Consider the following 115343-nt stretch of genomic DNA (forward strand, 5'->3'; position numbering starts at 1 on the left):
ATGATTTATTACAATTACTATAGATATCAGTGGAACTTAAAAAAGATGACCCCTGTTCAATACAGAGATCATCTTCTTAAAACTGCCTAGGCTTTTTTTAAATGTCCTTTACAAAGGGTACACTTTAAAATGACAACTGGTTTAATTTTTGTTCTTATTCCAATTACCATCGCAACAATAAACCCAATATCAATCAGAAAGTAAATGGCAATAACGATCCACAAGTTTACGTTTTGGAATAACCTTGACAGCACGAGAACTAGAAATGCAGCAATAACCAAGGAAACCGTTAAAGCTAAAGGATTTATTCTCGAAAAATTTTTTTCATTCAAAATCACATTCTCCTCTCTCCTCATATGTAATTTTATCAAAAAAATGTATTTTTTCCCATCTATACTTTAAAATTCACTATTTTTTATTAAGGAGGTATGTGCAGATTGTCGTTAATTAACGGAAATTCTTTAAAGATTGTATTAATCAATACCGTGATTATTTGTTTAAGTCAATTTTTAATAATGCACACCAAATTATCCATTTTGCCTTTTCAACTTGGCTTCACTGCATTGATTTTTTTACCCATAAATACCTTAATAAGATTGAGTAAAATGAAGCTCGACCTTTACCAACATTGGTTAAGTATTTACATAGGATTATTTTGTTCCACTGTTATTTTTTATGTTATAGAAGCTTTATTATTAGATGGACTAAGTGATTCTCCACCTGGCGAACCATCCTTTGATTTATTTTTAATTGTTTTGATTTATGGATTTTTGCAACTGTTGATTTTCGTTTTTATAAATGGTGTTTCCTATATTATTAATGTGTTCACAAATAAATTCTGATAACAGATGCAAGCACTACTCTCAGCAGCTGTTCTATTTAATACCAATTTTATATTTTTTACCGCACTAGATACAGCTCACTTGAAAGCTTCCTCTATTAAATGGACGTTTACCGGAATTATGAGCCGGGTATAAAATAATATAACAAGTTAAAAGGAGTGTATAAAAATGGCAGAAAACAAACAAAGTGTTGCGGATAAAGTAAAAAGTGGAGTATCTAAAGTAAAAGGTGAAGTGAAAGATCAGATTGGTAACGCAAAAGGCGATAAGAGTATGCAAGCTGATGGTAAAAAAGATAAAGCCAAAGGTAAAATACAGGAAACAACAGGTAAATTGAAAGAGGATTCCGACCATAAGTATTAAAAAAATGGCTGCCGTTTGGCAGCTGTTTTTTTATTCTTGTCTTTCCTCTTTAGTGTGTCCGCTTCTGTTCGAAAGTGATTCGCCAAACACCTCTTTAAATTCATTAATAATCTATTAATCCATAAAGTTAATTAAATACCAACTTTATCTTACATAAAAATCCAAATTTATTTTTAAAGCACTATTTTTCCCCAGTTAAATATTGTATAATCTCCTATAATAAATGCGATGAAAAGAAGAGTAAGTGTGCAAAAGCATAACAGAGAACTCCAGTTGCTGAGAAAGGAGGATGTAATGGCACACTGAACCAAGTCTTAGAGCAGCATATAGGATATTTCGTTTTACTATTGATTATATGCCGGTATTCTCCCGTTAAAGAGATAGAGTATAAACAACGCTTTGGCACTGTAGTACTCGAAAAGGTTTCTGTGGTAACACAGAAATAAACTGGGGTGGCACCACGGCCTTCTAATTATAAGAAGTCTCGTCCTCAAGGATTTTTCCTTGGAGGTGAGACTTTTTTTTGTAAAACTTATATGGAGGAGTTAGTACAATGAAATGGAAAAGCCCCCTTTTACTGTTAGTTGGAATTGGAATTTCTAATATAGGTGCATGGGTTTACTTAATTGCCTTAAACTTAATCATACTAGATATGACGAAATCACCATTGGCCGTATCTATCCTTTATATGCTATTGCCTATTGCCACTTTAGTTACGAATTTTTGGTCTGGAACTTTTATTGACCGATTTAATAAACGGACTCTAATGATCCTACTTAACTTAATTAGAGCAATATTCATCTTTACATTGCCTTTTTTTGAGTCCCTTTTTCTGATTTACCTAGTAGTCTTTATAATTAATATAGCGAACACTATATTTGAACCAACTTCAATGGTTTATATGACAAAGTTAATTTCCAAAACACATAGACAAAAATTTAATGCTTTCAGAAACTTCATTAACTCATGTGGATTCATTCTTGGACCTTCTATTGCGGGTGCTCTTTTTATAATTGGCACACCGAACCTTGCAATACGAATGAATGCTTTTGCGTTAATTTTATCCGCAATAGTCATTCTGCTTCTTCCAAATGTAGAGATAAAGGACAAGGATATCCCCTTACAAAGGATCAATATAACATTAATTTCAAATGATTGGAGCAGCATATTAACTTTCAGTAAAACGAATATATATGTAACACTAGTTTATATTTTATTTAGTATGATTACAGTGTTTATGACAGCCTTGGATTCTTTAGAGGCTGCCTTTGCTACAGAAGTATTATCATTATCTAATAGTACCTATGGATTTCTTGTCAGTATTGCAGGTGGTGGGATTATTGCTGGTTCCATAGTAAATGCTTTATTTGCCAACAAATTAAAACTAAATCTCCTAATTGGATTAGGTGCTTTTTTTACGCCTATCGGCTACATTATTTTTGCCTTTTCAGCTGACTTTATTTGGGCATCAATCGGATTCTTCACGTTAACTTTTTTCTTATCATTCGCCAATATCGGATTTTTAACTTTCTATCAAAACAATGTCCCTGTAGATATTATGGGAAGGTTCTCCAGTATCTTAGGAATGCTTGAAGCCGGGTTCATAATAGTCTTAACACTGACAATCGGTTTAGCTACAGAGCTGTTTGACATTCGTCCTGTCTATATTGTTGGATCAATTGCTTTCTTCGGATTGGGGTTAATAATCCTTTTTATTGTAGCTGTTAAGTCGAAGAGCCATTATTTTGGACAAGTGTGAGAATAAAGCCGAGGTTAACTAGATTATGTTCTTTGTAATTTCCCTCGATATTCTCTAAATATATTTTTTAGCAACAGAACTAGTAGATTGCAATAACATTCCGAACCAAATATAAATACTATGAAAGTAAAAAAGCTGAAAACATGCGAAGAAAAGTCTGCATGTTTTCAGCTTTTTATAACCTTCTCATCCTCTATAAACACTATCACATGTACCTGCTGCTGGTTCATAAAAGCAATGTTGTTTAAATTGGCCGGTAAAAGGTTGATTGTACCATGTTTGAGGACAATCACCACTTGGGTTAAAGTACCATAAAGCAAATTTCGCTGGGTGATTTCTCCAAAATTTCAAATTTTGCCGCGCTAATCTCCTTTCTGAATCTCTTGCCCTTTGATAAAATACATTGCCTTTTTGCACTGCTTCAAACGAGTAATTTCCCCCTTGTACTTGAAAAATGACTTGTTCAATCGTTCTTAAATCTTTAAAGTCAATACAATTTGCTACAAGTCGGTTCACAATTACATTTCCAACATAAAGCATTCCTTGGTTTCCTTCACCCTCAGCTTCCGCTCTCATCATTCTCGCCATTAAGTCAACGTCAGCATCTCTATATGCAACTCTTGCCATTTTTCCACCTCCATAATATTGTATGTGTATGAAAAAACAGCTAGTTTATATGACCTTGTTTATAAATTTTCATTGAATACATATTAGCTACCTCTTACAGCTATGGAGAATTCTCCGTTAGGCATGAATCATTTGTTTTTACTTTATTAATAAACTCCTTTTCCCTTGTCCTGATTAGCATTGCTTTGTTACATAATTGAGTGAATACTATAAATTATTTTGAAATCAGAATACTCCATTCTTGAACGAAAAAAATATTAATTCTATAATATTTAGGTAAGCGAACTTTTTTGTATTTAGGGGGATTTAATATGAGTCAAAATAAAGTAGCTATTATTACAGGTGGCGGAAGCGGATTAGGTCAAGCGGTAGCGTTAAAATTAGCAGATTCTGGTGTCTCCATAACAGTTGTGGACATTTCCGAAAAAGCCGGAAATGATACAGTAAGCCTAATTAAAGAAAAAGGGGCAAAAGCAATCTTTGTTCAGGCAGATGTTAGCAAGGCAGAGGATGTGAAAAATTACGTAGATAAAACAGTCGAAGAATTCGGTACGATTGATATGTTCTACAATAATGCCGGAATATCTGGTCCAGGCGTAAAATTCTTGGATAATACAATTGAACAAATTCAACAAGTAGTCGGAATTAATTTATTAGGTGCATTATACGGTATTAAATATGTAACAGAAGTAATGCTCGAAAACGGTGGTGGTTCCATTGTTAATACATCGTCTACTGCAGGAGTTGTAGGACAAGCTACTGTGGGTACTTATTCTGCAACAAAGCACGGCATTGTCGGCATAACGAAAACAATTGCTGCCGAATATGCAGAGCAAGGGATACGTTGTAACGCCATCGCACCTGGAACAATCGAAACGCCGATGGTGAAAGAATATCGCCAAAAGAATCCTGAAAATGTAAAAGCGGTTGTAGAAGCCATTCCGCAAAAACGCCTTGGCGAACCTGAAGAAGTGGCAGAACTCGTTACGTTCTTATTAGGTGATAAAGCGAATTATATTAACGGTACAGTAGTATCTATTGACGGCGGCTTTACTTCTATCTAAATCTGAATGGACAAAGAAGCAAGGAACTTGTTTTTGCTTCTTTGTCAGCTTCAAAGATCCTTTTATTGAAAAACGTTTATATTTTCTAATTGTATATCTAAATCCCAACGCTCTGGCTTTTCTTCTTCTCTAAACCATTCCGCGCCATTTTGTATCCACTCATTTCGATAGGCTTCATATGTATAGCCCAATTCAGTATCATCATAGCCAGGTTGAAATCCACAACAGCGAAATAAGGCTAACATTAGGGATGCCGTTTTTATACAATGGTCCTTGCAATCTGTCAAAACCACAAACAGAACAAACATAAAATGTTTTCCTTCTAAAGAACATCACTAAGCACCTACTAAAAACTTAATTTATTTTCTTTTATAACCGATTTATCTAAATCCACAAAACCACCTTGATTGTAACATATAAATAGTTCTCGTCATTATTACATATGCCCTGTTTGTATGAACTGGATTAAACATAAATATAAAGGCTCTCCTTACATGAAAGGAAAGCCCATTAATAACCGTACAATACGTCTCGAACAACGATATGCTGAGCCCGTTTTATCTTTTGAAGTAGTGTCCTTGTTCCAAATCTGATAGTAAATTAGGTTGCACCGGCTGCCAGTCCAATAATTCCTGTGTTTGTGTGCTTGATCTAGGAATGTCTAAAGCAGCAAGGCTACCAAGAAAGCCGAAGTGTTCGGCTGTCTCCTCTTGTGAAATGCTAATGATAGGCAGATTAAGTTGTTTACCGATTACTGTGGCGATATCACGAAACGGCACCCCTTCATCTGCTACTCCGTCTAATAAGGTGCCGGCTGGTGCTTTTTCCAATGCGAGACGGTAAAGATGTGCAGCATCAAGTCGATGAATAGCAGTCCAACGATTGGAACCGTCGCCGACATAGGCAGAAACACCCTTATTTCGAGCAATGTTAATCAGATTTGGCACGAAGCCCTTGTCCCCATTGCCGTGCACGGATGGAGCAAGCGAAACAACCGATGCCCGCACCCCATGCTTCGCCAACGCCATAACCGCGTTATCCGAAGCAGTTCCATTAGCGTGAGCTGTGGTCAAGAACGGCTTGCCAGAGCCTTTAAGCGCCTCCCCTATCGTCTCAATTACTGCTATATCAGTTGTAAGCGAAGCTGCGAAATCCGAAAAGTCATGATTAAACGCTAAATGGATTACACCATCTGCAGCAGCAACACCATTGCGAATACTGTCAAGGTCACGAAGATCACCTCGATGTACATCAGCGCCAGCTTCCGTTAGTAGCGCCGCCCCTTTGTTTGAACGGGTTAGTCCAGTGACTTTATGACCAGCATTTATAAGCTCGTGCACGACTGCAGAACCGATGTAGCCTGTTGCTCCTGTTACAAAAATACGCATGATGATATCCTCCTAAAGTTGTGATATTGCTTGAATAATTGTAGTATAAACTTTAGAGTACACTATAAGGCAAGCCGAATTTAGGAGCGATATACATGAAAATTCAAGAATTAGCTAAAACGACTGGTTTGACAGCCTATACCATTCGTTTTTATGAAAAGGAAGGGTTGTTCGACATTCGACATGTCCGTCGAGATGATAATAACTATCGCAACTATACAGACGAGGCTATTGAACGTCTTAAACTCATAAAGAAGTTTCAAGGCGTGGGTTGTTCTATTTCTGAACTAAAGGAAATCTTACTGGATGTAGATACAAATACTCGTACTAATGAACAAGTGATAGAATGGATATGCCAAAAGATACAAGAGATTGAATGTAAGAGAGTAGAGTATAAACAAATGCTTGATACACTTAATATCATGCTGGAATACAGGTTAGCATTGAAAAATGACCCAAAAAAGGCCCAAGCTTTGTTAAAGGGACACCATTTTGATTGAATAACACTAAGTAATATTGCATTGGAGTTTAAAAAGATGGCTCCCTAGTAGAGGAGCCACTGCTTCCGCTTATTTACCCTTCTATTTTTACTTTGCTGCCTGCATTTTTATAGTCCTCTCACCCAAACACGTAAAATTTTTCAAGGAAAAGTGTAATGTATTAACAAAGTCATAAAAAAGGTGATCCTCGACTTATGGATCACCTTGGTTAAATTAAATTATTTTTACTGGACAAGCTTTTTTAGGAGCATTTTCTCCCTGATAGCATAAGATTACAAATTACCAAACAGAATATGCATTAGCTTTTTTTCCTAACTAATTCATAACCAGTTAATTCAATTGCATAACGAACTCCTTGTTGTAATGTTGCGAACGTTTGAACATCCGATCCGCTGTATTCTGAGTTCAGAATTTGCATGGCTAGATTGGAGGAAATTCCAACTATAAAACATTCAGCTCCTAGTAAACGACATGCTTGGATTAATTTCTGTATACCATAAATTAAAAACTCATCAATATTGTGAATACCCGTTACATCAATTAAAAGGTATTTTGCCTTTTGTCGAGAAATCTCGATTAATGCATCTTCAAGTAAATCAGAAGCTCTTTGCTCAGAGTACTTGCCAATTAAAGGAACAACAAGAATTCCTTCTAGTATCGGAATAATAGGTGATGACAATTCTTTCACTAAGTTAGATAGTTCTTCCGTATGTTCGTTTACTTTTTCCTCCAACGCTTGGATACTTTGTGTTTCTTTTTGACGTGCAAAATCATGAATGTTTTTTTGAGGAGTGATACTCGAAGGGAAAATTTCAATTATTTCCTTATAATCCGCTTCCGTTGCTTCACTATTTTTGACTTCATACCACATATCACATCCTAAAAATCCTCCGAAAATCCCTGCCCAAAAACTAGGTATGAAAGTGGATACATGATTTCCATTGGAATCCTTGAAAATTCTTTTTTCCCAGCTGTTTGTTATTTGAATAATAAGTTTATTTTCCTCTTTAGAAAAATGTATTATCTTAAAATTTCCCCAACCTGCTGTTTTATAAATCTCAGAATAATCATTGATAATGTCCTCTAAATTGCTTCTGTCTTTATAATAAGATCATACCAAATGACCCATTCGATATCCAGTTGCTTCATAAACAGTTTTCGAAGCATCTTTTCCAGAAACTTCATCGATCGTTCTTAAGAACAATTCAATTGCAGAATCCCACATTAAGAGTGTAGACTCGCCTTGTAAATTTAATAATCCTTTTTTATAATCCCACGTTAAATCCTTACTTTTTACGATTGCTTTATATGTATTCTCTTCCATTTTATCATCCATAAGTCACCTCATTGATTCAAATTTTCCCCAAAGTAAATTTAAAATAATTCTAGGATTAAATACCCAATTAGAAAAAAAATAAACCTAATCCGAGCCTTCTTTAATTTTCATTTTTCCATTAATGAAAAATTCGGACATTTTCAAAAATGTAATAGGTTCACATACAGGAATAAGAACTTCACGCTTCGAATTAAAATTAATAGTAAAAAAGACTAAATGAATTATCTATAGTCTTCATCTCCTCGTTCATTGATCCTCAAACCCAACGCCCCACCCATCGATTTCTCCATCTAACGGAGTAACCAAATCTCTTAAGTTGTTTTGTATCTCAACAATACCTTCATAGGTAAGCATCATGTCAATGAAGCAGTATACTGTCCACAGTTCTTCTTCTTCATCATGATCCAATTCACATTTGTAGCCTTCCTTCTTTAACACTTCAAGAACCTGTTTGCCAGAACTCTCATTTGGAACATCAATAACAAATTCGACTGTCTGTTCCACACTAAAATCACAGCCATATTTATCTAGCTCATGTAGTACATCTCCATCTTCGTCTCTTGGAAACTTTCGTTTTTTAAAGAACATCATAAACTTCCCTCTTTTCTAGTAATTTTAATCGATTATGTTTATAGGTATCATATCATTATTTACTAATGAGGATTAGTCCTTCGTATTAAATATTCAAATCTTGATGTGCTGCCATCTGTATAAATGAACGTTCAATCAGATTTCCCTTTTTGAAATAAAGTATATGTGCTATTTTTAGAGTTAAAATTCATATGTTTTGAGAGATTAATTGCATTAAATGCATCGTTTCATATGAATTATTGTTTTCTAACTCGCTAATAGTTTAAATTGTATCTCACTGTACAAACATATTCTAAAAGTTTATATATTACAGGAATGGCCTCAGTTTAAGAAAAAACAGCTACCTAATAGTAGCTGTTTAGAAAATTCATATTGTTTATAATTTTACTTTTGCCAAAATAATAAATATAAATTTTTGATGCAATGATTCCTAATATATGAAAATTAATTCCATCATTAATAAAGAAAGAATGAGCTTAATAATTTAATTTACTTATGTACTCTATATTTTTTTCTATATCTACTTGTTTCTAAAGATGATATTCTTGCATTTATAATCCTTACGCATAATAATTTCGATTTTCAAAAAAGTGACTTTAAGGCTTTTCTGTGACTGATGTAATCAATTGAATATTTAATACTGATGTATAAAAGGAAAAGTCCAGATACCCCAAAATAAGCATATTCAAAGATTATCCATAAAAAAATAAAAATTATAAAACCAATAAGAGCCAAACCAGTATATAAAAGAAGTGAAGTCATTTTCCGTTTTTCTCTCTCTTTATACGATTCCTGGTCAGAAAAAATATCGACTTGTGCATTTGTAGAGGTTCTATAAAAAATATGCTTGGAGTACCACTTAGTTTTTGAAAGTATAGTCCAACCAGAATCTTGAAAAATCTCTTTATACTCATCAAATTCTTCCTTTTTATTAAAATTTTGAAAGTCAATTTTATAAATTATACTTTGAAGATTTTCACTTTGTGAGTGTTCGAAAGTATATTGACAGTCATCAACATCCTCAGAATCATAACTTTTAAGTATCCAACCTTCACTTAACATACTCTGTAACCATTCTTCTTCTTTTGAAAAATCCGAAAAACGTTTTGTTACCTTTTTAATAGCACTATTTTTCACCTTTTCCATCCCTTCCTTGAATGATTATCTTTGAGTAATTAATCATTCTAATATATCTCTCATACTCGGAATGAAGTACACCTTTTCCTTGAACCGTAATACAATATGTTTTCTTCTTACGTTTTTCCTTTTCGAAAGCTACTGTTTCTATTAACTCTTGTTTTTCTAAATTTTTTAATACTCCGTAAAGGGTCCCAGGTGCAATAATATACGTTCCTTCACTGGTATTTTCAATTTCTTTAATAATACCGTAACCATGAAGTGGCCCTTGGTAAAGGGCTAATAAAATTAAATATGTAGATTCTGATAATGGATTAACAGGAATCACCTTTTCTTCTATATATTGACCTTCGATATATCGACATCCATAATATACATTAATATATATCAACAGTCAACATATATCCATTATTGTAATTTTTATACAATAGTAAATATCTTTCTACTGGGGATACAAAATACACTTGAAAAAATGTAACTATGGAGCCTCCGAAGATATATTAACTACTGGTATTCAATATTTATAAAAATCCGTACACTTTCCTGCCCATTCATTACAGAAAAAAAGGAGTGGCATTCTACCACTCCTTATACTCAATACACAATCACTAATTAATCAGCTCTTTATATCAACTATTTAACTTACTTTTCGTACTTTCTTTAAATACTCCAGTAAGTTTCGTTTCACTGACAAATGTAGAGCCTAAAAGAAGCACACCTCCTATTAGTTGAATAATAGTCAGTTGTTCCTGAAGAATAATGGCTGAAATGATGATTGCCACAAATGGATCAACAAAGCTTAGCATGGCTATACTCTGCCCGCTTAACCTTTCCATACCAGCGAAAAACAACCAAAACCCAATCCCTGTATTTATAATTCCTAATATTAATATAAAAGGTATAGATGAACCTGTTACTTCTAAAATATTTTTAAATCCTTCCGTCAGGAAAACATATGGCATTAACATTAAAGTTGTTATGCCTAGCTGAATAATAGTCAGTTCTAACTTCCCCATATCTTTGATAAACTTATTAAAAAGCAATAAAGCAGCATAAAATACTGCAGCAATTACTCCGAAGTAAAGTCCAAGTAAATCATCTGTATCGAAAGCACTTACGCCTTCTCCAATAATCAAAAACATGCCTATAATTGCTACTGCAATACATATAATCTGCTTACCTGATAGCTTTTCATGAAGTATAAATGGTGAAAGTATCATAACAAACACTGGTGCAAAATAATAACCTAAAGTTGCATTTGCAATGGTCGTATGATCAAACGATTGATACAGAAAAATCCAATTACCTCCCAATGCAAATCCTGAAATAAATAAACATAAAGCATTCGCTTTAATTAAACTCCATGATAGCTTTTTCTTCGTTATTACGAGAATTATAAGTAAGAATAAGCATCCTAAAAAACTACTCAATAATGCCCTTTCACTTGATGATAGGTCAATGTATCGAACGACTAAACCAATTGTTCCAAATATCATCATTGATAATATATATAGTACTTTTGATTTCATAACTGACTCCTACTAATATGCTTAATACCATGAGTGTGCATATTCTTATTTTGTATTAGATAAGTGAAAATAAAGCATTAATCCTATTACTCACATAAAACATCCGTATTTACCTATCCCTTTCGCTCTTGATTTTTTTATAAAAAAATCATAGCATACGTATATATATTACAAAATTGAATGTTTCTCATGCTTAACATAACAAAATGGAATGCCATGGAGGAAAAATATTATGAACATCCAAAAATATTGGGCATTTGTCAAAGCAGCTGAAACTCAAAGCTTCACAAAAGCTGCTGATGCACTAAATTATACACAGTCTGGCATTAGCCGGATGATTAGTGATTTAGAGTCAGAATGGGGAGTCTCTCTATTTGAAAGAGGACGAACTGGTATTAGTTTAACGTCTGATGGCTTAAAGTTATTTCCTCATATTAAACGAATCTGTAAGGAACAAGAAAATATAATGATGCAGATAGAGGACTTACATAATATTCAAACTGGGATCATTCGGATTGGGACGTTTTCTAGTGTAGCAACTCATTGGCTTCCTGTTATGATTAAATCTTTTAAGAAAGATTATCCCAATATTGATTTTGAATTACTATTAGGGGACTATACAGAAATAGAAAGCTGGATTGTAGAAGGACGAGTAGACTTTGGATTTTTGAGGTTACCTACAAATGCGGAGATTGAAACTATTTATTTGGAGCAGGATCGCTTGCTGGTGGTCATTCCTGAAGATCATCCACTTGCTAATTGCAAAAAGTTTCCAATTAACGAATTAGCAAACAATCCATTTATGCTATTGGAAAAGGGAGCAAAAGCAGAGATTTCTGAACTATTCGAGATGCACCAAATTTCACCACAAGTGCAATTCACAACATGGGATGATTATGCCATTATGTCTATGGTAGAAAACGGGCTTGGCATCAGTATGTTACCTGAATTGATATTACAACGTATTCCTTATCGAATTATAGCAAAAGAGCTTGAAGTACCTGCTTTTCGTACTATTGGCATTGGAATGAGAGACCAAAAATCACTTTCACTTGCTTCAAAACGATTTTTGGAGTATTTATCTTGTAGGAAAAGAGTTTGAAACGTTAAACAAAGAGATTCCCTGACAGCAGTTTTTTTCGAATGTTGAATAGCTTTTTGTGGAAAAAAGAGAAGTAATCAAGGAACATAAATTAATTACTTCTCTTTTACAATTTTACCAATCTAATTGCTCGAGGAATGTTAGGATATCACTATGTATTACGTCTTTATCTGGTCCTAATGTCATTAAATGCTTCGAATCAGCATAGCCTTTTATATTTTTATGTGTAGAGGATACTTTGGAATATATATAATTAGCACTATCTTTATATAATGGGTCATCCAGCAATCCATATAATATAGATATTGGTTGATTCAGTTGAGCTAAATTCTCCATTATTAAATCAATACCCTCTTTGAATTCTACTAAGTTTTTAGTTGAGATTGCTTCTAACTTAGCTAACTCCTCCGAAATTTGTAGCTTCTCTTTCCCCAGCAGCTGTTTTACATACTTTGCATAATTTAATACTCGTTTTTTTAAAGAACTAATTTCAGTCTTATATGGAACAGACATTGTAACTATACCTGTAACAGGCTTTTCTTGGCCGATTTTTAAGGCCAAGAGCCCCCCTAAAGACACCCCAATAACAGCAATATCCTGATAGCCTTCATTTAGTAAAAAGTTATAGCCCTCTTCAGCACTTTCCCACCAATCTTTTGGGGCAGTTGTCATTAAATATTCTGCTGAATAACCATGACCTTTATACAAGGGAGCATAACAGGTATAATTTTCTCTATTTAAATAGCCCCCAAGCTTTTTCATATCAACCGTATTACTAGTGAAGGAATGTAATAATAATACTGCTTTTGGACCACCTTTATAGAAGAAAGCTTTTGGTTCACTAATCTTCACCATTATTGATTACCACCTTTAATATAATAATCCTTCATTATCTATAATATATACATACACAAAAAAGCCAATTGCTGCAAACACTAAGCATATTCCAATATTTTGATGAATAATTAAAATTCAAAAAAAGAATGCTAATAAAAAAAGTGAGGATAAACAAAATATGTCATATAAAAATCAAAGATTCTTTAATATTTGCATGGTTGTGCTGTCTTGGATATCAGTAGCTTTTATTGGCGCTAATAATATAAGACGATTTTTCCCAGCGACAATCATCATTGGTATGTTAGAAATTTTAAACGGACTATTAGGAAAAAAAAGAAAATGGTGGGTTTTTTACAAAAAACCCAACTCTTACTTATCTGGTGAACTTTCCTATAATATCGGCCCGTTCATCTTAATTTCCTTTTTAACACTAAAGTTTGGTTATGGAAATTTTAAAAAATTCATGTTCCTTAGTGCACTGATACATGCTTTTTTTGCGTTCCCATTTGCATACCTCGCTAAAAGGATAAAACTATTCTCTTTAGTCCGTATTAACCATTTGCAATTTTTCTTTTATTACTTACTGAAGGCACCAATATTATATTTCATTCAGTTTCTTTTTGATAAGAAAGAAAAAGCGCTGTAATAGTTTCTATCGATATGAGAATTATTAAAGGGTAAATATAAAATACCTCCTCTATACCCAGAGGAGGTATTTTGGTGAGATTAAGTAATGCACAGCATATTACATACTCTTCTTCAATTTAATGTTTAAAGCCTAGAACTCTTGTCACGAATTATCCTATTAGCCCATATTTTTCAAAGCTATTGTAAATACCGTTTTCATCTACCGTTTCTGTAACATCATCTGCCACACATTTTACTTTTTCATGTGCATTTCCCATTGCTATCCCGTGCTGAACAAATTGTAGCATCTCTATATCGTTAAAGCTGTCGCCATATGCAAAGGCGTTTTCTTTCGTGATATTTAAACGTGCTAATACCTTTTCGATAGCAGTTGCCTTGTTAATCCCAAGCAGAGATATTTCTCCACTATTGCTGCCAAATACAGAGACAGTACTTGGAATAACTGTATACCTAGCCTCAAATTCTTGCATAACTGCGTCAATTGGTGTTGCTGAATCAAGGAAGACAATTTTATTAATGTCCTCTCTTATTAATTCTTCCCCTTCCATTAAAGCTTCATAAAACGGCACTATTCCTTTTTCTATTTCCTTTAGAAACTCTGGATTATTAGTTTTCAGCTTTTCAATAAACCCAAAGACATTTTGTTTGCAACCTTCACTAGCAAACAAACCAATATTTGTTTCTAAATAAAAATCTATTCCCTTTTGATAGAAGAAATCAATAATTTGCTGGGCGTCTGATTTCTTAAATTTCTCATGAAATAATGCTTCCTGTTCCACTTCAATATAACAACCTGCGCCTCCAATTAATCCATCAAAGCCAACACTTAATATGTCATCAAATATTTCTCCTCTTGATCTTCCTGTACATAAATAGATAATATGTCCATTCTCTCTCGCTTTTCGCACAGCTAATTTAGCAGATTCTGGTATCATCCCTTTTTCATTAACTAACGTACCATCAATATCCAAAAAAATTATTTTTTGCATCCTTACACACTCCTATAATAGAAGAAACTTAGCATTGAAAAATTAATTTATTTCCAAGTTTTTCATCATATTTATATTATATAAAAAAGAGATGCTGAAAACTGGTCTGTTATAGACCAACCTGGCAGGATATAAATGATAAATGTGGTTTTCTGCTATTAAATCGTCAAATCAAAAAAGGCCCACCCTTTAACAGGTAAGCCATCGTAGTTAGAAATTATTGGATTACAGCTCTGCTTCCTTCAAAATGTTTTCCGCTAGTATATTCTTTAGCCAACTAACAAAGTTTCTGCTTGCTCCAAAATCAATATTGATAATACTCTCAGCACTTCCCGAAGTCATACATCTCACCTTATTTTCCCCATCAAAATTTTCGAGGATAACTGTTAATGTTGCCCTTCCAGAAGTCCGGAAATAATATCTTTCAAATATAAATGTACATATTTGTTTTCCTTCGTTTCCAACTACATGATTTTCCCAATATAGTAAATCTTCCTTTATATTTGGTGAACTAAGAATAATATCTGCTGCTTCAAATGGTGATACCGCTAGCTTAAATTCAATAGGTTTTTGCATGTTAACTCCTCTTTCGGATTCTCTTTCTATTATTTACGAGCGTCCCAATAAAAGGTTTCATTTTTTACATAAGTTAAAGCCTTTTACTTATTCGAGAAGGTTCCTTATTTAAATTCCCACAGTTGCTTTGCTGAGTGTTGTTTCTACTCAACTAAACTCGCTAAATCAGGTTGTAGTTTGTTCCGCAAAACAAACAGCATGATTGCACCAACAAGAAATGCGACTGCATCTGCAATCACAAGGGACCAGACTACCCCTTCAAAGCCATACATAGAATTTGCAATAAATAATACAGGTATTAGCGTAATCCCTTGAATAATCGACATAATAAATGCGGCTGTTCCTTGTGCTGTTGCTTGGAAAATCCCAGTAAACAAAGTGGTCATTCCTGTAATAAACAAGGATAAAAACGTTACATGTAAGATATAGCTACCCATTTCAATTAATTGTGGATTATTTGTAAATAAGCCAATCAAGTGGTCTGAAATAAAGTAGACAATGATGCCAAACACGACTGCTAGCGTTACGATTGCTTTTATTGTAAAGGATATAGTCGTTTTCATACGTAATTTATTTGCTGTAAAAGCAAAGGCAATTAGCGGTACGACTCCTTCACATAGGCCCATCACGATAAACTCAGGAAATTGTAGTAATCGCGATGAAATTCCGTAAGCTGCTACAGCATGTTCTCCGTAATCAACAAGAAAATGGTTGAAAATAAGCGACATGGCACCTAAAAAGATGCTCATAATAAAGATAGGAACTCCAATTTTTAATACATTGCTCAGAATGTCCTTAGAAGCCTTGAACCATTTTAGAGAGATTGTTAAGAATTGGCTTTTCGTTCCCATATGATAAGCATAATACAAACTTGCTGCTATGTTGGAAATAACGGTAGCGGCTGCAACGCCAATCACGTCCCAATGAAACACGAAGATGACTAAAGCATCAAGAATTATATTTAAAACAACACTGAGAATCATCCCAATCATGGAGGTTAGTGCTGAACCCTCTGAGCGGACAATATTCTCTAGTGTGAAAAACAATATAACGAAAGGTGAACCAATAAGCATTACCGTCACATATTCCTTTGTAAATCCAAAGGAGTCTGACATTGCTCCTAAGCCATGAACGATTGGATCAATCAACGGGAGACCAATAAGCATCACGATAACACCAAGAACTAAGCTGCTGTAAAAGGCGAATGAAGACACATGCTTTACATCATTATACTTTTTCTCTCCTAGTAAGCGGGAGATGAATGTACCGCTGCCCATGCCAACTAAATTGCCAAGCGCCATAATAATGGCGAATAACGGCAAGGTTAATGCAAGTGCAGTTAACATCGCCGTATTATGAAGTGTCCCAAGGAAATACGCATTCAGAATGGAATAAATAACATTCATTGATGAACCTATCATCATCGGTACAGCAAAATGAGCTACAGCTTTTGCGACAGGTGCCTTTTCAAAATAATAGAGATTTTCTGTCTCCATGTTTAATCACTACTTTCTATTTGTTTTATTAATAATTTATTTAACGACAACTATCACCCTATAAATAAACGCGCTTTATTATGGCTATTACCTAACAGTGTAAGGTTGCCTCTTACAGTGTTAGATGATATCATGATTTTATAAGCGTGTAAAGCATAAACTTACACTGTTAGATAAAAGGGTGATTAAAAAGTGAAAAAACAGCAGCCGCAGATTTCAGAGGATAAAATTTTAGCAACCTCGTGGGAGCTTCTTGGCGAGGATGGAATTGAAAAATTAAGTATGAGGAAATTAGCCAACAGGCTTGGAATACAGGCCCCCTCTTTGTATTGGTATTTCAAAAGCAAACAGAATCTCTACCAGCGTCTAGCAAACACTGTATCCAAAGTGATTTTGGAGGAGTTTCACTCTGATGGAGACTGGAAGGAGCAATTGACCGAGCTCGCGATCACAACAAGGAGCGTGCTCAGCCGCTATCCATGCTCCACCCAGCTCATGATGATGACACTTCCTCATGAACCAGACATTATCCGCTTCACTAACCGCATGCTGCTTTGTGTGGAATCGACTCCGCTTGAGCAAGAGCAGAAAATGCAAGTCGTAACAACGCTTGTAAACTATGTGTTCTACTTCGTACTTGACGATTATCAGCATGAGCGCAATGTCTCGGCAATGCTTAAGGAACAGGAAGCACTTCCAGGTGATGAGTTAATACGCCTGCTCGACACGATGAGTGAACAGGATGCCGGCTTGTTTAAAAGAATGTTCACAGGCGGGCTGTTCGAAATGATGGGAACAGACGCAGCCTTTGATTTTGGATTGAAGGTAATCATTTTGGGAATTGAGCAAGTGATATTGGAACAGAATAAGTAATAGAAAAAAACCGCTCATCAGGTTAATGATGAGCGGTTTTCACTTGCTAAATATAAAAGAAAAAGGAGCTATTAATAATACTTATGGTAACTAAGCTAAGTGAACATATACTTATTGGCTTTGAACCTCCCGCCCTTTTACTCATACGATTTAGTAAAAGGGAGAAAACTAGAATAATGACTTGTGTAACAATTGATATATAGTAATACGCTTTTAAAGTTTGTCCTCCGCCAATGTATATGCCTGTTCCTGCTAAAAGAATCCCCAAAAAAACATAACCTGCAGCAATATTATTTAAAATTTTACTATTACTTTTAACTGAGTCAAAGGAAATGAATGTAATTGCCAACACCGTAATGCTGATAATGACATGAAATAATAAAACTAATACGAACAATTTGTTATCCCCTATCAAGAGCTTGAAATACTGCTTCCGAATTCAACATGATTCTACCAATAAAAACCGCTTTTTTTGATACCCAGTCACCAATGATCAACTATAAAGCGAATCAGCATTCTTGGAATAAAGGTTATAATGTTCCAGATTCCTTCGAGTACTATTTCAAACAAACTCTCTTTTAAAAAATCTTTAAATTTGCCTTGTTTTCTTTTTCTATATTTCATGTTTGAACTTCCCTTGTTTTATTTGGTTTTAGTTATATACGATAAGCGTTAGTAAATGTATCCTTTATCGCTTAATTGTTACGGGGTTGTCTTTGTTTATCTAGTAAAGCATGAAATCTCTTTTGTGCCTGCTTTCTTTTTATTAATGCATTAACACGAATGGGATTTTGCAGATAACTTCTAACCCTTCTATTCACAAAGAATAAACGACGATATTCTTCATCCTCATATAAATTCTTAAACCAAGAAAACTGGGTTAATTTCCCGATGTTTCTATCGATTTTTTTGGTATTTAAAGTAGTATCCATAAAAGGTGAACTAAAACTTAAAAAGCCAATTATTATTGCGACGACATAAGTAATTATAACTCCAATAGACTTCCATGGTTGTTTCACTTCTTCCTTCTTCCCTTTCATGACCGATGTAGTTGAACAAAACCTTTATAGACACCCTAATATTATCTACCCTCTTAAGCACCTGTATTAAATATTATATTATATCCTGAACGAATTAAGGTATTCTTCTTTACATATGGCAATCATTTTGGGTTTTACCGCATCTTTTTAGCGTATTGTAACAACTAAAAAGACCCTAGCATACTAAGGTCTTAAATAAAATCATGTATTCTTCCGATAATCTTGGTAATTTTTATTCCCGCCAGAAAGATTATAAACATCTTGAAAACCAATTTGGCGCAAAACATTTTGGGCCGCATTGCCAGTGACCCCACTGTTACAATAGGTTACTGTAGGGAGGTTGGGATCAAGCTCTTTACATTTTTCACGCAAGTCTGCTAGTGGTATATTTAGAGCGGTTTCCACTTTTGAGACATTGTATTGTTTTGGTGCTCTTGTATCAATTACTTGTATTGCTTCACCTTTTTCGATTCTTTCTGTTAGGTCTTTCGGTGTTATCAGCTTATTTTTCTTATCAATCGCATTTTGTAAGGCCATTCCTGTATACATGACAGGATCTTTTGCTGTGCTGAATGGAGGGGCATAAGCGAGATCAAGGTGAAACAGATCCTCTGCTTTTGCTTTAAATGTTATTGCTGTAACAAAAACATCTATTCTTTTATCAACGCCCTCTTCTCCTACGATTTGCACACCGAGAATCCTGCCTGTTTTTCTATCTGCAATGGCTTTAATGACTATTTCCTTTCCGCCAAGATACTCTGCTTTTGCTGGTTTTATATTATGAAGAACTTCGATATCAAAGCCTTCTGCCAATGCTTCTGTTTCATTCATTCCCGTTTGACCAATAGCCAAATCAAACACTCTTAGGATGCCTGTCCCTAAAACGCCTCTGTGCTCTAAAGTTCCGCCTGTGATAACATCTCCAGCAATTCTTCCCATCTTGTTTGCTGTACTTCCTAACGGGCGATAAATAGGTTTTCCAGTTATAACAGAGTAGCTTTCTGCTACATCGCCAACAGCATATATATGCGGCAGATTCGTTTGCATTTTGCTATTAACGGCAATAGCTCCTGTATCGCCAATTGTTACGCCGATTTCTTTTGCTAATTGTGTATTTGGGCGTACACCAACAGCTAATATAACCATATCCGTTTCTATCACTTTTCCTGACTTTGTTTGTATATCTGTCATACTAATAGCTGTTACTTCATCATTTAAAATAAGGGTGACTCCCTTTTTCACTAAGTGATCTTCCACACGTGACGCAATATCCTGATCGAGATGTGCCATTATATGATTACTGCGTTGAACGATCGTTACATCTAACCCTCGCTGAGTGAGTTGCTCAGCCATTTCAAGACCTATATATCCACCACCGATAATGGTTACATTCTTTGGTTGATTTGCCTTCATATAGCGATCAATAGCTGCAGTATGCTGAATAGTACGAACCTGGAAAACATGCTTCTGATCAGCGCCTGCAATATCTGGTGTAATCGGTGATGCTCCTGTTGCGAATACTAATACGTCATATGTATCTTCCTTCACTTCAGCTGTATCTAAATTTTTCACTTTTAGTTTCTTTTGCTTGGCATCAATCTGTATTACTTCATGTCGCGTAAAAATATCCACATTATAGCGTTTTTTGAAGGATGCAGCACTTCTTGGTGTTAAGGTATCTAACTCGGCTACTTCTCCGCCAAGGAAATACGGAATGCCGCAGCTAGAATAGGAGATATCATAGTCAGCATTATAAAGAGTGATTTCAGCTGTTTCATCGTTTCGCCTTGCTTTTGCTGCTACAGATGTACCTGCTGCTACAGAACCAATAATAATTATTTTCATGATATTAACCTCCAATATAAAATCTATATTTGACTATGTAAGAATGGAAAGCCACAAATATAAGCCGATTAAAGTAATCAAAAGGGTTGGTATCGTTAGGATGATTCCTGTTTTGAAATACGTTCCCCATGAAATTTTCATTCCCTTTTGTGATAAAACATGGAGCCATAATAAAGTTGCCAGTGAACCAATCGGTGTAATTTTCGGTCCTAAATCAGAACCAATAACATTTGCATATATTAAACCTTCCTTGATTACCCCAGAAGTATTAGTATTTGCGATAGCTAATGCATCTATCAGTACTGTTGGCAAGTTGTTCATTATGGACGAAATAATGGCAGCGATGAAGCCCATACTAAGTGTAGCGACAAATAATCCTTGGTCTGCTGCTGCTTGAATAATAGTAGCTAGTAAATCAGTTAACCCAACATTTCGAAGTCCATAAATGACAACATACATGCCAATCGAAAAGAAAACAATGGCCCATGGTGCCCCTTTTATTACATGCTTAATAGACACCGCAGAGCTTTTTCTAGCAATCAGCAGAAAGACGAACGCAATAACACACGCAACAAATGAAACGGGAATAGAAAGAAACTCACTCGCAAAATAGCCTATCAGCAATACAGCTAACATAAACCAAGATATCCGAAACATTTTTTTGTCTTTCAAAGCACTCATCGGGCTTTTCAAATGGCTTATATTATACAACCTTGGAATTTTCTTGCGGAAGTATAAATAAAGGACAAAAATGCTTGCGATGATTGAAAAGATCGTTGGAATGATCATTCTTGACGCGTATTCTACAAATCCAATCTGAAAGAAATCGGCAGACACGATATTAACTAGGTTGCTTACAACTAAAGGTAATGAAGTTGTATCTGCGATAAATCCACTTGCGATGATAAATGGAAAGACCATTTTTTCTTCTAATTTCAATGCTCGCACCATTGCCAGCACAATTGGTGTCAGTATAAGTGCTGCGCCATCATTAGCAAAAAGTGCGGCAACGATTGCACCTAAAACAGAAACGTAAATAAACATCTTTATCCCATTTCCACCAGCAATCCTTGCCATATGTAATGCAGCCCATTTAAAGAAGCCTATTTCATCTAATATCAATGAAATGATGATGATTGCAATAAATGCCAAAGTAGCATTCCACACAATCCCTGTTACGTCGACAACATCATGGAAATCAACCACCCCTGCAAGCAGAGCGAGTATCGCTCCTCCACAGGCAGACCAACCAATCGAAAGATTTTTGGGTTGCCAGATAACGAAAGTTAGTGTTAATAAAAAAATAATGATAGCTAAAAAAGTTTGTAGCAATGCTGTTACCCTCCGTTAATTACATATAATTCTCAACCCATTGTTTTCTAACCAAATAAATTTATCCCGCTCACTCGGAATATGCTTTAATACATCTTTTATCAACAGGAAATACACACTTTCCTTATTTAACGAGTAGACTACCCATTGCCCTTTTCTTTGTTCCTTCACAAGTCCAATATCGCGAAGCTTGCGAAGATGCTGACTGATTGCCGGCTGTGACATTTGAAAAATCTCCACAAATTCGCATACACAGCATTCCTGCTCTGCCAACATATTGACCATGGATAATCTAGTTTTATCTCCTAACAGCTTAAGCACATTCGCAGTCTCTTTTAATTCCAGCTTATCTTCTTGGTTCATAATGCTTCACCACCTTATTTAGGTTAGTCCCATATATAAGTATATGCTTATATTCAAATATTAAAAAGAGTTAATTTTACTTGAAGCTTTATTAACCCTTTTCCCGATTTTTCCGCCATTCAAATCCTAAACCTTTCTTTTAGAGTTTTTTTGCCTTTAAGAAGGATTTGGATTCGTTTTTAAAAATAGCAGTATTCCAGAAATATTGCTTATGTTATTATGAATAAGCAAATCTAATTTGAGGGTGATCGCTTGAGCGAAGAAAAATATAACGGTTATGATACAACAATAGTTTATGATTATAAGGAATACCCTGATGTTAAAAGCGGACGATGTGATAATTGCGACAATGCTCAATTCAAGAGCTCTGTTAAGGATTTCATTTTCATCCGTGAATGCCGTCAATGTGGTATGAAGAAAAGCATTTGACCCTTGTTGGGTCTTTTTTATTTACCTTAAAAAAACTTGCTGCATTTCAGCAAGACAACGTTCCATATTCAGGAGGTAGAAAGTGCAAAATAATTATTTCGTTCAAAACGCAGACGTAAGCACCATAAATAGTTTTTCATTTCCTAATGATGTGTTTAAATCAATTAATAATGGAATTAGAGATATAGATAATGAATTTCTTTCTACTTTGGTTCTGGAAACTGTGATTTTTGAAGAGATAACAAACGTGATTTGAAGAAGGAATATTCCAGCGCACCAATTTTCATCTGACGGTTTTATTATAAAAATAGATTCAATTGACCTATTAGAAGTACTTTGTGAATGTACCGTTGATTTAGTTTTAAATGGATTGAGTGCGTATATCTTCTTTGGAGAAGGACTTTCTGAAGAGGCTTTAGTTCCAACAACGAGCTGGAATAAACCAACCGAATTTAAAATGCTTAACTTTGAAAGTGTCGAAACATTTATCGATGTACAAGAGGTAGGACTCACTATATTTACAAGCAATGAAAAATACAACACACCTGAAAAGGTTACACACTATATATCAAAAGACTATCTGCTCGATAGAGAGAACAGTGATGTTTAAGGAACAAAGAAAAAAAGCAAATTTGATTCCATGGGAAAAAAACTACCTGTCCTCTACTAATTCGGACAGGTAGTTTTTTTCTAAGTCTTCGCAGGACAGTTCACACAGCAGTAGGCAATTTAAAGATTAATATTGTTCCAACGGCTTAAAATTACTGTCCTTCTCATATTTCAATACAGCAGATGGGTTTTTTCTCTCCAGCATATATATGGAACACACGCCAATTTCGCTATAGTTCCTTTGAGCTGCTCTTAACGATACACCTTTATTAGGCCCACCACTAAAATCTGGTTCATCTGCTTGAATTTCATCGTCATTCCATATACATACTTGACAAGTAAATCATTCACGACGATATTCTAATGTTTTATAACCACAACAAGGACATGTATAAAGTTTCTTTCCTCCCATATTTCACCCCATTATGTTACTTTAATTTTTTGTCTAAGAAGTGTAAGGACTCTATGTGAGGTTTGAATTTTCCCTTAAACTAATTACATCTTGGAGTTGAATGAAAATATGAAAAGATTAACCGAACGAGGTATCAATTTTACTAGGGAATATAATAGTATCATCTGTTAGCATTACACTGTGACATTTGATTAACATTTCCTTTAATCCATTAGGTGTACGGGTTTTATCATAGGCACATACGGAGATTATTCCCTTTTCATTTACAAACCGATCGACCTTTTTTTCATAAATTTCAATTTGGTTTAATATTTCCTTATCATCCCCCCACTCCACAAGTCCCCATGTCCATACAGGAATGTTGTTATCCAAGGAAGGCTGGATGCTTTGTTTATAATAAGCATATATTCGTTGAGGATCAAAACATTTATTTTCAAAATAAAAGTCAAAATTATTGATAAAAAGAACTTTGGCTATTTCACTTGAATTTAGTTTGTTATTTAAAGTTTCCTTTATTCTTGATATATTTCTGTCATTTTCAATGAGAATAATTTTAGAGCCTAATTTTACTCCAGAAGTTATAAAAGTTATTACATTCTGAAGGTACTTTTCTTGATTTTCAAAATGATAAAATATATGTCCTTCTTCCCCTTCAAAATAATGTAATAATTCTACCAATCGTGTATTCTCCACTTTTATATCTCCCTACGTTTATAACATTACTGGCTAAATTATACCCTTGCTATCCTAATTTGCAACTAATTTTCCCTGGTAATTTGAAATATAAACTAATAATCATGCAAGCTTGTAGTAAGTACATAATCGGCCCGCAGGTATTACCCCACACTATACTAACTGACGTTAGAAATTAGTAATCAACAAAAAAATGGAGTGACCGATTGGCCACTCCTCATTAATATTACAGACTACTCGTTTTCAAAATACAGGAAAAAGAAAGCAGCTTGCTACGAAAATCTACTTTAAGGAGTATTTGCGGCTATAACTTGCAATACCTCCATTACCCTCTGCTACATAACACGCTTAAACATCTTCTCCATCTCATAAGACGAATAATGCACAATAATCGGCCGGCCATGAGGGCATGTAAATGGATCTGATGTGTGGCGCAGCTCTTCAAGCAAGCTTTCGATCTCGACATTGCGCAGATGGCGGTTTGCCTTTATGGACCCTTTACAGCTCATCATGATGGCTGCTTCTTCACGCAGCAGCTTGATGTCGACTTTTTTCATGGAAAGGACTTGTTCAATCATTTCTTCGATTGTTTCTGTTTCTTCGTCCTTTGGGAACCATTGGGGATGAGAGCGGACGAGATAGCTTTGCTGGCCGAATGGTTCAAGGAAGACGCCGACCTTTTCGAGCTCTGCTTTATTCTCTTCAATTTTCATCCATTCGTCTAATGAATATTCTAGTGTTAGTGGAATCAACAGCTCCTGTAGCTCGTTATGAACCTCGCCGACCTTATCTCGATAGAACTCATATTTAATTCGTTCCTGGGCGGCATGCTGGTCAATAATGTACAGACCTCTTTCGTTTTGGGCGAAAATATATGTGCCATGCATTTGCCCAATTGGATATAATGGCGGGACGCGGTTTTCTGCGGCTACATCCTCAAGCACTTCCTCTTCCCATGTCTCCTCGTTATGTTCTGCTTCTGGCTTTTGAATTTGCGCGTAATTATCCGTACTATTAAACGCTGGAATAGACGGCTCCTTTCGGACAAACACTTCTGGCTCCTCTGTCACTGCAGGCACAGCTATGTCATCAAAAAGCGGCGGCTCATTTGTAAATGCCGGGAAGGCAAAGGGCTGTGCCGGTTGTGGTACTTCTGGTCGAGCCTCTTTCACTTGATCAAAGGAAAGAAACGTTTGTTCATCCTTAGGCGCTTTTGCTTTTTCACGGATGAAGCCAGCAGGAATCAATTCCTTTTTCTTGAATGCTGCCTTTATGCTTGCACTCACCAATTCATTTAACTCCTGCTCCTTGCTGAAGCGAACCTCCATTTTAGAAGGATGCACATTGACATCGACAAGCATCGGGTCCATTTCCACGTTTAAGAGCACAATCGGGAACCTGCCGATTGGCAGCAATGTATGGTAGCCCTCCTGAATACTTCGTACAAGCGAGTAGTTCTTAATGAACCTGCCATTAATCATTGTTGAGATATAATTGCGGGATGCTCTTGTGATTTCAGGCAATGCCATGAATCCTGATAAAGTAAAGTCCAATGATTTCCCTGTGATTGGAATCATCTTCTTGGCGATATTTAAGCCATATATACTAGCTAAAACCTGCCTCACATCGCCATTCCCATTCGTATGAAGGAGCTTTCTGTCATTATGGATGAGGCGGAAGCTGATCTCAGGATGTGATAATGCAAGCCTGTTGACAATGTCCGTTATATTGCCGAGCTCTGTATGAATGGATTTCATATACTTAAGCCTGGCAGGGGTGTTAAAGAATAAATTGGAAACCGTTATTTCTGTTCCTTTTCGGCTAGGCGCGCTCTCGTGCTTCTTTAGATGTCCGCCTTCAAGCTCTACACTTGTTCCCTTTTCCCCAGTTGATGTAGTTAAAAGCACATGGGAGACAGAGGCGATACTCGGCAGCGCCTCGCCTCTGAAGCCTAGTGTGCGGATACGAAACAAATCATTTTCGTCCTTGATCTTGCTTGTCGCATGGCGGGAAAAGGCTGTGAGTACATCCTCCTCGTCAATTCCTGCACCGTTATCGAGAATTCGAATACTTTGCAGTCCCGCTTCCTCAATAAAAATTTCGATGTTTGTGCTTTGCGCATCAATGCTGTTTTCTACTAATTCTTTAACAACAGAGGCTGGCCTTTCAACTACTTCTCCTGCTGCAATTTTATTGGAAAGTGCGTCATCCAGTTGAAATATCTTTGCCATTTTCCTCACCTCTTCTTTTATTTGCACTTAGTCATTTTTTATTTTTTTATGCAGTTCATAAAGCGTATTTAATGCTTGCATTGGTGTCATATCTAAAATATCTAATGATTTAATCTTTTGCAGGATTTGTTTTTCCTTACCTGCCAATGGCTTAGCCGCTGGTGCTTTACCTTCATCAAAAAAAGACAGCTGGGCATCTGCCTCCACCTCAACAACCGGTGCTTGCTCCTTCACTATTGTCTGCGGCTTGGCCACTTGCTTGTGTTCCTCTTTTTGCTCAAGGGATGTAAGCAGCTCTTGTGCTCTGTCAATCAGCTCTTTCGGAAGCTCTGCCAATTGAGCAACATGAATTCCGTAGCTTTTGTCTGCCGCGCCTTCTTTGATTTTATGAAGGAAAACAACCTTGCCGTTTTGCTCCATTGCGCTGACATGGACGTTTTTGAGGCGGCCAAGCTCCTCGTCTAATACAGTCAGCTCGTGATAATGGGTGGAGAATAATGTTTTTGCGCCAACAATGTCATGGATATGCTCGATGATTGCCTGAGCAAGGGCCATTCCATCATATGTGCTTGTCCCTCTTCCGATTTCATCAAACAATATCAGACTGTCCTTTGTCGCATGAAGAAGGGCATTTCGCGCCTCCAGCATCTCTACCATAAAGGTGCTTTGTCCAGAAATCAAATCATCTGCCGCCCCGATCCTTGTGAATACCTGGTCGAAGATTGGCAATGTTGCCTCCTCTGCCGGAACAAAGCAGCCGATTTGGGCAAGGACGCTAGTTAAAGCAATCTGTCTCATATACGTACTTTTACCTGACATATTCGGACCAGTAATAAGCAGCAGCTCTCTATCCCTGTCCATTAAACAGCCATTGGCAACATAGCTCTGTGAATTCATGACCTTTTCCACGACAGGATGGCGTCCATTTTGAATGGAAAGTACTCTTTCAGATGAAAAGGCCGGTTTCACATAACGGCGCTCCTCACTTACCGTTGCAAAGCACTGGAGCACATCGAGGGCACTGACTGTTTTTGCTAGCATCTGCAGTCTTGGAATATAGTCTTTAACTGTTTCGCGAATAATCGTGAAAATATCATATTCCAGCTCTACGATTTTTTCTTCTGCCTGTAGAATAAGGCTTTCCTTTTCCTTCAACTCAGGCGTAATATAGCGTTCGGCATTTGCTAATGTTTGCTTCCGTTCATACTGGCCTTCCTCAAGCAAATGAACATTTGCTCTTGTCACTTCAATATAGTAGCCAAAGACACGGTTATAGCCGATTTTCAGCGATTTTATGCCTGTTTTTTCCCGTTCTTGTCTCTCAAGCTGCGCAATCCATGTTTTCCCGTTACGGCTCGCATCACGGTACCTGTCTAATTCTTCATTATAGCCGTCTAAAATGATATTGCCTTCCTTTACAGACAGTGGAGGATTTTCGACAATTGCACTTTCTAGTAGGTCTGTCACCTCTTCACAAGGATCCAATTCCAGTGCGAGTCTGCTTGCTGCATCTGTTCCAAGCTGTGCTACCAGCTCTTGAATTGCCGGAATTTGCTGCAGTGATTTTTTCAATTGCACAAGATCACGGGCATTGACGTTGCCGAATGCAACCCGACCTGCAAGTCTTTCGAGATCGTACACTTCCTTCAGCTTTTCACGAAGATCCATTCTTTCAAAATAATGGCTTATCATCGTCTCAACCAAATTTTGCCTTTCAGCGATTTTCTCCTTATTTAAAAGGGGACGGTCGATCCATTGCTTTAAAAGCCTGCCTCCCATTGCTGTCTTCGTTTCATCTAACAGCCACAGTAAAGAGCCTTTTTTCCCTTTTGAGCGAATCGTTTCTGTCAGCTCTAAATTTCTTTTCGAGAAGTAATCGATTTTCATGAAATCATCAATCACATACACAGCAACAGGCTGCAAATGATCGAGATTTCTTTTTTGCGTTCTGTAAAGGTAAGCAAACAATCGTCCCACAGCAAGACGCATCTCTTCATCGAGCACATCAGCTAACAATGCTTCATATTGCTCAAGCCCTTGCGTATCCTCTTCATAGGAAACAGTCAATGCAGTCCGCTCCTGCAGGCGCTTTTTGCTCTCTTCCGGGAAATTAGGGCTAATGATAAGCTCCTTAGCTCCTGATAAAGACAGTTCATTCAAAGTTGCTTCAAATCCGATCGTTTTCGTTGCTTTGCATTCTCCTGTAGACAGATCACTGTAGGCAAATCCATAGGAATTGTTACCTAATACGGTGATTGTAGCGATATAATTATTTTCCTTATCGGAAAGGTTTCTTCCCTCCATCATCGTTCCAGGGGTAATCAACTGAACGACTTCTCTGCGGACAACTCCCTTTGCTTGCTTCGGGTCCTCTGTCTGCTCACAGATTGCCACCTTGTAGCCGCGCTCAACTAGCTGCTCAATATAATTTTTCGCCGAATGGTGGGGAACGCCGCACATCGGAATTCGTTCACTACCACCGCCTTCTCTGCTCGTTAGTGTGATTTCTAATTCTTGTGATGCTTTAATTGCATCATCAAAAAACATTTCGTAAAAATCGCCTAAACGAAAAAATAAAAAGGCATCCTGATAATCTGCCTTTACTTGTAAGTATTGTTGTATCATGGGCGTATACGTCGTCATAAAATCCTCCAAAAGCATAACTCATATTTCAATTTATTATTCTACCATTATAGCATAATCGACCAGCATGTTTCAGGTGGTTCCTTCTGCCAGAAAAAAATGGTTTGCAGGCATCCGCAAACCATCTCATATGTGTGAAAAAATAAGAACTAGGAAGTCACTCCTAGTTCTATTCTTCTTCAGATCCTACAAGGAAATCAGGATTCAAATCTTCAAACTCTTCATCCTCTACATCCAAGCCCCATACATCATCGCCATCATGTTCTTTGTGCTCTGGGAATACTTCTACAACTATCTTTGTTTCCCCGATTACTTCCACTAGGAATTCTCTTTCGACATGGACGATAATTTTGTTGCCATTTGGTGAAATGACTGCTTCAATGCAGTTTGGCTGTTGAAGAACACGTGCAATTACATCGTGATCATCAAGGCAATCTGGATCACGGTATTTCAATTTCACGGTATCTGTATATTCAACTCGTTCTGTCACGACTTCTGTTTGTGTGTTGTCGTTATAGGAATACCAAACGTTGATATCGTAGTAGCCGCAAATCTCTACTGTCTTTCCAATCTTTTCCGCTTCGTACGTATGGTTGATGATCCAGCACCCTAAAATGCTGGAAGGGCTGTTGTCTGGGCAGATCGTATGGTTGGATTTTGTAAATTTACGTCCTTTCGCAACGACTGCCTTTGTAATAATCTCTCTATATTCTCCCATTTTCGAGCGAAACCTCCTCATTCATTTTCATTTCATCCTATGCGGGATAGGAGACTAGTGTGCGATAATTTTTGAAGCATACAAATTAAAGCTTAAGCCTAATTCATTGTATGAAAATGACGGGCAAATGTGCCGAAGTTCGAGAGATTTTCTAGACGAACAACATGAATTCTTCCTGGATGACAATTACGAATGATTTTTTCTCTTAGCCTGCTTGATAAACCTGCATTCTGTACGCAACAGCTTCTGAAAACCTTTTTACAGGACTTGCGCTAATCGAATCATATCTTTACATTTAATACCGTTTTCGATTATTTCCTCTTCATAATCTGTAAAAAAATCAAATTCTACGCCAACAATACGGAAACCGCATTTTTGATAAAAAGCAAGCTGGTCAATGCTCGAATTGCCTGTGCCAACCTCGATTTTCTTAAATCCTTCCAGCCTTGCCCTGCTTACAGCATCCTTTACAAGCAGCTTCCCGATGCCCCTATTTTGCACCTTTTCTTCTATAGCAATATTTACTAATTCCACCGTGCCTGGTTTTGTCGGCAGCAACACGTATACAGCTTGTAATGTTGAATCCTCCTCGGCAATATAACAATTCCCTCTTCTTAAGTAGTCATTTATATGCTCAAGCGAAGGATCTGCTGACAGGAGCAGCTTTAACGGTGCAGCTTCATCCTCTAATTTGCGTATTTTCATAACACATCACTCCTTTATCATGTACCTAAATCGTTTGACATGAAAGAACCTGCATAATAAAAAGTCCAAACACTTATTGGACTCAAAAGATGCAGCAACTCATTATGAAGGCTTATTACATTAAATGTTCCGTACAATTATAAAGACTGCACTCCCATATGCTGTTAACTAACTTCAATGAAGTTAATGATGAATTTTTAAGGGATTGGTCGTACATTGCTTTTGGTATCAGTTCAGACATGGTGGCATTCAACAAGGCTCCATGGCTGACTATCAAGGTGTTTTGAACGGGTGTCACTGCCAGCTCCTTTACAAAGGATTGGGTGCGTGCTTTAACGCTTGCGCTGCTTTCAATACCTAAATCCTGCTCACGCCAGTTCATTCCCCACCTGGCTATTCTTTCTGCTTCTGTCGTTCCTTCTATCAAGCCGCCATTTGTTTCGCGTAATCTTTCATCTAACACTAATTTAATTTGCAGCTTATTGGCGATTATTTCTGCTGTTTGCCTTGCTCGTGTTAAATCACTTGAATAAATAATTTTCCAATCGCCCTCTTGAAGGCGTTCTGCAAGCAGCTTTGCGCCTTTAAGCCCTTCTTCGTCTAAAGGAATGTCTGAGCTTCCCTGTGCTCTCCCCTCTTTATTCCAAGCAGTACTGCCATGCCTAATTAAGCCTAATTCCATCTGCTTTTCCCTCGTTTCTTTATAATTCATAAAAAAAATTCCATTGCCACTAGGCTAGAAAATTTTCAAGAGCCCTGTTCATCGCACTATCCTTCACTCAAAAGATTGTCTTCTTTAATTCGTCACACCGATACTTAACTCCTGTTAATACCACCTATAAAATATCACATAAAAGGATAAAAATTGAAATAATTGTTCATTCTATACTTAGTAGAAAAAGGAGGAATATATGTGGAACAAACACTTTATGACAAAGTAGGCGGAGAAGCTGCCATTTCAAAGGTAGTTGATTATTTTTACAATGAGTTAGTATTAAAGGATGAATCAGTTAGTCATTTTTTCGAACACACAAATATGGAAAAACAGCGCAGCCACCAAACAAAATTCATCAGCTTTGCATTAGGTGGTCCAAAGCAATATGGAGGCAAAGCAATGGCAAAAGCCCACGAGGGAATGAATATTCAGCCAGAACATTTCCAGGCGATCGTCAAACACCTGCATGCAGCACTTGCACATTACGGAGTTGGGGAAGAGGATATCCAAACAGCCTTAGAGAAGGTTGGCACATTAAAGGATGATATTCTATACAAATAAAAAAGCGAAAGAAGGAGCATCCTTCTTTCGCTTTTCATCATTTTATTTTGGTTTAGACAAATCATCACGACTTACCGCATGTGGCGGTTCTTCCATCCAGCCATTTTCCATCATAATTTTAGCACCGTTCGAAACGAACAGCATAATGTTCATAAGCGACTTTGAGTACATCAGACCGATATCATGTCGGCCATTAACAGCAAGCGAATTTCCAAACGCTCTTATTTTCATGGAAAACATGTCCACTTTATGAAAAAGCATTAATTTATCTGAAAAAGGCGCAAATGTTGATGTTGTCACAAGATCATCTAAAAATGCTGGTGATGGCAGGTTTTCCTTATGAAGATGGCCCATATAACTTTCCAGATTTTTATGTGTCATCTCTTTCCCTCTTACAAAGAGGCTTTTCACCTTTTCGTGCCTTGCCACTTGGCTAAAGCCTAAAATAAGCGCCTTACTCGTGACATTGTTTTCAATATTGTCATAAAGATGGGCAATCTCCATTGCATGCAATGGTCTGACCTTCCCTAAATAGCCGTTAAGAAAATCCTCATTTGCAAATTCCGGTCTTTCTGGGACAGGGATATACGGCGGCTTCATAATAAGCCCCTTTTTCATTTGGATTGATTTGATTTGTTCAATAAGAGCAATCGTTGCATCCATACAATAAATGAAAAATTCACTAACATCCTTCCGGTAGACGATTGGTATCGCAATTTGGTAAATGCTCAAGCCAGCCTTCGCTGCATACTTTAAGTAATGAACATAGAATTCATCCTCAAATAATCTTGGTGCATTTATATTGACATCCTTTTCTGTAAAGCCGATTGGATAAGGAATATTCTCTTTGTCGAAAATTCCCTTTGTCGTGTCCAAAAATACCGTTGACAATTTTATGGCATCTTGCAAGAGTGATTTAATTTCTTGATCCTCACAATGCTGCAAATAATACCTTAAAATACACAAGGACATGCTGTTACCCATATAAGTTGCCCACAGCTTTGCCATTTCGGTTGATGTTAGCCTTTCGCCAGAACTGGATTTATGTGCGCCTATTTTAATCGGTTTGATTGTATTCAAGGCATTTTCCTCCACGAATCATTTTGCTTATTTTTAACGTGAAGGATATACTTTATGCAATGGAATAATCTAGCAGAACAAACCTTATAGCAATCCTACCATTTGCAAACCGTGAACAATGCCGTCCTCATCAACTGATTTTGTCACATATTTGGCAGCAGCCTTAATATGGTCCTCTGCATTGCCCATTGCCACACTATTATATATTGCTGTCAGCATTTCCATATCATTTTCTCCATCACCAAATGCATATTGATTGCTTTTTGCAATGCCAAGCTTTTCTGTCATTTTTGCTATGCCCCTTGCCTTTGATCCTCCTTTTGGAAGGACATCGACAGACAATGGATGCCATCTGACAAAATCAAAATCCTCAAAGATTTCCTCGTATTGCTTCTCTTCACCCTCTTGACAAAACAGAAGGGACTGGAAGAGATCTCTGCCTTTATAGTAAAGAGGATCATGTGTCGGGAAGCGGCCGATTTTAAGTGTTTGGATGCTTTCTTGGATAAAGGCATGCTCTACAACATTTGCCTTCATATCCTCGTGATCCATATATACAATAGGATGGTCATTAAGAAGCGCCGTTTCTGCTAGTCTCTCTAACGCAAGGATATTTAATGGATTCTTATAAATGACTTCGCCCTTAAAAACAACATATTGGCCGTTGTAGCTAACATAAGAATCAATCTCTAATTCCTTGCGCAGATCCTCATACATGAACGGCGCTCTGCCTGTTGCTATCGCTACTTCATGACCTTTTTTCTTTAATTGAAAGACAGCTTCCTTTGCAGACTGTGGAAGTTGCTTTTCATGTGTTAGTAAAGTCCCATCTATATCAAAAAAAATAATACTTTTCTCTTTCATTTCATTCCCTGCTTTCCATAAGTTGATTTTCCTGCTGCCAAACAAATTGTTATTTCTATATTAAAAATAAGCCCTTTATTTTAACAGCTCTCATTTGCACTAAGTTTATGTTATGAAACGCATTTCAGGTCAATAACGAAATGCTTCATCATATGTAAACGAATTACTCCCCAATTATTTTTTTATTTTTTTCTAATGTTTTATACAAGAAATAGCAGCTTACTGAACATAATAGCGCAAGCAGCCCGATGAATCCGTACCCAAACTTCAAGCCAATCACAGCACTGTTTGCAGCACCAAAATTACCTGCGATAATCCTTGCTCCGTCAATTATCAGCCCTATCAAAAAATTGCCGATAACGCTTGCAATTCCCATTAATGTAACAGTGAAGGTTATTGCTGTACCCGTCTTTTTCGGATAACGCTTTGCAAGAAGTGCCATTATTGTTGGATAAACGATGGCAATGCCTATGCCTGATATCGCATATAAAATTGCACCCTTTTCACCAATTAGAATAGCTGCTAGCGTACAAATGCCTGAGAAGCCTGAAAATATCATGATCGATAACGCAATGCCTATTTTATCTGTTATCGGTCCAAGAAAAAGCCTCGCAAGCATAAAGAATAGAAAAAACAATGACAGCATATTGGACGCCTGCTTCAAATCCCAATTATACGCCTGCACTAAAAAGTTTATGAGCCAGCCACCGATCGCCATTTCTGATACAACGCCTAAAGAAAGGACGGCGACAATCAGCCAAGCAACCCGATCCTTCATCAGTGCCTTAAAGGAAGCGGTTTCTCCGTCTTCATGCTCTTCTGCCGGAAATTTACTAAAAAGCGACGGGATAATTGGCAGTAAGGACAATGCTAGGAAGAGAACATACATACCGCGCCAGCCAAGCGCCCCTGCTCCCACCTGCCAATCCATTACAGATGCAGCAAACATTGGAGCAACAGTGGAGCTTAATCCATAAAAGAAATGGGAAATGTTGAGCATTGTGCCTGTGTTTCTTGTGAAAATGCGGGCTGCCATAATGCCAAGAGCGATTTCTAGCATGCCATTGCCTAAATACAAAATGAAAAAGGAAAAAGATACTGTCTTAAATCCTGCAGATAAGTAAATGAATACACCTGATAATGCCATAATGAGAAAGGCGGATGTCCCTGTCCATTTAACACCTATTTTATCAGACATCCAAGAGGTGTAGGAGCATGCAAGGAGATAACCAAATGAGTTTAATGCCAAAAGCAACCCAATCTGTGTCTGGCTTGCATGGAAGTCTGCCTGGATAAGCGGGATAGCAGGTCCTTTAATATTTTCCGAAAATCCAAATATTAAAAAACCTCCAAATACAATGCTTATAAGCAAATATTGATTCCATTTCGTGTTACTCTTTGTGCTTTGCATTATTGCACCTGCAGCGCTTTGTTTGTTTAAGTTCCCCATAATTATTCCCTTTCTATATTTATTAAGGAGTTGGTGTTAGTCAGAGATTTTCCCATGCACATCGCTTCACTATTGGATTGGTTGCCGTAGCTTTAATACGCTGACAGCCATGTTTTTCATAAAATCCTTCTTGTTTTTACAGGAATGGATGTAAGGCCTTTGGCTTGTGGCTTCCTCTCTAAAAAAGCAAGGATGTGATCCAATGCCTGCGTGACTATACTTCGCATACATTTTCTTCCGTTCTGCTTAGCCTACGAATAAGGACGTAATCCGCATCCACAAGCTGCTTTTGTTCTACCACATGCGGATTTTCTTTGTTACCAGTAAAGTTCATTTTTCCTCCTAACATTTTTGCGATGTATTTCCTTTTGTTATATTAAGGAAGATTCCAATTAATAACTAGCGCGACATATAACGACGAAATTTCCTCCGATATTAAATTCTTTATAAAGCTTCGATATTCCTGCATTCGTTTTATGCAAGAAAACAAACTAGTTAACCTTACGTTTTTTCTTAAAATACATAAAATTGTTGGATTTTTTCCTGTTAGCTGGCAATCATTATGGTAAACTATATTTTGCAATTCATATTCCTGATAATTGCTGCAAATAATAGAAAAAGGAGAAGGAGAATAGACATGCATGAGAAATTAAAAACCATCCCCTCCCTTTCCTCCAATTCGATTTATATGGGATTAATACTAGCTATTGTTGGGGGATTCCTTGATGCTTACACCTTTGTCAGCAGAGACGGTGTGTTTGCAAATGCCCAAACAGGCAATATGGTGCTGCTCGCTGTTAAAGCAGCAAATGGCGAATGGAAAGGGGCACTTTTGTACATCCCTCCGCTCGTTGCTTTTGTATTAGGGGTGCTTGTTTCTGAAATTGTGAAAATCCCGCATATACGGCATCTCGTCTACAGCTATCGCCGCTCCATCCTCATTTTAGAGTTCTTCGTACTCTTAGTTATCGGCTTCCTGCCAATGAGCGTGCCAAACATGATTGTTACTGTCAGCATTGCATTCGTATCTTCGCTGCAAATATCGACATTTAATAAAATTGATAAATGGGCTTATAATTCAACCATTGCAACTGGTAATCTCAGGACTGCCACACAAGCTGCATATGCTGCCTTTGTAAGCCATGACAAAGAGGCGAAACGGCAGTTTATTGATTTCGGGGTAATTATTGGCTCCTTTTTATTTGGTGCCTTGCTTGGGACCTTTTCCACAACCTATATTGGAAAAACATCTATTTGGATTGCTGCTGCTTTCCTTATTGTTGCTATTCTTTTATATCACCGTGATAAAGGCTACTATAGAAAAGCATCCCTTCAATAAAAAACGAGTAATAAAGCATGCTTTGTAAATAGCAAAAAACCCGCAGCTTTTATACCGCGGGCTTTTGCTATTTGTCATGTTCCTGCTCTTATAGAGTGAAGCCTAAATATAGTACAATAATAAGCGCGACGACAAACTGAATCCATAAAACGACTGTTTTCTTGCCTTTTTTTGTACGGATGAGAATCATCTCAAGTGACGCAATCACCCATAATCCTACTAATGTTTTCAAAGTGTGCATTACATCAAGACCTGTGTATGTTAGCATCGTTACACCAGTACCAATAATCGCTAAATACATCAGCCTTAATACCATATGGACGATTTTACTGCCCTTTTCTTTGCCACCTTTGTACAAAAGTAATGAAATGACAAACAGGATAAGAGCCAACGACCATGCTGTTATATGTATATGTCCCAAACTTTCCCCCTCCTTTCCCTCTCAAAATAGTAACATAGAATAAAAAAAAATATCCAATAAAACTATCATTTTCGACAAACCCAAGTTGCAATTAACTGAAAACGCACTCAAACCTTGTAAATCCGTAAATAAACCGCTTTTAAATTACCGTTTTTCTATCTTCCGAGTAACGAAACATCTCAGAAACTCTTGAAATTTTAATTTTAATCATTTAACATAGTGAACGTTGTTTATAAAAAAGCAAGAAGATTAAAACTGATACAATTTTTTCAGCCATTGTAAATGTCACCATGTTGTTACACTAATTTCTAGTAATTCTAAACTTTTTAATACTTTATGATATATTGCCTTGTCATTTTCCAACTACTACAGGCAATATTTTTATCGTTTTCGAAATTGCAAGGACTAAAAAACCCTAAAGACATTTCATTTAAAAGTTTAAATATGTGAATGAAAGGCATTCTAAAGACAGACAAACATGTGGTAACATCTGATAAATTTTCATTTGGCTATAATTTTTTGAAAATTGCTATTCTATTTACGATTTCGCCAACTAAGGCCGTGTAGAGGTATTTTCAAGCAATTAACTTTTATATTGATTTAAGTTTTGGAGGTTTTATTGTGTCAACTAAAGTACCATTTTCATTTATCGTTATTATTGGTCTCATGTTGTTTGCATTATTTTTTGGGGCTGGTAATCTTATCTTCCCGGCAATGCTCGGTCAATCAGCAGGCAGTGAAATTTGGTCCGCGAATGCAGGCTTCCTTGTAACTGGTGTAGGTTTGCCACTTCTTGGGGTTATGGCCTTTGGGTTTTCCGGCAAAGAGGATCTGCAATCATTGGCTAGCCGTGTGCATCCAATGTTCGGACTTGTTTTTACAACTGTATTATATTTGGCAATTGGCCCATTATTTGCAATCCCGCGTACTGGAAATGTTTCCTTTGAAATCGGCGTTAAGCCATTTGTTTCTGAAAGTTCCACCGGCATTGCACTATTAATTTTTACCGTTATCTTTTTTACTATTACTTGCTTCTTATCACTGAACCCAGCGAAAATCGTCGATATTGTCGGCCGTTTTTTAACACCAATTAAATTGACGTTTATCGGCATCCTAGTTGTTGTTTCTGTGATTTTCCCAATCGGCAAATTCCAGGCACCTTCAGAGAAGTATATGACTAACTCCTTCTTTAACGGTTTCCAAGAAGGATACTTAACAATGGATACACTGGCGTCCTTCGTATTCGGAATAATCATTATTAATGCTATTCGCGAAAAAGGAGCCAAAACAAAAGGACAAATTTTAAAGGTTTGCTTAATGGCAACATTAATTGCCGCTGTTATTCTTGCAGCTATTTATTCAGCCCTTTCCTATATGGGTGCATCAAGTGTAGAAAAGCTTGGACATTTGGATAATGGTGGAGAAGTATTAGCGCGTGTATCTGAATTTTACTTTGGAACTTACGGCGGAGTATTGTTAGGCTTAATGATTACTGTTGCTTGTTTAACTACAAGTGTTGGCTTAATAACAGCTTGCTCTTCTTATTTCCATAAGCTTTTCCCTGCTATCTCCTATAAAGTAATCGCAATAAGTCTTTCCGTATTCAGTGCTATTATTGCAAATGTTGGACTTACTGAGTTGATAGCCATTTCTGTACCTGTTTTAACTATCATTTATCCTTTGGCAATAGTGCTGATATTCTTAACATTCCTTCATCCCCTATTCAAGGGTAGATCTGGAGTATATCAAATCAGTATGTTGTTTACCTTTATTATCAGCCTTGTGGACAGCCTCCAGGAAACAGCATTGAAGGTTCCTGCACTGGATTCCTTCTTCGCAAGCTTTCTGCCAATGTACGGCATTGGCTTAGGATGGATTGTCCCAGCTATTATTGGTGGCTTGATTGGATACGTATTGAATTTTAAGCAGGACGATGCTTTACTTAATAATGAATAAATAAATAAGCTTGAATGTGGCTGACCTCGTTGTCAGCCACATTTTTTATGAAAAAACAAGCCTATAATATGTTGCTTATTCGATGTATAGTACAATTTATTAAGAGGAAGGGACTGTTCATCATTGTTTTATAAATTAACAAAAGAACAACAGGAAGTAATGATTTCTGATATCCAAACTTTTTTCTCCCAAGAAAGAGAGGAGGAAATTTCCGAATTTGCGGCAGAACGAGTGCTTGATTTTTTCAAGGAAACAATTGCGCCCCATTTTTATAATATGGCAATTTCTGATGCGAAAAAGCTAGTAGAAGAGCAATTTATGGCGATTGAGGATGAAATATTGACATTGGAAAAACCAATCAGGAAATGATAAACAAAGCAATATAGGGATAATTACGTGTTGGAAAGCTAACTTTAGCAAAAGAAGAAACTTGCTTTAAAGGAGAGGGTTCACTCGTCATGCGTAAAACATTGCTTGCAGTGCTGCTCGCTGCTTTTCTCGGTATGATGATGACTGGCTGTGACGAAATTAACCCGGGCACAAGGATGAAATTGGCGATAAGAGATTAATGATAAAGAATAAGGCATCGATTTCAATCGATGCCTTTTCAAAAATTGCAGATGTGCAAGCTTGCTTTAAAAGCAAGCCTTAACTGCCGTTATTAGCATATTTCAGTTCATATCTCTTTTTTCTAGCAAGCCTGAAAGCCCCTCGATAATTGTGCCTCACTGTATTATTCCATCTGTACCCACAAGTGGCAGCACTTTTATTCATCACTACGGCAACCTCTTCAAAGGCAGCAATTGCTGTACTACCCTCACGGATATGCCTTAATACTGTTTCAGCAAGTAAAGCATCTTGTTCTCTCGTAAATGTATCTGGCATTTTATCACCTTTGTTCGTCTTGATTAATCTTAATATCGACACGAAACAGTCTAGGTTTAGTGCCATTTTATATTTCTGCCTAAAACTTTTATCCAAGCAAATTTTATCTTTAGCTAGGAAAGCAGGATTATTGTTAAGCAAAAGCCTTCCGCTATTTTTTATAAACTGACTGAAATCGAATTTTGGTTTGCTGCATAAGCGTCTAAAATAGTCTTCCTTAAAACAATTGTAGTCTATTAGACATTATTATTGCTTAGCTCCATTCTCGAAGTATTCTTCAAGTGTCCAGTCCTTATCCTTCATTATTTTCGCGGCTTCTTTGCCAACATAACGATAGTGCCAAGGTTCATATTCATATTGAGTAATATCTACCTTATCTTTTGGATAGCGCAGGATAAATCCGTACTTATAGGCATTTGCCATTAACCATTTGCCTTCCTTATCCTCGCCAAATTCCTCTGTTAACAGGAAATTTTGCTTTTGAGACGTGATGTCCATCGCTAAGCCACTTTGATGCTCACTTGAGCCAGGGATAGCAACAGCCTGTTCTGCTTCCTCCTCTCCTACATTGGCAACCTCTTGCTTAAATACTGCAGATTGTCTGTCGTACGAGCGGTATCCTGATGCTGCATAAAGAATGTTTCCCTCTTCTTTTGCTGCATTAAACATATCAGCTAGTGCCTCTGCCGCTTCTTTTCTCATATGGCTTTTTTCTATATCCTCATCACCAAAAGAAAACGCAACATCTGGTCTGACGAGATCCTTTGGTTCATAATCACTCGGCAAATAATATTCCTTATTGACAAGTGCTAACATATTTTCTGGATTTTCAAGCACAAAGTGCCCATCTTCTTTTTTTACTTTATTTTGGTTTTGTGTGGGGATTGTCCACTCTGTTTTTGGCGTCTCTTCCTTTTTAACAGTATCCTGCTGTGAGGCAGATTGATTAGTGTTTTCCTTTTGCTGATTATCTTGTTGGATCGTGCTGCAGCCGCTTAACATTAAAGCAATGGCTGACGCTGTAAGTACTTTTTTCATGTTTTCACCTTTCTCTTGTTGCTTTACAACTTATTTCTATTACTCACTTTTTTATAAAGGGAATATTATCATTATAAATTTGTTTGTACATAAAACCATTACAAATGAATAACAAAACTAAAAAAACTAGATTACACACCCAACATGGATTTGTGATTATTGGATTACCAACATAAAAACAGTCCTTTCATGTAACAATAAAAAGACTAAACTTTTTGGAGGGAATGCCAGTATGCCTAAGGAGTCAGGCAATATCCATGTAGAGACAGAGGCACATAAAGATGGCTCAAGAGAAGGCATCATCGCAAACGCTAATGGTGATCAGATGGGAATGAAAACAGATGCAGGAAAAACAGATGCCAATCCTTTTCATGTTGATTCACTAAAAGCAGATGCTAATATGCAGCAATTTAGTCATACACTAAATGATGCATTTCCTAAAAAATAGGAAAACAGGATGCGCAGGCATCCTGTTTCTATCTTAGTCCAAATCTTTCCTTTGCAATCGCCTGAAATTCTTCTTTGTTGATCTCTTGCTTGTGTTTATTTCCGTCTGTCCATTCTGTAAAGGAGTCTTGTGATAGTACCATACTTCCTTTATCTGTCAACATACTTACAAGCGGACCTTTATTAAAGCGCGAATCAGGATGCTCAACAATTGTTTTTTGCATTTCAATCATATCCTTTACATCACGAAAAGCTACGGTTGATTGGAAGGCATATCCTAGCGTCCAATCCTCACTTTTATCCTTCAGCTTCATATAGAAACAATAGTCTCCATACTCAGTCTCTTCTTGCTTTACTTGAAATTGTCCGTTTGCAGAGTGAATAATTTCACCATCAAGGGGCACTGGTTTTAACGGCAGGTTTGCACCGTATCCAGAATCGACAATATAACGTTTCCCATTCTCCTCAAGCAGGATGGTAGCATGTGTAGCACCTGTTTTACTCCAAATATTATTTACAGCATCATAAGTGATTCCCTTTAACATGGTTACTTGGAAGCCGTTTTCAAGTAAAAACAGGTAGAGCAGTGGATTTAAATCAAAACAAAGACCGCCTTCATGCCGTCCGATAACCTTTTCCATTAAGTATTGTTCTGAGATAGCCTCTGTTCTTCCTTCGATAATGGCTGTATTTTCAAACGGTACCGTTTTAGCCATTCTTTCCAGAACAAATTCTAAAGTTTGAAATGTAATAACCTCATCAAGAGGAAAGCCGATTCTTTCGCGAAAGCTTTTATTGATTTGTTGCATATAATTACTCCCTTTCTTCTAGTGGAAGGCTTTCTCCTTGCAGCACAAGTACTGTCATGCCTTCCTCACTGCCAGATTCATGGCCTTCTCCTTTTTCCCAAAGAACGCCCTCACCTGCCTGTATCACTTGTTCTAGCTTATCAGCACCTTTTATCCAGCCTTTCCCTTCCATAACAATAAAGGCTTGAGCAACAGGGGCCTCATGATAGCCAACCATTCCGCCTGGCTCCATATGGATAATCCCAATATTGACTGGTTCATCTGTTCTCATTATTTTCGTGTAATAAGCAGACATAGACTGATAATTGCCAATCTCTTTTCCTGTGAGCTTATTAAATGACATTATTTTCTTCATGCACTTCCACCTCTTGTCCAATCTATTATCGCATAGTTAAATTCAATCACGGTAATGGACTGCTTATGAGATTATATTTAAGATTTTTGTTTATGCTTTTTATAGGCTAAGGGAGTCATCTGGATTTCCTTGCGAAATTTCTGAATAAAATAGCTCGTGCTATTAAAACCAACCCTATAGCCGACCTCGGTTATATTAGCATCCTCTTCTTGAAGTAACAGCAAGCTCTTCTGTATGCGATAATGCTCCAAATAACTAAAGGGTGACCTTTTCAAAATTCTTTTGAAATAGCGGCAGCATTCAGAGCGGCTCAATTGACCTGCAGAAGCAATATCCTCGAGGCTTACCTTTTCCTCATAGTGATGATGAATCCAATCGAGCATCCGTTTCATTTTTTCATTTTTACTCGCCTCTGTTTTGTTAAAAGCTGGCGGTATCCCATGCATCATAAAGCTTTTCCAAGCCTTAGCCAGCTGTGTACTTATATCAATTTCAAAAAAAGGCTGTTTTTCCTTTAGCAAACGGTTAATTTTTAGAATGGACTCCAGAATGATTTTCCCCCATTCCTTGTTGCCATCAATATTAACATATGGAAGGTTGCTCGCTTGTACATAAGGATACACAAAGGTGGAAAACAGCTCTTGTGACAAAACAAAAGAAGGTGCTACATTCATACATATATAGGAAGCGGCCTTTGTCTTTTCTTCTGCCATATGAAGCAGGCCGCTGTTAATAAACAGTCCGTTTCCTTCTAATAATTCCACTCCTTCCCCATTTATGTGAAATATGGCTTCCCCCTTATTCATGTATACAAATTGCAGCTCATCATGCCAATGAAGGGGTATGTGGCCTTGAATGTTTTGGTTAATAGTTGTTTCATAGCATGCAATTGGCAAAAGAACGGTAAGATGCTCTGTCAGCTCCATTAAATTCTGATCAATTGAAAAATGACCTAAAACCATACCGTCACCTCCATATTGTTATATTTTTTCATGTTATTTACGTATTTTCTAACGGATTATTGCTTTATTATAACAATATATTTATATAAAGGTGGAAGAACAATGATTAGCAATAATCGAAAAAAAGGCTTGTTTTTTGTGATTACAGGGGCAGCATTTTGGGGTGTTGGCGGTACTGTTGCCCAAAAGCTGTTCCAATCTTATGAGGTAAATGTTGATTGGCTTGTTGTTGTTAGGCTGCTTTTGTCTGGCTGCATCCTGTTGCTATTTAAGCTTTTCAGCAAAAACCGCAGGGAAATTATTAATATATGGAAGGAGCCAAGCACTGCCATCAGACTTGTTGTATTTTCTGTTTTTGGAATGCTGGCAGTTCAATATACGTATATGGCATCCATCCATCATGGCAATGCAGCAGTTGCTACCCTGCTACAGTATTTATCTCCAATCATGATTATGCTGTATTATCTTGTCACAAGAAAAATGCGTTTGACTAAGGTGGATGTGTATACGGCTATTCTAGCATTATCAGGCTGCTTCTTATTGCTCACAAACGGCACCTTATCAAAGCTCTCTGTCCCTATCCCTGCTGTCGTTTGGGGTGTTTTGTCCGGATTAGCTGCTGCCTTTTACACGTTAAGTGCAGGCTCGCTCTTAAAAAAGTTCGACTCTTTAGTTGTAGTCGGCTGGGCAATGATTATCGGCGGACTTTGCTTAAATATAGTCGAACCGATTTGGAGAACAGCACCAGCTTCCATAACTGCTGTACAGCTTATTTATTTAGTATTTGTCATCCTTTTTGGAACAATGATTGCCTTTTGGTTCTACATCAAAAGCCTTGAGACACTCATGCCAAAAGAGGCAAGCTTGTTAGGCAGCATTGAACCATTAGCAGCCTGTTTAACAACTGTTTTCTGGCTGAATATGCCTTTCGGATTATTCCAATGGCTTGGTGCAGCATGCATCATAAGTGTGGTACTGCTCCTTACGTCTAGCAAACGCCAAGCAGCTCCCTCTGCTTCTGATGACATTCCGATTTGATATAAGGAAGAAAAAAAGCTGCCGGTTGCTTCGGCAGCTTTCAAATTGCTTGTTTTTCGACAAGATACTTATAAAATTTCTTATCTACCTCCATAAGAGGAAATGCTTTCGGCAGCTCCGACATTTCAATACTAGTAAAGCTGTTTTTCTCATAAAACCGATGCGCAGCTAAAAATTGTGGAGTTGTTCCTAAAAACACTTCTTTTACAGTACGCTCCTTTGCCCAATCAAGCGCATTCTGCAACAAACGAGCTGCTGTGTTAAATCCTGAACCGCGATAATCTTTGGCAACAAACATTTTCCGTAAAGCTACTTGGCTATTGCCAATATCAAGTAAAGCAATCGTTCCTACTACCTTGTCCTCCACACGCGCAACCCAAAAGTTGCCTTTACCTCTTTGATAAAATGTTTCAATCATCATTAAGTCGGGCTGGTCTTCTTTTGTTATCGGAATATTGTATTCCGTTTGCTGGATATGTAATATCAAGTCTAATACTCCTGTTTGATATTGCTCGGAATATGCTTTTACGACTGGTTCCTTGCTCAACTTGCCACCGCCTATACAATAATATTTTGTCATTTTATCCTTTTGTTTATGGAAGGAAGCTCCCTTGTTAGATTTCTGACTTTTCAGTCTATAATAGCAAAAACATTTATTTTTTTCAAATAGAATAATTCTGTTCACATAAGGAAAATTATTTTTTGGGAGGTGATTTATATGGCAAGAATTGGTGTAGAACAAGCACTAACAAATATTTCAGAAGCTCTTCGTGAGAAAGGGCATGAAATCGTTGACCTCAAGCAGGAGTCAGATGCACAAGGCTGTGATTGCTGTGTTGTTTCAGGTATCGATTCTAATGTTATGGGAATGCAGGATACACAAATGCAAGGCTCTGTTATTGAGGCAAACGGCCTCTCTGCTGATGAAGTATGTCAGCAGGTAGAGCAACGAACAAGCAGATAAAAATGCAAGTCAGCCCGTTTTGTATGACGGGCCGGCTTTTCTCCTCTCACAAACCCCTCAAATACATTCCAGTTTTTGTATGAAGATCGTCATTTTGGACGATACCATTTACTAAAACAACATGATTGCCTATTGTTATTGGAACATGTTGTTTCCGTAAATATTGCCCTTAAGATAATGTAGTTTTTTCCATCCTGTCATATGATGAAAATATATAGTGTGAAGGGAGATGAATGAAATGATTATCTTTTTAATCGGATTAGGCATATTGATTGTAGATGTGTTTTTCTAATTCTCCCAAATCCTTAACAGGCTGATAAAAAACATAACCCTTTTAAGCAATGTTTTTCATCAGCCTGAAACATGTATCAATTTGCCTTAAAATTATATAATGGTTTAATTACTTGAACAATTTCAATTGTATCATCTGTATGCTTAACAATATCCTCCATCGGTTTATAAGCCATTGGACTTTCATCCAATGTACTTTCATTAACAGAAGTCGTCCAGACATCCTTCATTACATCCTTGAATTGCTCTAATGACACCAATTCTTTTGCTTTTGTTCTGGACATTAATCTGCCTGCACCATGTGGAGCCGATTCATTCCAATCCTTATTCCCCTTGCCAATTGCGATAATACTTCCATCTCTCATATTCATTGGAATAATCACTTTTTCATCTTTTCTGGCAGAGATTGCTCCTTTTCTGAGAATCATTTGCTCCATATCAATGTAATTATGAACGGTCGTAAAGCTTTCTGCTATGTTCCAGCGCATACGGGAAGTAATTTCCTCCACCATTGCCTTTCTGTTTAATAAAGCATAATGCTGGGCTATCTTCATATCATTCATATAATGCTCAAAGCTTTTCCCTTGAAGGTAGGCAAGATCCTTTTTAACATAAGGTCTTTTCAGAGCCTTTAATGTCTCTTCAATTTCACTTTCCCTTCCCTCTGCTTTCAATTCATCAATCAAGCCTTGCCTCTCCTGATGTAAACTCAACAGCTCATTATATGCCAAGTTTTGATAATGCTCGGCAATTTGCTTACCCAAGTTTCTAGACCCTGAATGGATGACAAGCACAATTTTGTCATCCATTTCGTTCAACTCCACAAAATGATTGCCCCCGCCTAACGTACCAACAGATGATTTGGCTCTTTTCAAGTTAAACGGTGCCACTACATTGCGAAAGTCTACTCTTTTTGAATAAGGGTGAAATTGACTACTTTCACGAGTGGAAAAACCGCTTGGAATATGCTTTCGGATTACTTCATCCAGCTGGTCAAAATTCACCTCTGTTTTATTTTTATCGATGACTGCTACTTCCATGCCACAGCCAATATCTACACCAACTAAATTCGGGACAATTTTATCTGTTATCGTCATTGTTGTCCCAATTGTGCAGCCCGCTCCAGCATGTGTATCTGGCATGACTCGTATTTTCGTACCTTTTGTAAATTCCTGATCACAAAGCTCCAGTATTTGAGCCATCGCTGTTTCTTCTACTTTATCTGTATAAACTTTCGCATAATTATATTTTCCTTGGATTTCTAACATAGTAATTCTCCTTTTTTGGATTGGAGGCAGCCATTAAAAACAGCAGTCCATTGCAGCCTTCCATATTTACACTTTACTGCCAATTCGCTCTTTCTAGTATTAAATCCTGCATTTTTTTCGAAATGTATGTAAAACCTATAAGCGGGAAAACTTTTTTGTAGAAATATGCCTTTAGGAGAAACTCATGAAAAACAATTCAAAAGCACCACTTACCTCTGCTGAAAAAGCGAATCTCTGGAATTTTTATATGGCGAACACAATGTCTCACTGTATGTTTCAGCATTTCTTAGCACATGTAGAAAACAAACAGATTAAGAAAATTATTCAAGATAGTGATTTACTTAGTCAAAGGATAATAGAGCGTGTTAAAAACTTTTTTCAAGAGGAAAACATTCCATTGCCAGCAGGTTTTTCAGAGCAGGATGTGAACCTGGCTGCACCCCGGCTGTTTTCCGATAGCTTCTACCTTTTATACATAGACTTGATGTATAAGCTAGGGTTAATCTTTTACAGCATCACATTACCAAATACAACGAGATTAGATATTCGGCTATTTATTACAGAAACAATGCATGATGCAGCTAACTATTCCAATCAAGTAACAGAGCTAATGTTAGAAACCGGCATTTATGTGCGCCCACCAAATATACCGACGCTGAACACACAAGAAATCGTGCAGCGCCAAAGCTTTTTTAATGGCTTTTTTGGTGATAAACGAACATTGACAGGTATTGAAATTTCGCAGTTATTTGCAAATATCCAGTTTAATACCATGAAAACAGTCCTCTTACTAGCATTCGGTCAGGTTGCAGAATCAAATGAAATTCGGAACTACTTTATACGAGGAAAACATATAAATATTAAACAAAATACTGTATTCTCGAATGTCTTAAAGGAAGAAGACCTCCCACTGACAATGCCAAGTCAATTTAATGTAACAACAACCAACATACCACCGTTTTCAGATAAGTTGATGCTTTTTCATATCAGCAATCTATCGTCAGCAAAACTCCGAAACTTTGGGGATTCCATTGCAGTCAGCCCTCGTCATGATTTGGGTTCCCTCTATTTCCGGCTAATGGTGGAGACTTCGAATTATGCGGAAGATGGAGGAAACCTTTTAATTGAAAATAGCTGGATGGAAAAGCCTCCACATAATGTCGATCGGAATCTGCTCGCAAAGAAAAAGAAGTAAAGATGCTGCCGGAGTTTGGCAGCTCTTTTTCTTTCAAGCTTCATACTCTTGGACATTTCCTATCTAATTTTATGAGAACGGACATAAACGCCTTTTGTCTTTTCAAAAAACAAAAATAGCTGCCTTTTACTTGGCAGCTATTACACATTCTACATTCACAGTCTAACAATACCTAATGTCTGATACTTTTTTAAGATCATCTCCACCATATTTGCCTTATCCTCCTCACAATTTATGATAAGTAGAACTTCAGCAGGAGAGCGTGCTGGTTTTTTCCGCTTGCTTTTTTTTATGGACAAATCCAAAAATATCCCGACAAGAGCTCCAGCTATCATACCGATTAATCCCCAAATTATAGGACCCAGATAAAGAACAAAACCATAAATTGTCCCTAACAGCATCATAATCATGGTTATACATGACACTAAAAATAAATTCATACCATTATTATTATAAGGGTCAATAAAACTGTATTCTGTCTGTTCGAGGAAGATAGGTTTTGCTAATATGCATTCACGCCCAATATGGTTGTTTTCGAGTTCACTTATGGCAAGCTCCAGCTTTAAAGAATGTTCAAACAAAGATATGACAGTCATTATTTTTTCTCCAATATTTTCAAAAAGTCTCTTCTATTTGCCTGATTCCAATAGTTGTTTTCTAAATAGCGCGCTTGCTCTATTTTAAATAGACTGTTAAGTGTGATTGTATGATAATAGCTGTCACATACAGCAAAACAATATAACGAAGGCAAATACAGCGCCCATTGTGGATTGAGTACAGCTATTGCTTTAACATAATCTCCGTTGCAAGTGTAGTAGAGGCTGCTTAACAGGTTTGATTGATATAATGTAATTAACAGCCAAAAACTTAAGTATAATCCTGTTGTAATATTGCGGATGATTAAATGTCCTAGACCGGGTGTGATTATGGACCAAAAAACCGGTATCCATACACTTAACTTTTGAAAATAATTGATCTCAAATAGGCTTAATTGAAAACCAGGTATGGGGGCTTTTAATCTTGCTGCAAGCTGAGAGAGTTGATTAATATCTGTTGCTAATCTATATGCATCCCATATATTGAAAATATAAACACCGATATAGATAAAAAACCATTTTATATCAAGGCATTGCTTCGCCATGTCAAAATGACCAGTACAAGAATAGACAATAGCTAAATTTAGTTTTGTTTCTGTATTAACAACAAACTCAAACAGGAATAAAAAAAATCCTTTCAGCCGTTTCCCTAACATGATATGACCTGCACCAGGCATCGCCATTCCCCACCATAATGGCATATACGGATTAATTACACGCAAATAATTACTACCGAAGGATGTTATTTTCACTTGAGGTCTTCTTAGCACATCATGCATACTACTCACCAGTTTCTCTAGATGTATATTATGTATAATTCTCCAAGAAGCTTTTTTTATTCGAGTAGCATCATTCTTTATATTTCTTCATTACAGTTTATTTCTGAATAATTTATCAGTAAAATAACTAATTAGAATACAGAAGTATATAATTATCCAGTACTAGCAAAAATAAAAATAAAAAGGCGGGAGACATTGGACGAGATGAAAAAAGAAGAAGTAATATCAGATGATTTTTTAGAAAAGCTTGTAGAGGAAATCAATGAGCTATATGGGTGGGATGAAACGGAAAGGCCTGCAGAGGAATAGCTAATGGAAAGTATAAAAGGGCCATGACAAAATGTTAGTCCTCATTCTATCATGGCAAAATACAATAGTATTAGAGCTACTACTCTAGGCATTTGGAAATAGCCCTACTATCCTAGTATAACGTTCTTTATTAAGAATGTCTCCTATTTTTTTAAATTTATTACAAATTATTTCTATCCCGTTCATTAAATGGAAGAGTAAACTGCCAGGAAACCCCATACTTATCAATAATCCATCCAAATTTTCTGCTGAAGGAATAATCTCCAAGAGCCATAAGCTCTTGGCCTCCACTAACGAATGCTTGATAATAATGGTCAATTTGCTCCTCTGTTTCACATTCAACATAAATGGAAAATGAGGGTGTAAATCCAAAGTCATGAGAAATGTTGCTGTCTATACACATGAACTCTTGGTTCTTCAATGTGAAGACAGCTTGCATGACGCTTCCTTCCTCTCCAGCTTCGTCCATCCCGTAACGGATCATATTCTTTATACTTGAGTCTTCTATTATGGTTGTATAAAAATGGATCGCTGCTTCCGCATTTCCTTGAAACATTAAAAATGGGGTTAACTTAGTCATTGGTTTGTGCCCTCCGATCATTAAAATCCTTTTTTATTAAAGAGTACATATATAGGTCGTCCATTTTTCCGCACGTAAATTCATAGCTTCTCAGCAAGCCTTCACACAAAAAACCATGCTTTTCGAGCAAGCTTTGTGACGACAAATTGGGCGGTTCAATCAGTGCTTGAATTCTTTCAAGTCGCATATGCTCAAAGCCGTATTGAACGACTGCCCTTAAAGCTTCACTTGCGAGGCCCTTGCCCCAATAATTCTTATGTAGCTCATAGCCGATTTCTGTCCGATAATGACGCTTATCCCAATTCAAAAATCCGCAGCTGCCAAGCACCTTTCCATTTTCTTTTAGCGTAATTCCCCATCTTATGCCCGTTTGCTTCATTCGAATTGACTTGTACCATGCGACTTCCTCCAGCACATCCTCCAGTGACTGAAAAGGCTCCATCCCATAATATTTCATGACATCCTCGTCAGAAAGATACTCGAGAATATCTAAGGCATCTTCATTTTGGATTTCCCTTAACAGTAACCGTTCTGTTTGCAGGACAGGAAAATCATCAGTTTGCTTGGAGTACAATTTGTCCCCCTCCATTCCTTATAGTAACACCCTATTTATGAGACTCCATAAAGATAGGCGCAACCTTACATGGCAAAACATCGATCCTTTGCCATACATTGCCTGTCACATACGGTTCTTCCTTCAGCCACTCATCAAGCGCTTCTTTTGATGGGTAGTCTACTACCATCATCGAACCAATCATTTTTTCTGTATCATCCAATAAGGCAGCACCATATAAATGATTGCCCTCTTTAAATCGTTTCTCAACAGACTTTAAATGCTCTGCCCTTGCGCGCAATCTTCTTTCCAATGCATTTTCATCTGTACCGTCATATGCTGTTACAACAAACTGCATGGTCATTTCTCCTTTTATTCAATAGTATGTATTCCTTCTATTTCTTCGACGCAAAAAACACTTTTCCTTCTGGAAAAGTGTTTTAGCTTTCAGATGTAAATGATGATTAGTTGGACAGCTCCTTCAGCTTTTTTGTTAGTTCATTAAATTTAGCATCAAGCTCAGGATACTCTTTATCTTGCGGCAGCATAAAGCTGAGTTTTCCTAAAATCTCTTGTCTTTCTGTTTCGAGCTTTAGCCTCAGCTCTTTTTTGTCATCTCTTGCAGGTGCATGACTTTGCCATTGTTTGCGAATACCTGTATCTGTTATAACAAGTTGGCTTGTTGTTGTTTTCTCAAGGAAATAGCGATCATGGGACACGATAAGCAACGTTCCTTTATATTGTGCCAACGTCTCCTCCAGCTGTTCACGAGAGGCAAGGTCAAGGTGATTGGTTGGTTCATCTAAAAGCAAGATGTCCTTATCCTCAAGGATATATGCCATTAGCTTGCATTTGACACGCTCACCCATACTCATTAACTCAATCGGTTCCCTCCATTGTGCTGCTGTGAACCCCAAATGCTTCATTAGCGTTTGAACCCTACCTCTCTCTTCAAAGGTTTCCTTATAAAAAAGCTGCTCTGGTGTGGAATCAAGGGGCAAATCAAATACCTCCTGTGATAAATAACCAATATTAGCAGCAGGTGACACCCAAATATCCCCTTTTCCAATTACACTTCCGACAATCATTTTCAACAATGTGGACTTACCGCTGCCATTTGCACCTTTCAGGGCAATTCTTTCTCCATGCTTAATCGTAAAATGTACATCCTGAAACAAGGTTCGTTCACCAAATGATTTCGACAACCCTTTCACTTCTAAAAAACGTTTGCCAACCTTATTGTTTGCTGTAATGGAGAACTGAACAGAATGCTCCTCTGTAACTGCCTCCACATTCCGCTTTGCGAGCTCCTTTTCTAAACGTTTTTGTTTTGATTTTACTTGAGCATCCATACGCTTTGCTTTAACACGATAATATTCCTTCACGCCTTCTTTTTTTGTTGACTGCGCATGGGCCTTTTGTGACCATGTATTCAACTCTTTTATTTGACCTTGAATTTGTTCAGTCATTTTTTGCTGTTTTTCATATTCTCGTTGCTGCACCAATCTCTTCTCATTACGGGCCTTCATATAGTCAGAATAATTCCCCTTATGCTCTATAAGCTTCTTATCCTCTATTGCCCAGATTTTTGTGGCAACAGCATCAAGAAAGTAGCGGTCATGGGACACTAAAATAATCGTTCCTTTATATTCCTTTATGTGTTTTTGCAGCAAATCAAGACTTTGGCTGTCAAGGTGATTCGTCGGTTCGTCTAACAACAAGAGATCCGCTTCCCTTGCAAAGCCTTGTGCAAGCCTGACCTTCAATTTTTCACCGCCGCTTAAATGTTCATAGGGCAAAACTGGCACAGACCATTTTTCAAGAAGTCTTGTTTCCTCCACTGATTTATTTGCTGAAAAATGTGTTTTTGCCTCCTGAACAACAAAGACAACATCCAAATCTCGAGTCAGCCACTGTATTTGCCCGTCAGCAGGCTTAATATCTTCTTTTAATAAATGTAATAGCGTTGATTTACCGGCACCATTATTGCCGATAATCCCTATGACATCTTCCTGCTGAACTGATGCATTTACCTTTTCAAACAGGAGCTGATCTCCCACCTCATACCTAATATTATGCAATTTCATTATTTCTTTCATATAATCAATCCCTCATTTCACAGGGAGGACAAAAAAATCCTCCCAAAATAAATTTTGGAAGGATTAGCCGGACATTTTAAGCATCATGAAATAAGCTGTTTTAAAACAGCTATATAGAAAATGGGCAGACTAATCCTATTTTAGTTTAATTTGCATTATGCATTTCAACTGAAAAAAATAAGATTAGTTATCCATCGGCCACCCATCATCCCTTCTGCTTTAGTAATATAAGTGTAGCATACCCTCTTTTTAGGATGCAATGGGCAATTCCGCAAAACAGGAAAGAGTTCTCAATTAATAACAGTATTATCAAGCTGTCGTTTATTCTTTTCCCATTCCTCCCGCAGCAACCCCATACGAATCGAATCATAGTAAACACCATTATAGAAACGGCATTTTCTTAACCGCGCTTCGAGCTGCATTCCAAGCTTTTCCCCGACCTTCATCATGCGCCTATTGCCTGACCAAGTCGTAAAGCCGACTCTTACAAGTGGAAGTGTTTGAAATAGATGGTTTATCCACAGCTTCAGGGCCTTTGTACCATACCCACCGCTCCAAAACTTAGGATCATATAGGACGATTCCCATTTCAAGCCAGTTTGATGGCTTGTGCTCCCAATAATAGCTGACAGTTCCGATAAGCTTTCCGTCTGTCTCTATCGCCCAAAAATCATCTTGATAAAGATATTTGTCTTTTTGCTTTTGAAAGTCTTCCCACGAAATTGCCTGATGCTCATAATAAGGAGCATCCCACTTTTTCCATTCCGGTCTTTCCTCTTTATATGCCATTTCCCAAAGAGGATAAAGATCGTTTTTTGTGACCTGTCTAATAAGCACGTTTGCTTCCTCATACGAAACAACATGGCTTGGAGTTTCCCCGAGCATAATTCTCTCTAAGTCTTGCACACTGTTGGCAAGAAATGTGGGACTGCACGCACTTAATTCTTCTCTTGCACCATATCCATATGTAACAGCTACTGAATCTATGCCCGTGTTATTAGCACCTATTAAATCATACTTCCTGTCACCAACCATAATAAAGTCTTGCAGCGAAAAGTCCTTGTAAAGCTCAAGTATGTATTCAATAATCTCTGTTTTTTCTGACCTTGTTCCATCCTGATTACTTCCGACAATAACATCAAAATAGGAGGAAATATTAAAATATTCTGCTATTTTTTCTGCAAATGCTGTCCATTTAGATGTAGCTATCGCAAGAATACAGCCTTGATCCTTTAATTTTTGGAGCAAGCCTGGCATTTCTGGATAAAGCAAATTTTCATACATGCCAATGTCTTTATATCTTTCTCTGTAAAAATGAATCCCCTTTTGAATTGTTTCCTCATCAAATCCATAAAAATCAGCAAAAGACACATGCAAAGGCGGGCCAATAAAGCATTCTAAATCATCCAAATCCGGCACTTGTCTATTAAGCATGCTCAATGCATATTGCACCGATTTCGTAATACCAAGCTTTGGATCTGACAGTGTCCCATCTAAATCAAACAATATGACCTTATATGAACTCATAACGGTATAATCTCCCTTTCTAGTAACCATTCATATATATATAAATCTGATTATAGTAAGAAATTCCAACAATATACCAATTTACTCTTTTCTTCTGTCAACCAGCTCTTTATAGATAAAGACTAGCATCACAAATATGGCTACTGTTAACTATTCATGAATTTCATATTTTAATACCTCTGCCACAGACGGAATTGCGGGAACGATGAAAGCTACTAATATGCTTATTAGGACTGCTGAGACAACCTTATTCCTGATAAATGACTCCTAACTTTGTTATAAGTAAATCTTTCATTCTATCATATTCTCTTTTAGTAATTTATGTAAATAAAAAGTTACAACTACTGAAATCCGAATAGTGCTTAGTTCATGAAAAGAAATACACAAAGCTGCTTCATTCGAGCAGCCTTTTGCAGAATTATCCAAATACTAAAGACGCTCTCAAATCACGAATACCATGCTCCAAATAGGCTTTTAGGCATGTGAGGGTATAGACCCAGCCTTCTTTTTGGTTGAGCAGCTTTTCCACTAACAAGGGATCGTCTTCTTTAAAACCTGATTCTTTCACCTCCAAAACTGTTTGCAAGTTATGCTCTTTAAGTGTAATGGAAACCATTGTTTCCTCGTGCTTTTCACCCCATGCGAACACGATTTTCTCCTTTTCTGCTACTTCCATTAGACGAATAGCAACTTCTGCCTGATACTCCTCGTATCTCAATAGTACTGTGTTTCCTTCTGTCCACTTTTCGGAACTGGAACTAAACCAGTAGTTACCAATCTTTTCTGGATTTATAAGCGCTACAAACACTTCCTCAGCAGGGTTGCTTATTTGCAGCTTAACCGTTACCTCTGTTAACACTTTATCGCCTCTTCCTTGTTTTTAGCTATCATATCACAGGCATAAAGCTAAACCAAACTATCCTTTTCCAGTAAATAAAAGAGAGTACATCATGTCGATGTACTCTCTTCGATTTATTAAAATAATCGTTTTCTCCGTAAGACAATCGCTGTCAGGCAGGATAAAACAACTGAAATTGCTAACGCTACAATAAAAGCATGCTTATAATCTTGAAATGGTATGTTAACATTCATTCCATAAAAGCTTGCGACTATTGTTGGAAGGGAAAGAACTATTGTAACAGATGTTAAGAATTTCATAACCATGCTGACATTATTCGAAATAATAGAAGCAAATGCGTCCATCATACCGCTTAAAATCGACGCATGTGTTTGAGCCATCTCTATCGCCTGCTGATTTTCTATAATAACATCCTCCAGCAAATCTTGATCATCCTCGTACATTTTCAAAAATCTGGTATTCATCATCTTATTCATGACAATATTATTCGATTTAAGTGATGTTGTAAAATAAACAAGACTTTTTTGTAGATGAAGAAGAGAAAACAGTTCTTTGTTTTTCATTGATTGCAGAAGCTGGTCTTCAATTGTGTCAATCTTTTTGCTGATTTGCTTAAGATATTTTAAATAAGAAGTAGACATGCTATACAGTATTTGGAAAGCAAATCTTGTTCTTTTATACGTAAAGAAATCCTTAACTTTTCCTTGTGAAAAAGCATGAAAAATCGGATTATCCTTGAGACAAATTGTCACAAAGCAATTTTTGGCAATGATAATTCCTAATGGAATTGTATCATACATTGGTTTTTTCTTATCATCAAGGGTTACAGATGGAATGTTGACGATTATTAATATATCATCGCCATCTTTTTCTATCCGTGAACGTTCCTCTTCATCCAAAGAATCCTTTAAAAATTCGATTGGAATATCAAGCTCTGCTGCAATGTACTGAATCTCCTGCTCGTTTGGAGCAACCAGATTAATCCAGCAGCCGCTCGTAATTTTATTCGTTTCCTTAAGTACTCCTTCTTCGTTAGAAAGAAAAATATTTAACATGGTAAAACCTCCTCTTATTGTGAGGAAGTCAAATGCGTTGCCATAAACAAGCTGAATTTTCACTCGTATTCAAAATTAAACGGAATGACTCCTTATTGACTTCCCCCTGTCTCGACTCGGGCTCGGGTTCACTGCAATAATGACTACTCATAAAAATTCAACTCCTTTAGTTTCTGTTTTAAACACTATTACATTGTACTTGAATTCTTTATTTTTGCAACTAAACTAGCAAACCTTTTTGAAAAATTAATAAAACTGATCTATTAGTCTAATTGTTTCTCAAATCAGCAAATCTATACTCCTCATTAACGGAACGAATTTCAGAAACCTTTTTCCTATTGTCCTATAATATTAAGATTTATTTTCTTTAATAAACGCTATATCCAAAAAGGCTATTCCTAAAGAGCAGCCTAACGGAGTCCAAATAAACTGCATGGTTTCTAAATAATCAGGTCGTATAAAGAGGTTTAACAAAAAGGAAACCAAAGTTAAGATCATAAACCATTTTATGAATATAATTGCTCTTGTCCTAATTTCTGCCTTGCCTGCTTTTTTCCAATAAAAGAAAAATAGGAGCAAAAGATAGAACACATACAGGAATAAAAATAACAGATACCCATACAAAAACATATTGGATGTATTTGCCACAAAAACTAGCGCTGTTGCTATCACAAACAATACAAATAATAGCCTATTTAACCAAACGATTTTCTTCACTAGCATTCACTCCTTAACCATTAATACGGAAAAACTTCGTATACTTTACTTACAATCTGCCAATGAAAGTTAATCTTCACCGCTCTCCTCCAGAATCCAGGGAATTTCAGTTTCAAAGTTCAGCTGAAATACAGGCTCTAAAAAGCTCTCTGGCACTTGATTATTTTCCTTTGATAAACAAAATGCAAATTTATCGAGCGTATATGTATGATCGTCCTGCCAGTTTGTCATTGTACAAGTTTCACCTGTTAGGATTCTGCCGACAACATGATAAAACCCAATATACTGGTGATTATTATCCGCTTCGGTTGGAAAATGAGAAAGCATAACCGGTTTTTCTGGCATAATGCCTAGGTTCTTAAAAAAGGAAATTTGTTCATCTTCCAAGCTTAAGACTGTTGATGCGAAATTTTGACAATAAGAGCAATCACATATCTCTATTTCCTTACGATAATATTCGGCTGTTTTCTCCACATCGACTTCCAAAAGCCAATTCTTTATTCCTATTTTTTTCAAAAGTACTACCTTCTTTCACTATTTACAAATACTAATTAACTATCGAAAACATACAACTTCCATATATAGCTGTCAACAATTTCCTTTAAAAAAAGAAATTATTGACTAAAAAACCGACCGGACGGTACAATAAACACATATACACGTTTTGGAGGAGTGGCATGATGGAATCAAAAGCAGATATGAAGCGCCATCTCATTTTAGTAACAGCAAAAAGGATTATTCATGAGCAGGGAATTACGAACCTCACCCTTGATGCTGTTGCTAAAAAGGCAAGCATTAGTAAGGGCGGTCTTCTTTATCACTATCCAAGTAAAGAAGCATTAATGAAGGGAATTGCCATTGCTATTTTTGAAGATTTGGAGAATTGTATGGCAAAATACGCAGAAAAAGATCCAATCGAAAAAGGCAAATGGACTAGAGCTATGATCGAAGTTACGAAGGATGACCTACAACATAATGCAGAACTGAACGTTGCTGTTATGGCTTCCTCCTTATTGGATGAAGCGGTGGCGGAAAGTATATCAAACAGCTACCAAACTGCGTTGACAAAGCTTGATAATGATGGCATTTCTCCTATCACAGCGTCTGTTATCCGCTTGGCCCTTGATGGTCTTTATTATTCACAAATGCTCGGTGTCGCTCCATTGAATAACACAAGGCAGCGTGCTGTTCTGGACCAGCTCATACAGATGACACGTCAGGGGGATATATAATGAATCCGTATTTATTACTGGCAATTTCCATAATTAGTGAAGTATTTGCGAGCTCCATGCTTAAGGCAACGGACGGCTTCAGGAGACTTTTGCCGACAGTTGGGGTTGCAGTCGGTTATAGTATTGCCTTTTATGCTCTTTCCTTAACATTAAAAACATTGCCGCTTGGAACTGCATATGCCATTTGGGCAGGTGTTGGTACGGCACTAACTGCATTGGCTGGAGCATTATTTTATAAAGAGAGCTTAAACAAAAAGAAAATACTTGGCCTTTTACTCGTTATTGGCGGGGTTGTCCTCTTAAATATAGGCGGGGCCCATTAAAGAAAGGAGTTATTCCTATGAAAGGATATGTTTATTTAACCATTTCCATCATTTCTGAGGTTTTTGCGACAACAATGCTTAAGATGGCAGAGGGCTTTACCGTGCTCCTCCCTTCCATCTGCGTCATTATTGGCTATGTACTCGCCTTTTATTTCATCTCAAAGGCACTGCAATCACTACCTTTAAGCCTATCTTATGCAATTTGGTCTGGGGTTGGGACAGCTGCAACAGCGTTGATTGGCGTCATTCTTTGGAAGGAACTAATTAACCCTGTCATGCTATGTGGTATTGTCCTCATTATCGGCGGTGTTTTTTTGTTAAATGGTGCGGAAAAAGGAGAAACAGCCAAAAAGCCGGCAAACTGAGTCTGGCTTCTCGGCTGTTTTACTTATTAATTAGCAGCTGGACTGTTTAAATGGAAAGCAATTTCCCGAATTCTTTTATCAATTTCGGCCTCTAGCTTCTCCCGCTCTGCTGTATAAGCATAAAAGGTATCACCTTGAAGCAGATGATCAGAGAGATTAAGCAAGCTGACTGCTTTTCGATTAAATTTATTGGCAACAGCAAGTGTTGCTGCCGTTTCCATATCAACCCCAATATTTCCATCAAGCGATCATTTAAGAACGAGCTTGGACGTTTCAAGAAAAGGCGTACTTGTAGATATGACACTCCCTGTTACATAGCTATAGTTCTTTTTCTCACAATACTCCATTGCTTTATTAACCAATTGCTCATCCGCTTTTACGACATTGTGTCCTGGTTTATAGTGCGAAGACACACCATCTTCCATTTTTGCTTCTGTCACAATAAAAATATCGCCATACTTAACAGCTTGTGACAAACCGCCAAAATATCCTGTCTGAATAAAACACTTCGTTCCAATAGAAGCAAATTGATGACAAATGGCAGCTGCCATTGGACTGCCATATACGTTAGCAAATCCTGTTAACACACCATTTTGTTTGCCTAATACTGTATTCCATTTAGGAAGCAGCATATCATCACTTAATTGCCCCTTCCATAATTTTAAATTTTCTGCGTGATTCCACTCGCCGTGAATAATAAAGGATTCTGGCACATCATTCCTCCCGATACCAATTGCATGCAGCCAGTCTTCCTTGGAAAACTCTCCGTACAGTTTCATATTCCTCCTCCGTTCTTTGTGACTTAGTTTTTTAACAAATGTCCTAATTTCACGAAAAAAGAACGCGCTTCTATTCCCATTTCACGTCTAATTTATCAGCATAAAAGCGTATTGCCTTCTGATAGTTTACTAGTTGTTCATCTGCAGTCGTATCCACCAAACAAGTTAACAGTAGCTTCATTGCTTGATTGTGCTCCTTAAGATTGTAGAGGGTCATCGCGTAAAATACTTGAAAGGCTTTATTTTCAGGGAAGCTCGCTATTCCCTGTAATAAGGTTTTTCGGGACTTCTCATACTCCCCTAATGTACGATATGTGCTGCCAAGTCCAAGTAACGCACCCTCCAATTCATCTATGTGCAATTTCAGCTCTATTGCTTTTTCATAATAGGTCACTGCTTTTCTTTCTTCCCCTAATAAATCAAAGCTCCATGCACATTGATAAAGGATAGAAGCATCCTTAGGGAATTGTTGCACCAAATCTAAAAGCAAGCTGTTCGATTTGGCATATTCTCCACATGCTCTTAAGTGCAAGGCTGCCGATAATTCTTTTTCCATCTAATCCCTCTTTCTAATAGGCTTTCATTACCATTCGACCATTTCAACCTATCCCCTTCTTTTACTTCCAAGAAATGAAAAACATTAGATTTTTTGATTATTTTTTATAAATTCCACCTAAACCACTTGGATTAGTTCATTTTTTTAAGTATAATGAATATACAATAATAAGAACACCAAATCAGAGTGCAAGTTTTCTTGATTTATAGACTATCCATTAGGAGGGATTACCGTGGTAAAACTTAATGAAGCAAAAAGAAGAATCATGATCCAAAAATTAGAGGTGTATGGCAACTATTCGTTTGATGCATTACACAGCTTTTCTCTTTCTGAATTGAACAAAAGATACCATGAGTGTATGGCAGCAATGCATCCTCATGATGGAACAGGCTCTATTAAATGGAAAAAACTGCGATAATTTTTATCATTAAACCAACTTTATAGGTATGAATAATTAGATTTAATATTGGATAACTAAATGAATATGCCGATCAGTCAGCCTGAAGGCCCTAATGTATAGAGTTTGCTATACTTAGGGCCTTTAATTTTTTTACTTGAAGGGTGGTGATAGATGCTTATCTGATTTATGTTCTTTACTTTCTATTAAAATCGCATTGGAGGATACATAATGTTTTCATTAAAAAAAGCATATTTTCTACTATCTGTCATTTTATTAACCTTAATCATTTCAGCATGCGGTGCTGCTTCGTCAACTAACGGGTCTGGAGACGGAGATGGCGAAATAACTGTAAATATCGGTGTACAGCAAAGCATTTGGCCAATCCTGCTTGCAAAGGAAAAGGGCTGGTTTGAGGAAGAGTTTGAGAAGGCTAGAGCTAAGGTCAAGTGGGTCGAATTCCAAAGCGGTCCATCCTACTTTGAATCCATTGCCTCTAATCGCCTTGACTTCGGTCGGGTTGGTAATATACCAGTACTGGCTGGTCAAGGCGGCGGCATAAAATTTGAAGAAATTGCCACAGCAAGCACTGGTGAGCTTGGCGATGCAATCATTGTCCCAAAGAATAGCTCTATTAAAACAGCACAGGATTTGAAAGGCAAAAAAATCGCGGTTGCAAAAGGAAGCAGCGCATATGGACTTTTATACAGATTGCTTGAAAAGGAAGGCATTAAACCAGCAGAACTAGAAATCATTCAGCTTCAGCCAGATGAAGCACAGCCTGCCTTTGAAACCGGCTCTGTTGATGCATGGGCCATTTGGGAACCCTATCAATCGGTTCAGGTCGTCAAAAACAAAGCGAAGGTAATCGCAACAGGCAAGGATATTGGCAGCTACAGCCCTGGCTTCCAAATTGTTCGCACCGAATTTGCGAAAGAGCATCCAGAGCTTGTAGAACTATATTTGAAAGTAACAGAAAAAGCGACAAGATGGCAAAATGAGCATAAAGACGAGGCAATAAAAATTTACGCAGACTTAAAAAACACAGATGAAGAAATTATCAGCAGGGTGCTTGAAAATTCCGTACCAGAAAATACACCTATCAGTGATGACATTATAAAGGAACAGCAAGCAACAGCTGACTTGCTGTTAGAGCAAGGCGGTTTAACAAAAAAATTGGAAGTAGCGGATGTTGTTAACAACACTTATATCGAGAAAGTGTTGAAGGAATACGATAACTAAAATAGAAATTGCCCCCCTATCATTTCATAGGGGGGATTGTTTTTTTTTATTTTTATCAAATAACACTTAAAACAGCAAGCAACGCCTTTAATAATCGAATTAGAGGTCCATATACAGCTAAAGAAAATAATATTCAGTAGGGAGCATGTGTTTACAGAAAAGCTCCTTTTTACGTGACTAAATGTTATAATATTTACAATTATTAGAAATAAACAACAAATAGAAAGGCTGATAAGAATGGCATATGTAATTCGAAAAATAAAACAAGAAGATATTATACAAGTTCAAGATGTAGCAAAAACGACTTGGAACGCTACTTATGAAGGAATAATCCCTGCAGAGGTACAAGAAAATTTCTTGAAATCAGCTTACAATGAGGACAGAATGAAGCAACGAATAGACAGCACTACTCTTTATGTAGCTGAGGTTGAAGATACAGTTGTCGGGTTTGCCAACTTTTCTCCAGTAAGAGAAAATGGTAAAGTGGAGTTAGGGGCTATTTATCTTTATCCAGAGCATCAAGGGAAAGGTATTGGTTCGGCATTGGTGAATGCGGGAATTAAGGATTTAGACGGTGTAAATGAAATTTATATAAATGTCGAAAAGGATAATAAGATCGGAAAGACCTTTTATGAAGCCAAGGGTTTTGAGGTTGTTAATGAGTTTGATGACGATTTTGATGGTCATATTCTAAAGACTGTAAGAATGGTATTAAAAGTTTAAAGCTCGCAAGATGCGAGCTTTTTTAGTGCAAATAGATAATATCCCTCCAAGTAAAATTGTTTTCTTGCAACCCTGAGGCTTATTCTTAAACAAAACCTGTTACTAAAAAAGAGACACGTTTTCCTTAGCCGCCTCTAATCCTAAATTGCTTCGCAGCGTGCCGCCAGCATATTCTGTTTTGAATAAACCTCTGTGCTGCAGCTCTGGAATTACGAATTCTACGAATTGGGACAAGCCCTCACTCATTTGCTGTGGCATAATGTTAAAGCCGTCTGCTGCTCCATTTTCAAACCATAACTGCAATTCATCCGCAATACTCTCAGGTGTACCAGCAATGGTGTAATGCCCTCTACCGCCAGCTAAACGTAATAAAAGCTGTCTGATTGTCAGGTTTTCCTTTTTCGCTAGATCACTGATCAATTTTGTCCTGCTTTGATGTCCCTTTATTGCCTCTATTTCAGGCAGCTCTGGGAATGGTCCATCTAACGGATAGGAAGTCAAGTCAAAGCCAACTCTGTTGGAAAGCTGTAATAGACTGTATGCAGGATTAGTGAAATTATGGAGCTCTGTCTCTTTTGCATTTGCCTCCTCCACCGTATTGGCAATAACAGGGCAAATGCCAGGCAGGATTAATACTTTTTCTGGGTCGCGGCCAAAGTCACGAACCCTGGATTTTAACTTTTTATAGAAGCTTTTCGCCTCTTCTAATGTTTGCTGTGCAGTAAACACGATTTCTGCATATTTTGCTGCGAAATCTATTCCATCCTTAGAGGACCCTGCTTGGACAATAACCGGTTTTCCTTGTGGAGATCGCGGACTGTTCAAGGGACCTTTTACAGAAAAGTAGCTGCCCTTATGGTTGATTTCATGGACCTTCTCACTTAACGCATACACCCCTGCCTCTTTATCCTTAACAAGTGAGTCTTCCTCCCAGCTGTCCCAAAGCTTATGTGTCACCTCTAAAAACTCAGTTGCTCTTTTATACCTTTCCTCATGTCCAGCAATCTCTTCAAGACTGAAGTTCCTTGCTTCCTCATCTGTTCCAGAAGTGATGACATTCCAGCCTGCCCTGCCATTGCTCAAATGGTCAAGAGAAGAGAAGCTTCTAGCGACATTAAAGGGCTCTGTAAAGGATGTTGAAACAGTTCCAATTAAACCGATGTTCTTTGTAACAGCTGCTAGTGCGGGCAAGAGGATGAGCGGCTCCATCCCTCCTCCTCCAAGCTCACCATACTGAACAGCTTTTTTCGAAACAGAATATCTGTTAGCCATAAAGATCGAATCAAATTTGGCTGCTTCTGCTTTTGCCGCAATTTCTTGGTAATAACTGAAATCTTGGACCCTTTCTACCTCGGAGGATGGATGCCTCCATGCCCCCTCATGATGGCCCATACTTGTTAAAAACAAATTCAAACGCATCTCTCTAGCAGAATGTTTAGCCATATAAATCTCCTCCTTTTTTCTTTTTATCCTTTAAAGCTGTCCTGCCATTTGAGCAGTCTTCTTTCAAAAAGCCTAACAAATGAATCAGACACTTTTCCAAATACAGCAAAGATTATAATTCCCACAAACACAACCGTCGTTTGGGAGAACTGTCTTGCATCGGTAATCAGGTACCCAATTCCTTCACTTGAACCCATAAGCTCTGCTGCTACTAATGCAAGCCATGCTGCACCTAGCGCAAGGCGAAGACCAAGCAGGATATTCGGCAATGCAGATGGGATAATTAAGTTTGTAATCTGTTTCCATTTGCTGTATTGCAAAACTTTAGCAACCTCAAACATCTTTCCGTCGACACTGCGAATGCCAAGAAAGGCATTTACATAAAGGGGGAAAAATGCGCCTTTTGCAATAAGGAGAATCTTTGAAACCTCTCCAAATCCGAACCACAATATAAACAGGGGAATTACTGCTAATGTCGGAATTGTACGCAGCATTTGCATCGTCGGATCAAGTGTATGTTCCATTTTGTTCGAAAATCCAACCGCCAGCCCTGCCAAAAGGCCAAGTGATCCGCCAATTAAAAATCCGCCAATCGCCCGCAGAAAGCTGACTTGAAAGTGATACAGCAGATTTCCATTCCTCAGTAAATCAATGAAGGCCATAAAGATTTCGCTTGGTCTTGGCAGCAGTGTTTCTGACACAAATCCATACATCCCGGCTGCCTCCCAAACAGCGATAAGAAGAGTTGGAAAAATGAAGCCTCTAAGGAAGATAATGAGCTTTGAATCAAGCTGCCTTTTTTTCTTCTTGCTTTTCTTCGTTTTTTTCACAAGTGTTTCTTCGTAAATTAGTTCGGTATTATTACTCAACGTGCACTCCCTCCAATCAGTTCATTATCCCTTTGCTCTGTTTTCTCAAATTCCTGCAATATTTGCTGACGGTATGCTTGAAAGGCCATGTCTGATTTCTTTCTTGGGTATGGCAAATTTACATCGACGATTCTTTGAATGGACCCTGGTCTGGCATTCATAATCACAACCCTATTACCTAAATAAATTGCTTCATCAAGGTCATGTGTAACAAAAAGCATTGTTGTTTTGTTTTCCTGCCATATATTTAATAGAGCATCCTGCATATGTGTTCTTGTGAAAGCATCTAAAGCACCGAATGGTTCATCCAGCAAAAGCACCTTTGGATTGCGCAGCAATGCCCTTGCGATTGCTGCTCTTTGGGCCATTCCACCAGAAAGCTCTCGCGGATACGATTTTGCAAAGCCGTCCAATTTCACTAGCTTAATTAACTCTCCCACCTGCTTTTTTACGTCCTTATTCTTTAAAGAGAAGTTTGCTGCAATATTCTTTTCAACCGTATGCCATGGAAACAGACGCGGTTCTTGAAAGATAAAGCCTTTATCAATGCTTGGACCCGCCACTTCCTCTCCATCAATAAGTACAGAGCCAGTTGTATCGATATCAAGGCCAGCGATTATCTTCAACAACGTGCTTTTTCCACATCCGCTTGGACCGATGATTGTGATGAACTCGCCTTTTTCAACCGTTAAATCAATATCCTTTAATGCATGTGTATCACCGTTTTTTGAGCTGAACCTTTTATTTAAATCATGGACTGCAAGTAATGACATTGACACTTCTCCCTTCTTTGTCCTCAATTGTTGAAATAAATATGTACAAAAAAAGACACGCGCTTCCATTAGCAATCGTGTCTTCTCCGGATGACCGGTCGAATGACTTTATGTTATTAGCCTTTTTTGGGATTGTCCGCTTGAATGCGGATTTTTTCTTCCCGTTCAATTTGAGCAATCTTTCCAGCATGGAGTGTGATTGTAACAGAACCGTACTCAATTTCCTTTAAAATCGAAATGATATATTTTTCATTTTCGAAAGTCACTTCTGCCATTTTAATAACCCCTTTACGAATTTTTTCCAATTCTTTTGCTAGATAAAAAAAGCCGCTTACTCCATTTATTTGGGTAGCGGCCTTCAGTTTTCTGATCAGCACTATTATTCTTTTATATTTTTCAAGCGCGCAAACTCAATTTCCAAATCTGTTAGAGTTAATTCATACAAATGCTGTTCGCCTTTTTTATAATGATTAGCTGCTATTAAAGAATCAATGATATAATGCTTTCGTCTATCAACCAACTCTCTTAATATACGAGACATTGTCATCTCCCCTTAGTAAACTAGTGTCGAATACTAATTAATCTAATCTTTTTACTTGGTTTTAGAACAAAATATAATTAATGATGAATTTTTTCCATATATCTCGCCTTGTAATCCACCGTATCTGGATATTTGATGCCAACACCTGTATTTAAGCAAACTACTCTTTCTTCCGTGCCAATCCAGCCTGATTCACGCAGTTTGTCTGCTGCGGCAACTGTTGCTGCGCCTTCTGGACATATGAACTGTCCCTCTGACTTTGCAATAAACTGCTGGGCATTTGTGATTTCTTCTTCTGACACTGCAATCGCACAGCCTTTCGTCTCATAGATTGCTTCTAAAACAAGAAAGTCGCCTAAAGCCTTGGGCACATTTATTCCAAATGCCTTCGTTTCGGAATTATCCCAAAAATCAGATTCCTTTTTCCCTTCTACATATGCTTTAACAATCGGTGCACAGCCTTCTGCCTGAACGGCGACTAAACGCGGGAATGGACCATTAATCCAGCCGAGCTCCTGCATTTCAAGAAAAGCCTTATATATACCGATTAATCCAACGCCGCCTCCAGTTGGATAAAGAATAACATCTGGAAGCTCCCAGCCAAATTGTTCAGCAATTTCATAGCCCATCGTCTTTTTACCTTCTATGCGATAAGGCTCCTTTAATGTAGATGCATCGAAATAACCGTTTTCTTTTATAAGCTGTGCGGTGATTTTTCCTGCATCACTAATTACTCCATCAACAAGGTATAATTTTCCCCCAGATATACTTACTTCCTTTCTCGTAATTTCAGGAGCATCTAATGGCATTACGACATGTGCACGAATACCAGCTTTAGCAGAATAAAGGGACCATGCTGCGCCTGCATTGCCATTTGTCGGCATTGCCAGCTCCTTTACACCAAGCTCCATTGCTTTCGAAACTCCGACTGCAGCGCCTCTTGCTTTAAAGGAGCCTGTTGGTACAAGTCCTTCATCCTTTAAATAAAGCTTGTAGAGCTGTAATTCCTCTCCTGCTCTTTCTAGTGCTAGCAGTGGCGTCATCCCTTCTCCTAGTGTTTTAACATTCTTTTCATTAAGCACTGGTAGGACCTCATGGTATCTCCATAGAGAATTTTCTCTGCTTTGTAAATCTTCCTTATGAATGTCATTTTTTAATGATTGTAAGTCATAACGCGCAAGCAATGGCGAGCCACAGCTACATAGTTGCTGTATTTCTTCGGCTGAATATTGTTTGCTGCATTTCGGGCATTCTAGATTGTTTATGTAGCTATATCTCATGCTAACCTCCAAAATCAATTTATTTAAGATGAAAAAAAAAGACCAACAAAATACAGGCCGGAATGGGCTCGTAATTCGCTGAATCTCTAGTGATCTAGTCGATTCTTTTCAATATTTTGCAATATCTGATAAACCTATGTTAACAGCATCTAAAAGTTGTTGTCAATCATTTTTTAGGGTATTCTGATTGATTTACTTGGAATAATAGTTTAGTCCCATTATTCCGCCTGTATTTTTTCCGTTAGCTTCCTGTTAGGATAGACTGACGTAACATAATGATAAAATAATCCAGTAACTGATTGGGTAAATAAAAAGATTGGAAAGGCAAAAGGTAAGCTATAATTATGCTGATATGTAATAATATGCAGGATGGTGAACAGCCATTGTGCAAAAACTCCGAAAACAGCCCAGCCTGCTACATAATATCCAAATGTCCTTTTGCGTATTTTCAGCACTTCATAAAAATACATAAAGGCATAACCAAAAGGACCGTATAACGCATAATATACCAGGTCGAACAGCTCATAATGGTTTGTGTCATTTTCGCGGTATAAATCCAGTAATCCTCCCCCTATCGTAAAGTCGTACACGATACCTGTTGAAATTCCCCATAATAAACTCATACATGTTATTTCCCTGCGAAGCTTTTTTGGCGAAAACACAACGAACAAGTACGCGGCAACAGTAAAAATCAATAAGGAAATTTCATTAATATCAAATTTTCCGATCCAAATCATCGTGTCAGCACCTCGTTTTCCTTTTCTACTATGTATGTTTGATACCATTTATGTATCAAATGCCCGAAAATATGCAGTGCAACATAGTAAAAAAAATCATACAGTATGGACCAATCTTTAACTGTTGTCACCTTTAAATAGTGACTAATACTAGTCACAGCTAAAATAACCAAAGATGAAACAATGATATGTGTAAGCTTTTTGAGTAGTGAAGCATCTGTACGCCCAAAATTTAAAGAAATTAAGACAATTAGCGGAATAACAATACTCCTTTTTATTAAATAAGCGACAAAATTCCAAGTATCATGGGAATAGGTAATGAAACCAAGCTCCTCATAAATAAGCCATGTCCAATTTAGGTTAACGATTAACACACATAAAAACAAAACGGTGTTTTCTACGACACTAAACTTCTTTTTTTGTACAAAAAAACAAATGATGGAAATCCAGCCAATAAAAAAGTAAACTGCAAACGCCATTTTAACCTCCAGTGACTTTTTTTTCTATTATTTCCTTTAAAAGTGCACATTATTATACGTTTTTTACCATTTGGCTCGTCTTTTTTTTTAGGACTACACGAATGCCTTACCGTTTTTTCAAATACTTCATTTAATAATATAAAGTACATTTATCATGAAGAAGCGAGGTGTAAAAATGAGGGAGCAGGAACTGCACATTTTTCTTCACATCCCAAAAACCGGTGGATCTACCTTAAACTCTATTTTCACAAGACAATTTTCAGCACAGGAATTGTACGACCATGAGCTTTTTCAAAATAAAATTATTCCGCTTGCCGACTTAACTTCCGAGGACAAGAACCAGATTCATGCGATTGCAGGGCATCTTCTGTATGGAGCTCATGAACAATTTACAAAACCGTATCATTATTTCACGATGCTGCGCCATCCAGTCGACAGAGTTCTTTCGTTATATTCTTATTTAAAAAACTACCCTGGCTATGAACGCTTGCAAAACATGAGCTTAGAGGAATATGTTCGGACAGAACCAGAGGCTCAAAATGGCCAAACTCTCCTTTTATGTGGAACCCCCATTCAATATGATGTCAGCCTTGCGAAACAACGGCTAGAGACATTTGATGTTGTTGGCATTACAGAACGATTCGATGAATCCTTGTATTTGCTCAAATCTGTCTTTGGTTGGACAGAAATTCATTATGAGAAGGTTAACATCACAAAAACAAAGTTAAAGCGTGCGGATGTACCCTTGGAAACAATTAAGCTGATTGAAGAGTATAACAAGCTCGATTTAGAGCTGTATCAATTCGCTAAAGAGCTTCTCCAAAAAAGGCTAACCAACTTGCCAAATCGAGAAAAAAAGGCCATGAAAAGCTTCGTGCAAAAACAAAAAAGCATGAACAAGCAAAGTAAAAATGCAAAGCTTAATTAATCTAGCTTTGCTTTTTTACGTTTCAGAAATTTGTCTAAATTTATATTGGAAGCATAATATGTTATTTACTGACCGAGCTCCCTTGGACTGAAGTCTTCACTAGAACAATAAAGTATAACAGGATTGGCAGCATAAACTGCAGGGGCATACTTAATAAATAATGTATTACTCGAAGTCCTTCATATACGTGGTCAGCAAAATATCTGCTAATAAATATAGAGTAGACAGAGATTATAAATATCATTGGCATAACAAAATATCGATACGGAAGCTTAAAGATATATTCAAGCCCTTTTAAGCCGCCATATATAAAAACCGAGCTTTTTACAAGGACGCCTAGCATGATCATAAACACAGAAATAACATCTATTCTCTCAATAAATTCGCCGATGGAGACAAGCCTTGTCGCAGATAGAAGCGGAAAGTTGGCACGCAGGGCAATATTACTTCCTAAAGACGTCGTAATCAATAAGCTTGTTAATGTTAAAAAAAGCCCGGAAGAAACTACAGAAACAAGATAGGTCAACCTGCTATCCTTGAAATTTCTTACTAATGGCAGAATACACATGAAAACGACCATTTCTCCATAAGGTCTTGCCACTTCGTACGGAAACATGCTTTTAATAAAGATTCCTACACCTCGCCCCATTACCGGCTGGATATTTTCCAGAGAAATACTTCTGCTTCCATACAAGAAGATGATCAATAACAATAAAAAGAAAATGGAATAAGGTGTCAACACCTCTGTGGTCCGCCCAAGCACTTCTATACCAAGATATAATATATAGCCGAGCAAAACGGTTAATGTTAAGGAAATAAATTCAATTGGAGTTACTGGTAATATTGCTGCTGAAGTTAACTCACTAAAATCTCTTACAATGCGGGCAGCAATATAAAAAAAATAAACAGCATATATGAAACTGATAATAATAGCAACAGGCCTGCCAAAGCAATACTCTAAAATTTGATACAAATTTTTGTCTGGCAGCATATCAATAATTTTAAAATAAAAAAACGCAACGATAACGCCTAGAAAAGTAGACAATAGGATAACAAGCCAGCTGTCTTCTCTTGCCTCTAAGCCAATCCCAAAAACTAAAGAGCTTCCTAAGTTAAAGGCTAATATTAATGCAAATAATTGTGTTAAAGAAATTCTTTCTGTTAACATAGCTGCTGCTTCCCTCTTTTCCCTACAATCCTCAATCAGCAGAAAGTAATCATGCCTATATTTCCCATTATTATGTGTGAATATGTATGGGGATGGAGAGCAATTTTAAAGGACTGGAAAAAGCCCCTTTCATGCTTTAGAAAGGGGCTTCATTTCAGTATGGAGCAAGAACAGTATGTAATTCACGCAGGTTATCTATTACCTTATCAGCTTGAACAAGCTCCTTTTCCTTCGCAAAGTCAAAATTACAGCCGATTGCAAGCAAGTCATTCGCTTTTGCTGCTTGTATATCTGACAAACGGTCACCAACCACAGCGCCCGAGGATATGTTATATTTATCTACTACTAATTTCACTAAGTCAGCTTTATCCAATGTATCGATTTGCGCTATACTAAATGTTTCTGTTACCCATTTATCTAACGTGTAATACTTCACAATTGCCTTTAAATAGGTGGGCAGACCATTGCTTGCAATGAAAATAGAGTAGCCGTTTTCCTTCAATAAAGGAAGTATTTCTGTTACATATGGATATAGTGCTCCTTTACCATTGCGGATATTTCCGACCAATCTTTCCAAAAAATAAGCATCTGTTTCCGCACGGACTTCCTTGCTATGTTGAGGTAATAAAGCTTCCCATACTTGTGGAAGCGGTATCCCCATAATATCCCTGTATTTCTCTATTGGTGTTTTTTCATTCCATAGATTTTTATCCCTTAAACGTTGAAAAGCATCCTCTAGTGATAATTCGAGAATAGTATTTGTTTGGAACAACGTCCCATCCATGTCAAAAATAATGGCATTTAGCATTTAAACGCTCCTTTTTTAAAAGGCTATTAATCAGAGAGACGGAGGGGATTTTAAAGTATTTTATCAGTGCTAGTATTACTTAAGTGGGCTGCCGGATATTATATGCCAATGGAGATGCTTCGAATCTTGATATTTCCCTAAGTTTGTAATGACACGGCATGCTCCGTATTCCTCTGTCACCATTTTTGCAGTTGATTGAATAACAGTCATCAATTCCAGCAATAAGGGATGATCACTTTCCTCTAATGATAGCAGGGAGGAAATATGTTTTTCGGAATTGCAACAATATGAACTGGATAAAAAGGATTTGTATGATAATATGCCAACACATTGTCTGTTTCTAACACTTTCTTCACAATCGTTTTGCCACTCAGTACTTCCTCACAATAAAAATCCTCTATCATCTTTTCAACCCCGCCTTCTTCAAATTTAACTAGTTTACGAGATGAATATTTTTGATTGGCCAATAAACAATATTTGTAGTGCCGACAACCTTATTTGCTGGAACAAAGCCAATAACCCGGCTGTCTGTGCTATTCCTTCTATTGTCACCAAGGACAAAAAAGGTGTTTTTTGGAACACGCTCATATCCTAACAAATTTGTTAATGTAAAGTTTTCCGTTAATAGCACACCACTCCTGTATAACTTCCGCAGTTCCTGTTTGTTATTTTCCAAATATGGTTCTTCATATGCTTTGCCATTTATATAAAGTGTATCGTTTTTATACGCTATTTTATCGCCAGGCAAGCCAATCACTCTTTTTATATAATCCTCCTTTTCATTTGCGTGGAATACAATGATATCAAACCGTTTAACCGTTCCCACCTTCGTTACAATCATCCTGTCTCCATTATCTAAAGAAGACTTCATTGATTCACCGTCCACAATTATCGGAACAAAGATGAATAACCGGATAACCAGTACTGCAGCAATAGCAAACATGACTGATTTAAGCCATTCGTAGTTTTCATTGTTCAGCAAATTTTTCAACCTATCACTACCTTTTATTCTTCTATTTACACCTAATATCGTACCATTTAATGGCATTAAATTGAACTAATAAAATACTACTGTAAAGGAAATAATACACTTGTTGGCTACAGGAGGTATGATAATGAAAAACTGGAAAATGTATGTATTATTATTTGGACCAATGTTAACATTTTTTCTGTTTGGAGCAAAATCCTTTAGACGCTTTTTACCAACTGGTATGTTCAGCTCTCTTCTTATCACGCTAATCAGCGAGTTCTCTAAAACCTATAAGTGGTGGAAGGTCAAAAACCCAATTGTTCCAGGTATCGCCACAGATATCACCTTTGTTTTTGGCCTTTTTTTTACATTGAATTTATGGATCTTTAAATTAACTTATGAAAAACTTTGGCTTTATATTATCACCAATATATTTGCAGACTATTTATTTGCGTACCCGCTTTCAGCACTTGCTCAAAAATTTAAGATATATAAACTGGTCAACTTGAAAAAAAGCCAGCTATTTGGACTGAGCTTAATTGTCGCTGCACTGAACTATGTATTTCACCGCTTTATTGTCGAGAAAGGAAAAAAGCAGATAAACTAGGCGCTCATCTGCAATCATTAAAGGGGAAGGTAGAAATTATTAATTTTCTCTCCCTGTTTTTCTTATTGATACTTAAAAAGGGATAACTTAATGGACTATCATTAGTCGGCAATTTTCAGACAGCTTATAGATAAAAAGGGTTTTGCCGACTTCAATTTATCCGTTTTAAGGATCCTACTTCCGAAGTTTTCTTAAAGCTTGGTTTTTAAACATAGTGAAATAGAGCTAAGAACGATTTAGACCCCCGAGTGCGACTGTGCGGAACACCAGAGTGCAATAAAACGAACTAATTTTACGCTGACTATAATCCCAATTTCCTCTGTTTTTAAGATTAGGACAAATTATTTATTATTCACGTTTGCTGTGTTTGCAATAAAAGCCTTGAATCAGAAAAGATCCGAAATAGCGACTAATCTCCGTAAAACCACACTCATAAAGGAGTTCTACCATTTGCTGATCTGAAATGACCTCTGTGCCCTTTCCCAAGCTTTGGGCAAATTCTAAAAATTCCTGCTCTGATACACCGTTTCCACACATATATTGCTTCCAAGCAGCCATTTGGATTTCAAAGGATGTACTCTTTAAATCTCCAAAAATAGCCGCAACCAAAAGGGGTGCATCTGGATTTAAGTGTTTGGCAATGTTTTTTAGAAACTTACGTTTATTATCGATTCCTTTAATAAAATGAAGAACAAGTAAACAGGTTGCACCATCAAACCGTTGACTGCTTGAAAACTGTTGCCATTCTTGCTGCCAAAAACAAATGGGCTTATTTAATTCCGCTGTTCTGCTTTTAGCAAGCTCAAGCATAGGCTTCGAGGAATCCACTGCCGTAAATGACCACTTAGAATCGCCTCCTAAAGCTAACAGCTCCTGGCCCCCTCCTGCACCAACAATTAAGATTGATTTTTCCTCCTCCTTATTTACTGACACTGACATTAGTTTGCTTGTTAGGTCATATAAAGAGGAGTATCCTGCTATTTTTTTCGATATTTTCTGTTCATATGTAATGACATTTGGGTCATGCCAGCTTTGTGCTAACCTATTTTCCATTAAATTTCCCTCCTAAACTCAACAAGAGTTTTTTTTATTTACCTTCTGTTCAATTATGATTACAATAAATGATATTAATAATCATTTTCAGTTTAAAATGTATTCCTATCGAATGTAATCCCAAATTAGTGGGATATGAACTATTTAACTAGAAAGGAGGGGTTTAATGACAACGATTTTTTCATCAGAGACAAACTCTATTCAAGAATTTTTGCAAAAGTGCCTTGCTGACTTAAAAAGGAGGGTTTACTTTGACGCAGCGTGTTTTACGACTGTTGATACGGAAACATTGCTTTCGACTGGCGCTTATACCGATGACCGAATAGAAAAAATTCATCCTTTTTTGTTTGAAAATGAATATTTAAAGCAGGATTATAATCATTTTGAAGATCTTTTAACAACAGCTACCCATATTGCTTCATTAAGCAACGCGACAAATGGTGTGCTTCAACAGAGTGATCGATTCCGCGAGATTCTTTCTCCTGCAGGTTTTGCTGATGAATTACGTGCAGTCATTATTCATAAAGGTAAATGCTATGGATTTTTGACATTGCTTCGCACGATAAATAAAACACCCTTTACCAACATGGATATAGAGATGCTTGCTTCCCTTCTGTCACCTATCGCTTTTAATCTTTATAAGCTTCTTGCCTACCCCCAAAAGCTTGACAGTGACGTTAATTGGGCGAAAAGCGTTATTCTTCTGGATGAGGATTTTCACATTACCTCAGCAAACAAAGAAGGATTTTTATTGGCCGACATGCTGCGGAAAGCTGAAAACATTAAAGCAAATGTATTACCACGTCCTCTTCGAGCTGTCTGCATGAAAGCAAAGGCATTGATAACAAACAATACAGAGGAAATGGAAGCAAAGATATGTTTGCATCCTTCTGCTGGTGAATTCCTGACAATTCATGCGACAGTATTGCAATCAGACAAACAGCAATATGCGGTTTCCTGTCAACAAACAACACCACAGGAAATTCTAATTAAAACATCAGGCTATTATGGGCTTTCAGATAGGGAAAAACAACTAATATTCCATCTACTTCATGGTGATTCCACTAAAGAAATAGCAGCTGCGCTTTTTATTTCACCACATACTGTGCAGGATCATTTGAAATCGATTTTCGTAAAAACGGGTACGGCGACTAGAGGCGAATTAATATGGGTTCTACTTAATAAGTATAATTTCTCCATATAAAAAAAGACTTCACAATTGTGAGGTCTTTTTTTAAGAGAGCTTTTAAACAGTCATTTTCCAGTTTGAAAAAGCCAACCAATTTTCTTTTTGTTTATAATCTGGCATTATTTTTCCTACAAGACGCCAAAACGAGCGATCATGGTTTAAATGGACCATGTGACACATTTCGTGAATTACTACATAATCAATCACATCGCGGGGTGCCATGGCCAGCTTCCAATTGAAGGTCAAGCGCAGGTTGGAGTCACAGGTCCCCCAGTTTGTTTTACTATCTGTAATTCGTACAGAACGGGGTTTCGTTTTAAAATTACTTTGATAAATAGAAATGCTCTTCTCCACTAAGGCCTTACACTGCTGATAATAAAACCGCCTCAATGCTTGTTTGCTCTTTTCCTCATTTAACTGTGTCACATATATATACAGTATTTCTTGTTCAAATACAACATAATCCTGACTAATAGTAGCATCTTGGACGATTTTTATAGGATATGATTTGCCTAAATAAAGAAAGCTTTCATTATTTTCATAGAGCTTTTCTTGTGGGCCATTCATTCTAGCCTTTATTTCTGCCAATTTTTCCTGGATAAGTTCCCATCTGTTCTCTAATGCTTGAAGTACTTTTTCATCAGGTGTCTTTTTCGGCGCTTGAACTTCAATTTCCCCATAGCTGTTCATTGTTATCCCGATAGAAGTTCGGTTTTTGTATTTCACCTCATACTTTATAGTCGAACCTGAGTAAGTATGTAACATTTCTCATCACCTGCATAAACTTTTATGCCCTTATCCTCTATATTGAATTGCCAGTCCTTTTAGGAAGTTTCTAGCGAATTTATCTCCACACTCTTTATAATTTTTATGGCCCTCTTTACGTAATAAGGCACCTAATTCTCCTTTTGTTACTGTTAGTCCTGCGTTTTCAAAAATATCTAGCATATCATCAGTCGTTAATGACATGGCTATTTTGACTCTTTTTAAAAGAAGATTATTTATATGCTCCCTTTTTTGAGAGGATTGGACTGGTGGATTAGGCATTCCTGGTTTAGGCTCTTGTACTCCCCTTTTGTAAATAATTAGTCCATTTAAAAAGGAATCAAACATACTTGTTGTACATTGTAATTTGTCGTCATTATCCCCTTCCTCATCATCAGACTTTGTGAGTATTTCGATCACTTCAGGCACCGTTACGTTAACACCGCCAAGCTTAAAAATCTCTACCATTTCTTTATTCTTTATTTCCAAAGCATATCTTAAGCGAATAACCATATCTTGAATTTCCATTATGTATAAACTCCTTGTATTTAATAATATCTTTAGTAACTAACAGGTACTTAATTTTAGTATAACTAATACTTCTTCGCAACAACCTGACTAGGTTTGTAAGCTGTAAAAATAATTTGCCTTAGCAGCAAATAATGAAAAAAATGGCAAGAATGAGCTCAGGATAACTGTTCTCATACCTGCCAACTAATTATATTCAACTAATCGCTAACTTTCTTAAGTCCTATCAATCAATTGTTTCTTCTATATTCTTCTCGAAATGATCAAGCATTGCTCGCACTTCATCAGAAGTAGCTGTACTCATCAATTGATTCCTTAATTCACCTGCACCTCTAAAGCCCTTTACATATATCTTAAAGAAGCGATGTAATGCTTTAAATGAACGTGTCTCTAGCTCTTTAGAATATTTATCATGCAAATCAAGATGCAATCTTAAGAGGTTAAGCAGCTCCTTACTGCTATGCTCTTGTGGCTCTTTTTCAAAGGCAAATGGATTTTTAAAGATACCGCGCCCAATCATAACTCCATCAATGTCATATTTTTTTGCTAGCTCCAAGCCAGTTTGATAGTCAGGTATATCACCATTTATCGTCAACAATGTATTTGGAGCAATTTCGTCACGGAGCTTTTTAATCTCTGGAATCATCTCCCAATGCGCATCTACTTGGCTCATCTCCTTGCGTGTACGCAGATGAATCGACAGATTAGCAATATCTTGTTTGAAGATATGTGTCAACCAGTCACGCCATTCGTCTAGTTCAGTATATCCAAGTCTAGTCTTCACGCTAACAGGTAATCCTCCTGCTTTTGCTGCTTGGATAATTTCTGCCGCAACATCAGGACGGAGGATAAGACCGCTCCCCTTCCCCTTAGATGCCACATTCGGTACAGGACAGCCCATATTGATATCAACGCCCCGAAATCCGAGTTCTGCCATCCCTATACTCATTTGGCGGAAGTTCTCCGGTCTATCTCCCCATATATGTGCAACCATTGGCTGTTCATCCTCTGTAAAAGTCAAACGGCCGCGCACACTTTGCTTCCCGTCAGGGTGACAATAGCTCTCTGTATTTGTAAACTCTGTAAAGAATACATCTGGTCTAGCTGCTTCACTTACTACATGACGGAAAACAACATCCGTCACCTCTTCCATTGGTGCAAGTACAAAAAATGGCCGTGGTAGGTCACGCCAAAAATTATTTGTCATAATCGTATTCAAATCCTCTCTCAGGTTTGGGATATTAGGTGAGTCTTGTCCTTCTATATTAAAAAATCAAACATGTTTTTTCTTATCTTTCACTTATACCATGCTTAAATACTTATTATCAATGAATAGGTAATCTACTATCAACAAATAAAAAACGCTCCTTACGATGTGTAAGAAACGTTCATTTCACTGTATGAGCATACAGTCAAGTTAATACCGGTGGCCGGGGTCGAACCGGCACTCCAGAGGAACACGATTTTGAGTCGTGCGCGTCTGCCAATTCCGCCACACCGGCATAATTGGAGCGGGTGATGAGAATCGAACTCACGACATCAGCTTGGAAGGCTGAGGTTTTACCATTAAACTACACCCGCGAATTAAGAAATAATGGCGGTCCGGACGGGACTCGAACCCGCGACCTCCTGCGTGACAGGCAGGCATTCTAACCAGCTGAACTACCGGACCATATATAATTTTCAAGTAAAAATGGAGGAGGAAAGGGGATTCGAACCCCTGCGCGGTTTGACCCGCCTGTCGGTTTTCAAGACCGATCCCTTCAGCCGGACTTGGGTATTCCTCCGTTTTGGTGGAGCCTAGCGGGATCGAACCGCTGACCTCCTGCGTGCAAGGCAGGCGCTCTCCCAGCTGAGCTAAGGCCCCAAAACGTAAATCTATATGGCGCGCCCGAAAGGAGTCGAACCCATAACCTTCTGATCCGTAGTCAGACGCTCTATCCAATTGAGCTACGGGCGCATTTTTTTAAATTATTATAGTAATTCTGGAGCGGAAGACGGGGTTCGAACCCGCGACCCCCACCTTGGCAAGGTGATGTTCTACCACTGAACTACTTCCGCATATTAAAATTAATTGGTGCGGGTGAAGGGAGTCGAACCCCCACGCCTTGCGGCGCTAGATCCTAAGTCTAGTGCGTCTGCCAATTCCGCCACACCCGCAAATTAATTTATCAATGGTGCCGACGAGAGGACTTGAACCCCCAACCTACTGATTACAAGTCAGTTGCTCTACCAATTGAGCTACATCGGCATATATGGTGGAGGATGACGGGATCGAACCGCCGACCCTCTGCTTGTAAGGCAGATGCTCTCCCAGCTGAGCTAATCCTCCGAATATTGGTGACCCATACGGGATTCGAACCCGTGTTACCGCCGTGAAAGGGCGGTGTCTTAACCGCTTGACCAATGGGCCATATTTTCATTTTATATTGCTGATTCATCGTTTATTTCGTTTGTTGTATCAGCGACAAGGATTATTATATAAAGTAATAAACAAATCGTCAATACGTTTTTTAATATTTTTTTATTTTTTTTGAGTTTATTCTTATAAATGCTGTTTACACTTAATAATTATAATAAAAAAAGGAGTTGAACTCTAAGGTTTCACTCCTTCCATTCTATCTTATTGTTTGTAAAAAGGTGGAACACGCAGCCATTCATGCTCATCCAAGTATTGTTTAACCGTCATACCTGCAATCGTCTTTTTCATAATAAATTTTGAAAACAATAAACCGACATCTGCCCGAATCGATTCCGTTAGCCCCCTTACTCCATAATTAACACCTGCAGCTAAGTTATAGGAAAGCAGATTAGCCATTTCTTCATCATTCAGCTTAGCACCAGCTGGAATATCTTGAAAATCTCCAAGTGGTTTTTGTGGGGTATTCGGTGGTAGTGGAACTCCTTCCTTCTTCAAAAACTCTTGCAGCTCATCCCGCATTGGAATATGTATTGTGTCTGTTATATCCTTTATCATAGACTTCAATTTCGGGTCTTGCGCTAAATTATAGGATATTTCTTCATTACGAAGTGTCGTTTCTGTAGCTAACAAGTAAAACCACAAATTAGTGACCTCCATAACGTTTAAAGGCTTTTTTTCTCCATCCAAAAATGGCGCAAACGCATCATGCATGACATTCATCAGTTTCATATAAAAATCCCACCTTTCTTAAGATGTTTTTCTTAATTTTTTCCGAAATGGCCGAAAAACATGCTAAGAAAAGTAAGTTTCTATTATTTTTTCTGCTGTCCGCACAGCCAGCGCCTGTGTTGTAAGGGTTGGATTGACTCCGCCTAGTCCATTTACATGCACACTGTTGTCTGCGATATAAAGCCGTTTTACTTGATAAGCTTCACAATTGCTATCGACTACTCGACCAATTCTCATCGTGCTCTCCATATGAATCATAATACCTGACGGCCAATTAGAGCGATGAACTTTCTTTGCTCCTGCTTTTTTGAGGATGTCAGCAGCAAGACCTGCCAACTTTACTTGCTTCCTCTCCGATTTTTTTGTTGCTTTATAACGGATGACTGGAACAAAACCATTTTCGTCAGACAGAAGTGGATCAAGTGTCACACCATTTTGCTCATCGACTTCATCATCTGTTGTCACTAATATACTTAATGACCGAGGGTATTCATCCATCCATTTCCTTAGGAATGGTCCTGCGAGGCCTCCCTCTATATCCCATGAATTTTTTGATGGTCCATTCTGATTAAAGTAATAACTAGATTCACTTAAACCGTAAAAGGAAGCAGTTAAACCCGGACTTAATCCAGTTGTCTGCAACGCTCCAAGTCCAGGATAGTCAAGCCTTGCTCCACATGTATTCCCAACAAAAGGTCTTATTTCCCTGCTCCCTAAAATAGAAATCAAGTCCTTTTCATCAAAAATTCCGGTTATCCAATCCATATAATGTGTTACTAAGCCTTTTCCTACGAACTGGTTTTTTGGCAAGTTCGAATTCAACCACAGTCTTGGTGATTCAATGCTTCCACATGCCAACACGACTGCTGCTGCCCTTAACTCCTCCTGCTCCCCTGTCCAAGTATTCCTTACTTCCACACCGATAGCACACAGCTCTGAATCAATTGTTTCTGTCAGAATCTTCACAGCAAATGTATTTGGCCATATACATACATTTCCAGTTTTTAAGGCAAGGGGAATATAGCTTACATTTGTTGAGCGCTTGGCAATTTTGTCGACAGACGGACCATGAGGGCACCCGTTAATACAGTGCCCAGAAAGTGTGCAGCCTTCCATCCACGAGAGCTGCTCATCTGTGACACCAGAAGAATTATGAATAGCCTTATTTGGGAGAAGAATAGCATTCGGCTGTGGACGGTATCCGGGCTTTTGTACATCTAATACTGGAGTGAAATCCATGCCAAGCCTGCTCGCACCATAATAAAATAATTCCTCCTTTGCAGTAGCAGCTGCAAAATGAACAGGCAGCTCTGCTTCCACCTTTTCATAATAAGGAACTAGCTCTTTGTAGGAAAATGGCCATTTACCGTCAATCGCATGCGGATATGCTCTGGGACAATTCGCCGTATAAACTTGGGTAGTGCCACCAACGCCTGCTGCTTGCCAAATCATTGCCTTTTGTTGAATGTTGCGAAACCATTGTGCCTTGCTTCGATCTGCAGGACCCCAACGAAACCTTCCAGTGACAAGATCGTTCATATTCATTTCTTCCTTATTCAATAGCTCCTTATATAGATGAATATTTAAATCAGTCAAAGCACTGCTGGATTTTCCGCCTGCATCCAGATTAGGTTTGGGCCATTTTTGATTTCCATACCAAGGACCTGCCTCCAGTACAAGCACCTTTAAGCCTTTTTCACCTAATTCCTTTGCAATAACAGCGCCTCCACCGCCAGATCCAATCACAATAACATCATGCATTGCCCATCACTTCTTCCCCTTTTTCGGCATGAATGCTTTAAAGCCTCGAAAATCTCGATATGCGTAGGAAGGGCCTGGATAATGTACCTGTTCCCATCCAACCGGAACGTATTCCAATCTTCTTTTCTCAGGAGGAAGTGTAGCAGAGCTTCCATAACCAGTCCATTCAGAGTAAAACCCAAATAATGTTAGTTGATTTAAAACATCCATCATATTCCTTATTAATCCGAGATTGTCTTTGTAAGGCAAACTTAAATGCTTTTTATTAATCTGAAGTCGATCTAATTTTGATATAGCCTTAAGCCTGTCTATTTGTGATAAATAAGTAAAAGGTCCGCCATAAGGAAAACCAGACACAGTTAAAAGTTTTACATTTTCACCCGACTGTATTAATGCAACAGCACCACTATCAAGTAATTGTGCTGTTGACTTAGCCATTGAAGCAACATTCATTTGACTCTTTATCTTTTGCGAAATGGACTGATCCAGTATCGCCAATATATATTCGTAAACCCTTAGTTCTAATGCTCCTGGTTTTACTTTGATTGATATATTTTGAAAATAATATGCTGGCGGAATAACTGCCTGTGCAAGTGATTGAAAGGTTGACGTTATGTAAAGGTCACTGCTTACATGCCTAGTCATGGCTAACCCCTTTAAGCTTTATTTACTCTGTTAATAGTATTCAAGGCTGATTGTGACTATGTCGGGTATTTGCATAAAAAAAAGCATAAACAACATTGTGTTCATGCACCCGATAATAATAGTTTTACGCTTAGTTTTTTTCAAGAGTGTATTTAATTGATAATCATTTTACCATCCGGCTTTCTAATCGGCCCTTTTTCTTGAAGTTCAGTTTCGCTTCTGATACAACCAGCCCTGCTAATGTCAGGAGAATGCCCAATGCTGACAGCTTTGTTAGTTGTTCCTTTAATACAATCATGGATGTTACAACGGTAATAACAGGTACCATATAAATATAAACGCTCGTTTTAATAGCGCCTAATTTACTGACAGCCATATTCCATGTTACAAAGCAAAGGGCAGATGCGCCTATGCCGAGAAACAGAAAATTAAATAAATTGACTGGACTTGTAAACCTGTTAAGTCCTAGCTTAAAGTCAGATAAAAACAGCGCTGGCAGCATTAGGATAAGACCATAAAGAAAGACTTTTCTTGTTGTCTGAATGGTATGGTAGCCGTAGCTGGAGATTTTTTTCGTTAACACAGAATATGCAGCCCACACAACTGTCGCAGCAATTGCCAAAATATCTCCAAGCGGGTTTATTTGGAAATTTGCTGTGCCATTGTAGCTGATCAAGAATATCCCCATCATCGCCATGGCAAAGCCGGCAAAGAAATTCCCCTTTAATGACTCATCCTTTAAAAACAACATGGTAAGCAGTGCTGTTGAAAATGGAACCATCCCGCTGATGACACCGACATTGGAAGCCAAAGTCATCGTTAAGGCGATATTTTCGAGAAGATAATACAAGGTTACTCCACATAAACCAGCACATATAAACAGTAGTTCATGCTTTTTATGCTGGAGTTTCATTCTGTACGGAAATATAATCAGCAATACGACAAACCCAAGTACAAAGCGAAAGAACAAAATCTCAATTGGTGTAAAATCAATCAGCAGCAGCTTTGTTGAAATAAACGTAGTTCCCCAAATTAAAATAGTCACAAGTGCTGCGATATGACCATTCGATGCAAAATTCCTCATTATAATGCCCTCTTATTCTTTTATATTCAAGCTTGCTTCTTTTCTCTATAAATGTCGCGATATTGGCCTGGTGTCAAACCGATAAATTCTATAAAAAAATTACTAAAATGACTTTGGTCGGCAAAGCCTATCTCCACTGAAACATCTAGCGGCTTCATGCCATACTCAAGCAGTTTTTTTGCTTGATTAATGCGGACTGTTTGCAGGTATCTATAGGGAGTTATTCCAAGCTTGCGGGTAAATGACCGTAAAAAGGTATATTTGTTCATACTACTTACACTTGCTAAGTCATCTAAAGTTAAATGGTTTTTATAGTTTTCTTCTATGTACCTGCAAACAGCATCAAGACGTTTATCTGCTGCACTCGTTTTTCTGTCTTCTGGAGCTGAACTCCATTCTTTTATTAAATATTCCATCAAAAAATAAAAGCTTTCTTCCTTTTCAAGACCATTTTCATTTTTCATTATCATCTCATGTAACTCCTTTAATAACGATGCATAACTCGTTTTAACAAGTACAGGTGAAGTGAAATACGGAAGATAAACCTTGCCCATCATTTCCTTGGCTACCTTAGCCATTATTTCTGGATTGATATTAAGACAGCGATAATCTAATGCATGATGGTCAACTTGTTCACATGCATGGTTATCAAGTGGATTGAAAATGACCATATCCCCTTTATTGATAAGAAATTCCTTATGCTTGCATGTCAGTTTTCTTTGTCCGTTCTCTATAAAACCTATTACATAATATTCATGAAAATGATTTGGGAATTTCTGCATGATTCCATTAAAGTGATATGCCTCAATCTGCAGCTTTTCATCATATATTACAGTCCTTTTCTCCCTGCTCATTAGCACTTCTCCTTTCCATATATGCTTATCATAAAACAAGTGTAGCATAGTTGATTGCGGACACTCTTGTATGATATTGACAATTCACATAAAAAAAAGCCTTGCTGAGTAAAAAGCAAAGCGACAACATTTATATCAGGTTAGAGCTGGAATTTTCCCTTGATGATCGAAGCTACTTCAGCAGGACTTTTGCTTGTATTGTTAATCTTTAAATAATTTTCCATTTGCAGCTCCCCTTCATTCGAATTTAAACGATACTTCTCAAGGGAGCTTCTAAGCTCGGCTTCCGACCAGTCTACATTCCTTTTTGTCGGTTTATGCTCAAGCCTGTTCGGAGTTTTGTTTCTTAGCAGCCGCTCCTGTAGGTCTGCCTCCAATTCAACATAATAAACGGTGCCGCCTTGCTTTTTAAAGATATCACTGATTTTTTCAACATACTCCCAATCCTCTTGTAGGTTAAATGCCCACACATAGGTGAAAATTAATCCGTGGAGATTACTCTTTGCGACTGATTCGAAAATTTCCTGCCGAAACAAATGGACAAGCCGGTTGCCTTCTGCCGTTCCATAGCTAAAAAAATGACTTACTAAATCAATCGACATATGATTATGAAAGAGCTTTAATTCTGTTAATGCTGCTAATTCCTGGCCAACAGTCATTTTACCAACAGCCTGCGGACCGAATATTAAAACAAACTTCATTTGTTTCTCCTTTCCAGCTTCCCTTAATAAGAAAAATCCTCTACTACATGGTAGAGGAGAACATGGCACTCAACCAATCTATTTTTTTATACATTTCTTTAACTAAAAACCAAAGTACTTAACTTGGAAAAAGTGCATATTAAACTGGCTGACCTGGAAGCCCCTTCCCCCACACCTGTTTAAATGTGCTGATCCTTTCCATACCAGTGATAAGCGGTTTTGCTTGCAGGATCAACGATTGAACTGCTTCAAGTGATAATGACGCTTCATGAGCGTCTTTATCTGTCCATACTTCATAAACATAAACACTATCGAGCTCTGTGTCTGAAAGATTGATTGTATACAGCTCACAGCCTTCCACAGCCTCCATGGAGGAAGCGGCTTCCATTAAAATCGCTGCAAGCATATCTCTATTCTCAGGTTTTGCTGTAAACTTACCGTACAATCCGAATTTATCCATGATCTCTTCCTTCTTTCTCCCTAATTTAATTGAAATCTGACTAATAGGACAAGCCGTCTTTCTCACGTCTTAATCGCTTCACAAGAATGTACTGACTGCTTTCCTTTATCGGATGCTCTTTTATAACACCTGCAATCTCATACCCATGCTTACGATAAAATTCGGGGGCTTGAAAACTAAAAGTATCAAGTTGAATATGGCTGCATTTGTATTCTAGCGCACACTCCTCGATTTTCTGCAAAAGGCCGCTCCCACACCCACACCCTCTGATTGTCTCATCAACCCATAATGATTCAATTTGCAGGTGATGCCAAAACATTACACCAGTAATCCCGCCTATAATTTGGTCGTTATCATCTCTAGCAGTAAAACAAATTTTGTTGACAGGATGCTTGATAGTGTCAGGCAATTTTGACAGATTATATTCAACCACTCTCTTCCGAAGAAAATCACTGTTTTCTGAATAATCCTCCCTGCAAATGTTCATTCTATTTTCCTCCCTTCAACGATTTGTATTTTACGAAAATTTTATAACTTTAGCTCTTTAACGCTTACCAATACCTTGATTTATGGAGCAGCTTCTTCGTTTATTCCTTATTAGTAGACAATACCCTCCTAATCTGCTTCATTAACCAGCTTTCAAGTTTTAAGTAAGGGTTTTCTATTTTTTAATACTTTCTTTCGTTTAATTTCACATGGAATAATTCTCCACTTATTCCCTTTATCCCTTCTTATCTTTCATGCAAAATACAAAAAAACAAGAGTGGGAACAAAAGTAACCTATCTGAAATAGTACTTAATTTTAACTAGCTTTGAAGTACTGGAGCATAGAATTACATTTAGGTATGGCTTTAAATTTTAGTTTGTTTCATTATGATTATGCTAAATCCACCCGCTTTCCATGGGGAGGAAGCCGAGCCTCCTCGTCTTCGCCTGCGGGGTCTCATTCTTTCCACTATTCCCCATAGTAGTCGTGTGGCCTCTGCTTCATTCCACTAAGTTTTTTAACATTTTAAAAAAAAACTAAAAAACCAACTATCAATTAAATAGTTGGTTTTGAATTAGGCTTAACTACTATTGTGCCAACCTCTTTTTCCGCTTTTTACACCAGCTCTGTTTTCCACTCAATCATGTTAAGCTCTTCTATCAGTGCATTTACTCGGTCAATTGTCAGGTTTGCCTCAGGGAATTCTGCTAATTCCTTTAAAGTTTTTGTTCTCATCGCAAAAATCCCTGGTGGATTGGCGATGCCTGGAGCATGTTTTTCAAGGACTGCAGCGGATGATTTTTGTGCAAGTACATCAATCAGCCTTGATTCATCAGTAAACCTGACTGTTAGGCCGTGCTTATTTGCATATTGGAAGTGATAACTGCCAGAGCCAACTGTTAAAATAACTGTATCTTCTTGTTCCTTAATTGAATAAATTCCTGATGAGGCGGCTAGTAGTTTTCCACCTTCTGTAACAGCCTCTATTTGTGCATAAGGCAATGTAATTTCGGCTGTTGTATTTGGAGGAATAGCTACTTTCAACTCGATTTGGTCTGCTGTTTTATGCCATTCTGATTGTATTCTGCCATACATAGATTCAAGGGCAGCTTTTGCATAGGTTAAATGTATCCCCGCAAATTGTGGTTTAATGCGAATCCGTTTATATGCTGGCAGCTCTTTATCCATATCGAGTCCAGCGACAGCTCTATACAACCAGTCGCCGATTGCTCCATAAGCGTAATGGTTAAAGGAATTCATGTCATCACTCCAAAATGAACCGTCCTTTTTTATTCCGTCCCAGTGCTCCCAAATTGTTGTTGCACCTTGCTTCACAGAATACAGCCACGAAGGATAGCTCTCCTGCAGCAATAGTCTGACTGCTGTTTCGTGATATCCTGCTTTAGTTAGAGCAAAACATAGATATGGTGTACCAACAAAGCCTGTCGTTAAATGGTAATCGTTTTGGAGAATTAGTTCGTTTAACTCTCGCGCAGTCCGTTCCTTCACCTTACCGTCCACTAAATCAAACATAAGTGCAAGCACATGTGCTGTTTGTGTTGGCGAAACGAGTCTGCCAGATTGTGAAACAAACTCATAGTTAAAGGCCTTAATAATGTTCTCCAGCAATGTTTCATAATATTGTGCATCTTCCCATTTGCCAAGCACTTTTGCAGCATCGCGAAGAATTCTAGTTGAATGAGCGTAAAAGGCTGTTGCAACAAAGTCTTTCGGTGTTGCACCACTATAGCTGCCTGATGGTGCATCAAGAGCAAGCCAATCGCCGAAATTGAAACCGACTATCCAAAGATACTCGTTTTCCCCTTGTTTATGCATATATTCTACCCACGCCTTCATGCTTTCATATTGCTCCTCCAAAAGCCTTCTGTCCCCATATGCGTTATATACCTCCCAAGGGATGATCGTCGTTGCATCGCCCCACGCTGCTGCATTTGCTCCGCCAACGACCGCTGGGATTACAAAAGGAACGCCACCGTCTGCATGCTGCTCTGCTTTAAGGTCACGCAACCATTTGGTGAAAAAAGGTCCGCCGTGATAGTTAAATAATGCTGTCTGAATAAAAACTTGGGCATCACCTGTCCAACCAAGCCGCTCATCTCGTTGCGGACAGTCTGTCGGCACATCAAGAAAATTGCCTCTTTGTCCCCAGACGATATTTTCCTGAAGCTTGTTTACGAGTTCGTTAGAACACTCAAATTCCCCAGTTGGCTGCATATCAGAATGAATGACTTCACCCGTAAAGTTTTCAAGCGGAAGTCCGTTTTCCTGATTTGGATAGCCTTCAATTTTCACATAGCGAAAGCCCTGAAAAGTAAAGTGAGGAGCATAGCTTTCAAGTCCAGTTCCTTTCGTTATATATTCAACCTGCTGGTCTGCTTTTCGCAAATTACCAAAATAAATATTTCCGTCCTTATCGAGCACCTCAGCATGCTTTAAAACGATATGAGTACCGCGTTTGGCTTCTACTGAAAAGCGGATTCTGCCAACCATGTTTTGCCCCATATCAATTACCGTATCTCCTGAAGGTGTGATAAATGCGCTGATGGGCTTTATTAGCTCCGTCACTCTAGTTGGCCAATTTTCCTGTGCAACAAGCTGTGATACAGGCATATGCTGCACTGCCGTATGATACCAAAGGCTGTCATTAAACCCAGGACAGCTAAAGCCTTCCTGTTCAAGCCTTGCATCGTATTTTTCCCCTTGATAAAGTTCGGAATAAACAACAGGTCCTACCTCTGCCCTCCACGACGTATCTGTAGGAATAATAACCTCTGTTCCATCCTCATATTTAACATGAAGCTCAAAAAAGGCTGCCCGTCTGTCTCCATATATATGTCGCTTGTTTTCCCATGTGAGATTTCCTTTGTACCACCCGTCAGCAAGTATGATACCTAAACCGTTTGGACCGGCCTGAAGGCTTGATGTCACATCATATGTCTGATATTGAAGGCGTTTATGGTAGCTGGTCCAGCCTGGTGCCAGTAAATCATCCCCAATGCGTTCCCCATTTACGTAAAGTTCATACAATCCTAATCCAGTCCCATAAATACGAGCGGAAACAATCCTTGACTGAAGATTAAATTCTTTTCTTAACAGAAATGCAGCTTCACTTAATGGGTCAATTTCATTCTGTGCTGGTGTGATCCATTGTGCTCTCCAGCTATGTTCATTTAAGAATGCTGTTTCCCACCATGCTGTTTCACTCCAAGCAGATTCTCGGTCTTTGTTGTCCCAAATCTTCACCCTGTAGTAGTATCTTGTTTTATCTTTAAGCTCTGCTCCCTCGTATTCAATATGCAGAGATTCTTGAGAATGAACGATTCCTGAATCCCACAGTATAGATGTAAAGTCCTCCCTATCTGAAACATGAACTTGATATGCTTTTTGCACTGTTCCTCTCCCACTTGACGTGATTTTCCAGCTGATACGAGGCTTTTTCATGTCGATTCCAAGAGGATTTGTTCGATATTCACATGTTAATGCAGCAACCTTTAAATCTTTCATTCTATCTATTCCTTTCTTTTCTAGAAATTTTAAAGTTAAACAGTCTTTGTTCCTTTGTATGGGATGAATTATCTTCATCCCTCCTATTTTTTTTAAGAAACAACTATTTCATCAATAGGTTCGTCATCCGCTTCTCCCTTTCCTTCCATTTCTGGTATTGGAAGGACAGCTATTGCAGAAAGAATGGAAAATACAGCAAGGACAAGGAAGAAAAGGGTATAGCCATCACCACCAAATGTACTTGCACCGAAAGCAATTAGCACTGGTGCTGCAAAGCTGACTAATGTGGAAGCCATATTGGTAGTCGTATTCATGATAGAAATATCCTTTGCCGCATTTTCCTTTGAAGGCAGAATACGGTTTACAAGGGCATTATCAACAGCATTGTACATTCCAAATCCAAAGTTAAAAATGAAGTTGCCGACAATCACCCATGCCACACTTGTAGAAAAAGCAAAGGCAACAAGGCAAAGTGCTGTTATGAGTGCTGCTCCCATTACAAAGGGCTTTTGCTTTTTAACTTTATCTGATAAAAAGCCGCCAAGAATGCCTGCTCCCACCATCAGGATAATCGTAGGCGCAGTCAGTCCCATAATTTGAAAAATTTTCGTTTCGCTTAAATGAAATCTGGCGATATAAAACAATGTCAGCATATTTAATCCAGCATTAGAGAAATTGATGAACAGCTTTGTCAAAAGTGCCCAAGTATAAGCAGGATGCTGTTTAAAGCTTGGATAAAAGCCGCGAATCCCAAGCGAGTTATTGCTGTTTTTTGCTGACTTCGCCAAATAATTATCCTTAATTAATAGTGCCGCAGTAATACCGCCAATCAGTTGGATTATAATTAAAGTAAGCATCTTTTGTTCAATCGTCGAATTTGCGAACACTCCCATCAGCATTTGCCCTGACATAACAAACGCTGGTGCTGCAGCTCCAATTAAGCCTGACACACGACCAAACTTTTCCGGGTCTACCTGCTCTGGCACAATGGCATAACAGGATAAAGAAACCATGCCATAAAAGAAGTTCACCAAGCATAACGAGATAATAAACATTGGGATAGAAGCTGCATATGTCAGTAGCACCATTGAAATCGCACCAAGAATGCTACCCGCTACCATCCAAAATCTTCTTCTTCCCATCCTGATCCTCGTCTTATCTGCAATAACACCACCAAACAATCCAAATATAACAACCGCAATTCCTGTGATGCCTGACGCTGTTCCATATACAGCAGTCGCATTCTCCTGTCCGACAATCCTTATCACAATAAAGGTAGAAAGACCAAACCCTAATAAAACTAATGGCGCTATTGAAGTGCCGACACCAAGCATTGCAGCAATTATTAATCTCTTAAAAGGCGTTTTATCCCAAACAACCGTCTCCATCATTACCCCTCCATAAAATGCAATTCATAAAGCAAATTCTTTCTTGCTCGCCACTTTATATTTAAAGCGCTTTCAAATCATTCGATGGTATTATCGGAGAATAATCTTGCTTGATTCAAAGATTTATAAACATTAGTGAAAACTACTCCCAAAAGCGTGGGAGCAGATGCTGCTTCAATTATTAACAAGGGAGCTGGATTTAGCAATTTGTCCAAGAAAGCGGGCACTTTCTTTCACCTTCCGTTTTTGTGTAGTACGGTCTACCTCAATTAACCCAAACTGTTTAGTATAGCCTGAATTCCACTCATAATTATCGAATGTCGACCAATGCAGATAGCCTCTGATATCAATACCGTCCTCCAGACATGACTGCAGGCCTGCTAACCCTTTGCGAATAAACTCGACTCGTCTGCTGTCATTCTCTGTGGCGATTCCATGCTCCGTAATAATGATGGGAATGGATATGGACTGTGCTACCTTGCGGACTACATTAGAGAGTCCTTCTGGATAAAATTCATAGCCCATTTGTGTCAATTCCGCCTCTTTATCTGGCTGTACTTGACCGTTTGGACCATATACTTCTCTTGTGTAGTTTTGCAATCCAAAAAAATCATCCTCTTCTATCATAGGCAAATATTGACTAAAGTAACTTTGCCATTTAGCTGCAGCAATTTTTTCTCCGCCTTGAATACATTGAACATCAGACAATGCCATTGACAGTCCAACTAATGTGTTTGGCTGGATGCTCTTTATCGCTTGACGTGCTTTTTGGTGTGTTTGACGGAGAATATGGAGTGAACGCTCATCTGATAGCATATGAAAGGTAAAATACTGATCACTTGTTGCACCGCAAAGCTTTGCTGCTTCCTCTCTCCACCCAGGCGCTGTCCATGCATCACGACCAATTCCAACTGGCGGGATAAAGCCGATACTAGTAAAAAGCTCGCGAAGCATGACAGGGAGATTCACTTCATTCATCGTCAACACATATGGAATTAACTCACCAAGCTCACGAAATACAACTTCACAATATTTTGCAAAACGATCAGGAACATCAGGGCTTGCCCACCCGCCAAATTGCATTAACCATTTTGGCGAGGCAAAGTGATGCATGGCAACAAAAGGGGTAATATTGTGTTCATAGCATGTTTTAAGGACATCGCGATAATGATTGATTGCAGTTTGGGAATAGCGCCCTGGCTCTGGCTCAATTCTCGCCCATTCAATCGAAAAACGAAATACCTTTAATCCCAGACTTGCCATAAGGGCAATATCCTCTTTATAAAGAGTGTAATGGTCGATGGCTTCTCCTGATTTCTCATTATATGGCGATCCTTCGACCTGCTCCTCTGCCCAAAAATCACTATTATCATTATTGCCTTCGACCTGATGTCCTGCAGTTGCTGAACCCCAAAGGAATCGCTTCGGAAAATCATAAGTCATTATATTTACCTCCTAAAATCTTTTTACTTGCTTTGTGACTCTAATTGTAGCAAGCGTTTTCATTTGTTTGAATGGCATATACAAAGAAGATGTTTGCTCGATTCAAAGATTTAGGAAGGAAGCATAATGATACCACTAAATATTACTGATTACTGTCTCTATATTCCTTTGGAGTCTGTTGATATATTTCATTAAATTTCTTGTAGAAAAAAGACACACTCGAATACCCTACCTCTTCAGCAATTTCCGGTATAGGCATAAAAGAATTTGTTAAGTAAAGTGCCGCTTTATTAACCCGTTGGATTTGCAGCAAGTCTGTAAATGACTTTCCAGTTGCTTTTTTCAAAATGGCCGAAATATAGTTTGGATGATATTTAAACTGATCTGCCATAGCTGTTAGGCTGCATTCCTTGCAGTGACTTTCTATATACTGCAGCAAATTTAAAACAATCAAGTCCTTTTCTGTCCGATTATTTCTCTCTATGCTAGTTAAGCTGTTGCTATGGCGTATTAACTCTGTAAACATGATAAATAAATAAGCATCTATCATTCCGGATGTAAAGGCATCTTCCTCAAAATATTCACACATAATATGCTCCATAATGTCATTAAAGTTAGAGCTTGCTTCAAAAGGAAAATAAAGATACTTATTTGTACTTCTGCTATCAATCAGAGAGTCTACTAAAAACTGAGAAATGATACTTCTGTTTGTGAATCTACTTAAAAAACTGGAAGACAAGTAATCGTGCTTCAGCTTTATTTCTATGATAATATCTTCTTTTGTTGTTTCCATCACCGTATGGGGAGTATTTTTGTCAATCATGATGATCCCCCCTTCCTCTATATCAATGACATCCTCCTGCATGATAATCTGGCAACTGCCTTGATAAACATAGATTAGCTCAATGTATTGATGGATATGTAATGGTACAAAGGCAGTAGGCGGGCATTGTGAAATAAAGATATTATCTTCAATCGGATTATGGAACGGATCAAAAATCATATTAAATTCGTACAGCGGCTCGCCATTAATGCTTCCAATCGGTTCCACCTGATAGGTGTTTTTTATATGGTTCCAGTCAGGAGGAGCCATTTTATTATAGCTTTCAAGCTTTCGTTTTAACTCAGCACTATTCATGATCAGACTCCTTTTGTTTTTTTTTTGAAATATCTCCATTTAAATAAAAAATCTTTTATTTTCATTTGTTTATGTATCTTTACTTTTATTTATATCCTAAATATAACATATTGAGGGATTAAAACATTCACAAAATTTTGTTGTTCACAATACCCTTGGAATAGCTTTCTTAGCCTGGATACATTATGCAAGCTTCTTAGTTATCAGTCCAAGTTAAAGCACCGAGCAGCTTTCCTCACTCCTTTATATAAAAAAACAGCACTGCGATGCAGTACTGTCATTTAAACCAATCAGCTTGCTCCATATGAACAAAGGGAATGTCTGTATCAATAAGTCCTTCTACTTTTTCGATCGGTAAATCCTCACCATCGAGCCACTTTGCAAAATCGAATTCAATTGGTTCTTGATCACCGCCAAGTGCAAACCATGCTTTTTGAGTTTTAGGAAAGTAAGCAGAGGTATGGATTGTTCCAGCCCATGCCCCATACAGCTTGGAGAATATGCCTGAATCACTGCCATTCAACAGCTTAAATGCTGCTTCTCCATCCATATTACCAGTTTGATTTTCCTCGATAATTTCCAATCTTCTTTTGGAATCATCCAAAACATGACGATTTTCTTCTGTCATGATATTAAAATGATTTGTGCACGAATACCCTCTTCTGATTTCTACCCGTCTTGGGGAGGTTTCGACAATGAATGGAGTGTCACAGCTTTTATCAAACAGTACATAGCTAAAGGAGTGACGGTGCGGAATTTCTTTCAGCAAATCAGCCGCTTCTTCTGCAGTGCCGCAAAGCTCTAAAATAAGCCTTCCGATCATATTGCACACAAAGCCTGTACCAGGACGTTTTCGATTCATAAAGTTATAGCCCATCGACAAGCCCTTTTCATTCATGCCGTCCATTCGCCCTGTTCCTCTTTGGCTAGGGCCGATAATCGCATTCCCCCCGTCTGTCGGTTTAAAGATTGTATATCTGCCATCATAGGTTTTTGGATGATAATCATAATTACGGATTAAATAATCATTTCCCACATAAATGGAACAGCCTGACTTGTCAATATCAAGCCGGTAGCCGCAGAATTCCAAAAGCACCCGTTCCATCGGCCAGCCTAATGCATCACGAAATCCTTCCATCTCCTCCCAGATAAGTGGGGCAAATCTAGCAAAAATTTGCCTTGTTTCTTCTACATCTATCGAAAATTTTGGCTTTCTTACCTTCCATTGTTTTTCTCTGTTTCTTACAAGTATAGAGTCCTTGAAATACTCCCCCTGTTTAAAGCCAAAATTATAATGTGTCCCCCGAAATTGCATAACATCTGCATATACTTTTTTCATTATGTATCCTCCCATCTGTTCTATATTTTAGGATACTGGTAAAAGTGGACGATGGAAAGGAATAAGCAATAGGAAAACGTGAAAGAGCCAGCCCCATAATTTTGAGGCTGGCTGCTAATTATACTTTAAACTTACTAATTAGTTCTTTTAAGCTTTCTGCCAAATGAGACAATGCTTGTGCAGATGCTGCGATTTCCTCCATAGATGCAAGCTGCTCCTCTGCTGAGGCAGCCACATTTTGTGAATGCATGGATGTTTGCCCAGAAATATTTCGTATTTCTGAAACAGTTGCTGCAACACCCTTAGTACCTTCTGCTAATATTTCAGATGTTCCCGCCATCTCATCAATTTGCGCTGTCAAGCTTTCCATAAATTCCATGATTTCCGTAAAGTTTGCTTTTGTCTGTCCGACAATTTCAAGCCCTTCTTGCACATCTAATGTGACTTGCTCCATGGAAGCATTTGATTGCACCATATCTGCTTGGATTGTTTTAATAAGTGCTGAAATCTGTGCAGACGATTGTTGGGACTGCTCTGCAAGCTTTCTGACTTCATCGGCAACCACAGCAAAGCCCTTTCCATTTTCACCTGCTCTTGCCGCCTCAATCGCTGCATTTAATGCAAGTAAATTCGTCTGATTCGCAATATCTGTTATGACATTTGTAATTTTCTCAATTTCCTGTGAACGTGAATCCAGATTTTTTATTGCCTCGCCAGTTTTCGCTACAGAATGATGAATTTCTGTAATCTTCTGGACTGTTTTATCTACAAAAACTCCACCATTCTTGGCCTTTTCTGTTGCCTTTAAGCCAACAGTAGACACAGATTGAGCATTTTGGGCAATAGATTGAATTCCATCTGTAACTTCCCCAAGAGCGTCAGCACTGTCTTGCACATTTGTTGCTGATTGGTCTGCACCATTTGCAACCTGCTGGATAGACTCGGTAATGACTTCTGTAGCCTTGCTCGTTTCTTCTGAGCTTGCAGTCAACTCTTCAGAGGAAGAAGCAAGCTGCTCAGATGTTGATATGACTTCATTCATCATTACTTTTAAACTGTCCGCCATTTTATTGTAGCTAACAGACAGATTTTTAAGCTCATCATAGGATTTATCAGAAACAATAGCTGTAAAATCTCCGTTTCCTGCCAGCTCCAGGGCTGTAGTGAGATTTTTAAGTCTGTTTCTAATTGTTCTTGTAAATAAAAAGATGACTACAGTAGCAAGGACAACGACCACAACCAGCACAATAATAAACTTAGTTAAGAAAGAAGATAAAATACTGTCGATCATTGCTTCTGAAGCACCGACATACATAATTCCAACAACTTCCCCAGCAGTATCTTTCAGTGGCATATATGCTGTTTGATACTCTTTTCCAAGTACATTTGCTTCCCCATAAAAGGTTTGCCCATTCGTAAGTACTGCGTCAATCACTTCTTGAGAGGCTTGTGTACCTGTTGCCCGTTTTCCATCTTTCTGTACATTCGTTGCAATCCTCGTATCATTTAAGAAGATTGTAACTGTATCGTCTGTTTCCTTACCAATCATATCTACTAACTGATTGTTATCATTTATAACAGTTTCACCCTTTAAGAGCTTGTCCCCCTCGACAGTCCATTCACCAGGGTATTTACTGTCAACATAGTTATAACCAAGTGCGAGGTCACCCTTCGCTTTTTCTATCGCAAATTCCTTTATCCCCTTTGTAATCTCACTATGTGCCAAAAAACCGATTACAACGGATAAAACAATGATTACAGCAAATACAATTAAATTAATTTTTGTCCCTAACTTTAATTTAAGGTTTAACTTCATGCTTCTTCCCATCCCTTAACAGTTTAGCAATTTATTTTGCTAATGGTTGTATCGGTAAAATTAAATAAAGTTTTATAGCTTTTTAAGCCAATAGAAAAATATTGTTGTATAACAGAGGAAAACACTTCCATAACTTCTATACATTAGAAAAAAGACGGTGAAAAAGCTTATAAATAAGCTTTTTCACCGTCTCAGTATCCTATTTATTCCATTATTTCACCGTTAAGATGACTCGTTGATAATGCTTTAACTCATGAGCTCCATCATCCTGTACTTCTACGATTATATGAAGTGTATCTCCAGATTTCGCATCATCTGGAACAGTGAAGCTAACAGTATCACTGTCCTTGCCTGTTAATTCAATCGTATCTGTTGTTTCTCCTTCTGCCAGTTCACGTTGAAGGCCAAGCTGAAGACCATCAACAACTTCAGGGACTGTATCTTTTTTGGCTACCTTTGACTCTTCGTACGTATCTGCTTCAAAATATCTCCACCATTTAAAGGACAGCTTGTCACCATCAGGATCACTAGCATTCGCATGCAACGTTACCTTTTCTCCCTTTTCAACAGTTAAATCAAGTCCTTCTGTGACTTCAACCGTTGGGTTATGGTTTGCATCATCATAGCTTTCTGCCGTCAGCCAATCTGCACGTGCTGCAAAGTCGCTTTGAATATCATCGAACCAGCGTGTTAAGGAGTACTCTGCTTCGTATCTGTTTGCGTAGACATTAAAGTCTGTAACAGTGTTTTTATATACCTTGCTGCTTACAGCGTCAAAGCGGCCGCCCCAGCCTCCATATGTCGGATCCTCTAAGCTTCTCAGTCCGTTGTCAATTAAGTAGAAGAAGGATGGAGAATCACCTTCAGAGATAAAATCATATTTATTATATTGAGGGTTTTTCTTCAAGTATTCTTCTGTTCCGCGCTGCTCCTCAAAAAGCTCTCCTTCAATCATCTTACCGTCACCCATTAATGCATACATATCCATTAACGGTCCATGGCCGACAATATTCTCTTTATGCCAATCACCTGTCAGCTTTGTGTTCAGCTCTTCTGAATGTAATTGCCAAGCATAAGCAAAATGCCAGAAATTAGAAGTATCATTAATGATGCGGATATCTGGCCAGTTTTTTGCAATATACTTGCTGTAACTGTCATCCTGATCCAAAATAATATAAAGCACAAGCTTATCACTTACTTTTGATTTTACCTTTTCCCAATCATCTGACTTGCCGTACTCCTCTTCAATCGATTTCAGTGCACGGGCAGTTGTGTTTGTTCCTCCCCATGTCTGCACATATAAATCACTGTCGTCATCATTAAGAAACAGCTCCTTTAAAAACTGGGAACCATCTGTTTCTTCTTCCATTTCCCCTACATTTGAAATATTGCCAATCTTTGTGATGCTGCGGAGATAATCCGGTTTTGGGTAGCCGTCTGCATGCTTCTCAAGATTTGGATAGGCATCCTCATAGGCATCTATCATATTAGTCAGCCACTCTGTACCCGTCCATCTAAATGGCTCAATTCCTTTGTCTTTATCGCCTGCATAATGGTAAACAGAGCTTGTTAACACGATTCCTTCTAAATTCATCTCATTTGCATAAAGTAAGTAGCGAAGAACAGAGTTCATATCATCCACTTCTCCATCTGTAGTAATAACCGTTCTTGCCTTTTGCTTTTCTGCTGTTTTCGTATCTGTATCTGTTTTCGGTTCACTTGTTGCAGGACCGCTCTCCTCCTTACCGTTTGTGCATCCAGCAGCAAAAAGAGCACAAACTAACAGTAATAGCGTGATTAATCCTTTTCTTTTCATGTCCTTATATCCCCTCTCTCTGTAGTAGGCATGATTCATTTTGTTAATAAAAAACAAAAAACCTAAACAAGCACATGAAAATCCATGCATTTGTTTAGGTTATGCCCGTTAGGTAACATTCCTGTTTCGCATATGTAATGAAGCGATTACAAGATAATGCTATCAGTTTATTAGAACGCTTTCATCAAACTATTCTCCTATTTTCTCCAATTTACGAGGAGCTTGTATGGGTCAAGCTCCTCCTTTTCATCGGGAACGTACATCTCTCGATCATGATAAGGCAGCTGAATAGAATCCCATTTTTTATTTGTTTCTGGTTCACCAGGCAAGCATTTTACGTAAAGATCATACCCCTCCCAGTCGCTAGATGATACAACAGTCCTGCCTTCTCCATAAGTAAGTGCCATATCTACCGCATTTTTCAGCTTGACTAATGCCTCCCTATTGCCAACAATTAAACTGTCATCATGCCAGTACCTTTGCCCATATAGATGCAAAAATGGACCTATTATCGTTCCTTCGTTATATTCCGCCAGTGCCTTTTCAAACTTAGGAATAAGCGCTTCATGAGAAAGATCTGTTGCCATTACATCCAGGTCAGGACTGCTTAATCCAAATACCTCTTCCATGTCCTGCAAAAATTGTGTTGCCTCAACAAAAAGTACAACTGCATCTTTAAAGAAGTAAGTACGAATTATCGTATTCTCTTTTTTGTAAGTGGCAAAGGACAAGCTCGGCGATATTTCAATCAAATCAACTCGCTTTATATGCTGCTTTTTTCTTTTTGCTAAATTGCTTGTTAATGTTGTGCTTGTATCAATTCCGACAAATAACGTATTGACATCCATGATAATCCCCTCCTTTTCATGGCTTCATTTGCTGATATTTGCCGTATAATTCCACCCACTTATCCGTCGGAAAATCGATTACTTCCCCGTCCAGTAAAGAAGTTAACACATCTAAAGATACATGCCAACCAGCTAAATCTTTAGGCGTATGATCTGTCCAGTGAGGGATAGATTCCAATAATACAAGGCTGCAGCCTGCACTAGTTGGAGATATCTCGAATCGGACACTTCCCTCCCCCCATTCGTATTCAAGGAGATCGCCTTCCTTGAAATCCAAGATTTGCATTTCAATAGAAGTATCTGTTCCATCCCTCATATAAAAGCGGATGCAGCCCCCTATACGAAGGTCTTCTGCCTCAAGATTATGAAACCATGCTGCTAATTTTTCGTTTTCTGTCAATGCAGACCATACTTGTTCCACTTTATAACAAAAGTTACGTTCAAATATTGCTGTATAGCCTTCTTCGCTTTTTTTTATGTCTGCGAGCATCTTTTCTTTCTCCTTTCATCCTAATGTCCACTGTTTCTTTATTATAAACTGACAAATATATTTTGAATATTATCCATGGAAACAATTAGTATATTTTATCCTTTTTTACACATAATAATCTCGTGCAAGAAGGCGCAATCGGACAAGAAAGAGAGAGTACTTCCCAGATGATGAAGGAAAATATATCGTTAAATCAACTGCTTGCTTTAATCATTGGCTTTAATTTGGGAAGTTCTGTTGTGCTTGGAATTGGTCTTCTAGGAAAACAAGCAGCATGGATAGTAGTCCTCTTCTCTTCCTTTATTGGCTTAGTAATTGTGTTAGCCTATTATTTTATGTCCACATTTTCTCCAGATAAGAATTTATATGAGCTAATGGAAACCTGTATCGGCAGACCACTCGCTGTTGTAGGCAGTCTTATTTATGTCCTATATTTTTTTTATATGGCATGCAGGGTCATCCGAGATTTTATTGAGCTGACCTCAACTGTCATATTGCCAATCACGCCGATCGAGGTTCTAACATTAGCATTGGTATTAATCATCGGTTATATATTATATTTAGGTGTTGAAGTACTTGGGAGAACAACGGAAATTTTCACTCCATATTCGGTTGTTTTTATCATCTTATTGGCCATTTTTCTTTATGCGAGTAAAAACTTCTCTCTTGATAAAGTTACGCCAATATTGCCGGATGGTGTGAAACCGTTAATAAAGATTATTTTTCCGTACGAGCTTGTACGTCCATACGGACAAATTATCGCATTCACTTGTATATTTCCATTAGTAGGAAACTTTAAAAAAGGCAATAAAGTTTTAATTTTTGCGATTGCTCTATCCTCTTTTTTTTTAACGGTCGCAACATTGTTTGTCAGCCTTTCACTAGGAAGCAATATTGCATCAAGAGCAGTCTTTCCCTTATTAAGTGCGACTCGTTTAATCTCAATTGGTGAATTTATTGAACGTATCGATGCATTTACTGTTTTCATTATTATGCTGGGTATCCTCGTAAAAAGTTCTGTCTTTATTTTTGCAGGATTAAAGGGTTTAGAATATATATGTCATATCCCCTATAGATTCTTCATCATGCCTGTTGTGTGCATTATTTCTCTGTTCACCGTGTTTATCGGCAGAGGAATAACGGACCATGTACAGGAAGGTTTTAAAGTAGTGCCATTCCTTTTAAACCTGCCATTGCAATTCCTTGTTCCAGTTATCCTGTTGGTCATTTTATTAGGGAAAAAGGCAACAGGTAAACTAAAAAACTAACAAAACAAAAACAGTGCCTTCCAAGAAGACACTGTTTTTTTCTATTATAGTTCTGCACCATTTGTTGCAATGACATTTTTATACCAATCAAAGGATTTTTTCTTTTTCCTTTCTAATGTACCATTGCCATAATCATCTTGGTCTACATATATAAAGCCGTAACGCTTAGACATCTCAGAAGTTCCTGCACTGATTAGGTCGATACAGCCCCAGCTCGTGTAGCCCATTACTTCGACACCATCTTTGATTGCCTCGCCCATTTGTTCAATGTGAGCACTCATGTAATCAATGCGGTAGTCATCCTGAATAGAACCATCTTCCTCGACTTTATCATAAGCACCTAATCCATTTTCAACGATGAACAAAGGAACCTGGTAACGGTCATACATTTTCTTTAATGTAATACGCAAGCCCTTCGGATCAATTTGCCAGCCCCAATCAGATGCTTCTAAATAAGGGTTAGGAATTCCACTGAAGAAGTTGCCTTTTTCTTTCATTTTATCTGGTGAGCCACTTGACACCATTGTCATGTAATAGCTGAATGACAGGAAGTCAACTGGATGCTGAAGCAAAATTTCTTCGTCTCCTGGCAGCATGTCAATTTTGATGTCGTTTTCTTCGAAATAACGGTTCATATAGCTAGGGTAATATCCGCGTACTTGAACATCTGTGAAGAACAGGTTCTTCTGATCTTCCTCCAATGCCGCAAGCACATCATCTGGACTGCAAGTTTCTGCATATGTTTCCATACGAGCAAGCATACAGCCAATCAAAGCACCAGGGATGATTTCGTGACAAGCTTTAACCGCTCTTGCACTTGCAACAAACTGATGATGAAGTGCTTGGTATACAGCCTGTTCGCGATTTTCAACGCGGTCTACAAGAATCCCGCTACCGATATATGGTGAAATCGTGGAAACGTTAATTTCATTAAATGTCAGCCAATATTTCACTTTGTCTTTATATCTGTTGAAGACGGTTTCAGCATAATGGACAAAATATTCAACTAAGCGACGGTCTGTCCACCCGTTATATTTTTGTACTAAATGAAGCGGCAGCTCGTAATGAGATAATGTTACGAGTGGCTCAATTCCGTGTTTTTGCAGCTCATCAAACACTCTGTCATAAAATGCCAAGCCTTCTTCATTCGGTACTGTTTCATCACCATTTGGGAAAATACGCGGCCATGAAATCGACATCCGGAATGTTTTAAAGCCCATTTCAGCAAACAAAGCGATATCCTCTTTATAACGATGATAGAAATCAATTCCGCGGCGTTTTGGGAAATTGTCACTGCCATTACCAGCAAGCAGCGCTTCTAATTCTGCTTCACTTCTAACATCCATCTCAATTTCGTGACCTCTTTCTTCCTTCGGTACGAATGCTACCATATCAAAAATGGATAATCCTTTTCCGCCTTCATTATAAGCACCCTCTAGCTGATTGGCAGCAGTTGCGCCGCCCCATAAAAACCCTTCAGGAAAATGACTCTTTTTCATATCAATGCCTCCTAATATGTTTATAAATCTATCATACTAGCATTTTTTAAATAAAACTGGTCTGATTAAGACTAGCTTTCCAATTAGACATTTTCGAAATGATCCGCTTTAAAAAGGGAAGCTTTATTAGAGACATAATATAAGGCACTTATTCATAATCAGTTGCTGTCAAGTGCTTAAACTGGTCTGGTTGAGACCAGTTAATAGCGATAAAACAGCACATCAAACAGCCTCAATAGTGTATAGCTGCTGACACTTGAGTTCTCTATTTTGCCACATTGGATAATTTCATCAAAAACGGCTAATTTGCCAAGCTCACCAGAGAAAGTAATCAGCAGTTTTTGACCTTTTGCTGCTTTAAATTTTTCTATGAACGGAAAATACGAAGATAAAATATTACCTTGAATCGATATTGTAATAATTAAATCATCCTCATCCAGTTCTGTTAAGGCATCCATCTGCTTAAAAAAGTTAGTGCCGCATTCACTTAATTTCCCTAATAGAAGCAGCTTTTTCTGCAGCTCCATTGCTTGAACTTGGTATTTCTCAAATCCTAAAATAATAATTCTGTTTGACTTTTTAATACGCTGAACGATGCGATCAATTTGTTCAGTCGGAATTTGATCAATAATGGCCAAGTTTTCATTTAATTGCATAAACAGCTCATTTGTATGTAGTGGTGTATTATTCGCTTCATGTAATGATGCACCAACTGGAATGTTGACACTGTTGCGCATACTTGAAAAATTGCGAAAACCGATTCTTTTGCAAAAACGGTTAATCGTTGATGGCGCCACATGGCAAGCCTCTGCCGCACTTTCTAGTGAAAAGCTTTCCAATTCATGAATATGTTCTAAAAGACCTTTTGCGACATGATAATTAATATCTTTGTTCAAGGAATTATTAATATATGCCAACAGCGTATAAATCAGCTGCTCCATTTTTACCACCTCGAATGCAATTCTACCATAATTTCCGCAGTTGCTGAAACTTTTGCACGAAGCAATTGCCGTTAATAATTGTAGGGGTGTTTAGTTGCTGTTTATGAAAGCCCCGCGATTTTTTCTTTAAAAAAAGAAATGAATAAATTTACTTCCTCTGTTTTTACCTTTGATAATAAATAAGTTGACGAAGCTGGTGGCAAAACTTTATCTGGTCTCACTTCCATCAGCTTTTTCTCATTTAGTTCTTCCATAACAGTAGTATAAGGAAGATATGATACGCCAAGTCCTTGTTCAATAAAGCGTTTTGTTATTTCCATTTGATTAACCTTCATTGTCCTGATAAACGGATAGCTTCCTTTAACAGTCCGCTGTAATTCCTCCCAGTACTCTGGATGATTATGAGTAATGAGCCTGAATGTCGTTAATACATGCTGTTCACTTAATTTTAAAGTCTCATGATATGGTGCGACGAGTATCACTCTGTCCTTATGGAGCGCTTCAACCTGAACAGTGGATTGTATAGGCTTTAGTCTGGATATTCCAATATCTGCCCTCGACATACTTATTTCTTCCCCAATTTCATAAGAGCTGACAATATGCACAAGCACCTCGATATCTGGATATTCATCCATAAACTTTCGCAAAATCATTGGCAGGATACTCGAGGCAATTTGTGGTGCTGCTGCAATGACAAGCTTCCTCACATATCCTTGCTTCCATGCCTCAAAACCCTCTAAGCCTTGTTCGTATTGATGAAAAATCTCTTTTGCAACTGGAAGAAAATGATGCCCTGCTTGTGTAAGTACGATTTTTTTGCCAACTCTATCAAACAACTCTATATTCACGGTTTCTTCTAATCTCTTAATATGCTTCGTAATCGCAGGCTGTGTCAAAAAAAGCTCTTCTGAAGCAATTCGGAAATTTTCATGCTCTGCTGCCACAATAAATGTTTTTAGCCACTTAATATCCATCATACCTGCTCTCTAATAACCAACTGTTATTAATTTCTTCATTTTTTGTTAATTTTCAGGTTTAATCCTTTTTATTATAATCTACTTACAGGAAATCACCTATTAGAAAAGGAGGAACTACAATGAAGACATTTAAGCAGGATCCATGGAATGCAAGCTTATATGATGGAAAACATTCATTCGTATCAAATTTTGGAGAAGGTCTTGTCAGTCTTCTATCCCCTAGTCCAGGAGAAAAAATTTTAGATCTTGGCTGTGGAACAGGGGACCTTGCAAACAGTTTGGCAAAATACGATTGTGAGGTGATTGGTATTGATAATTCACCAAATATGATTGCACTAGCACAAAAAAAATACCCACATATTCCGTTCTTTGTAGAGGATGCCACTGCCTTACCATATGAATCGCGATTTACTGCTGTCTTTTCTAATGCGGCACTTCATTGGATAAAATCGCCAAAGCAAGCCTTAGCTAGCATTTATAGCAGTTTGCAGCAAGGAGGACGTTTTGTCGCTGAATTTGGCGGCAAAGGAAATGTACAAATAATTACAGATGCTATTATAGAGGAATTTGCAGAACAAGGAATCAGCTTTAACTGGGCAAATTTCCCCTGGTATTTTCCGAGCATCGCAGAGTATACCCAACTTATGGAGGAAGCAGGATTCCGTGTCGTCTTCGCTCAACATTATGACAGACCCACTTCATTAGATGGGGAAAATGGGTTAAACAATTGGATAGAAATGTTTGGGGATTCCTTCTTTAAAGGAGTTTCAGAATCAAAAAAAGAAATGCTCATCCGAAATGTTGCCGATAAATTACATGCAGATGTATTTAAAGATGGATCATGGCTTATTGACTATAAACGACTTCGCGTTATTGGCATTAAGGAATGAGCAAAAGAGGCTGGGACAAAACAAAAGATAAGCTTTCTAAACACGAATAATAGAATTACAACTCAATTTGAAAAATGAAGGTTGGGTCTAAATAGAATGTTGAGTTAAAGTTAGTTCGTTTCATTGCGCTGCACTAAAATTTCTAATTTTTTGTATTTAAACTAAAAACAAAAAACCGGACTATTTAATCAATAGTTGATTAAGTAGTTCGGTCTTTACGCTGGTTCACATACTTTTGTCCCAGCCTCTTTTTTGTTCACAGGCCGTTCCTAAGCAGTTCATCAAGCCTGCGGAATTGAGATTCTGTTCCTTGAACAAAGCCCATTTCCACTACTTGCTGTATTGCAGCCTCTGAAGCAAAAGCACTTATAAATTGTAATATTGTTTGCTGTCCGTCTGCCTTGAATAAAGCAGTTATGTGTATTTCTGGCATTCCTGCTTGAGGATTTCCTAATTCATCTGCAAATGAATCTGTATAAACGATTACTTCTGGCACAGTCATTTTCTTGTAAACAGCAAAGCCCCAAGATTCCTGGCCGAAAAACTCCCCTTGATTTTTATCCATACAACGCATGCAATAATGCCAAACACCATCTGGCTTAAATTCAAAGCGAGCATTTGTTGTTTGCCAGCCTTCTGGTCCCCACCATGCTTCTAATAGCTTGGATTCAGAAAACGCCTTAAAAACCGTTTCCTGAGCAGCATCAAATCTTCTTTCAACCACTAGCTTATTGCCTTCTGTGTAATATACTAACTTATCAAAATGCTGTTTCTCAGACATGCTATCACTCCAACTAGTTTTTGTATGCTTTAGCGGTTATCCATTAGTCTAAACAAAAAAGAATATTTACTGCTACATTCTAGCATTCCCCACAGAAATCCTCCTTCATTCACATGATAAATTAGGGAATAGCCTATATACAGCTCCTATGAAGCTCATATGGAGGCACTGATGAGGATTCTACCCTGTTTCCCACATCCTTTAATGTCGCTGTAAACGGCAGCCGCATCCTTTATCCCTTCTTGAAGCGATATTCAAGGATTTCCACAAGCCGACCCTTTCCCTTGACCTTTTTTTCTTTCCCTTACCAAACCCCCGTTTTTTTCTTTGTTATAAAAGGATTACAGCAGCATTTATTCCTTTCTTCTTTTGACAGAACATGCTTATGTCTTAAAAATATGCGTTTGCACTGATTAATTAGCGGATGCAGCTTGGTCGTGTTTTTATATACTGTACTATACGCAAGGGGGTGAGGGAGTTGGCAGGAAAATTCAATATAAAAGATCAATTTGATTTTAAGTTTAATGTAAATGGGAAAGAGGTTTCAAATGAAGAAAGAGCTGCCTATGTAGATCAATTTATGAGCAAGATGACAAATGAAATGGGCGGCTTAGCCAAAAAGCTTACTAGCAAAGTCTCCGATACTGTTGCGACTAAAAGTGTGGATGCGATAAAGGAAAAAGCAGTAAATACACTTAATATCAATTCACTAAAGGATTTGCTGAACGAGGATAACCTCGGTAAGCTGAAAGAAAAGCTACCTGTCATTGATGCTTCTAATGAGGATGGAAATCTTAAAGTAAATGTAAATGGCAAATCACTTTTCTCATTAGACCTTTCCAATTTTATAAAGAAATAAACGAAAGAAATTTTGCTTGAAAGGAGGTGAAATCATATGTTGTCTGGATGCACATCTGATTCTCACAAAAAGAGCCGTTCTGGCTCTGGTAACGGTACAGAACTTCGTGCATTTACAAACGCTACTCAAGGAAACGGTAACCTAGCTAACCAATTTTCTGCTGCTGGTGCTGCTGGAGGAGCTGCTGTAGGTGTAAACTTGTTGAACTTCTTTATTGGTGGAATTCTTGTAAATGCTAACAGTGCTGGTGATGCTACTGCTGTTTCTTTCAACGAGAATAACCCTGAACAAGTGAACGAAGCTTAATTTTAACTATCAATAAATAATGTTATGGGCAGCATTTCTAAAATTGATTCGTCAATTATGGGAATGACTGCCCATCTTAATTTATATATATTACATATACGAGAGGAGTGGGAACATGACAGAAAAGAATATCGGTTTAACAAAGGAAAAGCTGAAGGAATTAGGTGTGCCTGATGAGCTTGTTGACAAAATACTTGAATCAGGCGCTCCCTCTGTCAATACACATGCTGAAGGCGGCAATGGGGGCAGTGCAGTGAGTTTAACGTATGTAGACAATTATTCTAGTCTTGTGCTCGTATATACCTTCCTTCTTCATACAATCCAGAGCAGTAGCAACCGTGATCGAGAAACAAAGCAGCTTAATAAATCCCTGCTTACAACCTTAGAGACTGCCATGAAGGATCAGCAGGAATACAGAAAAGCCTTTCTTCAAGCTATTAACGTTCTTAATAACAAGTAATTTGCACAAAAAATTGGCCAACATCGTTGATGATGTTGGCCTTTTTATATGTAAATCAATGAAGCTTATTATTCTGTTTCTTATCTGGCGTTTTATCTTCATTAAATGAATCAGCAACATTGTTTGCAATTGTTTTTGTGACCATTTGCAGCATGTCATTGACGATTTTTTGCGACTCTTTGAAATCGGCCACGATCGGTAGTTCATCAATTTCCGCTTGAAGCGCGTCAATCTTCGCTTCCGTATCCTTCAGCGCGGTAATTTTCCCATAATGCTGCAGGTTTACTGCTTGCTTTTGCAGCTTTTTAATCTGAGCAATACGGTCATTCACCTTGCTGTTTTGGTTGATTTGTTTTTCTGCTCGAATATAGAAATCAACCTCTTCTGTCTGTTGAATCATTTGAGCAAGCTCTTCTGTCCGCTTTAATATTTCTTCTTTTGTATATTTAACCATTAATTTACCTCAACAGCTTCGATGACTTCCATCATTTCACCGTTTAATGACCAAGTTTTTGCATCTGTAATTTTAACTTTAACAAGCTTACCGATTGCTGATTTAGGTCCTACAAAATTGACAAGCTTGTTTTTGCGCGTATAGCCTGCAAGTACATGGGAGTGCTTTTTGCTTTCGCCTTCTACAAGCACTTCGACAACTTGGTCTTTATAGCTTGTCATTGATTCAGCAGATTTTGCATTCACCAATGCATTTAAGCGCTGTAAACGTTCCTTTTTGACTTCTAACGGTACATTATCCTTCATTTTCGCTGCAGGTGTTCCTTCACGCGGTGAGTAAATGAACGTATAGGCTGCTTCAAAACCAACTTCCTCATATAAAGAAAGTGTTTCTTGGAACTGCTCTTCTGTTTCATTCGGATAACCAACAATAATATCTGTTGTCAAAGTCAAGTTCGGGATTGCTGCTTTCATTTTGCGGACTAGCTCTAAGTATTGCTCTCTTGTATATTTCCTTGCCATAATTTTCAGCACATCAGTTGATCCAGATTGGACCGGTAAATGAATATGCTCGACCATATTTCCGCCTTGAGCCAATACTTCAATCAGATGGTCATCAAAATCACGGGGATGGCTTGTCGTAAAGCGAACTCGCGGAATATCAATTTTGCTGATTTCATTCATTAAGTCACCTAAACGATAGTTAATGTCTGTAAAGTCTTTTCCGTACGCATTAACGTTTTGGCCAAGCAGGGTGATCTCCTTATAACCTTGTGCTGCTAACTGGCGAACCTCCTGGATGATATCCTCAGGACGTCTGCTTCTTTCCTTGCCTCGTGTAAATGGCACGATACAGTACGTACAGAATTTATCACAGCCATACATGATATTAACCCATGCTTTGATTTTTCCGTTTCGCACCTTCGGAAGGTTTTCAATGACATCCCCTTCCTTCGACCAAACTTCCAATACCATTTCCTTCGACATATATGCTTCGTGAAGAATGTTTGGCAAGCGATGGATATTATGTGTTCCGAAAATAATGTCAACTTGCGTATATGTTTTTAATATTTTGTTAACAACAGATTCTTCTTGGGACATACATCCACATACACCAAGCAGAAGATCCGGTCTTTCTGTTTTCAAAGACTTCAGATGACCTAACTCACCGAACACTTTATTCTCTGCGTTTTCTCGAATCGCACAAGTATTCAATAGAATAACATTCGCATCATCAACCGTATTTGTCGGCTCATAGCCTAAGCTCATGAATATACCTGCCATAACTTCCGTATCATGCTCGTTCATCTGGCAGCCGAATGTGCGGATATAAAACTTGCGTCCCTCTCCCATACCGCGGAATTCTTCAGGAATCGCAAAGTCATTCTCATAACGAATTTCTTCTTTCCCTCTGCGCTTTGCATCCCTTAAGGATGGTGGTGTATAGACTGTTTCAAAATATTTGCTGTAATCCTTTTCGGATTTTTTGTCCGTTGAATTAGCAGTTGTTACTTTTTGAGTTTCTAAACGCTGTTTTTCGTTCATTTAACATACTCCTCTCTTATCGATGAGATGCTATCATCCATAAGCTTTTGTTAAAAAATTTCCAAATTGCGCATTCATATGCTAGTTTTGACAAGTTTACATTATATTAGTATAAGCCTTTCAAGCTATGAACACAACCGGAAGGTGTTAAGAGTATGTCACAAACCGAAAACGCTGCTTACTTGCGAGGATAACGTTTTTTCATATTTTGAAACAAAAATTTCTCTGCTTGACTGCTAGTGTAATATTTTAGCAGCTCGTTAATTAGATTGTCATAGCCATAAATGGAATCTAATCCTAAAACAAATGACTCTATTCCATCAAAATCAGAACCGAAGCCAATATGATCCTCTCCGCCTAATGAGCATATATAGTCCACATGCCTAATAACATCCGTAATTGTCACAGAGCCTTTTCCACTTAAAAACTGCGGCACAAATGTAATACCTATCACACTATCCAGTTCAATTAATGCCTTTAGTTGGTCATCACGCAAGTTTCGTGGATGTGGACAAAGAGTAAATACATTTGAATGAGATGCATATGGATAGGCAGCTGTTTCGATTGTATCCCAAAAGCCTCTTTCAGAAAGATGGGATACATCGCACCAAACATGCTGTCTATTAAGCTCCTTCACTACTTCCTTGCCAAAGACAGTCAGTCCAGCTCCCCTCGGCTCCATTGCACCATCTGCAACTGCATTAGCATGATTCCAAGTAAGCCCTACAGATGTTACCCCAAGGCGGAGCAGGTTTTTGAGCTTAACGATATCCTGCCCAATCGCCTCACAGCCTTCTAATGTTAACAAAACACCAATTTCCTCTCTGCTAAGTGACTCTATGTCCTGTTGGCTTTGAATTAATCTTAAATGTGGATAAGGTTTTAAAATATGCTCATAAAATATTTCCACCATCCTAATTGCTGCATCAAATCGCATATCTGGATGAACAGACTCCGGAATATAAATGGCAAAGCATTGAACTTTTGCTCCACTGCTACGAAGACCGTTGTACGTGACCTGTAGCTTCTGACTATCTTGAAAGCGAATTTTACTGTCTAGAAACATTTTATATAACACATCACAATGTCCATCAAAAAAATGCAGTGCCCTCATCTCCCCATTTTTAAATGTACTTTATTATATACTTCCATTATTATTACATGCTTATTTTCAAAAAAAAGAACCTGTATGGCTTAGCATACAGGTTCATCCTCTTTATTACCTGCATTAACATGCTAAGAAGATAATAAAGGGATAGTTTTTTTTCATATTGTGTTTTTATTGCCCTATTTATCTAGGCTCCACAATGAGCTTGATCGCTGTTCGTTCCTCACCGTCGATAACAATATCAGTGAAGGCCGGGATACAAATTAAATCCACTCCGCTAGGTGCTACAAACCCTCTTGCGATAGCAACTGCTTTAACAGCTTGATTCAATGCACCTGCTCCAATAGCTTGGATTTCCGCTCCGCCTCTTTCTCGCAGAACCCCAGCAAGCGCACCAGCTACAGAATTGGGACTAGACTTTGCTGAAACCTTTAATATCTCCATTTCTAGCTCCTCCTTGTTTAACCCCCCCGCATGTTCAGCAGTAAATTTAGAACACATCAGGATATATATCATTCCATTGCTACTATATTCTGCTTTTAAATCACTTATTCCAGCTTGGACAAAAATTTAGGAAAAATAATCCTAGAAGAGCCTAATCTTTTTGATAAAAACAAAAAACCCGAAACTTAAAAAGTCTCGGGCATATGTTTTACGAGAAAAACGGATGATCATCATTAATAAGTATCCGGTTGATCTTTTTAGCTTTACCTGTTTTTTTGTCTACCTCAATTAGACATGCACTCAATGTCGCTCTGCCTGTTTTCGGCGGTTCAAACCTTGTCGGCAGATTTGTCAGAAATCTGTTAATGACAGCAGATCTCTCCATCCCTAATATGCCGTCATATGGGCCTGTCATACCGACATCTGCCATAAATGCCGTCCCTTGAGGAAGTATGCGATTATCAGCTGTTTGAACATGTGTATGTGTGCCAATTACGGCAGTAACCCTACCATCTAAATACCAGCCCATTGCCTGCTTTTCACTTGTTGCCTCTCCATGGAAATCAACAAAGATAATATCAGTGCGTTTTTTCGCTTCCGCAATCAGTTCATCTGCTTTTACAAATGGATCGTCACTTGGATTCATAAAGGTTCTTCCTTGCAAATTAATGACAGCTACTTCCACATCGTTGATTTTAACAAAAACCATTCCTTTTCCAGGATTGTTCTCAGAAAAATTCGCAGGTCTTACCAAGTACTTTGCATTATCAATAAATTCAAATATCTCCCGATTATCCCAAGTATGGTTCCCTAAAGTCACGGCTTGGGCTCCCACTTCTAAAAACCCACGGTAAATTTTTTCTGTGATTCCCTTACCGCCAGCAGCATTTTCACCATTAATAATCGTCAATTGGGGGCGATATTTGTCTTTCAGCTTCGGCACATACTCTTTAATCATGTCCCTGCCCATTGATCCTACTACATCGCCTATAAATAAAATATGCATGAATTAAATCCTTTCTATAAAGTCTCCTGCATTAATAACAGTGACTTCTCTGTTAAACTGTCTTCTCTTTAGTTTAACATACATTTTTTGAATTTCTCTTATACAGCTTATTTGAAATCTTTCCAAATAAAAACGGTGCACATGGCACCGTTTTTTATTTTGCGTATTCAACAGCTCTTGTTTCGCGTATAACTGTAACCTTAATATGTCCTGGATAATCCAATTCTTCTTCAATCTTCTTGCGGATATCACGAGCTAATCGATGTGATTCCAAATCGTCGATCAAGTCTGGCTTAACCATAATTCGTATTTCACGGCCAGCTTGAATAGCAAATGACTTCTCAACACCATCATAAGATTCAGAGATTTCTTCTAATTTTTCAAGACGGCGAATATAATTTTCTAATGTCTCTCTGCGTGCACCTGGTCTTGCAGCTGAAAGTGCATCAGCAGCAGCAACAAGTACAGCAATGATAGAAGTTGGCTCTGTATCACCGTGATGGGAAGCGATACTATTAATGACCACTGGATGTTCTTTATACTTTGTAGCAAGCTCTACCCCAATTTCAACATGGCTTCCTTCGACCTCATGGTCAATGGCTTTACCGATGTCATGAAGTAATCCTGCTCTTCTTGCAAGCGTCTCATCTTCGCCAAGCTCTGCGGCAAGTATTCCTGAAAGCTGTGCAACCTCAATACTGTGCTTCAGTACATTTTGGCCATAGCTTGTTCGGAATTTCAATCGGCCGAGAATTTTGATCAAGTCAGGATGAAGTGCATGTACACCGACTTCAAATGTCGTTTGTTCCCCAATTTCACGGATATGCTCATCTACTTCCCGTCTTGCCTTATCAACCATTTCCTCAATACGAGCCGGGTGGATACGTCCATCCTGTACAAGCTTGTCAAGGGCAAGTCTTGCTGTTTCTCTTCTAATTGGGTCAAAACCGGAAAGAATAACAGCTTCTGGAGTGTCATCAATGATCAAATCAATTCCAGTAAGTGTCTCAAGCGTACGAATGTTGCGCCCTTCTCTACCGATAATTCGGCCCTTCATCTCATCATTAGGCAAATTAACCACGGAAACTGTTGTTTCTGCAACATGGTCGGCAGCACATCTTTGGATTGCAAGCGACAGAACCTCTTTAGCCTTCTTGTCAGCTTCCTCTTTTGCTCTTGTATCGCTTTCTTTAATCATAACAGCGATATCATGAGCGATATCTTGCTCAGTTTTGTCTAAAATGATGGATTTTGCCTCTTCACGAGTTAAACCGGAAATGCGCTCAAGTTCAGCTTTCTGCTTGAGGACCATTTCATCCACTTTGCTCTCCATCTCTTCCATATGCTGTTGTCTTTTATTAAGAGAATCGTCCCTCTTTTCTAAAATTGTTTCCCGTTTATCAAGCGCCTCTCCCTTACGGTCAAGGTTTTCTTCTTTTTGCAATAAACGATTTTCTTGTTTTTGTAGTTCATTTCTTCGATCACGAACTTCTAGTTCTGCTTCACTACGAAGCTTGTGAATCTCATCCTTTGCTTCTAACAAAGCTTCTTTTTTCAATGCGTCTGCTTCACGTTTTGCTGTTTCAACTAATTGTTCAGCAGTTAATGTCGCATTAGCAATTTTTGCATTAGCATTGGACTTACGAATAAAATATACAACAAAGCCAACAACGGCAATTACGATTAGGCCAAGCAAAATGGAGATGATTGTATTGGTTTCCATCATTTTCACCTCCTCTTGCTATTAAATTGTGTTGTTACGATTTTAAAAGTATTGGCTTATAATTCTTTTTAAAACGAAAGTGCTGCCCTAGCCGCAAATAGTTTCTAGGTTTTTCATACTCATAAAAATGTAAAATATACAATATAATTGTATAGTTGTGCCAATTCATTGTCAAGAGCTTGAATTAGGAGGATAGACACTAAATTAAAGGGATTTAGCTTGTTTGGTTATGTATACTCTGGCATTCTTTGGTAAAATATACAGCATTGTCTATTATTTTGACGACAGCAGTAGTGATATTACAATAATATTGATATTTATCCACTATGACGGGCACCTTTTACTAGTAGTATAGACAGGAAAAAACCGACCTAAACAGTTTAGCGCTACTATTCCTGTATAGAAAAAGGATAGCGGTGATACTACCGCTATCCTTTCAGGACATTAATCTATCAATTCAAGAGATTCTTGATCTTCTTCTTCCTGACCTGGTTTCAAGACAACTTCTTTATCTAGACCGTAGTGATCACGGATTTTCTTTTGAATTTCAAGAAGGATATCTTTGTTTTCTTTAAGGAATAACTTAGCATTTTCACGGCCTTGACCTAAACGCTCATCATTATAGGAGTACCATGATCCACTCTTTTGAACAATATCCAACTCAGAGCCTAAATCAATTGTTTCTCCTTCTTTAGAAATTCCTTCTCCGTACATAATATCCACTTCTGCTACTCTGAACGGCGGAGCTACTTTATTTTTTACAACTTTAATTTTTGTTTTGTTACCAACCATGTCCGTACCTTGCTTAAGTGTTTCAGCACGGCGAACTTCCAAGCGGACAGTGGAATAGAACTTCAACGCACGGCCACCAGGAGTCGTTTCTGGATTTCCGAACATAACTCCAACTTTTTCACGAATCTGGTTTATGAAAACAGCAATAGTTTTAGATTTGTTGATTGCACCAGAAAGCTTACGTAATGCTTGAGACATTAGG

General features: G+C 37.9%; 128 protein-coding genes, 11 tRNA genes, 3 pseudogenes and 1 other annotated feature (1 of these 143 running past the window's edge). Of the genes and pseudogenes, 34 read left to right on the top strand and 108 right to left on the bottom strand.

The features are described from left to right. On the top strand, window positions 1–90 hold a 90-nt coding region (locus EM808_RS00005), incomplete at its 5' end, for an IS3 family transposase (RefSeq protein WP_164849538.1). On the opposite strand, the gene EM808_RS00010 is transcribed toward EM808_RS00005, so the two are convergent. Continuing rightward, window positions 87–332 (bottom strand): hypothetical protein, encoded by a 246-nt coding sequence (locus EM808_RS00010; RefSeq protein WP_127734253.1) that lies wholly within the window; start codon window positions 330–332, stop codon window positions 87–89. The two genes, EM808_RS00005 and EM808_RS00010, sit on opposite strands and share 4 nt — an antisense overlap. Window positions 333–1010: 678 nt before the next feature. Between EM808_RS00010 and EM808_RS00015 the strand changes: the two genes are divergently transcribed. Further along, window positions 1011–1205: a CsbD family protein gene (locus EM808_RS00015; protein ID WP_127734254.1), complete on the top strand. Its 195-nt coding sequence runs from the start codon at window positions 1011–1013 to the stop codon at window positions 1203–1205. Between the two features lie 219 nt (window positions 1206–1424). Next, window positions 1425–1700, top strand: a binding site (T-box leader). A gap of 58 nt (window positions 1701–1758) precedes the next feature. Continuing rightward, window positions 1759–2964: an MFS transporter gene (locus EM808_RS00020; RefSeq protein ID WP_127734255.1), complete on the top strand. Its 1206-nt coding sequence runs from the start codon at window positions 1759–1761 to the stop codon at window positions 2962–2964. Window positions 2965–3150: 186 nt separating this feature from the next. Here the strand turns inward: EM808_RS00020 and EM808_RS00025 are convergent, their stop codons facing one another. Beyond that, entirely contained in the window at window positions 3151–3591 is a 441-nt protein-coding gene (locus EM808_RS00025) for a cell wall hydrolase (RefSeq protein ID WP_127734256.1), read from the bottom strand. A 311-nt stretch (window positions 3592–3902) separates the two neighbouring features. Between EM808_RS00025 and EM808_RS00030 the strand changes: the two genes are divergently transcribed. Further along, entirely contained in the window at window positions 3903–4655 is a 753-nt protein-coding gene (locus EM808_RS00030) for an SDR family NAD(P)-dependent oxidoreductase (RefSeq protein ID WP_127734257.1), read from the top strand. 62 nt (window positions 4656–4717) lie between these two features. On the opposite strand, the gene EM808_RS00035 is transcribed toward EM808_RS00030, so the two are convergent. Both EM808_RS00035 and EM808_RS00040 read right to left on the bottom strand, forming a co-directional pair. Continuing rightward, the gene (locus EM808_RS00035; protein WP_235856528.1) at window positions 4718–4963 is read right to left on the bottom strand and encodes a hypothetical protein; all 246 of its coding nucleotides are present in this window, start codon (window positions 4961–4963) and stop codon (window positions 4718–4720) included. Window positions 4964–5212: 249 nt separating this feature from the next. Then, window positions 5213–6043, bottom strand: a complete 831-nt coding sequence (locus tag EM808_RS00040; RefSeq protein WP_127734258.1) for an SDR family oxidoreductase — start codon at window positions 6041–6043, stop codon at window positions 5213–5215. A gap of 95 nt (window positions 6044–6138) precedes the next feature. On the opposite strand from EM808_RS00040, the gene EM808_RS00045 reads away from it, so the two are divergent. Further along, window positions 6139–6543: a MerR family transcriptional regulator gene (locus EM808_RS00045; RefSeq protein WP_127734259.1), complete on the top strand. Its 405-nt coding sequence runs from the start codon at window positions 6139–6141 to the stop codon at window positions 6541–6543. 298 nt (window positions 6544–6841) lie between these two features. Here EM808_RS00045 and EM808_RS00050 read toward each other — a convergent pair whose 3' ends face one another. The 6 genes from EM808_RS00050 to EM808_RS00075 form a co-directional block, all read right to left on the bottom strand. After that, window positions 6842–7414, bottom strand: a complete 573-nt coding sequence (locus EM808_RS00050) for an STAS domain-containing protein (protein ID WP_127734260.1) — start codon at window positions 7412–7414, stop codon at window positions 6842–6844. A 240-nt stretch (window positions 7415–7654) separates the two neighbouring features. Beyond that, entirely contained in the window at window positions 7655–7867 is a 213-nt protein-coding gene (locus tag EM808_RS00055) for a hypothetical protein (protein WP_127734261.1), read from the bottom strand. Between the two features lie 258 nt (window positions 7868–8125). Further along, window positions 8126–8470 carry a ribonuclease E inhibitor RraB gene (locus EM808_RS00060; protein ID WP_225314784.1) on the bottom strand — a complete coding sequence of 115 codons (345 nt, stop codon included), beginning with the start codon at window positions 8468–8470 and terminating at the stop codon, window positions 8126–8128. Between the two features lie 582 nt (window positions 8471–9052). Then, window positions 9053–9607 (bottom strand): DUF2812 domain-containing protein, encoded by a 555-nt coding sequence (locus EM808_RS00065; protein ID WP_164849539.1) that lies wholly within the window; start codon window positions 9605–9607, stop codon window positions 9053–9055. Continuing rightward, a complete protein-coding gene (locus EM808_RS00070) occupies window positions 9597–9935 on the bottom strand; it encodes a PadR family transcriptional regulator (protein ID WP_164849540.1) in 339 nt (112 codons plus the stop codon). The genes EM808_RS00065 and EM808_RS00070 overlap by 11 nt, the downstream gene beginning before the upstream one ends. 301 nt (window positions 9936–10236) lie before the next feature. After that, window positions 10237–11136 carry a DMT family transporter gene (locus EM808_RS00075; RefSeq protein ID WP_127734264.1) on the bottom strand — a complete coding sequence of 300 codons (900 nt, stop codon included), beginning with the start codon at window positions 11134–11136 and terminating at the stop codon, window positions 10237–10239. Between the two features lie 232 nt (window positions 11137–11368). Here EM808_RS00075 and EM808_RS00080 point away from each other — a divergent pair, with 232 nt between their 5' ends. Next, window positions 11369–12238, top strand: a complete 870-nt coding sequence (locus tag EM808_RS00080) for a LysR family transcriptional regulator (protein ID WP_127734265.1) — start codon at window positions 11369–11371, stop codon at window positions 12236–12238. A 114-nt stretch (window positions 12239–12352) separates the two neighbouring features. Here EM808_RS00080 and EM808_RS00085 read toward each other — a convergent pair whose 3' ends face one another. Next, entirely contained in the window at window positions 12353–13093 is a 741-nt protein-coding gene (locus EM808_RS00085; RefSeq protein WP_235856529.1) for an alpha/beta hydrolase, read from the bottom strand. Window positions 13094–13253: 160 nt separating this feature from the next. Between EM808_RS00085 and EM808_RS00090 the strand changes: the two genes are divergently transcribed. Continuing rightward, window positions 13254–13721 (top strand): hypothetical protein, encoded by a 468-nt coding sequence (locus EM808_RS00090; RefSeq protein ID WP_127734266.1) that lies wholly within the window; start codon window positions 13254–13256, stop codon window positions 13719–13721. 151 nt (window positions 13722–13872) lie between these two features. Here the strand turns inward: EM808_RS00090 and EM808_RS00095 are convergent, their stop codons facing one another. From EM808_RS00095 to EM808_RS00105, 3 genes are all read right to left on the bottom strand, one after another. Further along, window positions 13873–14712 (bottom strand): HAD family hydrolase, encoded by an 840-nt coding sequence (locus tag EM808_RS00095; protein WP_127734267.1) that lies wholly within the window; start codon window positions 14710–14712, stop codon window positions 13873–13875. A gap of 225 nt (window positions 14713–14937) precedes the next feature. After that, on the bottom strand, window positions 14938–15288 hold the full coding sequence (locus tag EM808_RS00100; RefSeq protein ID WP_127734268.1) for a DUF6054 family protein: 351 nt from the start codon (window positions 15286–15288) through the stop codon (window positions 14938–14940). Between the two features lie 143 nt (window positions 15289–15431). Continuing rightward, window positions 15432–16784 carry an MATE family efflux transporter gene (locus EM808_RS00105; RefSeq protein ID WP_127734269.1) on the bottom strand — a complete coding sequence of 451 codons (1353 nt, stop codon included), beginning with the start codon at window positions 16782–16784 and terminating at the stop codon, window positions 15432–15434. Window positions 16785–16976: 192 nt separating this feature from the next. On the opposite strand from EM808_RS00105, the gene EM808_RS00110 reads away from it, so the two are divergent. Continuing rightward, the gene (locus tag EM808_RS00110) at window positions 16977–17657 is read left to right on the top strand and encodes a TetR/AcrR family transcriptional regulator C-terminal domain-containing protein (protein ID WP_127734270.1); all 681 of its coding nucleotides are present in this window, start codon (window positions 16977–16979) and stop codon (window positions 17655–17657) included. 46 nt (window positions 17658–17703) lie between these two features. On the opposite strand, the gene EM808_RS00115 is transcribed toward EM808_RS00110, so the two are convergent. From EM808_RS00115 to EM808_RS00135, 6 genes are all read right to left on the bottom strand, one after another. Beyond that, window positions 17704–18054, bottom strand: a complete 351-nt coding sequence (locus tag EM808_RS00115) for a hypothetical protein (RefSeq protein ID WP_127734271.1) — start codon at window positions 18052–18054, stop codon at window positions 17704–17706. An 86-nt stretch (window positions 18055–18140) separates the two neighbouring features. Continuing rightward, a complete protein-coding gene (locus EM808_RS28430; RefSeq protein WP_164849541.1) occupies window positions 18141–18281 on the bottom strand; it encodes a hypothetical protein in 141 nt (46 codons plus the stop codon). 71 nt (window positions 18282–18352) lie between these two features. Beyond that, window positions 18353–18676, bottom strand: a complete 324-nt coding sequence (locus EM808_RS00120; RefSeq protein ID WP_235856530.1) for a hypothetical protein — start codon at window positions 18674–18676, stop codon at window positions 18353–18355. Window positions 18677–18898: 222 nt separating this feature from the next. Then, the gene (locus EM808_RS00125) at window positions 18899–20542 is read right to left on the bottom strand and encodes an FAD-dependent oxidoreductase (RefSeq protein WP_127734273.1); all 1644 of its coding nucleotides are present in this window, start codon (window positions 20540–20542) and stop codon (window positions 18899–18901) included. A 33-nt stretch (window positions 20543–20575) separates the two neighbouring features. Further along, entirely contained in the window at window positions 20576–21874 is a 1299-nt protein-coding gene (locus EM808_RS00130) for an arsenic transporter (RefSeq protein ID WP_127734275.1), read from the bottom strand. Between the two features lie 15 nt (window positions 21875–21889). Next, on the bottom strand, window positions 21890–22237 hold the full coding sequence (locus tag EM808_RS00135; RefSeq protein ID WP_164849542.1) for an ArsR/SmtB family transcription factor: 348 nt from the start codon (window positions 22235–22237) through the stop codon (window positions 21890–21892). Window positions 22238–22489: 252 nt separating this feature from the next. Here EM808_RS00135 and EM808_RS00140 point away from each other — a divergent pair, with 252 nt between their 5' ends. The 3 genes from EM808_RS00140 (at window position 22490) to EM808_RS29025 (ending at window position 23276) form a co-directional block, all read left to right on the top strand. Beyond that, window positions 22490–22666: a hypothetical protein gene (locus EM808_RS00140; RefSeq protein WP_127734276.1), complete on the top strand. Its 177-nt coding sequence runs from the start codon at window positions 22490–22492 to the stop codon at window positions 22664–22666. 82 nt (window positions 22667–22748) lie between these two features. Beyond that, entirely contained in the window at window positions 22749–22922 is a 174-nt protein-coding gene (locus EM808_RS29020; protein ID WP_235856532.1) for a hypothetical protein, read from the top strand. A 114-nt stretch (window positions 22923–23036) separates the two neighbouring features. Then, entirely contained in the window at window positions 23037–23276 is a 240-nt protein-coding gene (locus EM808_RS29025; RefSeq protein WP_235856533.1) for a hypothetical protein, read from the top strand. A gap of 126 nt (window positions 23277–23402) precedes the next feature. Here the strand turns inward: EM808_RS29025 and EM808_RS29735 are convergent, their stop codons facing one another. The 7 genes from EM808_RS29735 to EM808_RS00180 all read right to left on the bottom strand — a co-directional run bounded on the left by EM808_RS29735 (window position 23403) and on the right by EM808_RS00180 (window position 31389). Further along, window positions 23403–23600 carry a CPCC family cysteine-rich protein gene (locus EM808_RS29735; RefSeq protein WP_412759290.1) on the bottom strand — a complete coding sequence of 66 codons (198 nt, stop codon included), beginning with the start codon at window positions 23598–23600 and terminating at the stop codon, window positions 23403–23405. A 204-nt stretch (window positions 23601–23804) separates the two neighbouring features. Then, on the bottom strand, window positions 23805–24380 hold the full coding sequence (locus EM808_RS00155) for an MEDS domain-containing protein (RefSeq protein WP_164849543.1): 576 nt from the start codon (window positions 24378–24380) through the stop codon (window positions 23805–23807). Between the two features lie 335 nt (window positions 24381–24715). Beyond that, window positions 24716–26611 carry a DNA mismatch repair endonuclease MutL gene (gene mutL / locus EM808_RS00160; RefSeq protein WP_127734280.1) on the bottom strand — a complete coding sequence of 632 codons (1896 nt, stop codon included), beginning with the start codon at window positions 26609–26611 and terminating at the stop codon, window positions 24716–24718. A 27-nt stretch (window positions 26612–26638) separates the two neighbouring features. Then, window positions 26639–29254: a DNA mismatch repair protein MutS gene (gene mutS, locus EM808_RS00165; protein ID WP_127734282.1), complete on the bottom strand. Its 2616-nt coding sequence runs from the start codon at window positions 29252–29254 to the stop codon at window positions 26639–26641. 169 nt (window positions 29255–29423) lie between these two features. Beyond that, the gene (locus EM808_RS00170) at window positions 29424–29972 is read right to left on the bottom strand and encodes an outer spore coat protein CotE (RefSeq protein ID WP_127734284.1); all 549 of its coding nucleotides are present in this window, start codon (window positions 29970–29972) and stop codon (window positions 29424–29426) included. A gap of 258 nt (window positions 29973–30230) precedes the next feature. Further along, entirely contained in the window at window positions 30231–30677 is a 447-nt protein-coding gene (locus tag EM808_RS00175) for a GNAT family N-acetyltransferase (RefSeq protein WP_127734286.1), read from the bottom strand. A 115-nt stretch (window positions 30678–30792) separates the two neighbouring features. After that, a complete protein-coding gene (locus EM808_RS00180) occupies window positions 30793–31389 on the bottom strand; it encodes a histidine phosphatase family protein (protein ID WP_235856534.1) in 597 nt (198 codons plus the stop codon). A gap of 201 nt (window positions 31390–31590) precedes the next feature. Between EM808_RS00180 and EM808_RS00185 the strand changes: the two genes are divergently transcribed. Continuing rightward, the gene (locus tag EM808_RS00185) at window positions 31591–31953 is read left to right on the top strand and encodes a group I truncated hemoglobin (protein ID WP_127734288.1); all 363 of its coding nucleotides are present in this window, start codon (window positions 31591–31593) and stop codon (window positions 31951–31953) included. 42 nt (window positions 31954–31995) lie between these two features. Here EM808_RS00185 and EM808_RS00190 read toward each other — a convergent pair whose 3' ends face one another. The 3 genes from EM808_RS00190 to EM808_RS00200 all read right to left on the bottom strand — a co-directional run bounded on the left by EM808_RS00190 (window position 31996) and on the right by EM808_RS00200 (window position 35347). Beyond that, window positions 31996–33033 (bottom strand): DUF3231 family protein, encoded by a 1038-nt coding sequence (locus EM808_RS00190; RefSeq protein WP_127734290.1) that lies wholly within the window; start codon window positions 33031–33033, stop codon window positions 31996–31998. 84 nt (window positions 33034–33117) lie between these two features. Further along, entirely contained in the window at window positions 33118–33897 is a 780-nt protein-coding gene (locus EM808_RS00195) for a Cof-type HAD-IIB family hydrolase (protein ID WP_127734292.1), read from the bottom strand. Window positions 33898–34060: 163 nt separating this feature from the next. Beyond that, window positions 34061–35347, bottom strand: coding sequence for an MFS transporter (locus EM808_RS00200; RefSeq protein ID WP_412973733.1), 1287 nt, complete (start codon window positions 35345–35347; stop codon window positions 34061–34063). Window positions 35348–35984: 637 nt separating this feature from the next. Here EM808_RS00200 and EM808_RS00205 point away from each other — a divergent pair. After that, window positions 35985–36686, top strand: coding sequence for a YoaK family protein (locus EM808_RS00205; protein WP_127734294.1), 702 nt, complete (start codon window positions 35985–35987; stop codon window positions 36684–36686). 88 nt (window positions 36687–36774) lie between these two features. Here the strand turns inward: EM808_RS00205 and EM808_RS00210 are convergent, their stop codons facing one another. Then, window positions 36775–37107 (bottom strand): YisL family protein, encoded by a 333-nt coding sequence (locus tag EM808_RS00210; protein WP_127734296.1) that lies wholly within the window; start codon window positions 37105–37107, stop codon window positions 36775–36777. 621 nt (window positions 37108–37728) lie between these two features. Between EM808_RS00210 and brnQ the strand changes: the two genes are divergently transcribed. Further along, window positions 37729–39063, top strand: coding sequence for a branched-chain amino acid transport system II carrier protein (gene brnQ, locus EM808_RS00215; protein WP_127734298.1), 1335 nt, complete (start codon window positions 37729–37731; stop codon window positions 39061–39063). Between the two features lie 123 nt (window positions 39064–39186). Next, window positions 39187–39432, top strand: coding sequence for a DUF2164 domain-containing protein (locus EM808_RS00220; RefSeq protein WP_127734300.1), 246 nt, complete (start codon window positions 39187–39189; stop codon window positions 39430–39432). Between the two features lie 300 nt (window positions 39433–39732). Here the strand turns inward: EM808_RS00220 and EM808_RS00225 are convergent. Together EM808_RS00225 and EM808_RS00230 are read right to left on the bottom strand one after the other, a co-directional pair. Further along, a pseudogene (locus EM808_RS00225) lies at window positions 39733–39948 on the bottom strand (RsfA family transcriptional regulator); the annotation flags it as partial. 246 nt (window positions 39949–40194) lie between these two features. After that, window positions 40195–40986 (bottom strand): M15 family metallopeptidase, encoded by a 792-nt coding sequence (locus EM808_RS00230; protein WP_127734304.1) that lies wholly within the window; start codon window positions 40984–40986, stop codon window positions 40195–40197. 232 nt (window positions 40987–41218) lie between these two features. On the opposite strand from EM808_RS00230, the gene EM808_RS00235 reads away from it, so the two are divergent. Continuing rightward, window positions 41219–41434, top strand: coding sequence for a hypothetical protein (locus tag EM808_RS00235; RefSeq protein ID WP_127734306.1), 216 nt, complete (start codon window positions 41219–41221; stop codon window positions 41432–41434). Between the two features lie 28 nt (window positions 41435–41462). Here the strand turns inward: EM808_RS00235 and EM808_RS00240 are convergent, their stop codons facing one another. The 3 genes from EM808_RS00240 to EM808_RS00250 all read right to left on the bottom strand — a co-directional run bounded on the left by EM808_RS00240 (window position 41463) and on the right by EM808_RS00250 (window position 43559). Beyond that, window positions 41463–42242 carry an arylamine N-acetyltransferase family protein gene (locus EM808_RS00240; protein WP_127734308.1) on the bottom strand — a complete coding sequence of 260 codons (780 nt, stop codon included), beginning with the start codon at window positions 42240–42242 and terminating at the stop codon, window positions 41463–41465. 4 nt (window positions 42243–42246) lie between these two features. Further along, entirely contained in the window at window positions 42247–42597 is a 351-nt protein-coding gene (locus EM808_RS00245; protein ID WP_127734310.1) for a cupin domain-containing protein, read from the bottom strand. A gap of 77 nt (window positions 42598–42674) precedes the next feature. Beyond that, window positions 42675–43559, bottom strand: coding sequence for an AraC family transcriptional regulator (locus EM808_RS00250; RefSeq protein WP_127734312.1), 885 nt, complete (start codon window positions 43557–43559; stop codon window positions 42675–42677). Window positions 43560–43661: 102 nt separating this feature from the next. Here EM808_RS00250 and EM808_RS00255 point away from each other — a divergent pair, with 102 nt between their 5' ends. Continuing rightward, on the top strand, window positions 43662–44597 hold the full coding sequence (locus EM808_RS00255; protein ID WP_127734314.1) for a DMT family transporter: 936 nt from the start codon (window positions 43662–43664) through the stop codon (window positions 44595–44597). A gap of 40 nt (window positions 44598–44637) precedes the next feature. On the opposite strand, the gene EM808_RS00260 is transcribed toward EM808_RS00255, so the two are convergent. Then, window positions 44638–45144 carry a GNAT family N-acetyltransferase gene (locus EM808_RS00260; RefSeq protein WP_235856535.1) on the bottom strand — a complete coding sequence of 169 codons (507 nt, stop codon included), beginning with the start codon at window positions 45142–45144 and terminating at the stop codon, window positions 44638–44640. A gap of 171 nt (window positions 45145–45315) precedes the next feature. Between EM808_RS00260 and EM808_RS00265 the strand changes: the two genes are divergently transcribed. Beyond that, entirely contained in the window at window positions 45316–45561 is a 246-nt protein-coding gene (locus EM808_RS00265; protein WP_127734317.1) for a YkuS family protein, read from the top strand. 368 nt (window positions 45562–45929) lie between these two features. Here the strand turns inward: EM808_RS00265 and EM808_RS00270 are convergent, their stop codons facing one another. Next, window positions 45930–47120: an RtcB family protein gene (locus EM808_RS00270; protein WP_127734319.1), complete on the bottom strand. Its 1191-nt coding sequence runs from the start codon at window positions 47118–47120 to the stop codon at window positions 45930–45932. Window positions 47121–47304: 184 nt separating this feature from the next. Between EM808_RS00270 and EM808_RS00275 the strand changes: the two genes are divergently transcribed. Then, window positions 47305–48315 (top strand): DUF3231 family protein, encoded by a 1011-nt coding sequence (locus tag EM808_RS00275; RefSeq protein WP_127734321.1) that lies wholly within the window; start codon window positions 47305–47307, stop codon window positions 48313–48315. A 155-nt stretch (window positions 48316–48470) separates the two neighbouring features. Here the strand turns inward: EM808_RS00275 and EM808_RS00280 are convergent, their stop codons facing one another. Beyond that, the gene (locus tag EM808_RS00280) at window positions 48471–48911 is read right to left on the bottom strand and encodes a hypothetical protein (RefSeq protein WP_127734323.1); all 441 of its coding nucleotides are present in this window, start codon (window positions 48909–48911) and stop codon (window positions 48471–48473) included. Beyond that, window positions 48911–49690 carry a hypothetical protein gene (locus EM808_RS00285; protein WP_127734325.1) on the bottom strand — a complete coding sequence of 260 codons (780 nt, stop codon included), beginning with the start codon at window positions 49688–49690 and terminating at the stop codon, window positions 48911–48913. Before EM808_RS00285 ends, EM808_RS00280 begins: the two co-directional genes overlap by 1 nt. Window positions 49691–49885: 195 nt before the next feature. On the opposite strand from EM808_RS00285, the gene EM808_RS00290 reads away from it, so the two are divergent. Beyond that, window positions 49886–49999: a bacitracin ABC transporter ATP-binding protein gene (locus EM808_RS00290; RefSeq protein WP_396898234.1), complete on the top strand. Its 114-nt coding sequence runs from the start codon at window positions 49886–49888 to the stop codon at window positions 49997–49999. A gap of 160 nt (window positions 50000–50159) precedes the next feature. Here EM808_RS00290 and EM808_RS00295 read toward each other — a convergent pair whose 3' ends face one another. From EM808_RS00295 to EM808_RS00335, 10 genes and pseudogenes are all read right to left on the bottom strand, one after another. Beyond that, window positions 50160–50579, bottom strand: a complete 420-nt coding sequence (locus EM808_RS00295) for a VOC family protein (RefSeq protein ID WP_127734327.1) — start codon at window positions 50577–50579, stop codon at window positions 50160–50162. Continuing rightward, window positions 50572–51153: a GNAT family N-acetyltransferase gene (locus EM808_RS00300; RefSeq protein WP_235856536.1), complete on the bottom strand. Its 582-nt coding sequence runs from the start codon at window positions 51151–51153 to the stop codon at window positions 50572–50574. The genes EM808_RS00295 and EM808_RS00300 overlap by 8 nt, the downstream gene beginning before the upstream one ends. 31 nt (window positions 51154–51184) lie before the next feature. Beyond that, window positions 51185–51490: a YciI family protein gene (locus EM808_RS00305; protein ID WP_127734331.1), complete on the bottom strand. Its 306-nt coding sequence runs from the start codon at window positions 51488–51490 to the stop codon at window positions 51185–51187. Between the two features lie 106 nt (window positions 51491–51596). Then, window positions 51597–53231 carry a ribosomal protection-like ABC-F family protein gene (gene abc-f / locus EM808_RS00310; RefSeq protein WP_127734333.1) on the bottom strand — a complete coding sequence of 545 codons (1635 nt, stop codon included), beginning with the start codon at window positions 53229–53231 and terminating at the stop codon, window positions 51597–51599. Between the two features lie 290 nt (window positions 53232–53521). Next, complete coding sequence (locus EM808_RS28890; protein ID WP_182102956.1) at window positions 53522–54115, bottom strand: GNAT family N-acetyltransferase; 594 nt, start codon at window positions 54113–54115, stop codon at window positions 53522–53524. A gap of 21 nt (window positions 54116–54136) precedes the next feature. Then, window positions 54137–54787: pseudogene (locus tag EM808_RS00315) on the bottom strand (HAD hydrolase-like protein); the annotation flags it as partial. 388 nt (window positions 54788–55175) lie between these two features. Further along, window positions 55176–55616, bottom strand: coding sequence for an SRPBCC domain-containing protein (locus EM808_RS00320; RefSeq protein ID WP_127734335.1), 441 nt, complete (start codon window positions 55614–55616; stop codon window positions 55176–55178). A 116-nt stretch (window positions 55617–55732) separates the two neighbouring features. Beyond that, the gene (locus tag EM808_RS00325) at window positions 55733–56671 is read right to left on the bottom strand and encodes a magnesium transporter CorA family protein (RefSeq protein ID WP_127734337.1); all 939 of its coding nucleotides are present in this window, start codon (window positions 56669–56671) and stop codon (window positions 55733–55735) included. Window positions 56672–57022: 351 nt separating this feature from the next. Beyond that, the gene (locus EM808_RS00330; protein WP_127734339.1) at window positions 57023–57388 is read right to left on the bottom strand and encodes a hypothetical protein; all 366 of its coding nucleotides are present in this window, start codon (window positions 57386–57388) and stop codon (window positions 57023–57025) included. A 69-nt stretch (window positions 57389–57457) separates the two neighbouring features. Continuing rightward, the gene (locus EM808_RS00335; RefSeq protein ID WP_127734341.1) at window positions 57458–57904 is read right to left on the bottom strand and encodes a hypothetical protein; all 447 of its coding nucleotides are present in this window, start codon (window positions 57902–57904) and stop codon (window positions 57458–57460) included. 161 nt (window positions 57905–58065) lie between these two features. Between EM808_RS00335 and EM808_RS00340 the strand changes: the two genes are divergently transcribed. From EM808_RS00340 to EM808_RS00350, 3 genes are read left to right on the top strand one after another with little or no spacing between them, the layout of a single operon-like run. Continuing rightward, window positions 58066–58620 (top strand): TetR/AcrR family transcriptional regulator, encoded by a 555-nt coding sequence (locus EM808_RS00340; RefSeq protein ID WP_235856537.1) that lies wholly within the window; start codon window positions 58066–58068, stop codon window positions 58618–58620. Further along, window positions 58620–58943 (top strand): DMT family transporter, encoded by a 324-nt coding sequence (locus tag EM808_RS00345; protein WP_127734343.1) that lies wholly within the window; start codon window positions 58620–58622, stop codon window positions 58941–58943. Before EM808_RS00340 ends, EM808_RS00345 begins: the two co-directional genes overlap by 1 nt. A 17-nt stretch (window positions 58944–58960) precedes the next feature. Then, a complete protein-coding gene (locus EM808_RS00350; protein WP_127734345.1) occupies window positions 58961–59308 on the top strand; it encodes a DMT family transporter in 348 nt (115 codons plus the stop codon). A 26-nt stretch (window positions 59309–59334) separates the two neighbouring features. Here the strand turns inward: EM808_RS00350 and EM808_RS29035 are convergent, their stop codons facing one another. The 3 genes from EM808_RS29035 to EM808_RS00360 all read right to left on the bottom strand — a co-directional run bounded on the left by EM808_RS29035 (window position 59335) and on the right by EM808_RS00360 (window position 60643). Further along, window positions 59335–59529, bottom strand: a complete 195-nt coding sequence (locus EM808_RS29035) for a hypothetical protein (protein WP_235856538.1) — start codon at window positions 59527–59529, stop codon at window positions 59335–59337. Between the two features lie 27 nt (window positions 59530–59556). Further along, window positions 59557–60087, bottom strand: a complete 531-nt coding sequence (locus EM808_RS00355) for a phosphorylase family protein (RefSeq protein WP_235856541.1) — start codon at window positions 60085–60087, stop codon at window positions 59557–59559. A 70-nt stretch (window positions 60088–60157) separates the two neighbouring features. Beyond that, window positions 60158–60643 carry a tetratricopeptide repeat protein gene (locus EM808_RS00360; protein ID WP_127734347.1) on the bottom strand — a complete coding sequence of 162 codons (486 nt, stop codon included), beginning with the start codon at window positions 60641–60643 and terminating at the stop codon, window positions 60158–60160. A 232-nt stretch (window positions 60644–60875) separates the two neighbouring features. Between EM808_RS00360 and EM808_RS00365 the strand changes: the two genes are divergently transcribed. From EM808_RS00365 to EM808_RS00375, 3 genes are all read left to right on the top strand, one after another. Next, window positions 60876–61061: a hypothetical protein gene (locus EM808_RS00365; RefSeq protein ID WP_127734349.1), complete on the top strand. Its 186-nt coding sequence runs from the start codon at window positions 60876–60878 to the stop codon at window positions 61059–61061. Between the two features lie 210 nt (window positions 61062–61271). Then, on the top strand, window positions 61272–62282 hold the full coding sequence (locus tag EM808_RS00370) for an aliphatic sulfonate ABC transporter substrate-binding protein (RefSeq protein WP_127734351.1): 1011 nt from the start codon (window positions 61272–61274) through the stop codon (window positions 62280–62282). 237 nt (window positions 62283–62519) lie between these two features. Further along, window positions 62520–63005, top strand: a complete 486-nt coding sequence (locus tag EM808_RS00375) for a GNAT family N-acetyltransferase (RefSeq protein ID WP_127734353.1) — start codon at window positions 62520–62522, stop codon at window positions 63003–63005. 102 nt (window positions 63006–63107) lie between these two features. Here the strand turns inward: EM808_RS00375 and EM808_RS00380 are convergent, their stop codons facing one another. The 8 genes from EM808_RS00380 to EM808_RS00415 all read right to left on the bottom strand — a co-directional run bounded on the left by EM808_RS00380 (window position 63108) and on the right by EM808_RS00415 (window position 69127). After that, window positions 63108–64448 carry an LLM class flavin-dependent oxidoreductase gene (locus EM808_RS00380; RefSeq protein ID WP_127734355.1) on the bottom strand — a complete coding sequence of 447 codons (1341 nt, stop codon included), beginning with the start codon at window positions 64446–64448 and terminating at the stop codon, window positions 63108–63110. A gap of 23 nt (window positions 64449–64471) precedes the next feature. Beyond that, window positions 64472–65317, bottom strand: a complete 846-nt coding sequence (locus tag EM808_RS00385) for an ABC transporter permease (RefSeq protein WP_412973734.1) — start codon at window positions 65315–65317, stop codon at window positions 64472–64474. Further along, window positions 65314–66090 (bottom strand): ABC transporter ATP-binding protein, encoded by a 777-nt coding sequence (locus EM808_RS00390; protein ID WP_127734357.1) that lies wholly within the window; start codon window positions 66088–66090, stop codon window positions 65314–65316. The genes EM808_RS00385 and EM808_RS00390 overlap by 4 nt, the downstream gene beginning before the upstream one ends. 116 nt (window positions 66091–66206) lie before the next feature. Continuing rightward, window positions 66207–66365: a YezD family protein gene (locus EM808_RS00395; protein ID WP_127734359.1), complete on the bottom strand. Its 159-nt coding sequence runs from the start codon at window positions 66363–66365 to the stop codon at window positions 66207–66209. Between the two features lie 104 nt (window positions 66366–66469). Beyond that, window positions 66470–66631 (bottom strand): Fur-regulated basic protein FbpA, encoded by a 162-nt coding sequence (locus EM808_RS00400; RefSeq protein ID WP_127734361.1) that lies wholly within the window; start codon window positions 66629–66631, stop codon window positions 66470–66472. Between the two features lie 77 nt (window positions 66632–66708). Continuing rightward, complete coding sequence (locus EM808_RS00405) at window positions 66709–67911, bottom strand: threonine synthase (protein WP_127734363.1); 1203 nt, start codon at window positions 67909–67911, stop codon at window positions 66709–66711. A 218-nt stretch (window positions 67912–68129) separates the two neighbouring features. After that, the gene (locus EM808_RS00410) at window positions 68130–68648 is read right to left on the bottom strand and encodes a hypothetical protein (RefSeq protein ID WP_182102933.1); all 519 of its coding nucleotides are present in this window, start codon (window positions 68646–68648) and stop codon (window positions 68130–68132) included. Continuing rightward, window positions 68645–69127 carry a hypothetical protein gene (locus EM808_RS00415; RefSeq protein ID WP_127734365.1) on the bottom strand — a complete coding sequence of 161 codons (483 nt, stop codon included), beginning with the start codon at window positions 69125–69127 and terminating at the stop codon, window positions 68645–68647. Before EM808_RS00415 ends, EM808_RS00410 begins: the two co-directional genes overlap by 4 nt. 175 nt (window positions 69128–69302) lie before the next feature. On the opposite strand from EM808_RS00415, the gene EM808_RS00420 reads away from it, so the two are divergent. Next, window positions 69303–70055, top strand: a complete 753-nt coding sequence (locus EM808_RS00420) for a sulfotransferase family 2 domain-containing protein (protein ID WP_164849544.1) — start codon at window positions 69303–69305, stop codon at window positions 70053–70055. A 61-nt stretch (window positions 70056–70116) separates the two neighbouring features. On the opposite strand, the gene EM808_RS00425 is transcribed toward EM808_RS00420, so the two are convergent. From EM808_RS00425 to lepB, 4 genes and pseudogenes are all read right to left on the bottom strand, one after another. Further along, window positions 70117–71223: a GerAB/ArcD/ProY family transporter gene (locus EM808_RS00425; protein WP_127734369.1), complete on the bottom strand. Its 1107-nt coding sequence runs from the start codon at window positions 71221–71223 to the stop codon at window positions 70117–70119. Between the two features lie 154 nt (window positions 71224–71377). Next, a complete protein-coding gene (locus EM808_RS00430; RefSeq protein WP_127734371.1) occupies window positions 71378–72031 on the bottom strand; it encodes an HAD family hydrolase in 654 nt (217 codons plus the stop codon). A gap of 75 nt (window positions 72032–72106) precedes the next feature. Further along, window positions 72107–72435 (bottom strand): annotated as a pseudogene (locus EM808_RS00435) (HIT domain-containing protein). Window positions 72436–72464: 29 nt separating this feature from the next. Beyond that, window positions 72465–73022, bottom strand: coding sequence for a signal peptidase I (lepB, locus tag EM808_RS00440; protein ID WP_225314790.1), 558 nt, complete (start codon window positions 73020–73022; stop codon window positions 72465–72467). A 124-nt stretch (window positions 73023–73146) separates the two neighbouring features. Here lepB and EM808_RS00445 point away from each other — a divergent pair, with 124 nt between their 5' ends. After that, window positions 73147–73608, top strand: coding sequence for a hypothetical protein (locus tag EM808_RS00445; RefSeq protein ID WP_225314791.1), 462 nt, complete (start codon window positions 73147–73149; stop codon window positions 73606–73608). Between the two features lie 348 nt (window positions 73609–73956). Here EM808_RS00445 and EM808_RS00450 read toward each other — a convergent pair whose 3' ends face one another. Continuing rightward, entirely contained in the window at window positions 73957–74661 is a 705-nt protein-coding gene (locus EM808_RS00450) for a class I SAM-dependent methyltransferase (RefSeq protein WP_127734378.1), read from the bottom strand. A gap of 166 nt (window positions 74662–74827) precedes the next feature. Here EM808_RS00450 and EM808_RS00455 point away from each other — a divergent pair, with 166 nt between their 5' ends. Then, the gene (locus tag EM808_RS00455) at window positions 74828–75865 is read left to right on the top strand and encodes a helix-turn-helix transcriptional regulator (protein ID WP_127734380.1); all 1038 of its coding nucleotides are present in this window, start codon (window positions 74828–74830) and stop codon (window positions 75863–75865) included. 42 nt (window positions 75866–75907) lie between these two features. Here the strand turns inward: EM808_RS00455 and EM808_RS00460 are convergent, their stop codons facing one another. The 31 genes from EM808_RS00460 to EM808_RS00610 all read right to left on the bottom strand — a co-directional run bounded on the left by EM808_RS00460 (window position 75908) and on the right by EM808_RS00610 (window position 100089). After that, window positions 75908–76615 (bottom strand): M48 family metallopeptidase, encoded by a 708-nt coding sequence (locus tag EM808_RS00460; RefSeq protein WP_127734382.1) that lies wholly within the window; start codon window positions 76613–76615, stop codon window positions 75908–75910. A gap of 30 nt (window positions 76616–76645) precedes the next feature. Beyond that, a complete protein-coding gene (locus EM808_RS00465; protein ID WP_127734384.1) occupies window positions 76646–77143 on the bottom strand; it encodes a YehS family protein in 498 nt (165 codons plus the stop codon). 226 nt (window positions 77144–77369) lie between these two features. Next, window positions 77370–78350, bottom strand: a complete 981-nt coding sequence (locus EM808_RS00470) for a tRNA dihydrouridine synthase (protein WP_127734386.1) — start codon at window positions 78348–78350, stop codon at window positions 77370–77372. Window positions 78351–78564: 214 nt separating this feature from the next. After that, a tRNA-Leu gene (locus EM808_RS00475) sits at window positions 78565–78645 on the bottom strand. A 5-nt stretch (window positions 78646–78650) separates the two neighbouring features. Then, window positions 78651–78724, bottom strand: a tRNA-Gly gene (locus tag EM808_RS00480). 14 nt (window positions 78725–78738) lie between these two features. Then, window positions 78739–78815, bottom strand: a tRNA-Asp gene (locus tag EM808_RS00485). A 22-nt stretch (window positions 78816–78837) separates the two neighbouring features. Continuing rightward, window positions 78838–78930, bottom strand: a tRNA-Ser gene (locus EM808_RS00490). 4 nt (window positions 78931–78934) lie between these two features. Next, window positions 78935–79010: transfer RNA gene (locus EM808_RS00495), tRNA-Ala, on the bottom strand. Window positions 79011–79026: 16 nt separating this feature from the next. Continuing rightward, window positions 79027–79103 (bottom strand) — tRNA-Arg (locus EM808_RS00500). Between the two features lie 26 nt (window positions 79104–79129). Beyond that, window positions 79130–79204 (bottom strand) — tRNA-Gly (locus tag EM808_RS00505). Between the two features lie 14 nt (window positions 79205–79218). After that, window positions 79219–79303 (bottom strand) — tRNA-Leu (locus tag EM808_RS00510). A gap of 15 nt (window positions 79304–79318) precedes the next feature. Continuing rightward, window positions 79319–79394, bottom strand: a tRNA-Thr gene (locus tag EM808_RS00515). Between the two features lie 5 nt (window positions 79395–79399). Next, window positions 79400–79475: transfer RNA gene (locus tag EM808_RS00520), tRNA-Val, on the bottom strand. 6 nt (window positions 79476–79481) lie between these two features. Further along, window positions 79482–79556: transfer RNA gene (locus tag EM808_RS00525), tRNA-Glu, on the bottom strand. 210 nt (window positions 79557–79766) lie between these two features. Next, a complete protein-coding gene (locus tag EM808_RS00530; RefSeq protein ID WP_127734388.1) occupies window positions 79767–80294 on the bottom strand; it encodes a DUF3231 family protein in 528 nt (175 codons plus the stop codon). 63 nt (window positions 80295–80357) lie between these two features. Further along, window positions 80358–82055 (bottom strand): GMC family oxidoreductase N-terminal domain-containing protein, encoded by a 1698-nt coding sequence (locus EM808_RS00535; RefSeq protein ID WP_127734390.1) that lies wholly within the window; start codon window positions 82053–82055, stop codon window positions 80358–80360. A 6-nt stretch (window positions 82056–82061) separates the two neighbouring features. After that, entirely contained in the window at window positions 82062–82700 is a 639-nt protein-coding gene (locus tag EM808_RS00540) for a hypothetical protein (protein ID WP_127734392.1), read from the bottom strand. A 163-nt stretch (window positions 82701–82863) separates the two neighbouring features. Continuing rightward, window positions 82864–83784 carry a DMT family transporter gene (locus EM808_RS00545; RefSeq protein ID WP_127734394.1) on the bottom strand — a complete coding sequence of 307 codons (921 nt, stop codon included), beginning with the start codon at window positions 83782–83784 and terminating at the stop codon, window positions 82864–82866. Between the two features lie 26 nt (window positions 83785–83810). Continuing rightward, window positions 83811–84638 carry a helix-turn-helix domain-containing protein gene (locus tag EM808_RS00550; protein WP_127734396.1) on the bottom strand — a complete coding sequence of 276 codons (828 nt, stop codon included), beginning with the start codon at window positions 84636–84638 and terminating at the stop codon, window positions 83811–83813. Between the two features lie 140 nt (window positions 84639–84778). Beyond that, window positions 84779–85339 carry an AAA family ATPase gene (locus tag EM808_RS00555; RefSeq protein ID WP_127734398.1) on the bottom strand — a complete coding sequence of 187 codons (561 nt, stop codon included), beginning with the start codon at window positions 85337–85339 and terminating at the stop codon, window positions 84779–84781. 139 nt (window positions 85340–85478) lie between these two features. After that, window positions 85479–85799, bottom strand: coding sequence for a putative quinol monooxygenase (locus EM808_RS00560; protein WP_127734400.1), 321 nt, complete (start codon window positions 85797–85799; stop codon window positions 85479–85481). A 40-nt stretch (window positions 85800–85839) separates the two neighbouring features. Further along, a complete protein-coding gene (locus tag EM808_RS00565) occupies window positions 85840–86286 on the bottom strand; it encodes a GNAT family N-acetyltransferase (protein ID WP_127734402.1) in 447 nt (148 codons plus the stop codon). A 615-nt stretch (window positions 86287–86901) separates the two neighbouring features. After that, window positions 86902–89811: an alpha-L-rhamnosidase gene (locus tag EM808_RS00570; protein WP_127734404.1), complete on the bottom strand. Its 2910-nt coding sequence runs from the start codon at window positions 89809–89811 to the stop codon at window positions 86902–86904. Window positions 89812–89903: 92 nt separating this feature from the next. Next, window positions 89904–91202, bottom strand: coding sequence for an MFS transporter (locus EM808_RS00575; RefSeq protein WP_127734406.1), 1299 nt, complete (start codon window positions 91200–91202; stop codon window positions 89904–89906). Window positions 91203–91373: 171 nt separating this feature from the next. Next, window positions 91374–92642 (bottom strand): glycoside hydrolase family 1 protein, encoded by a 1269-nt coding sequence (locus EM808_RS00580; RefSeq protein ID WP_127734408.1) that lies wholly within the window; start codon window positions 92640–92642, stop codon window positions 91374–91376. Window positions 92643–92784: 142 nt separating this feature from the next. Next, on the bottom strand, window positions 92785–93780 hold the full coding sequence (locus EM808_RS00585) for an AraC family transcriptional regulator (RefSeq protein WP_127734410.1): 996 nt from the start codon (window positions 93778–93780) through the stop codon (window positions 92785–92787). 277 nt (window positions 93781–94057) lie between these two features. Further along, window positions 94058–95119 carry a C45 family autoproteolytic acyltransferase/hydolase gene (locus tag EM808_RS00590; protein ID WP_127734412.1) on the bottom strand — a complete coding sequence of 354 codons (1062 nt, stop codon included), beginning with the start codon at window positions 95117–95119 and terminating at the stop codon, window positions 94058–94060. A gap of 118 nt (window positions 95120–95237) precedes the next feature. After that, window positions 95238–96935 (bottom strand): methyl-accepting chemotaxis protein, encoded by a 1698-nt coding sequence (locus EM808_RS00595; protein ID WP_127734414.1) that lies wholly within the window; start codon window positions 96933–96935, stop codon window positions 95238–95240. A gap of 211 nt (window positions 96936–97146) precedes the next feature. Then, entirely contained in the window at window positions 97147–98751 is a 1605-nt protein-coding gene (locus EM808_RS00600) for a DUF1593 domain-containing protein (RefSeq protein ID WP_127734415.1), read from the bottom strand. A gap of 197 nt (window positions 98752–98948) precedes the next feature. After that, window positions 98949–99599: a hypothetical protein gene (locus tag EM808_RS00605; RefSeq protein WP_127734417.1), complete on the bottom strand. Its 651-nt coding sequence runs from the start codon at window positions 99597–99599 to the stop codon at window positions 98949–98951. Window positions 99600–99615: 16 nt separating this feature from the next. After that, window positions 99616–100089 carry an SRPBCC family protein gene (locus EM808_RS00610; protein WP_127734419.1) on the bottom strand — a complete coding sequence of 158 codons (474 nt, stop codon included), beginning with the start codon at window positions 100087–100089 and terminating at the stop codon, window positions 99616–99618. Window positions 100090–100256: 167 nt separating this feature from the next. On the opposite strand from EM808_RS00610, the gene EM808_RS00615 reads away from it, so the two are divergent. Continuing rightward, window positions 100257–101357 carry a GerAB/ArcD/ProY family transporter gene (locus EM808_RS00615; protein ID WP_127734421.1) on the top strand — a complete coding sequence of 367 codons (1101 nt, stop codon included), beginning with the start codon at window positions 100257–100259 and terminating at the stop codon, window positions 101355–101357. Window positions 101358–101401: 44 nt separating this feature from the next. On the opposite strand, the gene EM808_RS00620 is transcribed toward EM808_RS00615, so the two are convergent. The 3 genes from EM808_RS00620 to EM808_RS00630 form a co-directional block, all read right to left on the bottom strand. Next, complete coding sequence (locus EM808_RS00620) at window positions 101402–102856, bottom strand: glycoside hydrolase family 1 protein (protein ID WP_127734423.1); 1455 nt, start codon at window positions 102854–102856, stop codon at window positions 101402–101404. Between the two features lie 200 nt (window positions 102857–103056). Beyond that, window positions 103057–103797, bottom strand: coding sequence for a MurR/RpiR family transcriptional regulator (locus EM808_RS00625; protein WP_127734425.1), 741 nt, complete (start codon window positions 103795–103797; stop codon window positions 103057–103059). A gap of 101 nt (window positions 103798–103898) precedes the next feature. Further along, window positions 103899–104774 (bottom strand): LysR family transcriptional regulator, encoded by an 876-nt coding sequence (locus EM808_RS00630; RefSeq protein WP_235856542.1) that lies wholly within the window; start codon window positions 104772–104774, stop codon window positions 103899–103901. A gap of 119 nt (window positions 104775–104893) precedes the next feature. Here EM808_RS00630 and EM808_RS00635 point away from each other — a divergent pair, with 119 nt between their 5' ends. After that, the gene (locus tag EM808_RS00635) at window positions 104894–105664 is read left to right on the top strand and encodes a class I SAM-dependent methyltransferase (RefSeq protein ID WP_127734427.1); all 771 of its coding nucleotides are present in this window, start codon (window positions 104894–104896) and stop codon (window positions 105662–105664) included. A gap of 256 nt (window positions 105665–105920) precedes the next feature. On the opposite strand, the gene EM808_RS00640 is transcribed toward EM808_RS00635, so the two are convergent. Next, the gene (locus EM808_RS00640; protein WP_127734429.1) at window positions 105921–106445 is read right to left on the bottom strand and encodes an SRPBCC family protein; all 525 of its coding nucleotides are present in this window, start codon (window positions 106443–106445) and stop codon (window positions 105921–105923) included. 478 nt (window positions 106446–106923) lie between these two features. Between EM808_RS00640 and EM808_RS00645 the strand changes: the two genes are divergently transcribed. The 3 genes from EM808_RS00645 (at window position 106924) to EM808_RS00655 (ending at window position 108070) form a co-directional block, all read left to right on the top strand. Continuing rightward, window positions 106924–107304, top strand: a complete 381-nt coding sequence (locus EM808_RS00645; RefSeq protein ID WP_127734431.1) for a hypothetical protein — start codon at window positions 106924–106926, stop codon at window positions 107302–107304. A 36-nt stretch (window positions 107305–107340) separates the two neighbouring features. After that, window positions 107341–107610 carry a hypothetical protein gene (locus tag EM808_RS00650; RefSeq protein ID WP_127734433.1) on the top strand — a complete coding sequence of 90 codons (270 nt, stop codon included), beginning with the start codon at window positions 107341–107343 and terminating at the stop codon, window positions 107608–107610. A gap of 115 nt (window positions 107611–107725) precedes the next feature. Then, window positions 107726–108070 (top strand): hypothetical protein, encoded by a 345-nt coding sequence (locus tag EM808_RS00655; protein ID WP_127734435.1) that lies wholly within the window; start codon window positions 107726–107728, stop codon window positions 108068–108070. A 55-nt stretch (window positions 108071–108125) separates the two neighbouring features. On the opposite strand, the gene EM808_RS00660 is transcribed toward EM808_RS00655, so the two are convergent. From EM808_RS00660 to recA, 7 genes are all read right to left on the bottom strand, one after another. Further along, window positions 108126–108524, bottom strand: coding sequence for a YlbF/YmcA family competence regulator (locus tag EM808_RS00660; RefSeq protein WP_127734437.1), 399 nt, complete (start codon window positions 108522–108524; stop codon window positions 108126–108128). Then, complete coding sequence (gene miaB, locus EM808_RS00665) at window positions 108524–110068, bottom strand: tRNA (N6-isopentenyl adenosine(37)-C2)-methylthiotransferase MiaB (protein ID WP_127734439.1); 1545 nt, start codon at window positions 110066–110068, stop codon at window positions 108524–108526. Before miaB ends, EM808_RS00660 begins: the two co-directional genes overlap by 1 nt. A gap of 178 nt (window positions 110069–110246) precedes the next feature. After that, the gene (locus EM808_RS00670) at window positions 110247–111173 is read right to left on the bottom strand and encodes a dipeptidase (RefSeq protein ID WP_127736619.1); all 927 of its coding nucleotides are present in this window, start codon (window positions 111171–111173) and stop codon (window positions 110247–110249) included. A 186-nt stretch (window positions 111174–111359) separates the two neighbouring features. Then, on the bottom strand, window positions 111360–111620 hold the full coding sequence (spoVS, locus tag EM808_RS00675; RefSeq protein ID WP_016201204.1) for a stage V sporulation protein SpoVS: 261 nt from the start codon (window positions 111618–111620) through the stop codon (window positions 111360–111362). Between the two features lie 208 nt (window positions 111621–111828). Beyond that, complete coding sequence (locus EM808_RS00680) at window positions 111829–112626, bottom strand: TIGR00282 family metallophosphoesterase (RefSeq protein WP_127734441.1); 798 nt, start codon at window positions 112624–112626, stop codon at window positions 111829–111831. A 154-nt stretch (window positions 112627–112780) separates the two neighbouring features. Further along, window positions 112781–114349 (bottom strand): ribonuclease Y, encoded by a 1569-nt coding sequence (gene rny, locus EM808_RS00685; RefSeq protein WP_127736622.1) that lies wholly within the window; start codon window positions 114347–114349, stop codon window positions 112781–112783. Between the two features lie 444 nt (window positions 114350–114793). Then, a protein-coding gene (recA, locus tag EM808_RS00690) for a recombinase RecA (RefSeq protein ID WP_127734443.1) crosses the window boundary here: on the bottom strand, window positions 114794–115343 show its 3' portion. It continues 500 nt past the right edge of the window; the window shows 550 of its 1050 coding nt (coding positions 501–1050); its start codon lies beyond the right edge, outside the window; it ends in the stop codon at window positions 114794–114796.

The organism is Niallia taxi, assembly GCF_004005475.1.
Taxonomy (GTDB): domain Bacteria; phylum Bacillota; class Bacilli; order Bacillales; family Cytobacillaceae; genus Niallia; species Niallia taxi.

Bases quoted from the DNA above. Each gene is read 5' to 3' on its own strand.
- EM808_RS00355 (WP_235856541.1), bottom strand. From the start codon at position 60,087: ATGAAACTGTACGGAGAGTTTTCCAAGGAAGACTGGCTGCATGCAATT.
- EM808_RS00595 (WP_127734414.1), bottom strand. From the start codon at position 96,935: ATGAAGTTAAACCTTAAATTAAAGTTAGGGACAAAAATTAATTTAATT.
- EM808_RS00405 (WP_127734363.1), bottom strand. From the start codon at position 67,911: ATGAGATATAGCTACATAAACAATCTAGAATGCCCGAAATGCAGCAAA.
- EM808_RS00545 (WP_127734394.1), bottom strand. From the start codon at position 83,784: ATGAGGAATTTTGCATCGAATGGTCATATCGCAGCACTTGTGACTATT.
- EM808_RS00430 (WP_127734371.1), bottom strand. From the start codon at position 72,031: ATGCTAAATGCCATTATTTTTGACATGGATGGGACGTTGTTCCAAACA.
- EM808_RS00375 (WP_127734353.1), top strand. From the start codon at position 62,520: ATGGCATATGTAATTCGAAAAATAAAACAAGAAGATATTATACAAGTT.
- EM808_RS00090 (WP_127734266.1), top strand. From the start codon at position 13,254: ATGTCATATAAAAATCAAAGATTCTTTAATATTTGCATGGTTGTGCTG.
- EM808_RS00325 (WP_127734337.1), bottom strand. From the start codon at position 56,671: ATGTTAAATATTTTTCTTTCTAACGAAGAAGGAGTACTTAAGGAAACG.
- EM808_RS00035 (WP_235856528.1), bottom strand. From the start codon at position 4,963: ATGTTTGTTCTGTTTGTGGTTTTGACAGATTGCAAGGACCATTGTATA.
- EM808_RS00030 (WP_127734257.1), top strand. From the start codon at position 3,903: ATGAGTCAAAATAAAGTAGCTATTATTACAGGTGGCGGAAGCGGATTA.
- EM808_RS00280 (WP_127734323.1), bottom strand. From the start codon at position 48,911: ATGACTGTCATATCTTTGTTTGAACATTCTTTAAAGCTGGAGCTTGCC.
- EM808_RS00470 (WP_127734386.1), bottom strand. From the start codon at position 78,350: ATGACAAATAATTTTTGGCGTGACCTACCACGGCCATTTTTTGTACTT.
- EM808_RS00230 (WP_127734304.1), bottom strand. From the start codon at position 40,986: ATGAAAAAAGTACTTACAGCGTCAGCCATTGCTTTAATGTTAAGCGGC.
- EM808_RS00635 (WP_127734427.1), top strand. From the start codon at position 104,894: ATGAAGACATTTAAGCAGGATCCATGGAATGCAAGCTTATATGATGGA.
- EM808_RS00580 (WP_127734408.1), bottom strand. From the start codon at position 92,642: ATGACTTATGATTTTCCGAAGCGATTCCTTTGGGGTTCAGCAACTGCA.
- EM808_RS00530 (WP_127734388.1), bottom strand. From the start codon at position 80,294: ATGAAACTGATGAATGTCATGCATGATGCGTTTGCGCCATTTTTGGAT.
- EM808_RS00465 (WP_127734384.1), bottom strand. From the start codon at position 77,143: ATGGAAATTCAAGATATGGTTATTCGCTTAAGATATGCTTTGGAAATA.
- EM808_RS28890 (WP_182102956.1), bottom strand. From the start codon at position 54,115: ATGCTCGGGGAAACTCCAAGCCATGTTGTTTCGTATGAGGAAGCAAAC.
- EM808_RS00560 (WP_127734400.1), bottom strand. From the start codon at position 85,799: ATGGATAAATTCGGATTGTACGGTAAGTTTACAGCAAAACCTGAGAAT.
- EM808_RS00615 (WP_127734421.1), top strand. From the start codon at position 100,257: ATGATGAAGGAAAATATATCGTTAAATCAACTGCTTGCTTTAATCATT.
- EM808_RS00575 (WP_127734406.1), bottom strand. From the start codon at position 91,202: ATGATGGAGACGGTTGTTTGGGATAAAACGCCTTTTAAGAGATTAATA.
- EM808_RS00340 (WP_235856537.1), top strand. From the start codon at position 58,066: ATGATGGAATCAAAAGCAGATATGAAGCGCCATCTCATTTTAGTAACA.
- EM808_RS00395 (WP_127734359.1), bottom strand. From the start codon at position 66,365: ATGGCAGAAGTGACTTTCGAAAATGAAAAATATATCATTTCGATTTTA.
- EM808_RS00420 (WP_164849544.1), top strand. From the start codon at position 69,303: ATGAGGGAGCAGGAACTGCACATTTTTCTTCACATCCCAAAAACCGGT.
- EM808_RS00105 (WP_127734269.1), bottom strand. From the start codon at position 16,784: ATGGAGACAGAAAATCTCTATTATTTTGAAAAGGCACCTGTCGCAAAA.
- EM808_RS00195 (WP_127734292.1), bottom strand. From the start codon at position 33,897: ATGAAAGAGAAAAGTATTATTTTTTTTGATATAGATGGGACTTTACTA.
- EM808_RS00630 (WP_235856542.1), bottom strand. From the start codon at position 104,774: ATGATGGATATTAAGTGGCTAAAAACATTTATTGTGGCAGCAGAGCAT.
- EM808_RS00205 (WP_127734294.1), top strand. From the start codon at position 35,985: ATGCATGAGAAATTAAAAACCATCCCCTCCCTTTCCTCCAATTCGATT.
- EM808_RS00235 (WP_127734306.1), top strand. From the start codon at position 41,219: ATGCCTAAGGAGTCAGGCAATATCCATGTAGAGACAGAGGCACATAAA.
- EM808_RS00655 (WP_127734435.1), top strand. From the start codon at position 107,726: ATGACAGAAAAGAATATCGGTTTAACAAAGGAAAAGCTGAAGGAATTA.
- EM808_RS00650 (WP_127734433.1), top strand. From the start codon at position 107,341: ATGTTGTCTGGATGCACATCTGATTCTCACAAAAAGAGCCGTTCTGGC.
- EM808_RS00585 (WP_127734410.1), bottom strand. From the start codon at position 93,780: ATGAATAGTGCTGAGTTAAAACGAAAGCTTGAAAGCTATAATAAAATG.
- EM808_RS00660 (WP_127734437.1), bottom strand. From the start codon at position 108,524: ATGGTTAAATATACAAAAGAAGAAATATTAAAGCGGACAGAAGAGCTT.
- EM808_RS00625 (WP_127734425.1), bottom strand. From the start codon at position 103,797: ATGGAGCAGCTGATTTATACGCTGTTGGCATATATTAATAATTCCTTG.
- EM808_RS00605 (WP_127734417.1), bottom strand. From the start codon at position 99,599: ATGGATGTCAATACGTTATTTGTCGGAATTGATACAAGCACAACATTA.
- EM808_RS00125 (WP_127734273.1), bottom strand. From the start codon at position 20,542: ATGAAAATAATTATTATTGGTTCTGTAGCAGCAGGTACATCTGTAGCA.
- EM808_RS00400 (WP_127734361.1), bottom strand. From the start codon at position 66,631: ATGTCTCGTATATTAAGAGAGTTGGTTGATAGACGAAAGCATTATATC.
- EM808_RS00640 (WP_127734429.1), bottom strand. From the start codon at position 106,445: ATGTCTGAGAAACAGCATTTTGATAAGTTAGTATATTACACAGAAGGC.
- EM808_RS00135 (WP_164849542.1), bottom strand. From the start codon at position 22,237: ATGAACCAAGAAGATAAGCTGGAATTAAAAGAGACTGCGAATGTGCTT.
- EM808_RS00240 (WP_127734308.1), bottom strand. From the start codon at position 42,242: ATGCAACAAATCAATAAAAGCTTTCGCGAAAGAATCGGCTTTCCTCTT.
- EM808_RS00020 (WP_127734255.1), top strand. From the start codon at position 1,759: ATGAAATGGAAAAGCCCCCTTTTACTGTTAGTTGGAATTGGAATTTCT.
- EM808_RS00445 (WP_225314791.1), top strand. From the start codon at position 73,147: ATGAAAAACTGGAAAATGTATGTATTATTATTTGGACCAATGTTAACA.
- EM808_RS00565 (WP_127734402.1), bottom strand. From the start codon at position 86,286: ATGAACATTTGCAGGGAGGATTATTCAGAAAACAGTGATTTTCTTCGG.
- EM808_RS00050 (WP_127734260.1), bottom strand. From the start codon at position 7,414: ATGTGGTATGAAGTCAAAAATAGTGAAGCAACGGAAGCGGATTATAAG.
- EM808_RS00350 (WP_127734345.1), top strand. From the start codon at position 58,961: ATGAAAGGATATGTTTATTTAACCATTTCCATCATTTCTGAGGTTTTT.
- EM808_RS00590 (WP_127734412.1), bottom strand. From the start codon at position 95,119: ATGAAAAAAGTATATGCAGATGTTATGCAATTTCGGGGGACACATTAT.
- EM808_RS00360 (WP_127734347.1), bottom strand. From the start codon at position 60,643: ATGGAAAAAGAATTATCGGCAGCCTTGCACTTAAGAGCATGTGGAGAA.
- EM808_RS00245 (WP_127734310.1), bottom strand. From the start codon at position 42,597: ATGAAGAAAATAATGTCATTTAATAAGCTCACAGGAAAAGAGATTGGC.
- EM808_RS00415 (WP_127734365.1), bottom strand. From the start codon at position 69,127: ATGGCGTTTGCAGTTTACTTTTTTATTGGCTGGATTTCCATCATTTGT.
- miaB (WP_127734439.1), bottom strand. From the start codon at position 110,068: ATGAACGAAAAACAGCGTTTAGAAACTCAAAAAGTAACAACTGCTAAT.
- EM808_RS00275 (WP_127734321.1), top strand. From the start codon at position 47,305: ATGAAAAACAATTCAAAAGCACCACTTACCTCTGCTGAAAAAGCGAAT.
- EM808_RS00285 (WP_127734325.1), bottom strand. From the start codon at position 49,690: ATGCATGATGTGCTAAGAAGACCTCAAGTGAAAATAACATCCTTCGGT.
- EM808_RS00045 (WP_127734259.1), top strand. From the start codon at position 6,139: ATGAAAATTCAAGAATTAGCTAAAACGACTGGTTTGACAGCCTATACC.
- EM808_RS00610 (WP_127734419.1), bottom strand. From the start codon at position 100,089: ATGCTCGCAGACATAAAAAAAAGCGAAGAAGGCTATACAGCAATATTT.
- EM808_RS00170 (WP_127734284.1), bottom strand. From the start codon at position 29,972: ATGGGAGAATATAGAGAGATTATTACAAAGGCAGTCGTTGCGAAAGGA.
- EM808_RS00085 (WP_235856529.1), bottom strand. From the start codon at position 13,093: ATGGTGAAGATTAGTGAACCAAAAGCTTTCTTCTATAAAGGTGGTCCA.
- mutS (WP_127734282.1), bottom strand. From the start codon at position 29,254: ATGACGACGTATACGCCCATGATACAACAATACTTACAAGTAAAGGCA.
- EM808_RS00680 (WP_127734441.1), bottom strand. From the start codon at position 112,626: ATGCATATTTTATTTATAGGCGATGTAGTAGGATCAATGGGCAGGGAC.
- EM808_RS00425 (WP_127734369.1), bottom strand. From the start codon at position 71,223: ATGTTAACAGAAAGAATTTCTTTAACACAATTATTTGCATTAATATTA.
- EM808_RS00180 (WP_235856534.1), bottom strand. From the start codon at position 31,389: ATGAATTATAAAGAAACGAGGGAAAAGCAGATGGAATTAGGCTTAATT.
- EM808_RS00620 (WP_127734423.1), bottom strand. From the start codon at position 102,856: ATGAAAAAGAGTCATTTTCCTGAAGGGTTTTTATGGGGCGGCGCAACT.
- EM808_RS00060 (WP_225314784.1), bottom strand. From the start codon at position 8,470: ATGATGTTCTTTAAAAAACGAAAGTTTCCAAGAGACGAAGATGGAGAT.
- EM808_RS00025 (WP_127734256.1), bottom strand. From the start codon at position 3,591: ATGGCAAGAGTTGCATATAGAGATGCTGACGTTGACTTAATGGCGAGA.
- EM808_RS00370 (WP_127734351.1), top strand. From the start codon at position 61,272: ATGTTTTCATTAAAAAAAGCATATTTTCTACTATCTGTCATTTTATTA.
- EM808_RS00550 (WP_127734396.1), bottom strand. From the start codon at position 84,638: ATGAGCAGGGAGAAAAGGACTGTAATATATGATGAAAAGCTGCAGATT.
- EM808_RS00080 (WP_127734265.1), top strand. From the start codon at position 11,369: ATGAACATCCAAAAATATTGGGCATTTGTCAAAGCAGCTGAAACTCAA.
- EM808_RS00555 (WP_127734398.1), bottom strand. From the start codon at position 85,339: ATGAAGTTTGTTTTAATATTCGGTCCGCAGGCTGTTGGTAAAATGACT.
- abc-f (WP_127734333.1), bottom strand. From the start codon at position 53,231: ATGAAAGAAATAATGAAATTGCATAATATTAGGTATGAGGTGGGAGAT.
- EM808_RS00540 (WP_127734392.1), bottom strand. From the start codon at position 82,700: ATGACTAGGCATGTAAGCAGTGACCTTTACATAACGTCAACCTTTCAA.
- EM808_RS00600 (WP_127734415.1), bottom strand. From the start codon at position 98,751: ATGAAAAGAAAAGGATTAATCACGCTATTACTGTTAGTTTGTGCTCTT.
- EM808_RS00075 (WP_127734264.1), bottom strand. From the start codon at position 11,136: ATGAAATCAAAAGTACTATATATATTATCAATGATGATATTTGGAACA.
- EM808_RS29035 (WP_235856538.1), bottom strand. From the start codon at position 59,529: ATGGAAACGGCAGCAACACTTGCTGTTGCCAATAAATTTAATCGAAAA.
- EM808_RS00390 (WP_127734357.1), bottom strand. From the start codon at position 66,090: ATGTCATTACTTGCAGTCCATGATTTAAATAAAAGGTTCAGCTCAAAA.
- EM808_RS00250 (WP_127734312.1), bottom strand. From the start codon at position 43,559: ATGGTTTTAGGTCATTTTTCAATTGATCAGAATTTAATGGAGCTGACA.
- EM808_RS00380 (WP_127734355.1), bottom strand. From the start codon at position 64,448: ATGGCTAAACATTCTGCTAGAGAGATGCGTTTGAATTTGTTTTTAACA.
- EM808_RS00015 (WP_127734254.1), top strand. From the start codon at position 1,011: ATGGCAGAAAACAAACAAAGTGTTGCGGATAAAGTAAAAAGTGGAGTA.
- EM808_RS00455 (WP_127734380.1), top strand. From the start codon at position 74,828: ATGACAACGATTTTTTCATCAGAGACAAACTCTATTCAAGAATTTTTG.
- EM808_RS00265 (WP_127734317.1), top strand. From the start codon at position 45,316: ATGGCAAGAATTGGTGTAGAACAAGCACTAACAAATATTTCAGAAGCT.
- EM808_RS00175 (WP_127734286.1), bottom strand. From the start codon at position 30,677: ATGAAAATACGCAAATTAGAGGATGAAGCTGCACCGTTAAAGCTGCTC.
- EM808_RS00270 (WP_127734319.1), bottom strand. From the start codon at position 47,120: ATGTTAGAAATCCAAGGAAAATATAATTATGCGAAAGTTTATACAGAT.
- EM808_RS00095 (WP_127734267.1), bottom strand. From the start codon at position 14,712: ATGCAAAAAATAATTTTTTTGGATATTGATGGTACGTTAGTTAATGAA.
- mutL (WP_127734280.1), bottom strand. From the start codon at position 26,611: ATGGCAAAGATATTTCAACTGGATGACGCACTTTCCAATAAAATTGCA.
- EM808_RS00295 (WP_127734327.1), bottom strand. From the start codon at position 50,579: ATGACTAAGTTAACCCCATTTTTAATGTTTCAAGGAAATGCGGAAGCA.
- EM808_RS00255 (WP_127734314.1), top strand. From the start codon at position 43,662: ATGATTAGCAATAATCGAAAAAAAGGCTTGTTTTTTGTGATTACAGGG.
- EM808_RS00450 (WP_127734378.1), bottom strand. From the start codon at position 74,661: ATGGAAAATAGGTTAGCACAAAGCTGGCATGACCCAAATGTCATTACA.
- EM808_RS00055 (WP_127734261.1), bottom strand. From the start codon at position 7,867: ATGGAAGAGAATACATATAAAGCAATCGTAAAAAGTAAGGATTTAACG.
- EM808_RS28430 (WP_164849541.1), bottom strand. From the start codon at position 18,281: ATGAAATATAGAAAAAGAAAACAAGGCAAATTTAAAGATTTTTTAAAA.
- EM808_RS00570 (WP_127734404.1), bottom strand. From the start codon at position 89,811: ATGAAAGATTTAAAGGTTGCTGCATTAACATGTGAATATCGAACAAAT.
- rny (WP_127736622.1), bottom strand. From the start codon at position 114,349: ATGGAAACCAATACAATCATCTCCATTTTGCTTGGCCTAATCGTAATT.
- EM808_RS00040 (WP_127734258.1), bottom strand. From the start codon at position 6,043: ATGCGTATTTTTGTAACAGGAGCAACAGGCTACATCGGTTCTGCAGTC.
- EM808_RS00410 (WP_182102933.1), bottom strand. From the start codon at position 68,648: ATGATTTGGATCGGAAAATTTGATATTAATGAAATTTCCTTATTGATT.
- EM808_RS00305 (WP_127734331.1), bottom strand. From the start codon at position 51,490: ATGCAGTTTGTTGTAACAGCATATGACGGTACAGATGAAAATGCATTG.
- EM808_RS00200 (WP_412973733.1), bottom strand. From the start codon at position 35,347: ATGGGGAACTTAAACAAACAAAGCGCTGCAGGTGCAATAATGCAAAGC.
- EM808_RS00345 (WP_127734343.1), top strand. From the start codon at position 58,620: ATGAATCCGTATTTATTACTGGCAATTTCCATAATTAGTGAAGTATTT.
- EM808_RS00460 (WP_127734382.1), bottom strand. From the start codon at position 76,615: ATGTTACATACTTACTCAGGTTCGACTATAAAGTATGAGGTGAAATAC.
- spoVS (WP_016201204.1), bottom strand. From the start codon at position 111,620: ATGGAGATATTAAAGGTTTCAGCAAAGTCTAGTCCCAATTCTGTAGCT.
- EM808_RS00100 (WP_127734268.1), bottom strand. From the start codon at position 15,288: ATGCAAAAACCTATTGAATTTAAGCTAGCGGTATCACCATTTGAAGCA.
- EM808_RS00535 (WP_127734390.1), bottom strand. From the start codon at position 82,055: ATGCATGATGTTATTGTGATTGGATCTGGCGGTGGAGGCGCTGTTATT.